106 protein-coding genes and 1 tRNA gene (2 of these 107 only partly in view) are annotated in these 113551 nt (G+C 63.7%); 57 read left to right on the top strand and 50 right to left on the bottom strand.

Annotation, left to right across the window (positions count from 1 at the left end):
* On the bottom strand, positions 1-217 hold the beginning of the coding sequence (locus C4S68_RS18780) for a geranylgeranyl reductase family protein (RefSeq protein WP_103934648.1). The gene continues 1034 nt to the left of window position 1, outside the view; only the first 217 of its 1251 coding nucleotides appear in the window; its start codon is at positions 215-217; its stop codon lies beyond the left edge, outside the window.
* A gap of 552 nt (positions 218-769) precedes the next feature.
* Complete coding sequence (locus tag C4S68_RS18790) at positions 770-1837, bottom strand: LLM class flavin-dependent oxidoreductase (protein WP_235011706.1); 1068 nt, start codon at positions 1835-1837, stop codon at positions 770-772.
* A 178-nt stretch (positions 1838-2015) separates the two neighbouring features.
* On the opposite strand from C4S68_RS18790, the gene C4S68_RS23000 reads away from it, so the two are divergent.
* The 3 genes from C4S68_RS23000 to C4S68_RS18800 all read left to right on the top strand — a co-directional run bounded on the left by C4S68_RS23000 (position 2016) and on the right by C4S68_RS18800 (position 5558).
* Positions 2016-3647: a hypothetical protein gene (locus C4S68_RS23000; protein WP_146072225.1), complete on the top strand. Its 1632-nt coding sequence runs from the start codon at positions 2016-2018 to the stop codon at positions 3645-3647.
* Between the two features lie 37 nt (positions 3648-3684).
* Complete coding sequence (locus C4S68_RS18795) at positions 3685-4740, top strand: ABC transporter ATP-binding protein (RefSeq protein WP_407641115.1); 1056 nt, start codon at positions 3685-3687, stop codon at positions 4738-4740.
* Between the two features lie 68 nt (positions 4741-4808).
* On the top strand, positions 4809-5558 hold the full coding sequence (locus tag C4S68_RS18800; protein ID WP_103934652.1) for a metallophosphoesterase family protein: 750 nt from the start codon (positions 4809-4811) through the stop codon (positions 5556-5558).
* 34 nt (positions 5559-5592) lie between these two features.
* On the opposite strand, the gene C4S68_RS18805 is transcribed toward C4S68_RS18800, so the two are convergent.
* The 4 genes from C4S68_RS18805 to C4S68_RS18820 all read right to left on the bottom strand — a co-directional run bounded on the left by C4S68_RS18805 (position 5593) and on the right by C4S68_RS18820 (position 11044).
* Positions 5593-7992, bottom strand: coding sequence for a patatin-like phospholipase family protein (locus C4S68_RS18805; RefSeq protein WP_235011707.1), 2400 nt, complete (start codon positions 7990-7992; stop codon positions 5593-5595).
* Positions 7993-8196: 204 nt separating this feature from the next.
* Entirely contained in the window at positions 8197-8823 is a 627-nt protein-coding gene (gene msrA, locus C4S68_RS18810; RefSeq protein ID WP_103934653.1) for a peptide-methionine (S)-S-oxide reductase MsrA, read from the bottom strand.
* A 438-nt stretch (positions 8824-9261) separates the two neighbouring features.
* Positions 9262-9600: a histidine triad nucleotide-binding protein gene (locus tag C4S68_RS18815; RefSeq protein ID WP_103934654.1), complete on the bottom strand. Its 339-nt coding sequence runs from the start codon at positions 9598-9600 to the stop codon at positions 9262-9264.
* A 103-nt stretch (positions 9601-9703) separates the two neighbouring features.
* Positions 9704-11044 carry a M48 family metalloprotease gene (locus tag C4S68_RS18820; protein ID WP_103934655.1) on the bottom strand — a complete coding sequence of 447 codons (1341 nt, stop codon included), beginning with the start codon at positions 11042-11044 and terminating at the stop codon, positions 9704-9706.
* Positions 11045-11285: 241 nt separating this feature from the next.
* On the opposite strand from C4S68_RS18820, the gene C4S68_RS18825 reads away from it, so the two are divergent.
* Positions 11286-13184 (top strand): TldD/PmbA family protein, encoded by a 1899-nt coding sequence (locus C4S68_RS18825; RefSeq protein WP_235011708.1) that lies wholly within the window; start codon positions 11286-11288, stop codon positions 13182-13184.
* Positions 13185-14900 carry a metallopeptidase TldD-related protein gene (locus C4S68_RS18830; protein WP_103934656.1) on the top strand — a complete coding sequence of 572 codons (1716 nt, stop codon included), beginning with the start codon at positions 13185-13187 and terminating at the stop codon, positions 14898-14900.
* Positions 14901-15008: 108 nt separating this feature from the next.
* On the opposite strand, the gene C4S68_RS18835 is transcribed toward C4S68_RS18830, so the two are convergent.
* Complete coding sequence (locus tag C4S68_RS18835; protein ID WP_103934657.1) at positions 15009-15788, bottom strand: septal ring lytic transglycosylase RlpA family protein; 780 nt, start codon at positions 15786-15788, stop codon at positions 15009-15011.
* A 79-nt stretch (positions 15789-15867) separates the two neighbouring features.
* On the bottom strand, positions 15868-16104 hold the full coding sequence (locus C4S68_RS18840; RefSeq protein WP_103934658.1) for a hypothetical protein: 237 nt from the start codon (positions 16102-16104) through the stop codon (positions 15868-15870).
* A 477-nt stretch (positions 16105-16581) separates the two neighbouring features.
* Here C4S68_RS18840 and C4S68_RS18845 point away from each other — a divergent pair, with 477 nt between their 5' ends.
* Entirely contained in the window at positions 16582-17268 is a 687-nt protein-coding gene (locus C4S68_RS18845) for a hypothetical protein (protein ID WP_160115235.1), read from the top strand.
* 157 nt (positions 17269-17425) lie between these two features.
* A complete protein-coding gene (locus C4S68_RS18850; RefSeq protein ID WP_103934660.1) occupies positions 17426-18451 on the top strand; it encodes a hypothetical protein in 1026 nt (341 codons plus the stop codon).
* A 193-nt stretch (positions 18452-18644) separates the two neighbouring features.
* Here C4S68_RS18850 and bamA read toward each other — a convergent pair whose 3' ends face one another.
* From bamA to C4S68_RS23990, 3 genes are all read right to left on the bottom strand, one after another.
* Positions 18645-21605 carry an outer membrane protein assembly factor BamA gene (gene bamA / locus C4S68_RS18855; RefSeq protein ID WP_235011709.1) on the bottom strand — a complete coding sequence of 987 codons (2961 nt, stop codon included), beginning with the start codon at positions 21603-21605 and terminating at the stop codon, positions 18645-18647.
* Positions 21606-21910: 305 nt separating this feature from the next.
* Positions 21911-23566, bottom strand: a complete 1656-nt coding sequence (gene xrtJ / locus C4S68_RS18860; RefSeq protein WP_146072227.1) for an exosortase J — start codon at positions 23564-23566, stop codon at positions 21911-21913.
* 66 nt (positions 23567-23632) lie between these two features.
* Positions 23633-23845 carry a PExPT-CTERM protein gene (locus C4S68_RS23990; protein WP_103934663.1) on the bottom strand — a complete coding sequence of 71 codons (213 nt, stop codon included), beginning with the start codon at positions 23843-23845 and terminating at the stop codon, positions 23633-23635.
* A gap of 275 nt (positions 23846-24120) precedes the next feature.
* Here C4S68_RS23990 and frr point away from each other — a divergent pair, with 275 nt between their 5' ends.
* Positions 24121-24705 carry a ribosome recycling factor gene (gene frr, locus C4S68_RS18870; RefSeq protein WP_103934664.1) on the top strand — a complete coding sequence of 195 codons (585 nt, stop codon included), beginning with the start codon at positions 24121-24123 and terminating at the stop codon, positions 24703-24705.
* A gap of 60 nt (positions 24706-24765) precedes the next feature.
* Here frr and folP read toward each other — a convergent pair whose 3' ends face one another.
* Complete coding sequence (gene folP / locus C4S68_RS18875; protein ID WP_103934665.1) at positions 24766-25713, bottom strand: dihydropteroate synthase; 948 nt, start codon at positions 25711-25713, stop codon at positions 24766-24768.
* 369 nt (positions 25714-26082) lie between these two features.
* Here folP and dacB point away from each other — a divergent pair, with 369 nt between their 5' ends.
* Complete coding sequence (gene dacB / locus C4S68_RS18880) at positions 26083-27657, top strand: D-alanyl-D-alanine carboxypeptidase/D-alanyl-D-alanine endopeptidase (protein ID WP_235011710.1); 1575 nt, start codon at positions 26083-26085, stop codon at positions 27655-27657.
* A 127-nt stretch (positions 27658-27784) separates the two neighbouring features.
* Here dacB and C4S68_RS18885 read toward each other — a convergent pair whose 3' ends face one another.
* Positions 27785-28036 carry a hypothetical protein gene (locus tag C4S68_RS18885; RefSeq protein WP_103934667.1) on the bottom strand — a complete coding sequence of 84 codons (252 nt, stop codon included), beginning with the start codon at positions 28034-28036 and terminating at the stop codon, positions 27785-27787.
* Between the two features lie 207 nt (positions 28037-28243).
* Between C4S68_RS18885 and C4S68_RS18890 the strand changes: the two genes are divergently transcribed.
* A tRNA-Leu gene (locus C4S68_RS18890) sits at positions 28244-28330 on the top strand.
* A gap of 550 nt (positions 28331-28880) precedes the next feature.
* Here C4S68_RS18890 and C4S68_RS18895 read toward each other — a convergent pair.
* Complete coding sequence (locus C4S68_RS18895) at positions 28881-29300, bottom strand: DUF2251 domain-containing protein (RefSeq protein ID WP_103934668.1); 420 nt, start codon at positions 29298-29300, stop codon at positions 28881-28883.
* Positions 29301-29467: 167 nt separating this feature from the next.
* On the opposite strand from C4S68_RS18895, the gene C4S68_RS18900 reads away from it, so the two are divergent.
* The 4 genes from C4S68_RS18900 (at position 29468) to C4S68_RS18915 (ending at position 34608) form a co-directional block, all read left to right on the top strand.
* On the top strand, positions 29468-30613 hold the full coding sequence (locus C4S68_RS18900) for a hypothetical protein (protein WP_235011711.1): 1146 nt from the start codon (positions 29468-29470) through the stop codon (positions 30611-30613).
* Between the two features lie 141 nt (positions 30614-30754).
* Positions 30755-32581, top strand: a complete 1827-nt coding sequence (locus tag C4S68_RS18905; RefSeq protein WP_160115236.1) for a L,D-transpeptidase family protein — start codon at positions 30755-30757, stop codon at positions 32579-32581.
* A gap of 149 nt (positions 32582-32730) precedes the next feature.
* A complete protein-coding gene (locus C4S68_RS18910; protein ID WP_103934671.1) occupies positions 32731-33993 on the top strand; it encodes a metal-dependent hydrolase in 1263 nt (420 codons plus the stop codon).
* A 69-nt stretch (positions 33994-34062) separates the two neighbouring features.
* Complete coding sequence (locus tag C4S68_RS18915; RefSeq protein ID WP_103934672.1) at positions 34063-34608, top strand: DUF6580 family putative transport protein; 546 nt, start codon at positions 34063-34065, stop codon at positions 34606-34608.
* 69 nt (positions 34609-34677) lie between these two features.
* Here C4S68_RS18915 and C4S68_RS18920 read toward each other — a convergent pair whose 3' ends face one another.
* Complete coding sequence (locus tag C4S68_RS18920) at positions 34678-35151, bottom strand: GatB/YqeY domain-containing protein (protein ID WP_103934673.1); 474 nt, start codon at positions 35149-35151, stop codon at positions 34678-34680.
* Between the two features lie 115 nt (positions 35152-35266).
* Complete coding sequence (locus C4S68_RS18925) at positions 35267-35866, bottom strand: methyltransferase family protein (RefSeq protein ID WP_160115237.1); 600 nt, start codon at positions 35864-35866, stop codon at positions 35267-35269.
* Between the two features lie 39 nt (positions 35867-35905).
* Here C4S68_RS18925 and C4S68_RS18930 point away from each other — a divergent pair, with 39 nt between their 5' ends.
* From C4S68_RS18930 to C4S68_RS18950, 5 genes are all read left to right on the top strand, one after another.
* Positions 35906-37096 (top strand): pyridoxal-phosphate-dependent aminotransferase family protein, encoded by a 1191-nt coding sequence (locus C4S68_RS18930; protein ID WP_103934674.1) that lies wholly within the window; start codon positions 35906-35908, stop codon positions 37094-37096.
* Between the two features lie 511 nt (positions 37097-37607).
* Entirely contained in the window at positions 37608-39704 is a 2097-nt protein-coding gene (locus C4S68_RS18935; RefSeq protein ID WP_103934675.1) for an NHL repeat-containing protein, read from the top strand.
* Positions 39705-39837: 133 nt separating this feature from the next.
* Complete coding sequence (gene dnaB, locus C4S68_RS18940; protein WP_103934676.1) at positions 39838-41226, top strand: replicative DNA helicase; 1389 nt, start codon at positions 39838-39840, stop codon at positions 41224-41226.
* 113 nt (positions 41227-41339) lie between these two features.
* Complete coding sequence (locus C4S68_RS18945) at positions 41340-41720, top strand: VOC family protein (RefSeq protein WP_103934838.1); 381 nt, start codon at positions 41340-41342, stop codon at positions 41718-41720.
* 29 nt (positions 41721-41749) lie between these two features.
* Entirely contained in the window at positions 41750-42475 is a 726-nt protein-coding gene (locus C4S68_RS18950) for a helix-turn-helix transcriptional regulator (protein ID WP_103934677.1), read from the top strand.
* Between the two features lie 70 nt (positions 42476-42545).
* On the opposite strand, the gene C4S68_RS18955 is transcribed toward C4S68_RS18950, so the two are convergent.
* A complete protein-coding gene (locus tag C4S68_RS18955; RefSeq protein WP_103934678.1) occupies positions 42546-43496 on the bottom strand; it encodes a hypothetical protein in 951 nt (316 codons plus the stop codon).
* 104 nt (positions 43497-43600) lie between these two features.
* Positions 43601-43759, bottom strand: coding sequence for a hypothetical protein (locus tag C4S68_RS23425; RefSeq protein ID WP_200821590.1), 159 nt, complete (start codon positions 43757-43759; stop codon positions 43601-43603).
* A 407-nt stretch (positions 43760-44166) separates the two neighbouring features.
* On the opposite strand from C4S68_RS23425, the gene C4S68_RS18960 reads away from it, so the two are divergent.
* Positions 44167-46971 carry a ribonuclease R family protein gene (locus C4S68_RS18960; protein WP_103934679.1) on the top strand — a complete coding sequence of 935 codons (2805 nt, stop codon included), beginning with the start codon at positions 44167-44169 and terminating at the stop codon, positions 46969-46971.
* Positions 46972-47009: 38 nt separating this feature from the next.
* Here C4S68_RS18960 and C4S68_RS23300 read toward each other — a convergent pair whose 3' ends face one another.
* Together C4S68_RS23300 and C4S68_RS18970 are read right to left on the bottom strand one after the other, a co-directional pair.
* Positions 47010-48368 (bottom strand): M56 family metallopeptidase, encoded by a 1359-nt coding sequence (locus tag C4S68_RS23300; RefSeq protein ID WP_160115238.1) that lies wholly within the window; start codon positions 48366-48368, stop codon positions 47010-47012.
* On the bottom strand, positions 48368-48739 hold the full coding sequence (locus tag C4S68_RS18970) for a BlaI/MecI/CopY family transcriptional regulator (protein WP_103934680.1): 372 nt from the start codon (positions 48737-48739) through the stop codon (positions 48368-48370). Before C4S68_RS18970 ends, C4S68_RS23300 begins: the two co-directional genes overlap by 1 nt.
* 170 nt (positions 48740-48909) lie before the next feature.
* Here C4S68_RS18970 and C4S68_RS18975 point away from each other — a divergent pair, with 170 nt between their 5' ends.
* Entirely contained in the window at positions 48910-49122 is a 213-nt protein-coding gene (locus C4S68_RS18975) for a hypothetical protein (RefSeq protein ID WP_103934681.1), read from the top strand.
* A 26-nt stretch (positions 49123-49148) separates the two neighbouring features.
* Here C4S68_RS18975 and C4S68_RS18980 read toward each other — a convergent pair whose 3' ends face one another.
* Positions 49149-49496, bottom strand: a complete 348-nt coding sequence (locus tag C4S68_RS18980; protein ID WP_146072229.1) for a hypothetical protein — start codon at positions 49494-49496, stop codon at positions 49149-49151.
* A gap of 114 nt (positions 49497-49610) precedes the next feature.
* Positions 49611-51065 carry a serine hydrolase domain-containing protein gene (locus tag C4S68_RS18985; RefSeq protein ID WP_103934683.1) on the bottom strand — a complete coding sequence of 485 codons (1455 nt, stop codon included), beginning with the start codon at positions 51063-51065 and terminating at the stop codon, positions 49611-49613.
* Positions 51066-51276: 211 nt separating this feature from the next.
* Between C4S68_RS18985 and C4S68_RS18990 the strand changes: the two genes are divergently transcribed.
* Complete coding sequence (locus C4S68_RS18990; RefSeq protein ID WP_103934684.1) at positions 51277-52788, top strand: methyl-accepting chemotaxis protein; 1512 nt, start codon at positions 51277-51279, stop codon at positions 52786-52788.
* 226 nt (positions 52789-53014) lie between these two features.
* On the top strand, positions 53015-54436 hold the full coding sequence (locus C4S68_RS18995; RefSeq protein WP_103934685.1) for a hypothetical protein: 1422 nt from the start codon (positions 53015-53017) through the stop codon (positions 54434-54436).
* A gap of 155 nt (positions 54437-54591) precedes the next feature.
* On the opposite strand, the gene C4S68_RS19000 is transcribed toward C4S68_RS18995, so the two are convergent.
* Positions 54592-56541, bottom strand: coding sequence for a 30S ribosomal protein S1 (locus tag C4S68_RS19000; protein ID WP_103934686.1), 1950 nt, complete (start codon positions 56539-56541; stop codon positions 54592-54594).
* A gap of 314 nt (positions 56542-56855) precedes the next feature.
* On the opposite strand from C4S68_RS19000, the gene C4S68_RS19005 reads away from it, so the two are divergent.
* Entirely contained in the window at positions 56856-57533 is a 678-nt protein-coding gene (locus C4S68_RS19005; RefSeq protein WP_327333866.1) for an HIT family protein, read from the top strand.
* Positions 57534-57893: 360 nt separating this feature from the next.
* A complete protein-coding gene (locus C4S68_RS19010; protein ID WP_160115239.1) occupies positions 57894-58253 on the top strand; it encodes a hypothetical protein in 360 nt (119 codons plus the stop codon).
* Between the two features lie 87 nt (positions 58254-58340).
* On the opposite strand, the gene C4S68_RS19015 is transcribed toward C4S68_RS19010, so the two are convergent.
* Together C4S68_RS19015 and sthA are read right to left on the bottom strand one after the other, a co-directional pair.
* On the bottom strand, positions 58341-59276 hold the full coding sequence (locus C4S68_RS19015; RefSeq protein WP_103934689.1) for an ROK family protein: 936 nt from the start codon (positions 59274-59276) through the stop codon (positions 58341-58343).
* A 96-nt stretch (positions 59277-59372) separates the two neighbouring features.
* Positions 59373-60770 (bottom strand): Si-specific NAD(P)(+) transhydrogenase, encoded by a 1398-nt coding sequence (gene sthA, locus C4S68_RS19020; protein WP_103934690.1) that lies wholly within the window; start codon positions 60768-60770, stop codon positions 59373-59375.
* A 163-nt stretch (positions 60771-60933) separates the two neighbouring features.
* Between sthA and C4S68_RS19025 the strand changes: the two genes are divergently transcribed.
* The 5 genes from C4S68_RS19025 (at position 60934) to C4S68_RS19045 (ending at position 63947) form a co-directional block, all read left to right on the top strand.
* Positions 60934-61575, top strand: coding sequence for a thiamine phosphate synthase (locus C4S68_RS19025; RefSeq protein ID WP_160115240.1), 642 nt, complete (start codon positions 60934-60936; stop codon positions 61573-61575).
* 67 nt (positions 61576-61642) lie between these two features.
* Positions 61643-62191, top strand: a complete 549-nt coding sequence (locus C4S68_RS19030) for a YceD family protein (protein WP_103934692.1) — start codon at positions 61643-61645, stop codon at positions 62189-62191.
* Positions 62192-62306: 115 nt separating this feature from the next.
* Positions 62307-62492 (top strand): 50S ribosomal protein L32, encoded by a 186-nt coding sequence (rpmF, locus tag C4S68_RS19035; protein ID WP_103934693.1) that lies wholly within the window; start codon positions 62307-62309, stop codon positions 62490-62492.
* Positions 62493-62613: 121 nt separating this feature from the next.
* On the top strand, positions 62614-63627 hold the full coding sequence (gene plsX, locus C4S68_RS19040) for a phosphate acyltransferase PlsX (RefSeq protein WP_103934694.1): 1014 nt from the start codon (positions 62614-62616) through the stop codon (positions 63625-63627).
* Positions 63628-63650: 23 nt separating this feature from the next.
* On the top strand, positions 63651-63947 hold the full coding sequence (locus C4S68_RS19045; protein WP_103934695.1) for a DUF5076 domain-containing protein: 297 nt from the start codon (positions 63651-63653) through the stop codon (positions 63945-63947).
* A gap of 20 nt (positions 63948-63967) precedes the next feature.
* Here C4S68_RS19045 and C4S68_RS19050 read toward each other — a convergent pair whose 3' ends face one another.
* The gene (locus C4S68_RS19050; protein ID WP_235011712.1) at positions 63968-64249 is read right to left on the bottom strand and encodes a hypothetical protein; all 282 of its coding nucleotides are present in this window, start codon (positions 64247-64249) and stop codon (positions 63968-63970) included.
* Positions 64250-64574: 325 nt separating this feature from the next.
* Between C4S68_RS19050 and C4S68_RS19055 the strand changes: the two genes are divergently transcribed.
* The 4 genes from C4S68_RS19055 (at position 64575) to ahcY (ending at position 68079) form a co-directional block, all read left to right on the top strand.
* Entirely contained in the window at positions 64575-65498 is a 924-nt protein-coding gene (locus tag C4S68_RS19055; protein WP_235011713.1) for a bifunctional 5,10-methylenetetrahydrofolate dehydrogenase/5,10-methenyltetrahydrofolate cyclohydrolase, read from the top strand.
* Positions 65499-65505: 7 nt separating this feature from the next.
* On the top strand, positions 65506-66168 hold the full coding sequence (gene coaE / locus C4S68_RS19060; protein WP_103934697.1) for a dephospho-CoA kinase: 663 nt from the start codon (positions 65506-65508) through the stop codon (positions 66166-66168).
* A gap of 106 nt (positions 66169-66274) precedes the next feature.
* Complete coding sequence (locus C4S68_RS19065; protein ID WP_268807301.1) at positions 66275-66628, top strand: four helix bundle protein; 354 nt, start codon at positions 66275-66277, stop codon at positions 66626-66628.
* 26 nt (positions 66629-66654) lie between these two features.
* Complete coding sequence (gene ahcY / locus C4S68_RS19070) at positions 66655-68079, top strand: adenosylhomocysteinase (RefSeq protein WP_103934699.1); 1425 nt, start codon at positions 66655-66657, stop codon at positions 68077-68079.
* Positions 68080-68178: 99 nt separating this feature from the next.
* Here the strand turns inward: ahcY and C4S68_RS19075 are convergent, their stop codons facing one another.
* From C4S68_RS19075 to C4S68_RS19085, 3 genes are all read right to left on the bottom strand, one after another.
* Positions 68179-68532 (bottom strand): hypothetical protein, encoded by a 354-nt coding sequence (locus tag C4S68_RS19075; protein ID WP_103934700.1) that lies wholly within the window; start codon positions 68530-68532, stop codon positions 68179-68181.
* Positions 68533-68758: 226 nt separating this feature from the next.
* On the bottom strand, positions 68759-69520 hold the full coding sequence (locus C4S68_RS19080) for a DUF4397 domain-containing protein (RefSeq protein WP_160115242.1): 762 nt from the start codon (positions 69518-69520) through the stop codon (positions 68759-68761).
* A gap of 338 nt (positions 69521-69858) precedes the next feature.
* Positions 69859-70263 carry a ComEA family DNA-binding protein gene (locus tag C4S68_RS19085; protein WP_235011715.1) on the bottom strand — a complete coding sequence of 135 codons (405 nt, stop codon included), beginning with the start codon at positions 70261-70263 and terminating at the stop codon, positions 69859-69861.
* A gap of 196 nt (positions 70264-70459) precedes the next feature.
* On the opposite strand from C4S68_RS19085, the gene C4S68_RS19090 reads away from it, so the two are divergent.
* Both C4S68_RS19090 and C4S68_RS19095 read left to right on the top strand, forming a co-directional pair.
* Positions 70460-71227 carry an energy transducer TonB gene (locus C4S68_RS19090; RefSeq protein WP_160115243.1) on the top strand — a complete coding sequence of 256 codons (768 nt, stop codon included), beginning with the start codon at positions 70460-70462 and terminating at the stop codon, positions 71225-71227.
* A gap of 104 nt (positions 71228-71331) precedes the next feature.
* Entirely contained in the window at positions 71332-72750 is a 1419-nt protein-coding gene (locus C4S68_RS19095) for a TonB family protein (RefSeq protein ID WP_103934703.1), read from the top strand.
* A 10-nt stretch (positions 72751-72760) separates the two neighbouring features.
* Here the strand turns inward: C4S68_RS19095 and C4S68_RS19100 are convergent, their stop codons facing one another.
* Entirely contained in the window at positions 72761-73474 is a 714-nt protein-coding gene (locus C4S68_RS19100; RefSeq protein ID WP_235011716.1) for an ABC transporter ATP-binding protein, read from the bottom strand.
* 236 nt (positions 73475-73710) lie between these two features.
* Between C4S68_RS19100 and C4S68_RS19105 the strand changes: the two genes are divergently transcribed.
* Both C4S68_RS19105 and C4S68_RS19110 read left to right on the top strand, forming a co-directional pair.
* Complete coding sequence (locus tag C4S68_RS19105; protein WP_103934705.1) at positions 73711-74361, top strand: energy transducer TonB family protein; 651 nt, start codon at positions 73711-73713, stop codon at positions 74359-74361.
* Between the two features lie 60 nt (positions 74362-74421).
* The gene (locus C4S68_RS19110; RefSeq protein WP_103934706.1) at positions 74422-75021 is read left to right on the top strand and encodes a hypothetical protein; all 600 of its coding nucleotides are present in this window, start codon (positions 74422-74424) and stop codon (positions 75019-75021) included.
* A 100-nt stretch (positions 75022-75121) separates the two neighbouring features.
* Here the strand turns inward: C4S68_RS19110 and C4S68_RS19115 are convergent, their stop codons facing one another.
* Complete coding sequence (locus C4S68_RS19115; RefSeq protein WP_103934707.1) at positions 75122-75559, bottom strand: hypothetical protein; 438 nt, start codon at positions 75557-75559, stop codon at positions 75122-75124.
* Between the two features lie 117 nt (positions 75560-75676).
* Between C4S68_RS19115 and C4S68_RS19120 the strand changes: the two genes are divergently transcribed.
* From C4S68_RS19120 to C4S68_RS19130, 3 genes are all read left to right on the top strand, one after another.
* Positions 75677-77002, top strand: a complete 1326-nt coding sequence (locus tag C4S68_RS19120; protein ID WP_235011717.1) for an adenylosuccinate synthase — start codon at positions 75677-75679, stop codon at positions 77000-77002.
* A gap of 157 nt (positions 77003-77159) precedes the next feature.
* Positions 77160-77447: a putative quinol monooxygenase gene (locus tag C4S68_RS19125; RefSeq protein ID WP_103934709.1), complete on the top strand. Its 288-nt coding sequence runs from the start codon at positions 77160-77162 to the stop codon at positions 77445-77447.
* Positions 77448-77818: 371 nt separating this feature from the next.
* Positions 77819-78256, top strand: a complete 438-nt coding sequence (locus tag C4S68_RS19130) for a nuclear transport factor 2 family protein (protein ID WP_160115244.1) — start codon at positions 77819-77821, stop codon at positions 78254-78256.
* 36 nt (positions 78257-78292) lie between these two features.
* Here the strand turns inward: C4S68_RS19130 and mutM are convergent, their stop codons facing one another.
* Both mutM and C4S68_RS19140 read right to left on the bottom strand, forming a co-directional pair.
* The gene (mutM, locus tag C4S68_RS19135) at positions 78293-79108 is read right to left on the bottom strand and encodes a bifunctional DNA-formamidopyrimidine glycosylase/DNA-(apurinic or apyrimidinic site) lyase (RefSeq protein WP_103934711.1); all 816 of its coding nucleotides are present in this window, start codon (positions 79106-79108) and stop codon (positions 78293-78295) included.
* A 9-nt stretch (positions 79109-79117) separates the two neighbouring features.
* Positions 79118-79318, bottom strand: coding sequence for a hypothetical protein (locus C4S68_RS19140; protein ID WP_146072231.1), 201 nt, complete (start codon positions 79316-79318; stop codon positions 79118-79120).
* Positions 79319-79404: 86 nt separating this feature from the next.
* On the opposite strand from C4S68_RS19140, the gene C4S68_RS19145 reads away from it, so the two are divergent.
* Positions 79405-79917, top strand: coding sequence for a DinB family protein (locus C4S68_RS19145; RefSeq protein ID WP_103934713.1), 513 nt, complete (start codon positions 79405-79407; stop codon positions 79915-79917).
* A 38-nt stretch (positions 79918-79955) separates the two neighbouring features.
* On the opposite strand, the gene C4S68_RS19150 is transcribed toward C4S68_RS19145, so the two are convergent.
* Positions 79956-80378, bottom strand: coding sequence for a hypothetical protein (locus C4S68_RS19150; RefSeq protein WP_103934714.1), 423 nt, complete (start codon positions 80376-80378; stop codon positions 79956-79958).
* A 194-nt stretch (positions 80379-80572) separates the two neighbouring features.
* Between C4S68_RS19150 and acpS the strand changes: the two genes are divergently transcribed.
* The 6 genes from acpS to kdsA all read left to right on the top strand — a co-directional run bounded on the left by acpS (position 80573) and on the right by kdsA (position 88521).
* The gene (gene acpS / locus C4S68_RS19155) at positions 80573-80953 is read left to right on the top strand and encodes a holo-ACP synthase (protein WP_103934842.1); all 381 of its coding nucleotides are present in this window, start codon (positions 80573-80575) and stop codon (positions 80951-80953) included.
* A gap of 243 nt (positions 80954-81196) precedes the next feature.
* Positions 81197-82282 carry an MlaD family protein gene (locus C4S68_RS19160; protein WP_103934715.1) on the top strand — a complete coding sequence of 362 codons (1086 nt, stop codon included), beginning with the start codon at positions 81197-81199 and terminating at the stop codon, positions 82280-82282.
* 164 nt (positions 82283-82446) lie between these two features.
* Positions 82447-84510 (top strand): M13 family metallopeptidase, encoded by a 2064-nt coding sequence (locus C4S68_RS19165; RefSeq protein WP_103934716.1) that lies wholly within the window; start codon positions 82447-82449, stop codon positions 84508-84510.
* A gap of 257 nt (positions 84511-84767) precedes the next feature.
* Positions 84768-86018, top strand: coding sequence for a lactonase family protein (locus tag C4S68_RS19170; RefSeq protein WP_103934717.1), 1251 nt, complete (start codon positions 84768-84770; stop codon positions 86016-86018).
* Positions 86019-86129: 111 nt separating this feature from the next.
* Positions 86130-87398 (top strand): lactonase family protein, encoded by a 1269-nt coding sequence (locus tag C4S68_RS19175; RefSeq protein ID WP_103934718.1) that lies wholly within the window; start codon positions 86130-86132, stop codon positions 87396-87398.
* Between the two features lie 280 nt (positions 87399-87678).
* On the top strand, positions 87679-88521 hold the full coding sequence (gene kdsA, locus C4S68_RS19180; protein ID WP_103934719.1) for a 3-deoxy-8-phosphooctulonate synthase: 843 nt from the start codon (positions 87679-87681) through the stop codon (positions 88519-88521).
* Between the two features lie 76 nt (positions 88522-88597).
* On the opposite strand, the gene C4S68_RS19185 is transcribed toward kdsA, so the two are convergent.
* A complete protein-coding gene (locus C4S68_RS19185; RefSeq protein ID WP_235011718.1) occupies positions 88598-89194 on the bottom strand; it encodes a DUF2393 family protein in 597 nt (198 codons plus the stop codon).
* On the bottom strand, positions 89181-90233 hold the full coding sequence (locus tag C4S68_RS19190; protein WP_103934720.1) for an ATP-binding protein: 1053 nt from the start codon (positions 90231-90233) through the stop codon (positions 89181-89183). The genes C4S68_RS19185 and C4S68_RS19190 overlap by 14 nt, the downstream gene beginning before the upstream one ends.
* A 154-nt stretch (positions 90234-90387) precedes the next feature.
* On the opposite strand from C4S68_RS19190, the gene C4S68_RS19195 reads away from it, so the two are divergent.
* The 6 genes from C4S68_RS19195 to C4S68_RS19220 all read left to right on the top strand — a co-directional run bounded on the left by C4S68_RS19195 (position 90388) and on the right by C4S68_RS19220 (position 94523).
* Positions 90388-90810: a DMP19 family protein gene (locus C4S68_RS19195; protein WP_160115245.1), complete on the top strand. Its 423-nt coding sequence runs from the start codon at positions 90388-90390 to the stop codon at positions 90808-90810.
* A gap of 9 nt (positions 90811-90819) precedes the next feature.
* Positions 90820-91179, top strand: coding sequence for a cupin domain-containing protein (locus C4S68_RS19200; protein ID WP_103934722.1), 360 nt, complete (start codon positions 90820-90822; stop codon positions 91177-91179).
* Positions 91180-91284: 105 nt separating this feature from the next.
* Entirely contained in the window at positions 91285-92736 is a 1452-nt protein-coding gene (locus C4S68_RS19205) for an ethanolamine ammonia-lyase subunit EutB (RefSeq protein WP_103934723.1), read from the top strand.
* 69 nt (positions 92737-92805) lie between these two features.
* Positions 92806-93579 (top strand): ethanolamine ammonia-lyase subunit EutC, encoded by a 774-nt coding sequence (eutC, locus tag C4S68_RS19210; protein ID WP_103934724.1) that lies wholly within the window; start codon positions 92806-92808, stop codon positions 93577-93579.
* Between the two features lie 197 nt (positions 93580-93776).
* Positions 93777-94013 carry a 50S ribosomal protein L31 gene (gene rpmE / locus C4S68_RS19215; protein ID WP_103934725.1) on the top strand — a complete coding sequence of 79 codons (237 nt, stop codon included), beginning with the start codon at positions 93777-93779 and terminating at the stop codon, positions 94011-94013.
* A 66-nt stretch (positions 94014-94079) separates the two neighbouring features.
* On the top strand, positions 94080-94523 hold the full coding sequence (locus C4S68_RS19220; protein ID WP_103934726.1) for a hypothetical protein: 444 nt from the start codon (positions 94080-94082) through the stop codon (positions 94521-94523).
* A gap of 62 nt (positions 94524-94585) precedes the next feature.
* On the opposite strand, the gene C4S68_RS19225 is transcribed toward C4S68_RS19220, so the two are convergent.
* Positions 94586-95497, bottom strand: coding sequence for a hypothetical protein (locus C4S68_RS19225; RefSeq protein WP_103934727.1), 912 nt, complete (start codon positions 95495-95497; stop codon positions 94586-94588).
* Positions 95498-96017: 520 nt separating this feature from the next.
* Here C4S68_RS19225 and C4S68_RS19230 point away from each other — a divergent pair.
* Complete coding sequence (locus tag C4S68_RS19230) at positions 96018-97352, top strand: tRNA dihydrouridine synthase (protein ID WP_103934728.1); 1335 nt, start codon at positions 96018-96020, stop codon at positions 97350-97352.
* A 66-nt stretch (positions 97353-97418) separates the two neighbouring features.
* Here the strand turns inward: C4S68_RS19230 and C4S68_RS19235 are convergent, their stop codons facing one another.
* The 9 genes from C4S68_RS19235 to C4S68_RS19270 all read right to left on the bottom strand — a co-directional run bounded on the left by C4S68_RS19235 (position 97419) and on the right by C4S68_RS19270 (position 108403).
* Positions 97419-98081 carry an HD domain-containing protein gene (locus C4S68_RS19235; RefSeq protein WP_103934729.1) on the bottom strand — a complete coding sequence of 221 codons (663 nt, stop codon included), beginning with the start codon at positions 98079-98081 and terminating at the stop codon, positions 97419-97421.
* 128 nt (positions 98082-98209) lie between these two features.
* Positions 98210-99148 (bottom strand): GlxA family transcriptional regulator, encoded by a 939-nt coding sequence (locus C4S68_RS19240; RefSeq protein ID WP_103934730.1) that lies wholly within the window; start codon positions 99146-99148, stop codon positions 98210-98212.
* A gap of 94 nt (positions 99149-99242) precedes the next feature.
* Positions 99243-99812, bottom strand: a complete 570-nt coding sequence (locus C4S68_RS19245) for an isochorismatase family protein (RefSeq protein WP_200821591.1) — start codon at positions 99810-99812, stop codon at positions 99243-99245.
* Positions 99813-99891: 79 nt separating this feature from the next.
* Positions 99892-100752, bottom strand: coding sequence for an aldo/keto reductase (locus tag C4S68_RS19250; RefSeq protein ID WP_103934731.1), 861 nt, complete (start codon positions 100750-100752; stop codon positions 99892-99894).
* A 162-nt stretch (positions 100753-100914) separates the two neighbouring features.
* The gene (locus C4S68_RS23430) at positions 100915-101085 is read right to left on the bottom strand and encodes a hypothetical protein (protein WP_200821592.1); all 171 of its coding nucleotides are present in this window, start codon (positions 101083-101085) and stop codon (positions 100915-100917) included.
* A gap of 115 nt (positions 101086-101200) precedes the next feature.
* Entirely contained in the window at positions 101201-102727 is a 1527-nt protein-coding gene (locus C4S68_RS19255) for an alpha-L-fucosidase (RefSeq protein ID WP_160115246.1), read from the bottom strand.
* Positions 102728-102982: 255 nt separating this feature from the next.
* Positions 102983-104914 (bottom strand): hypothetical protein, encoded by a 1932-nt coding sequence (locus C4S68_RS23435; protein WP_200821593.1) that lies wholly within the window; start codon positions 104912-104914, stop codon positions 102983-102985.
* Positions 104915-105072: 158 nt separating this feature from the next.
* A complete protein-coding gene (gene scpB, locus C4S68_RS19265; RefSeq protein ID WP_103934733.1) occupies positions 105073-106632 on the bottom strand; it encodes an SMC-Scp complex subunit ScpB in 1560 nt (519 codons plus the stop codon).
* Between the two features lie 136 nt (positions 106633-106768).
* Positions 106769-108403: an inorganic phosphate transporter gene (locus C4S68_RS19270; RefSeq protein ID WP_103934734.1), complete on the bottom strand. Its 1635-nt coding sequence runs from the start codon at positions 108401-108403 to the stop codon at positions 106769-106771.
* Positions 108404-108642: 239 nt separating this feature from the next.
* On the opposite strand from C4S68_RS19270, the gene C4S68_RS19275 reads away from it, so the two are divergent.
* Positions 108643-109143, top strand: coding sequence for an O-acetyl-ADP-ribose deacetylase (locus C4S68_RS19275; RefSeq protein WP_103934735.1), 501 nt, complete (start codon positions 108643-108645; stop codon positions 109141-109143).
* Between the two features lie 5 nt (positions 109144-109148).
* On the opposite strand, the gene C4S68_RS19280 is transcribed toward C4S68_RS19275, so the two are convergent.
* From C4S68_RS19280 to C4S68_RS19295, 3 genes are all read right to left on the bottom strand, one after another.
* Complete coding sequence (locus C4S68_RS19280) at positions 109149-109361, bottom strand: hypothetical protein (protein WP_103934736.1); 213 nt, start codon at positions 109359-109361, stop codon at positions 109149-109151.
* A 67-nt stretch (positions 109362-109428) separates the two neighbouring features.
* Positions 109429-109638: a BrnT family toxin gene (locus C4S68_RS19285; RefSeq protein ID WP_235011719.1), complete on the bottom strand. Its 210-nt coding sequence runs from the start codon at positions 109636-109638 to the stop codon at positions 109429-109431.
* A gap of 313 nt (positions 109639-109951) precedes the next feature.
* Positions 109952-111025 (bottom strand): purine-nucleoside phosphorylase, encoded by a 1074-nt coding sequence (locus tag C4S68_RS19295; RefSeq protein WP_235011720.1) that lies wholly within the window; start codon positions 111023-111025, stop codon positions 109952-109954.
* Positions 111026-111488: 463 nt separating this feature from the next.
* On the opposite strand from C4S68_RS19295, the gene C4S68_RS19300 reads away from it, so the two are divergent.
* A complete protein-coding gene (locus C4S68_RS19300) occupies positions 111489-112775 on the top strand; it encodes an AAA family ATPase (RefSeq protein ID WP_103934738.1) in 1287 nt (428 codons plus the stop codon).
* Between the two features lie 31 nt (positions 112776-112806).
* Here the strand turns inward: C4S68_RS19300 and C4S68_RS19305 are convergent, their stop codons facing one another.
* Positions 112807-113551, bottom strand: the 3' portion of a protein-coding gene (locus tag C4S68_RS19305; RefSeq protein ID WP_103934739.1) for a LysR family transcriptional regulator. 161 nt of this gene lie beyond the right edge of the window; 745 of the gene's 906 nt are visible here — the last part of the coding sequence; its start codon lies off the right edge, out of view; it ends in the stop codon at positions 112807-112809.

Genomic DNA, 113551 nt, shown 5'->3' on the forward strand with positions numbered 1-113551 from the left:
CCAGCACGATCTCTTCGCACGCATGCTCGACGATGGGATCGACCGAATACCGCAGCGCCTTCAGCGTCTTGCGAGTCAGCCCGCACGCACACGCCTTGTGCCGGGGAAAGCTGCGTCGGTCGAGCAACAACACCTGCACGCCCGCCTCGGCCAGGTCATACGCCGCGGCACAACCGGCAGGCCCGGCGCCAACAATGAGAATGTCGATGGGGGACATCGACTCTAGTGTACGAAGTTAGCGCGTTGGATGTGTAGATCGCAGAAGCGCCAATACACGACGCTCATTCGCGAGGGTGTCTTCCAAGACTCCGCATCTGGTCAGACCGATCGTGTCTATGGGTTCATGGCGGGCGAATCCGAGCGAAAAGGGATACACGACCAGATAGCTATATCCGGGCTTCAGCATCTCTGGAGGAAACGTCGAATCGCCCGGATAGGGATGGATCGTGAATGTTCTTGTCTTGCCAATCCGTTCCGGGCTGAAGAGCACCGCCTCAAGTCGAACTCTGACGAACTCGCCCTGTCCCCGGCCGAAATCGGTATACGTTCCGTCCGTGGGTGCCACAGAAATCGCCACAACCCGAAGTAGGTGCATCACGCTGCCTGGTGGGGCTTTCGGTAAAGAACATACGTCAGAACCCTCCATTGAAGGAGGTGCCTGCTGCGCGCGGCACCACCCAGCACTGTTGACTCCAGCGAGCACTACAACAGCTGCAATGGCCATACGAAACGATCGACGCATGCGAGCAGCATAACGCGATATCTCCAGCTACAGCCCGAACGCCTCCGCCAGCAACGAATAGCTCTTCAACCGCGCCTCGTGCGAATGGATCACCGTGTTCACGATCAGCTCGTCCAGCTCCAGCTCGCGAGCGATGCGCAGCAGCTGGTCTCGCACCTTCTCCGGCGTGCCCACGACGTAACGCGGGAACTCGCCATCCGGTTCGTCCAGCGGGCCGGAGAGGAATGGCACCAGTGTGTCCGGCGAGGACGGCACCTGCGCCAGCTCGCGAATGGCGTGCTCCGGCGTCGCGACGGGGCGGCGGTCGTTCATGCGGATGCGCCGCATCAGCAGGCGCGTCGACGAGTAATGCCAGTCGGCTTCCTCCTGCGTCGACGCAACGATGGTGCCAATCGCAATGCTCGCCTTGGGAGCATCGCCATCCGGTCCCGGCGTGAACCGGCTCCGGTAGTGCTCAATCGCATGGCGTGTCTGCGAGCTGGAGAAGAAGTGCGCGTATGCGTACGGCAATCCCTCCACCGCAGCCGTCATCGACGACCACATCGACGAGCCGAGCAGCCACACCGCGGGCGCACCTTCAGCGCTTGGCATCACCCGGATGTTGGCGAAGGGATGATCCCTGGGAAAGCGCTCTGGATGCAGGAACGCACGCAGCTCCGCGAGCTGCTGGGGGAAGTCATCGGGCGCTGGCCCCTGCCGAACGCGGCGCAGCGCATGGGCTTCCAGCTGGCCACCACCCGGCGCGCGGCCAATGCCCAGGTCGACGCGCCCCGGAAACATCGCATGCAGCGTCCGAAAGACCTCCGCGACCTTCAGCGGAGAGTAATGCGGCAACATGATGCCGCCCGACCCTACGCGGATACGCTCGGTAGCCGCTGCGGCGCGGCCCACCAGGATCTCCGGTGCCGTGCAGGCCAGCAGGTCCATCGCATGGTGCTCGGAGTACCAGAGCCGCGTAAAGCCCAGCTTGTCCACGTGCTGCGCGAGCTCCAGCGAGTTCGCCAGCGCGTCGGAGGCTGTGAAGCCCTCGGGGACAGGGGATTGATCGAGAACCGACAGACGAAGCAGCGGGGCCGGGTTGTTGGAGGCACTCACAGGGGATTGGATTCAGGCGCGGAGCAATGGACTCTGGCTCGTGTTCTGTTGCGTTTGCAGAGTGGGAAGGAGAGAGGGAATAAATCTTCGACTGGCGAGACTCCGCGCAGGGTCGCGCGTCCAAGCCATTACACTGCATCGCAATAGTGGCTTTCGACGTGGTCCCTCCGGAGCTCCCATGATTTCCAGTCGAGTTGGGCGGTTGGTTGTGTTGGCTCTCCTGGGTGCGTCTGGCGTGGCCGGGGAAGGCCAGCTGCGCACGCCGCAGCGCCATCCTGACCCGCCCAGTCCATGGGACCGCGAGCGCGGGCGCGTCACCGCATGGGCTCCGCTGTGCGACGCGCGCGGCTATCCCACCGGCGATTCGGCCTCGCCCGTCACGCTGGCCGATCAGCGCCTGCAAGCCCAGGCGGGGCCACAGCCCGCGACCCAGACGGCGCCAAAGGGCACGCTCCCTTCCACCATCACCAGCACGCCGGCGAGCAGCTATGGCAAGGCCGCGGGGAGCTTCGGCGACTCCCTCAGCTCGATCTCCCAAAAAGCTGCGCCGCCGGCGACGCAGGCCGATGCGCAGGGCGATGTGCCTGCGCCGTCCGCACCTTCTCCAAAGCGGGACCTTGCGTCTTTCAACGGGAGCTCTCACGAGCAGACCACGCCGGACCTGATCCGGCTGCGCGACTGGCTTCGAATCGGTCCACGTCGCGTTGCGGTCAGCTTCGTCACCCTGCCCTGCGACCAGCTGGCGGATCGGCTGGAGGCTGCGAAGGGCAGCGACGACTTCCCGGATCTTCTTGTGGGCCATCTGCCCGCGGAGTGGCCTTACACCGGCAGGCGCGCCCACCTCCTTCCCCGGGAGGTCGCTCCCGATCCTCCGCAAGGCGACCTGCCAACCGCTGCCGACGATGGTCGCCCAATCCTCAATCTGCTCAAGGATGCGCCGCACGCGCGTGCAGCGCGCGCCCTCTTCGTCGAAGCGTATGAACCATGGCACGGAGGCATCCCGCCCATCCTTCCGCCGAACCCTCTCTCTCCCGACGAAGCGAACCCGACGCTCCTCGCGAAGTTCGAGCGCGCCCAGGCTGAATATGTCATGCGCACGGAGGTAGCGAAGGCCGCGGAGGCCGCGCTCTTCACAATGGTGCGTGGCGAGTCGCTGGGCCGCAACGCCGATCCGGCAATGGCTGAGTTCTATGCCCCGCTCGGCATGCTGATGGGCGTGCTGGACGTCACCTCCGGTACTCCACACCTGCTGGACCCGAACCACCTGCGTGTCGATATCCTCGACGTGGGCGTCACTGGATCGCTGGCTCTAGTGCGGGCGCGCGTGGTCACGGACGGGGACAACGCGTTCGGCCTCACGCATCCGCTGCTGGTGCTGCGCCGGGCGGACGACGGCCGCTGGCTCGTGCTGCACGTCACGCTCACGCCGTCGGTGGAGTCGCAGGCGAACGCCGCCAGCTCGCTGTTGGTGACAGGCCCTCCCAGCAGCAAGGAGGCGGCCGAGGGGCTTCGTGGTGTGCGGCTCGCTTCGCCACCGGATGGCGACTCGCGTGCTCCCCAGCCCGAATTATGGTGGGACAACCTCGGCGGCGCCGGCTTGCAGGTGGTGGAGTGGCAGACCCAGCTGCCGAACGGCTGGATGAATCCGCGCCTGTTTCTGGTTGGCGACCGGGGCACGCGCGTGCAGACCCGTGTGGTCGCCCAGTTCGCTTCGTCGGCAGGGAAGTATCGTTGGCGGGTCTGGAGCTGCGGCGCTGCCGGCGAGCTGCTCATCACGCCGTGGCGCAGCTTCGTGGTCGTTCCCCGATGACGGGTGCCCCTTTCGCTCCTGCGCCTCCGCTATCCTGATCTGTGTGAGCTCCAACGCACCTGCGCCGCCGAACCCGCTCCTCGAGGTCACAGATCTTCGCGTCGCCTTTGGCAAGAGCGAGGCCGTGCGCGGCATCTCCTTTTCGCTGAACTCTGGCGAGACGCTGGGGCTGGTCGGCGAGTCGGGCTCCGGCAAGAGCGCCACCTCACTGGCGCTGATGCGGCTGTTGCCCTCGACGGCGCATGTCAGCGGCAGCGTAAAGCTGTATTCCGCTGCGAGCGGAGGAGCTCAGGAGGCCCTGGGCTATCGCCGGACGGGAGCGTCGGCGCACTGGGTTCGCACCGAAGCCGGGCTGGTAGACGTCGGCCTGCCGGAGTGGGAGGATGCACATCCGGAACGTAGTCACCCGCGCGCGACCATCGGGTACAGCGTGTACGGCGACCTGCTGACGACGTCCGAGCGCGACATGCGCCGGAGCCGTGGCCGCGAGATCGCGATGATCTTTCAGGAGCCCATGACGGCGCTCAATCCTGTGATGACCATCGGCCGCCAGATCGCCGAATGCGTGCTGGCGCATGCGCCGAAGACGGCGCGCGCTGAGGTGCGAGAGCGTGTGCTCGCCGCGATGCGCGAGGTGGCTCTGCCGGAGCCCGAGCGCCGCATCGACGACTACCCGCACCAGTTCTCGGGAGGCCAGCGGCAGCGCATCGTCATCGCCATGGCGCTGGTGAACAAGCCCCGGCTGGTCATCGCGGACGAGCCCACCACGGCCCTCGATGTTACGGTGCAGGCGGAGATCCTCGCCCTGCTCCGCCGCCTCCGGAAGGAGCATGGACTGTCCATGCTCTTCATCTCGCACGACCTTGCGGTGGTCGGCCAGATCGCCGACCGCATCGCCGTCATGCGGCGCGGCGAGATCGTGGAGATGGGCAGCTCGCGCGATGTGCTCCGGAACCCGCAGCATGAGTACACGCAGTCCCTGCTGGCGGCGGTGCCCACCATGGCCACCGACCGCAACCGTCCGCTGGGCCGGGTTGCGCGCCAGGCGGAACGTGAGCGCCACGAAGGCCCAGGAACGGACCACCGGTCCTAGCGACGGAGATCCGCCCTGCGAAACTCGCCGCGCCGCCGCCCGCGCACGGTACACTAGCGCTTTCCGACATGCGCTCCCTCATCCTCTCTGACATTCACGGCAACGTTCACGCGCTCGAGGCAGTTCTTGCCGCAGCTACAGACGTCGATCAGCTCTGGGATCTCGGCGACGTCGTCGGATATGGCGCGACACCTAACGAGGTCGTAGCGCTGATGCGTGAGCGTGCCGCCCTCAATGTGCGTGGCAATCACGATCGCGTGTGCTGCGGACTTTCGAGCGCTGCAGGCTTCAATCCGGTCGCTGCCGAAGCCGCCATGTGGACGCATCGCACCCTGACCGAAGAAAACCTCGCCTGGCTGCGGGAGATGCCACAGGGCCCCGTCCGTGCCAGCGAAACCGTGCTCCTCGCCCACGGCTCTCCGCTGCACGAAGACCACTACATCCTCTCCATGCGTGACGCCTGGGCGCCCCTGCAGCGCATGGAGTCCGAGATCACCTTCTTTGGCCACACCCATGTGCAGGGAGGCTTCTCCCAGCGCCAGGAAGAGTGGGAAGAAAGCCGGCCCGTCTTCCAGCAGACTGGCGGCATGGAGAGCTTTCTGCTTGAGGTCGCTGCAGGCGCAAGGTATCTGATCAATCCCGGGTCCGTCGGCCAGCCCCGCGACGGAGATCCCCGCGCCTCTTTCGCCATCTTCGATGACGCCGCCGCGACGGTGACCTTCTACCGCGTGCCCTACGACATCGCAGCGGCGCAGGCAGCCATCCGCGAAGCAGGCCTTCCCGAGCGGCTCGCCGCAAGGTTGAGCGGGGGCAAGTAGAAGAGCAGCTTCTAGCCGCTAGGAGCTAGGCTTTCTAGAAGAATCTTCCCAGCGTGAACGTCAGCTTGTGCTCCCCGTTGCTGCCGAACGCCGGGGCTACCGTAATGACTCCGAGTGGCGTCTCGGCGACCACGCCAAAGTAGAAGTCCTGGCGGAAGATGTTCGCCTGGTCGGGCGCGCGCACCTGCCCTGCCTCGTAGGTCCCTCCCACGTAGATCGACTGCCCCAGCGGTGCTGGCAGCCTGGCGATGCGCCGCAGGTATCCCGGCGTGACGAGGAAGTAGTCCGTCCCGCGGTATTGGTCGATCGCACTGGCGGAGAGCCGCAGCGGTCCGCCCAGCGTGTAGCGGAAGGGCTGCGGCACATTGCGATTCAGCATCGTGCCGCCCTCGGCGTTCATCAGGAAGAGGTTCTTCGCCCCAAAGGTGTGGGCCAGCTCGATCTGGTTGAAGAGCTGCGGCGCGTTGACACTGCCATCGGTCGCAAACATGTAGCCCAGGTCTGAGGTAAAGCGCACGCCATACCGGGGGATCAGCCCGCGATCCTGGTTGTCGAAGACGTAGCGCACACGCGCCTTCTGCGAGTTGCCGCTGTAGTCGGGGAGGAAGTCATTTCCCGTCGTCTGCGTCCACTGCACGTTGTGGAACTGCCAGCCCACACGCAGCTCCTGGTCCTGGTGGTCGGTCCAACCCAGGTCGCCGCCCAGCCCCGCGGTTTGCGACTGCCGCTCGGCGAGCCGGTAGTCGTTCTGGTACGTGTAGTACGGCGTGCGGTCGAAGTCGATGCGCGGCGCGGCGAAGAGCCCATGGATGCCGAGCAGGCGGTAGTACTCCGCCTCGGCATGGGTGACGAAGCCGAAGCTCACCTTGGCGCGGAACTCGTTGCCAAAGCCGCCCACATCCTGCCACAGGAAGCGTGTCTCCACGGTGGCTCGTGTGACCCCCGCCGTCTGCGCCGCAAGGTTGAACCCGGCAGCCAGGAAGGGTGGCCCGTTCTTCTTGTGGTTCACGCTCACCAGGATGATGGGTTGCGTGGAGTTGGCATCTTCGTAGCCCACCGTATAGTCCGCGTCGTACGCTCCGTCGGAGCGAACCTCCGCCAGCAGCGACTCGATCTGATCCGTGTTCACCGGCTTGCCGACGATCGGCGCAAACGTACGCTCCACCGCAGCCGTCGCGGATGCGTTCGGGGCTGTCACCTTGACGCGCAGGATGTTGCCGGCCGGCGCGCGCTCCTTGGAGCGCCGCTTCGCGATGTACATGCTCCACTGGTCGTCGCTGATGGCGTACTTCAGCAGCTCCGCCTTGTGGGCTTCGGCGGCCTGGTAGCCGCGGTCGGCCAGGTCGTTGATCTTCAGGTAGTCGGCGCCGGTGTAGCCGGTGACGTCCGGCATGATGACCACATCGGCCAGCTTGCGCTCGCGGTCCTCGTTGGCTTCGATACCCACCGCAAAGGCGCGTTGCAGCACGCCCACGATCGAGTCCAGGTCACCCTTGCCGATGGGCTGCAGCGGAAGGCTCACCGCAAGGATCACGTCGGCCTTCATGGCCTTCACGTCCTCGGTAGGCAGGTTCGCCAGGATCGCTCCATCGACAAACTGATGGCCACCCAGCTCGAAGGGGCGGAAGACTCCCGGCAGCGACGCCGAAGCGCGCACCGCATCCTGCAGCGACCCGCGGGAGAACGTCACCGTCTTCGCCGCGGTGAGGTCCGTGGCCTGGCAGCGGAAGGGGATCGGCAAGTCGTTGAAGTTCAGCTGGTCGTTGTATCGGAGGAACTCCTTGTCCAGCAGCTCATTCAGGCCGGTATCGGTCAGCAGTGAGTTGCGAAAGCTCACGCCATGCCGTAGCCCTGCGGCGATGGCGTTGGGCGTGTCGCGCGTGTCCTCACGGCGCCGGAAGTTCTTGGCCGAGTAGGAGGGCTGGATGCGGAAGACACGGTCCACCGAGTCGTCGGTCATGATCTGCCGCATCTCCTTCGGGCTCTGGCCCGTGGAGTAGAGCGCGCCAACGATGGAGCCCATGCTGGTGCCGGCGATGACGTCCACCGGGATGTGGTGCTCGTCCAGCCACTGCAGAACGCCGATCTCCGTCATCGCCTCGGCGCCGCCGCCGCCCAGCGCAACGCCGATCACCGGCCGCCCCGTGGGCAGGTCGGTTGGCGCCGTGTTGGGATCGAGCGGGCCGTGGTTCAGCTTCGTCGTGGAAGCGGCTTCCTCGCTGGCCGAGGCCGGCTTGGACGCCGAGTCCTGCGGCTTCCCGGGCTGGCTGCCTGCCGGGGCACCCTTTTCCCCCATCGAGCCCACGCCGCCCCCGAGCTGTTGGGCCGCCTGCTGCGCGGCTCCCGAGGAGCTTTGCGCGGTCATGTTCGAGGTCGCGAAGATTGCAGCTGCAAGAAGAAAAACGTACGGCGTCGAGCGGAAAGGTTCGTTCATGGTCTTCCAGGGCGCGGGGAAGTGCTGGCCATTGTGCGCGTTACCTGTTAGACGCCATCTTTCCGGACGTGGATGGTTGGGGGTGGCGCTTCGCGTCAGTCCACGCTCCGGTCAGCGGTTCCGAGCAAAAAGAAAGTGCCCCGAATCCGCAAAGGGATCTGGGGCACTCTATCGAACAGGCAACAATCCGCCAGAATCTGGCAGCTAGAGTCGAAAATCCTGAAACAACGCAGGAAACTGCCGCTCCAGCTCGCCGATCTTCGGGATATCGCAGACCTGGATGTACGGGTTGTGCGGGTTCTTCAGGGCATAGTTCTGGTGGTAGTCCTCACCCGCGTAGAAGACCTCGAGCGGGGCCACCTGCGTGACGATCGGCTTCGGAAACAGGTGTGCCGCATCGAGCTGGCGGATGTAGTCCAGGGCGACCTGGCGCTGCTCCTCGCTGGTGAAGAAGATCGCCGAGCGATAGCTGGGACCGATGTCGGCGCCCTGCCGGTTGAGTTGTGTCGGGTCATGCACCACGCTGAAGAAGATGCGCAGCAGCGTGCCGTAGCTCACCTTGGCGGGATCGTAGATTACCTCGATCGCCTCGGCGTGGCCGGTTTCGTGGGTGCAGACGTCGCGGTAGTTGGCGGTCTGCGCGGTGCCGCCGGTGTAGCCGACGGTGGTGTGCACGACGCCCTTCACGCGCTGGAAGACAGATTGAACGCCCCAGAAACAGCCGCCCGCGAAGATCGCAGTGTCGGTCTGCCCGGCGTCCCAGCCGGACTCAGGAGCAACGATGTCCCGCACAGGAGCGGGAATGGGTTCATGACGGGTCGCGAATGCCATAGGCCTATTGGACGCTGAAGAGGGCAGGGAAGATGCGAGGGGGACAGCGCTTCGGGGTGGCCGCTGGAGCGCTTCGCGATAGCGTCCTGCGGATGGTAGCGGCTTCGCCGTTGGCGTGCTTCGCACGTCAGGGAGGAACTGGGCTCCCGTCCTGCCGTCGTTTCCGCTGCCTCCCGTCGTTGCTGTTGCTTTTCCGGTTGGCCTCCCCGGAGAGGATCTGCCTTCCCCCACACGGTTGCACCATTCCGAGTGCAGGCTCGCGCTAACCGCGAAGCGGCTCACGGCGCAGCCGCTACCCCGCGAAGCGAGCTAACTGGCTGCAGGCCAGCCGCTTACGATGAACCACCAGAGTTACCCCCAGCTCGTGCGCTACTTGAAGTGTTGCGAGTTGGTAAACAGCCGCCAGCAGATACCAGCCCGTCACCAGATCGACGCGTTCTAGCCCGGAGGCCAGTGCATCGGCCGGCCGCCCAGCAGGTGGACGTGCAGGTGTCCCACCGTCTGCCCGCCGTCCGCGCCCGTGTTGATCACCATGCGGTAGCCGTTGTCGAGCCCCTGCGCCTTCGCGACCTCGCCGGCCGCAGCCAGCAATTCTCCGTAGACGGCAGCGTCCTCCGCTGTGCCATGAGCATGGCTGGCCAGGTGCTTCTTTGGAATGACGAGCACGTGCACCGGCGCCTGCGGGCTGATGTCCGGAAACGCCAGCACGTGGTCGTTCTCATACAGCCGCGTCACGGGAATCGTGCCGGCAGCGATCTTGCAGAAGAGGCAATCCATAGGGAGAAGATACGAGATTCGAGAGGCGAGAGGCGAGTGAGTGGAGGTCAGAGAGTAGACGGGAACTGCGGAGCAACTCTGCTCACTGCTCACTGTCCTCTACTCACTTCTTCTTGAAGTACTTCGGCTCCATCCCCCGCGCCCACGGATCGTAGGCCTTGCCGAACGCCGCGCGGTAGCCCGTAGGAGGATGGTCATAGCTCCACCACACGTACAGCGGATTTGGGTTGGGGTCCGAGTATGAGGTCTCGCCCAGCAGCTGGAAGCTGCCCTGCGCGGCGCCCTGCGGGTCGGCCACGATCCCATGCACCAGCTCCTGCCCGTAGATATCCGCGGCATGCTCGTGCTGCCGGATCATGTGGCTCTCCAGTGGCTCGGAGACGATCGTCAGCAGTGTTGCGATCAGCATGAAGACAGCAAACGCCCCCCAGTCGCTCATGGAGGCGATGCGCCACCGCGCCCCGTGCCGCTTCAGCAGCCACTGCGTTCCCACAAAGAGCGCCATCAGCAGCGCCAGCGATCCGGCCACGCTCCACCAGAAAGCCTGCTCGATGTGGCCCAGCGCATAGTGCCCGCTCTCGTGCCCGAAGATCACGAGGATCTCGTCCGGTGTGGCCTTCGCAATCGTGTTATCCCACACGACGACCCGCTTCGAGCTGCCGAAGCCCTCGACATCGGCGTTCAGGGTCGTCACCTTCTCGCTGGCCTTCTCGAGGAACATCCGCTCGGGCGGGATATCCATGTGCCCCTTGGCGCAGAGCTCCTCGAGCTTCGCCACCAGCGCGGGATTGGTCTTCTGCAGCGGCTCGTAGTGGTTCATCACCTTGTTGGCATACGGCGTCCCATAAAACGCCGCTGCGATCAGCGGAATCGACAGTACCCAGCACACCAGCCAGCAGCTCCGGGGAAAGCGGCGGACCAGGAAGAAGAGAAGCAAGAGGAGGAGTGCATAGATCGGATAGCTCAGCGTTAGCACCTTCGCCTGCAGGCCGAACCAGCTGCCCCAGCTCTGCACGGAGAGCCCGAAGTGCACCGCCTCATGATGCGAAAACACGCTCAGCGGAAGGTCGATCAACGTGATCAGAAGCATCCACGCGAAGGTGAAGAGAAATGCCTGCGCCCAACGATTGCGGAAGGCCACGGCGCGGTCGCGCACCCAGGCGATGACGCCCAGCTGCAGCAGCGCCCAGAGGCTCAGCAGGTCCCAGGCCTCGCGCACAAAGTGCAGCGGCGTGAAGATCTCCGACAGCGTGCGTGCTTTGGCGAGGCTCGCCGGGGGCAGGGAGTAGTCGGGCAGATTGCTGTGCAGTGGCGTTGCGGCGATCTTCGCGCGCGCGTAGGCGTCCGCAACGCTTTCGGCCCGGGTTGGCGCGGCGTGGGCGAAGGATGCAAGGGACAGCAGTACGGTGAGCAGGCTGAGTGCCAGCAACGAGCGAAGGCGCATGGTCGGACTGCGTCGAGTGTGCAGCACCCGGCGACTCCGCGGCAAATCCGTCGGCGTGCTGGCCCGCGAAACGAAACCGTCCATTTCGGGGTCTATAGGAATGGAGCCAGTTTCGGAGTGCTGTGCGTGCCGTGCCCGACCGGTGTGGCTGCCGTCTCCGGGTACACTGGGAACCAATCTTCCACCCCTTGAAAGCGGGCCTGCCGTGAGCCACCCTCCTCTCCCTGAGAACACGATTGCCATGAACCGCAGCGCTCGCCGCATGCGCCTCCGCGAGCGGTCACGCTTCGCGCGTCCGGGAGCCACTGCACTCTTCCTGGCCGCTGCCATGGCAACGGGTAGCCAATCAGCATCCGCCCAGAACGCTGCGGTCGCGTCGGTTTCGAGCGCGGCCCTCGCCAGCCCTGCACCTTCCGCTCCGTTCGCAGGCCCCGTTGCCGGAGATCCCGTTCTCATGCAGGCGATGGAAGCGGAGCTTCACCGCGCCCAGACCGAACTCGGAGCCACCGCCACGCAGGCGATGCCAGCCGCAGGCAAGGCCTCCGCGAAGGTGACAGCGCAGCCGAAGCCCTACTTCCTCAGCTACTCCGTCGCGGACTTCGAGCGCGTGAACATCACGTCCTCCTACGGCGCGATCTCAGGCTCCAATGACACGCACGCCCGCGTTGCGGATGTGCAGGTGCGCATCGGCGCGCCCGCCATGGACAACACCCACGGCGACCACCGCACCAGCGCTCTGACCACCATGCAGCTCCCACTCACCGACGACGAGCCGTCCATCGAGCGCACGCTCTGGTTCGCCACCAATCGCGGCTACGGCAAGGCGCTCGACGCCTTCGAGAAGGTGAAGACCGAGCAGCAGGTCCGCGCCAAGGAAGAAGACGCTTCGGCTGATTTCTCCAGGCAGCAACCCGAGTCGGAACTGCTCAGGCCCGCGTCCAAGCTCAGCATCGACCAGGCAGTCTGGGAGTCGCGCCTGCGCGAGATCACTGCGGTCTTCCGCCGTTACCCCAACATCTATTACGACACTGCGATCCTCAGCGCAGCGCATGAGACCGACTACTTCGTCTCCAGCGAAGGCACGCGCGTGGCTGCGCCCAGCACGGTCGCGAGGCTCGTCATCGTTGCGCGCACGCGTGCCGCCGATGGCATGGACCTCTTCCGCGTCGAGACCTTCGAGGCCGACACCGACGGTCATCTGCCCGCACAGTCTGAGGTGCTCGCGAAGACCGAAGCGCTCGCCAGGAATCTCGACGAGCTGCGCGTCGCGCCCATCACCGAGCCTTACAACGGGCCTGCGATCCTCAGCGGCCGCGCGGCTGCGGTCTTCTTCCACGAGGTCCTCGGCCACCGCCTCGAAGGCCAGCGCCAGCGCGGCGATGAAGAGGGCCAGACCTTCACCAAGCTGCTCAACCACCAGATCCTGCCGACGTTCCTCTCCGTCACCGACGACCCCACGATCAGCGCCTTCGACGGCCATCCGCTTAGCGGCCACTACATCTTCGACGACGAAGGCCAGCCTGCACAGAAGGTCGATCTCATCAAGGATGGCGTGCTGAAGACCTTCCTCATGTCGCGCCTGCCTGTGGCAAGCTTCTCGGAGTCGAACGGCCACGGCCGGGCGGAAACAGGAAAGATGCCGACAGGCCGTCAAGGCAACCTCATCGTCAGCTCCACCAAGACCGTCAGCGATGCCGAGCTGCGCGAGATGCTGAAGGCCGAAGCGAAGAAGCAGGGCAAGGCGTACGGCCTCTTCTTTGAGGACATCAGCTCGGGCTTTGCGGTCACCACGCGCCGCTCACCACAGGCGTTTCAGGTGATGCCGCTGGTCGTGTATCGCGTGTACGTCGACGGCCGTCCCGATGAGCTGGTGCGCGGTGTGAGCATCGTGGGCACACCGCAGGCCGCGCTCAATCGCATCGTTGCCACAGGCGATCATCAGGACATCTTCAACGGCGAGTGCGGCGCCGAAAGTGGCACCGTGCCAGTGAGCGCCGTCGCTCCAGCGATGCTTGTCTCGGAGATCGAGACGCAGCGCCAGTCGCAGGGCACCGCACGGCCTCCCATCGTGGAGCCACCGCCACTCAAGCAGTCGCAGGCCGCAACGACCACCGACAGCGCGGCGAAGGGTGGTCAGTAGATGAAGTTTGCTAGCTCGCTTGCCGCAACGTTGATCGTCTTTGGAGCTTACGGAGCCGTTGCACAGAAGAAGGCGGCCACGCCATTTCAGTGCGATGACTGCGATGGGGCGCAGGTCGCCCATGTTCTCAAAGGGCCGCAAATCAAGCCGCTCACCGATCCCATCCTGGCCGCCATGCAGGACGAGCTGGAGCGGGAGAAGACCGAACTCGTGCTCCCTGGCATGCAGAGGCCCTACTTCATCGCCTATCGTCTCGAAGACATCCAGAGCTACGACGCCACCGCGAGCTATGGAGCGCTTACCGGAGAGAACGAACGTCGGCAGCGCGTTGTGCGTGTCGAGCTGCGCATTGGCGACTACGTCTCCGATTCCAGCTCCGCCCGTGGCGATGGCACGCTCGAGCTGGCTCCTGGCGACGATGATGCCGCAGCGCTCAAGTTCGCGCTTTGGACTGCAACCGACGATGCCTACAAGGCCGCGCTGCGTGCCTATGCGGCCAAGCAGGCCGCGCTGAAGAACTTCCAGACCCCACCCACAGCCAACGACTTCACGCCCGCCAAACCCATCACGCACATCGAGCCGCTGCACACGCTCGTGCTCGATCGCGCCGAGTGGAAGAAGCGCATCATCGAGGCCAGCGGCTTGTACGCGACGGCGCCCGAGGTGAAGAGCTTCGCCGATCAGGTCCAGTATTCCAACGCCAACGTGCACGCCATCGTCGTGAACCGCTATACGGTGGACACCGATGGCGCCGCGATGCGCACCGGCTACTCCAGCTACTCCGACCAGATCGCCGTCGGTGGCCAGGCTCCTGACGGCATGGAGCTGGGCCGAGCCAATGGCTCCAGCGCGGCGACTGCCTCAGGCCTCGAGAGCGCCGCCTCGCTGCACAAGCGCGCCATTGACAACCTCAGGAGCTTCAATGAGCTTCGTCTCGCGCCGGTCGTCGACTCCGAGGATTATCACGGCCCTGTGCTCTTCTCCGGGGATGCCGCTGCCGATGTCTTCAACCGCCTCTTCATCCCCAACGTCGAGGCCGATCGCCCCGATATGGGCACTACCGCCCGCACGCAGGGTGCGTACCAGTCGAGCTGGAAGAGCCCCGTGCTGCCAACCTTCCTCAGCGTCGTCGACGACCCCACGATGAAGACCTTCGAAGGCAAGACCCTCGTCGGCAGCTATGAGGTCGATGACGAAGGCCAGCCTGTCGCTCCCGTGGACGTCGTCGAGCATGGCAAGCTCATCAACTACCTCGTCGGCCGCGAGCCGGTGAAGGACTTCCCGGTCTCCAACGGTCACGGCCGCGCAGCGCTGGGACAGGGGGCCCACTCCAAGGCCGGCATCATCGTCGTGAAGAGCGCGCAGCCGCTCACCGCGGAGCAGATGCACGCGAAGCTGCTCGCACTCGCGAAGGACCAGCAGCGTGATGTGTACGAGGTCGAGACGCTGGTGGGCGACCTGGTCCCCCGGTTGCTCTATCGTGTCTCTCCCAGCGGCAAACGCACGCTGGTGCGCGGGGCAGTCTTTGACGAGCTCGACCAGCGCGCCCTGCGCTCCGAGGTCATCGCCGCGGGCGGAAAGCCTTACGTCGCGCAGACCGCAACCCCCGTGCCGGAGACGACAATCGTGCCCGAGCTGCTCTTCGCAGATATCGCGGTAAAGCGCGCCACGCAGGAGCAGGCGAAGCTGCCGTATTATGCTCCGCCGGGGAATTGAGTGAGTGTTGTTCTACGTTGTGAGTGGTACGTTCTACGTGTTCGTACAACGTAGAACGCACAACATACAACGGAGCCTTCCACATCGAACTCGCCTGCCGGCCGGTTCCTAGTCCGTCCGCACCAGGTACGCTTGCGAGAACTTGTCGGGCGAGCCGATCCAGCGTTCCATCGCCATCGCCGTCTGCTTGTCCCGGTGGATCGGGTCGATGCGCACCCAGAACCCATCGGGCCCGGCGAACTCGATCACCTGCGACCCCGGGTAGCGCTTCTGCAGCGCGGCCTTCAGATCGATGGCGTCTCCGCGATCCTTGAACACGCCGGTCTGCACGCACCAGTGTCCCTCGATGTCGGCGGTGTGGTGGGCGTAGGCCTCAATGCGGACGTTGGTCACCCCGGCGCGATAGAGCCCGATCGCCTTGGCGGCGCCTTCGGAAAGATCCACGACGCGGCCCTGCACAAACGGTCCGCGATCCGTGATGCGCACCAGCACCTGCTGGCCGGTGCTCAGGTTGGTCACACGCGCGGTTGAGCCTAGGGGAAGCGTGCGGTGGGCTGCCGTCATCGCGCCCTGCGTGCCCATCGTGCCGTCAGCCATCGCCCGGCCGCGATAGTTGGTCACATACCAGCTCGCGATGCCTTCCTCGCTGGAGATGGGGCCGGCGGAGATGTCGTCGAAGTACCCCGGAGGGGCGCTTGCAATCTCGGAGTCGATGCTGTGCGCGTCGAACTCGGCTGGCTGCGTGGGGCGAGGCTCAGCCGGAGGATGACCCTTGTGGGCGGGCGGGGGAGGCGGCTGGTAGGCGACCTTCTGCTTGTGGTGGCAGCCCGTGGCCAGGAGGCAAAGCACCGTGGAACTCAGGGCCAGGGCCCGTTTCAGACTTCGCATGCACTCCAATGAAAAAAGCGCACGCACCGGCATTGGCTGCCGGCGCGTGGCGTGGTGCTGGGGCCCTGCGGCCGCCATGTTACTTCTGGCCCTTGTCGGCGTCCGCACTGGCTTTATCGTCCAGGTGCTGCGCGAGTTGAGCGAGTCTTTCTGCTGCGGCACGCAGCGCTGCCGAACTGGAACGCCGCACATCGGGGAGCACCTCGTCGTCGACATACTTCACGACACGGCTTACCTCTTCCTCAATGCGGCTGGTGGCCTCGTGAAGCTTCTCTTCCCATGGGCGGCGCGGAGGCTGGTTCGTATCGAAGGGCATAGGGTCTGTTCCCGTCCTGTTGCCGCATGGCGTCGCCCTGTGGGCGAAACACGCGGCACTTCATCATGATCCGCAGCGAGGCATTGCTCCGTCAATGCAACCCAGGTCGCAGACCCGGGGCTGTGCCAAGCTGGTTATGTGTGCCCGGGTGCCCCTCGCAAAATAGTCCCGAAGCCGGGGCAACCCTTTGAAAGGACAACTCCGGGTGTTTGTTGCGCGTCCGTTGCAAAAGAGTTCCCTCCGCCGCACGCGCCTCGGGCGCTGTCGCGAACTGCGACGGGGAGGACGAAAGGCCCCGGAATGACCTCGCTGTTCTTGCAACGCTTCCTCAAATCCTCTTCTTTGCTCTTGATCGCTACCCCAGTGCTGCTCGTGTCCGCCTCCACAGCATCGGCCCAGGACTCCGCCTCCCGGAGCTTCGCTCCGCAGACATCGTCAACGTTCCAGGCACGTTCCACCTCGATGCAGGAGCTGGCGTTGGCGACATCCCCCTTCGCTGCCTCGGTCCGGAACGACGCACCTGAAGCAGAGGCGCTCCCCGATGCGCCAGAGCCGGCTGGATATCGTTCGGAAACACGCAGCTCTGCGCACATCGCCCCGCTCTACACCAAGGACATCTGGGCGGGCTGGCAGGCCCAGCCGCTGCGTCCGCGGGACAAGGTCGTCCTCGGCCTCCGCGACCTCTACAGCCTGGGCAACTTTGGTGCGATGTTCGCCTCTTCGGGCTTCTCGCACCTCACCAATGGCCAGCCGAACTTTGGCACCGATCGCGGCGCCTACGGCCAGCGTCTGGGTGCTGCAGCGCTGCGAGAAACCTCCCAGGGACTCTTGACGGATTCGGTCTTTGCGCCGATCCTGCATCAGGATCCCCGTTATTACGTGCTCGGCCCGCAGTATGGCATCGTTCACCGCACCTTGTACGCGATCACGCGACCGCTGGTCACGCGATCCGACAGCGGTCGCCAGACTGTCAACGGCTCGCTGCTGCTGGGCTATGGCGCAGCTGCCGTGCTGACGAACGCGTACTACCCGGCGATCAATCGCAATGCCCGTGATACCGCCATCACCTTCGGTGATTCGCTTGGCGGCTCCGCACTGGGAGCGGTCGTCAGCGAGTTCGCCGAGCAGGTTCTCGTTGCTGTGCATCTTCGCCGCCCGGAATAAAACCTTCCGGGAGACGAAACCTCAGCAATTGAAAACAGCGTCAGAATGGCATCACCGGCTTTGCCGTTATAGGTTGGGTGGCGAGAAAGTTCGCCGATATTCGGTTCTTGTAAGGCTGCGCGAGCGTCGCGCGGTCAGGGAGCGGGTCAACAGGGAGATGGCGCGGATCCGCTGGCAGTCGTCAGAGACCGTTGGGCTGAAGGTGTGCGTGGTCACGTGCGCCTCCGTCAGCCTGCTCTTCTGCTGCAGCCGGGGCCACGCCCAGGCGCTTCCTGACGCTCCGGGCTTCCTCCTGGCCCGCTATGACAGCGCACCTTCCGTGGCAGTTCCGCCTCGCGTGGAGGTCCTCCCGGACTCGACGTCCGCTTCTTCCGATCGCGACGCCGATTTTGACCCCCTCGCCGTCGTTCGCGCGGCCGGCCAGAATGGCGAGACCCAGCTCCATGGCATGGAACAGAAGGCCCCGGCGTTGCCACCGCCCACGGGCTGCGTCAGCTTCCGCACCACCGCTCCCCAGGCGCCTGGGGTCGATCCGGAGAACCAGGGCGACCTGCTGGCGCTGCCCCACTGCGAGAACCCGATCCAGTACATCGTCACCGAGCGATCTCGGCCGCTCAGCTCCCGTGAAAAGGGCGACCTCGCGATCAAGGACTTCATCGACCCGTTCAATATCCTCGTCTTGACCGCTGGCGCGGGCTTCTCCATCGCGGCCAACTCCCACTCCGCCTACGGCCCGGGGTTCAGTGGCTGGGGCAAGCTCACCGGATACAGCTTCGTGGAGGATGCGCAGGGCGAGTTCATCGGCACCTACATGATCTCGTCGCTGGCGCATGAGGACCCGCGCTACCACCGCATGCCTGAGGCTTCCGTTCGCCACCGCATCGGCCACGCGCTCATCCACACCCTGTGGACCCAGCATGACGATGGCCGCCCGATGCTGAACTTCGAAACCCTGCTCACCTACCCGGCCAGCGCCGAGCTCTCGAACCTCTACGTCCCCGGCGTGCAGACCGATGCGAAGTCGACCGCCCGCCGCGTCGGGATCGGGCTGGCCACAGATCCGGTCAGCAACCTCATCGCAGAGTTCCTGCCCGACTTCGCCAAACGCATTCACGTCCGCGTGGTCTTCATGCAGCAGATCCTGAACCAGGTAGCGAACGGCGCACCCGCGGTGATGCAGTAGCGCTGCCGCGGAGCGGAACAGCAGAACAGCGGAACAGCGGAACAGCGGAACAGCGGAACAGCGGAACAGCAGAACAGTAAAACCGTTTGATCACCGGCGTCTGCGGGTTGCGTGCAAAGCAAAACGGACCAGCTCTCGCTGGTCCGTTGCTTTTTCTGTTCTGCTGTTCTGCTTCTCTGCTGTTCCGCTGTACTTAGAACGTTGTCGCCACCGTGAACCGGAAGGTCTTTCGGGGTTCGCGGAGGATGTAATCCGCGCCGTACAGCTGGATGACCTGCTGGTAGCTGTACAGACCGGCGCCGGTGTTCGGGAAGAAGTTCTGCATGCAGAGCGTCTGTCCGGCGGCGCAGGTGTTGGGCACTGCCAGCTCCTGCGGCAGGTCCTTGTACAGGCGGAGCGGGTTGTAGGCGTAGAAGATGCGGAACGGAGCGTTGACGATCGGCAGGATGACCTGCAGTTCGGCGCCGTTCGACATACGCGGTACGAAGTTCGTTCCCGGCACCGTCTTCAGGTACAGCGGGAAGGTTACCTTCTGGCCGCCGAAGCAGTCGCCGTTCACGATCTGGGGGCAGCCATACAGCGGGCTGTTGATCGTCGAAAGGCCAAGCTCGGACTGGCGAAGCTGACCGGTCTGCGAGTTGAAGGTGAGACCGAAGTCGGTGAAGAAGGCGAAGGTCACCTGGCTCACGATCGGAATGCGGTACTCCACGTTCGAGGTGAACGAGGTATCGCCGCCGATGGAAGCGAGACGATAGACCGGGATCGGGATCGAGACGTTGCCCAGCTGCGGATTGGAAGGATCGCGCGGGGTCAGTGAACCGTCCGGATTGGTGAGGTTGAAGCTCACCTTGGTCGGGATGAACGTGTAAGGCGACGACGAGCGAATGTCGAAGCCACGAACGTCGTTCTCGCCACCGCCGTAGATACGCGCCATTGGCGGCGCCACTTCGCCGCCGAAGCCACCAACGGTGGAGAACAGCACGCGGTAGCCGAGAACGTTGTGTCCCTCGCGGTTGACCTTGAGGCCCTTCATTGGGAAGAACTGACGCCAGGCCACCGTGGGAGCGTAGTACTTGGTGTTTCCGCCCACGCCTGCCAGCTGGAAGGCGATGTTCAAGTCCTTGCCGCTGTGCGGTCCTACGCCGCGATCCAGCGTCGAGAAGCTGAAGCTGGGCGTGACGATCGAGCTGATGATGCCCGAGAGCTGGCTCGTGCCGGCGATGCCGGAGCGGAAGGCCAGGGTCTCGAAGACGTCACGCGTGTTGGAGTTGAATGTCGTGATGCCCGACCGCGACAGCGAGTAGCTGAGACCGATACGAGCCACACCCGAGCGCCGGAACAGGCCACGCAGCGCCGACGAGGTGGAGATCGTCAGGCCAGTCGAAGACTGGTTGTAGTTCGTCAGCAGAGACTGCTGCGCGTTGGTCAGGTTCGCACTCTGGCCGTTCGCGATGGCGTAGCTCTTGGCCGGGTTGTAGTCGAACTTGGTGGCAAACAGCTGCACGCCCAGCGAAATCGGCTTGTTCTTCAGGTACGGCTCGTTGAAGCCGATGCTGACGCGGCGGGAAAGATCGCCGAGGTTGCCGTTCACCGAAAGCGTTTCGCCCAGGCCGAGGAAGTTGTTCGTCTCGTACTGCACGCCGAGGAACGAACCCGACTGGCCCGAGATGCCGCCGTTCAGACCGATGGAGTTCTTGCCCTTCTCGCGAAGCTTTACGAGGAGGTCCACCGTCCCGAGGTCGACGTTCTGGTGCGTCTCCACGTCCTGGTCGCTCTTCAGCGTCTCGAAGTAGCTCAGCTGGTTCAAGCGCAGCAGCGAGAGATCGAGCAGACGGGAGTTGTATACCTGGCCTTCTTCGATCAGCATCTCGCGGCGGATGACCTTGTCGCGGGTGATCGTATTGCCGGTGAACTCGATGCGCGAGACATAGAACTGCTTGCCTTCGTCGATATCGATGTTCAGGTAGATCAGCTTCTTGGCTTCGTCGAACGTGGGCGCCGGGGTCCCGATGAACTGGATGTAGCCGTACTCGCCGTAGGACTTGCGCAGCTGATCGAGGCCCTTGGAGAAGATGGTGGCGTTGAAGATCTCGCCATCCTTGTTCGCAAACTGAGCACGCAGGGCCTTGTTGTTGTTCAGGGCCTTGTTGCCAGAGAAGGTGATGCCGCCGAGCTTGTAGCGCTCACCCTCTTCGATCGGGATCAGGATGTCGACGCGCTTGCCGGTGGAGGGCCGCAGGGTGAAGGGGTTCACGCCGCCGGCGTTGCGGACGTTGGTCTGCGGCTCGCCGGTGGTGGCCTTGAAGTAGCCACGCTCGCGGTACGCCTGGCGTACGCGCTCGGCATCTTCGTCCAGCTTGGAGGCGTCGAAGGTGCGCGGGAAGATGCTCTCGAGGATCAGCGAGTGCGGAATGCCGATCGGCTTGAGGTTCTTCATCGATTCGATCAGAACGCGCGGGCTGACATCCTGATTGCCCTGGAACTGGATCTTGCCAACCTTGACCGTCGGACCTTCCTTCACATTGAAGGTCAGCGCCACGGCGGCGGGAGGAATCGTCTTGATCTCGGTACGGATCGTCGCGAACTGGTGGCCGTGCTCACCGAGCATCTGCTGCAGCACCACCTCGGCGCGCTTCACCTTGGTCGGGTCGTACTGGCTTTCGACGGTGAGGCCGACCTTCTCCTTCTTGAAGCGGTCGAGCACGTCGGAGACGGAGACGGCGTTCAGGCCCTTGTAGTTGATCTCGCGGATCGTGGGCTTTTCGCGGACGTACACCTCGAGCTGGATACAGGAAGGCGTATCCACGCGCTCGATGCGCACATCATCGAAGTAGCCGGTGTTCCAGAGCGAGTTGAAGTCACGCTCAAGGATCGTCGAATCAAAAGGATCGCCCTGGCGTGAATACAGACGCGCGAGGATCGATTCCTTCGGAATCCGGCGATTGCCGATCACCTGGGTTGCACAGAGAATCTGCGGGGTCGCCGAGGCGGCCGAAAACTGGGGGGTCGCCGCAACCTGCGCATGCAGGACGGGCAACAGCGTAAACGCGCCGGCCGAAATCGCAAAGGCACGCAGGAATGTTCCCGAAAGGACGCTGCTGCGGGGGGCGATTCGGCTCGAGCGCGGGCGCACAGCCTGGGTCGTAGAGTTCACGGAGCTTACGCTCACTCGCGTTCCGGTAAAAATAACCACACCCTCACTGCTTCTTGGATCTGCTGCCCTGTGTGAAAACGAAGGCGGAGCTTTGATTATAGGCGACGGGCGCAACCGCGGGCGACCGATCCGGTTGGTCATCCGGGTGCCTCAGATTGCGTTCGGCCCGAGTATGGCTCGGGTCCGGCTCACATCCTGCCCCAATACCGCCTGGGGCGCGGACCAATCGCCTGTTGGTTGGACAATTACCTTGAGGATCGACGTGTGGCCGAGGCAGAAGAAAGCCGCAAACCCGCCAAACCCTCTCAGCGGTGGCTGTAGGGCTTGCTCAGCTCCACGAGGTTTGCCTGGCGAAGGAAGTCGCGCAGGACTACGGACAGCGTTGCCGCCGTCTCCGATGGCTCAGAGCTGGTGTCGCCTGTGTCGATGCGAAGAAGAACCGGTACCGGTCGCGACGCATCTGCCTCGAGCGGAAGCCCCCGGTGTGGGCGGGCATAGACCATGGTGACGTGATTGGACGACGTGTTGAACTCGCTGCAGGTGCCTCCGTCGCAGACGGAAGAGGCCTCGAGCCACTGCATCGTGCCGCTCATGTAGGTGAATCCGGAAAATTGTGTCTTCCCGCCGGGGGTGTCGGCGTCGATCTGGCCATGCCACGCAGGATCCTGCCCGCGGGTCATGTGGCAGACTTCAACGTCGTGAACGTCCAGCACGGGCGAAAACCCAAGCTTGATGTGCGGAGAGCCTGACTCCGGCCCGGCGTATTCGCCCCACGTGTACACCACGACGCCGTCCAGCAGGGAATCGTCATAGCGGTCCACGAGGCGGTAGTTGCCAATGTGATCGGGCAGCCGCGGGATCACCCGCGCCGTCACCGGCTCCTCCGCGTGAAGATGCGTGTACTCCGCGGCGAACAGGACGCCGAGGACGATCAACGCGGCGCCACGGATCAGGAACGGCCGCAGCGGTGTCGTGTCCGGAGCAGAAGGCTCCGCAGCAGGCCGCAGGTCCGAAGGCTTCTCCCTTAGGTAGTTCACCACCGTGAAGAAGATGCCCAGCGCAATCATGAACAGCGTGCCGCCGATCAGGTAGTCGGCCATCTCGCCCTTGGTTTGCAGCCACGGATAGGGCAGCGCGATCTTGTAGTAGACGACCAGCAGGCAGAGCCGCAGCAGGTTGAACAGGTAGCCCAGCATCACGGAGCCCAGCACTACCGGCGCATAGACGAACCAGCGGAACCGGTAGACGTAGCTGACCACGATCGCGGCCAAGCCCAGCGTGATCGATCCGCGAATGCCGTTGCAGCCCGGCGCGATGAACATGCCGAAGTTGGGCGTGAACATCAGCCGCAGGCGGTCGGCGGTCAGCGGAGTGCGAAGCAGGTGGGCAAACGAACGCGCCACCTGGGCGGAGATGTACTGCAGGGGAAGGTCGACGCGGCGGCTGAAGGTCTGCGGCACCGGAATCACAGCCCACATCAGCAGCACAGGAAACCAGCAGCGGCGGAGCAGATCACGGCCACCCAGCGCGAGCACCAGGCCAAGCGCATACATCACCGCTACAAGGGGCAGCGGTGGAATCTGCAGAAGCCATCCCTTGTTCACGGTGATGACCAGCAGTGTCTGATCGCGAACAAAGACAACCATCGCCCAGAACACCAGCAGAGCAATGCCCCACCAGGTTCCGCGCGTGTTCCAGCCCGCACTTCGCCAAGCGCGAAGGATCAGGGCAAAGCAGACCAGGGGAATTAGAGCCCCCATGGACTTCAGGTCGTCTGTAAGCCAGAAGTTCGCGAGACGTATCGCCGAAGGCCATACGAGGAAGCCGGCGGCAATCCAGGAGAGCCCTGCGGTTCCCAGGATGAGAGAAAGACGAAGAGACGAGGGTAGGGATTCAGCGCGGCCGGAGGGCTCTGGCTGACGCGCCGCCGCCCAATCCATCGCGCTGTGGGATTCTGACACGGGACACCTGCAGGTAGCAGGGCCTAACCAGCAGGCATTGAAGCCTGCGAGCTAAGCCCAGTCGGTTTACTTCGTGCGCGGCTGACGCCGTGCGCGGAAGCGACGACGCAGCTCAGACAGGCCGTAAGCTCCGCTCGCCATTCCCGCAAGAATCACGGTTGGGTTTTCCGGAGAGCTGTCCGCGCATCCTCCCACGCTGTGCTGTGCCAGAGCGGGATGGGCAAGTACACACATGGTGAGAAGTACAGCAGCGACTGCAAAAAGCTTTTTCGACGACATCGGACGGTTCCTCGGGTGGGGAGCTTGTGACGGCCCCCGTGGTCGGAGTCATCTCTAGCCACAAAAGAGTCGTGCCCCCTTCGGTATCAGGTGGCGGCGGATCTTCGGGAGCCAAGAAGTGTCTCCATACTAGGGAGCCCCCGAAATCAAAGTCAAGAAAAGTCATAGGGTAGTCATCTCTTTCTTCTCAAAGGGCCTCTCTTTGTGAGGCGCCCTCCTCGGAAGTGAGCGGGAAAGGTACAATCGTCGGTGGAACAGAGGAGGAATTCGCCCCCATGGCATCGGTAATGGCAAGCATCGAGGCGCTGAAGGGAATCAACGACCAGCTGCGCAAGCGGATGGAGAAGACCGTTGACGACTATGGCGCCCACCTGGTGAGCGTCCGCACCGGCCGAGCCTCCGTCCACATGCTGGACGGGATCAAGGTCGACTACTACGGTTCGGAGGTGCCCATCTCGCAGGTGGCGCAGATCATGACTCCGGAAGCCCAGCTCATCGAGGTCAAGCCCTGGGAGCAGCCCATGGTCGCCGCCATCGAGAAGGCAATCCGGACCTCGGGCAAGGGCTTCAACCCCATGCACGATGGCAAGCTGATCCGCGTGCCCGTGCCGCCCATGAACGAAGAGCGCCGCCGCGACGCCGTCAAGCAGCTCGCCGGCGTCCTGGAAGACCACAAGACCTCCATTCGCAACATCCGTCGCGATGGCAACGACGCCGTCAAGAAGGCTGCCAAGGATAAGCAGATCTCCGCCGACGACGAAAAGCGCGCCAACGAAGAGATCCAGCAGCTCACCGATCAGGAGATCAAGCGGATCGAGGAGATGTTCAAGAACAAGGAAAAGGAAGTCATGACGATCTGACGTCGTGCGCCTCCAGACAGACAAAGGCCCGCCATCTGGCGTGCCTTTGTCGTCCGGTACCTACTCTTCTTCGAACATCAGCGTCTGCCCGGCCATGAGCAACGCATCGGCGACCGCGCAGGCCTCGCGGGCCGGCTGGACTTCGTGCACCCTGAGGATGTGCGTTCCGGCCAGCACTGCGGCGACGTGGCCGGCGGTGGTGGCAGTGCGGCGCGCGTCGGCCAGGCTCAGCTCTTCGCCCCGCGGCAGCACCTCGCGCACGGCATCGCCCAGGAAGCCCTTTCGCGAAAGCCCCAGCAGCAGTGGGCGACCCAGCTCATGCAGCCTGCCCAGCCCCGCCAGCAGGGTAAAGTTCTCCGCGCCGCGCTTGCCGAATCCGAAGCCCGGATCCACCATCATCCGCCGTGGTTCCACGCCCATCGCTTCAGCCAGCGCCATGCGCTCCATCAGCCCGGCGAAGACCAGCGGCAGCACCTCGGAGGCCGGTAACGGAGGCTGCGATCTCCAGTCGCCGGGACGTCCCCGGGTATGCATCAGGATCAGCCCTGCGCCTGTGGTGGACACCACCTCGGCCATCTCATCGTCCCAGGTCAGTCCGCTTACGTCGTTGATGACCTCGGCGCCCGCAGCCAGAGCGGCCCGAGCCGTCGCAGCGTGGTACGTATCCACCGAGATGATCGCGTCAGGCCGCACCTTCAGCACCGCTTCGAGCACCGGGAGCAGCCGTCGCTGCTCTTCTGCCGTGGAGACCGGGTGGGCGCCGGGCCGGGTCGACTCCGCGCCCAGGTCGAGCAGGTCTGCCCCTGCGTCCAGCGCGGCCAGTGCGGTCGCGGCCGCCAGCTTCGCTCCGGCGCCATTCCCGCTGCCGGGCAGGCCATCGCCGGAAAAGCTGTCCGGCGTCAGGTTGACGATCGCCATCAGCAGCGTCCGGTCTCCCACCAGGAGGGACCGGGTGCGCAGCCGCCATTCAAACAGGGGCCGGGCGGTAGATAGGGTGAGGTTGGACATAATCCGCGCGCTCAGTAGGGGTGGTTGAGGATCAAACGCCAAGGCTCCGTCGGGCGTACCGGATCCGATTCGCATTCGCGGAGAACATTTGTTCTCCTCGTCCCCGGAAAGTTACCGGAGGACAAGTCTTCATGCCAGACCAGCCGGGTGGCAGATGTTGCGGCAGACCGTTGTAGACTCGCTCCCATGCGGAAACGGATAGCGATACATGGGGCGCGGCGGTCGGCCGTTGCGGGGTGTCTTTTCGGCGTGTGCTTGGGAACAACTAGCCAGGTACTCGGTCAGATGCCGCATGCTACTCCGCGGACGCAGAGCGCGCCAACAAAACTTTCGCCTTCCCTCAGCTTCCCCACAGGATCTTCCACCGCAATGGGAACACAGGTTGCCAGCCTCGTCGCGCAGCCCGAGGTCAGCCGCGCCCACTGGGGTGTCGCAGTCATGGCGCTCGACGGCACGCCGCTCTACGGCTATGAAGAGGGCCAGTACTTCCGCCCCGCCTCCAACGCCAAGCTCTTCACCTCGGTAGCGGCAACGCAGATGCTGGGCCTCGATAAGCGATTTACGACTACTGTGGTTGGACGTGGCGACATCGCCAACGGCGTACTCCAGGGCGACCTCATCCTCAAGGGTGGTGGCGATGCCAACTTCGCCTCCGGCTACGTCCTGCCGTACACCCCCAAGGCGCAGCGGTCCGCCGATGCAAAGCCTGCAGGCCTCGCCGACTTCGATGACCTCGCAGCGCAGATCGCCGCGAAGGGCATCCGTGAGGTCGATGGCGACGTCGTCGGCGACGATACCCGATTCGAGTACGCGCCCTATCCGGCCGGCTGGTCCGAGGAGGACATGATGTGGGGCTACGGTGCTCCCGTCAGCGCGCTCACCGTGCACGACAGCCAGCTCGACCTCACCATCACTCCCGCGCCTGCGGGCACAAAGGCCTCGCCAACGATCGTCTTCGATCCCGCCGTCCCGTTCTACACGGTGAACGCAACGCCCATGGACGGCCACGTCTGGTCTGTCGGTACTCAGGATCTCAAACGAAACCAGGTCCTCGAGGACCGCGAGCCCTACGCGCGCGACTTCCACTTCTTCGGCTACGTGGATGCCAGGCATGGCGCCTATACCGACGAGCTCGCGGTCGATCGCCCGGCGGAGTTCGCAGCCGCCGCGCTGAAGCAGGCGCTCGAGCAGCACGGCATCACGGTGAAGGGAAGCATCCGCGCCCAGCACTATCACTCCCAGTTCCTCGGCTCGGACTTCGAGGCCTCGCACGCTCTGCCCGCAGCAGCGCAGGTTCCGGGGCTGAACCCTTTTGCCGAAGCCGCTGACAGCCACTGCGACGCGCAGAGCGCAGCTGCGGTCGGCCAGCCCTCAGACCAAGAGCATCTCCTTGCTGAAAAGCAGTCCGTACCCTTTGCCGTCGACCTCAAGCTCACCATGAAGGAGTCGCAGAACCTGCACGCCGAGCTGATGCTTCGCAATATGGGCGTCAACCGCGATTGCATGACAGGCCTCTATCTGCACACCGCTCTGGCGTGGGAACGTGCCTTCCTCACGCGCGAGGTGGGCCTCGACGGCGACGACTTCCAGCTCTTTGATGGCTCCGGCCTCAGCACGAAGGACCTCGTCACTCCCCGCGCCACCGCGCAGCTCCTGCTCTACGCTTCGAAGCAGCCATGGTTCGCGACGTGGAAGGACGCTCTGCCTGTCGCCGGCGTCGACGGCACCCTGCGCGCACGCTTCCCCGATGCTCCCTACAAGGGACACATCTTCGCCAAGACCGGCACGCTGGGCGAAAGCCGCGCTCTCTCGGGCTACCTTGAAACCGCCAGCGGCCGCACGGTCATCTTCTCGGTCATGGTCGACACGCACGCTCCCAGCGACGGCGGCTCGGACACGAAGGTGATGGACGCCATCGTGAAGGCGATCGCGGGGGCGTTTTAGCTGCCGTGGCTCGGCGGTTGTTTCAGGATGTTGGTTGTTCGGTGTTGGATGTCGGGTCCGGGTCGGCGACGCGGCAGGAACGAACCACACCCAACATCGAATACCCAACACCCAACAACGGACTTTCTCAGCGCACCGTATGCTTCTTGATGTATTCGCGCAGCTGCAGATTGAGCTCCAGGGACTTCTGCACCCCGGAGTCCAGCATGCGCAGCCAGTCGGCGGCAGGCTCTTTGAGGTCCGCCATGGAGAGCAGGTAGCTGGTCTGGACGATGATCTCGAGCGCATTGGAAAGATCATGCGCGAGGCGGCGGATCTCCAATGCGAGGTCCTCGGGAATGGCCTGCTGTTCGGGATTGTTCCCGGTGGGTGTCGTCATGGTGCGGCGAGCGGCTCCAGTGGTTAGGATGTCTGCGGTTGAACGAGGCCCGGGCGCGCCGTAACGGCCGTCCCGGCACTCCTCACATGAGTCGTCGCGTATCGAGGGAAAGTGTACTCCAGCCCGTTTCGATTGACAGCCCGCGCCGCGTTTGGGACACTAAGAGAGCACTCGTAGTGGAGCGCCTTTTGCGCCAGCAGTGAGTGAGCCGAAGTGGCGGAATTGGCAGACGCGCATGGTTCAGGTCCATGTACTCGCAAGGGTGTGAAGGTTCGAGTCCTTTCTTCGGCACCAACGATTTCCCAGACATCTTGATTCCTGAAGTCAAGCAGACCGCAGGTGGCCGTTCCAATCGGGAACAGTGCCATCTGCGGTCTGAGTCTTTCCTCGCGACAACCTGAAGCACTTGCTTCAGCTGGCCGATGAAGTGTCTGCCGAAGACGCGGCGATGCCATACCGGCACAGCAGCGGCTCTTCCGGTGCAACCTTCGTTCGCGAGCCGTCCCCGTTCGGGGATGGTGCGACAGGATGCCCCGGAGACAACCTGTTCATGGACAGTTTGTTCGACAAAGGGGGCCAGTCTGATGCATGACCTATTGGTTGCCGGTGCGTTCCTTCTGATGGTCTTTTCGCCCTGCCTCGTGGCAATGCGGACAGGAATCGGAAGCGCGAACCACATCGAAGAAAAGATTTACGAGTAGCTCAGGGAAAAAACAGTCCCAACGCTCTTACGAGATCGACGTTGCCAGCCTCGGCCAGAGGCACAAAGCAAGCAGGGCAGCCTAACCGGCTGCCCTCTTTCTTTTGGCCGCAGCTGCTGCCCCGCAAGCGTCGCTCGGCGCAGCTATTCGTACAGCGCAGCTTCGAAGCGGGAGAGAGTCGCATCCTCCCACGCATGGCTGCTGGCCCGCCATCCCCCCGGACGGCCCGAATCATCGAGGAAGTTCGGAAAGTTGTTGCGGCAGAAGCTCGTCCGCGCGGCGAAGTTCATGTACGCCTGCGCTGAGCCTTCCACGTACAGCACGCACTCCTGCCCGTCGCGCGACCATTGCACGCTGGCAAGGTACTCGCGCGCGGGATCGGTGGTCTCGCCGTTGTTGTAGACCAGCATCGCGTCGAGGATCGCGCTCTCGTCGGCACGCGTGCGGTCGTAGGCATAGACATAGCCGGTCGGGCCTTCGTCCTCAAAGACAAGCGCCCACGGCGGACTCGGAGAATCGGAAGAGAACCACGCCTTGCCCCGGCGGAAGGTAAAAGAATCCATAGGAACAAGTTAACAGCAGAGGAGCAGAACAGCAGAACAGCTGTTCGGATCGGACTGTTCTGCTGTTCTGCTAACCGCTGTCCTGCTGCAAGCAGGTATCCTCAAAGTCAGTCATGCGATGGAAGGGTTTCTACATTGGTCGGGCGCAGCGAGTAGCAGCGCTACTGTTGTTCGTTCTGTTTGCCGAATGCTGCTGGACGATTGCGCATAGCCCGCTCACCGCGGACGACTATCGCTATGTCCGCTGTGGCCGTGAGATGTGGGAGCGCCCGGGTGCCATCCAGGGTTACTTCACCTCCTGCGGGAACATGAACGGCGACGGCACCTTCGCGTATCGCGTGGCTTCACTCCCGTTGATGGTGCAGCGCGACATCCTGCTGGCCGCCGACCATCTCCGCAAGCCGGAGAACCGCGTCTACCAGGGCGGTTCGCTCAATGGCACCTTGTGGGAGGCACGCAGCGAGCTGAACCTCGCCCCGTGGCTGCTGCGGCTGCCGTTTGTGCTCTTCGCCATCTGGCTCGGCGGCGGCCTCTGGTGGGTCTCCAAGCGTCTCTTCGGCCCTATCGGCGGAGCCCTCGCGCTCGGACTGTACATCTTTTGTCCTGCCGTCATTCACTACGCCGTGCACCCCAACAACGAAGTGCTCGCGATGTGGGGCATCTATGGCCTGGTCTACACACTGATCGGCGTGGCCCACGCGTTGCAGGGACCGCGCCGCAAGTGGCGCTTCCGGATCGTCCTGCTCACGGTAGCCCTGGGCTTCACAGCGGCGGCGCACCTGCTGGCAGCAGGCCTGGGGCTCATCGCCGGGACGATCTTCTGCCTCTACCTGTGTGAGCGCAATCGCGGTTACGTCATGCAGATCGTGCTCTTCTCCGCGGTCGGCGCGATGGTGATGCTGCTGTTCAGCTTCAGCCTGCGCCTCTCGGCGTTTCAGTACATCTTCTCCGGCGGTGCGGCGCGCTTCTGGTTCACGAACGGCGCGGTGCGGCTCTTCGCGACGACGCCCGGCAACGCAGGCATCGTCATCGCGGCGCTCACCGCGCTGGTCCTCTACGTGACGACGAAGCGCAGCCGCTACTTCGGCAACACCGCACCGCTTCTGATGGTGCTGGCCCTCGGCTGGCTCTACACGACGCAGGTCGTCACCGCGCCCTGGTTCTGGGCGCTGCCGTTCCTCTTTACTTTCATCGGCGGAGTCTTCGCGGACGCGCTCGAGAGCCGGGCGAGGAAGCTGTTCCTGGCCCTCACCGCGACCTTGATCGCCGCACAGGCGGGCCTGTGCTGGGCGACCATGGCCGGCCGCCTGTAAGCGGGCGTCTGTGGCCGGCCGTTTGTAGATCGTCGCGAAAATCCATCTGCGCTAGGATGTCAGCAACCGGAGCCGCTGCATCCAAGCTGCATACCCATGCGACAGCTCGACCCCGTTTTCGATCCTTTAGAGGCCCAACCTGTGACCCACCCTCGCCCTTCAGCGACTCGCTCGTCTGCAACTCTGCGCCGCTTTGCTGCTGCCGCCCTGCTCGCCGTTCTGCTGCTGCCCGTCTCCGGTTGCAAGAGCACCGTGCGCTCCGTGCGCAACCTCTTTCACCATCGCAAGTCGAAGTCCAAGCCCAACACGACGGACTTTGCCGACAACGTGCAGACGGCGGTGAGCACGCCTCGCCTCGCCAGCCTCAAGTGGGCCGACTACTCCGACTACCAGCCCGAGGTGCAGCAGTTCTACGACGATCGCGAGTACGAGCTCGCCTGGACCCGCGACGGCAAGCCCACCGCGGCGGCCACGCAGTTCATTCAGCTCTTCACCGACGCCGCGAAGAAGGGCCTCAACGCCGAGGACTATGACGCGTCGCGCTGGACCGAGCGCACCGCCCAGCTCGCGCAGATCCTCAAGAAGCACGACACCTCCGACACGGCGCAGGACACCGTCGCGCAGTTCGATGTCGCGATGACGATCTCTGTGATGCGCTACATCTCCGACCTGCATGTGGGCCGCATCAATCCGCAGGCACTCAACTTCGATATCGACGTGCCCAAGAAGCGTGCGGAGCTGGACCTGCCCACGCTGGTCGGCGACCAGCTCGTGGATGCCGATGACGTCAACAGCATCGTCTCCACGGTCGAGCCGAAGAACCCCATGTACACCGCCACGGAGCAAGCGTTGCCGCGCTACCTCGAGCTTGCGCAGCAGGACCAGCAGACTCCGCTGGAGCCACTGCCGGCGGCAGGGAAGGGCATTGCGGTGGGAGGAAGCTATCCCGGCATCGCCGGGCTCATCGTGCGGCTACAGCGCGAAGGCGACGGGACCATGGCCGCGCAGGGAAACACTTACACCTCCGACGTCGCCGACGCCGTCAAGCACTACCAGCAGCGCCACGGGATCACCGCCGATGGCAAGCTCAACGATGCCACGGTCGCTGCGCTCAACGTGCCCATGACCGAGCGCGTGAAGCAGATCAACGATTCACTCGAGCGCTGGCGCTGGCTGCCCGAGAACTATCAGCAGCCTCGCATCCTCGTAAACCTGCCCGAGTTCCTGCTGCGTGCCTACGGCGAGGACCACACCCTCGCCTTCACCATGCGCGTCGTCGATGGCGAAGCCAAGGGCAATCACGATACACCCACCTTCGTGCGCCTCATGCGCTACGTGGTCTTCCGTCCCTACTGGAATCTGCCCGGCTCTATCGTGAAGAAGGAGATCGTGGGCCATCTCCAGAAGAGCGGCATGGGCTACCTCGCGTCGCACGACTACGAGCTGACCACCGCGAACGGAACGGTCGTCACCAATGCCACGGTGGCGGACGTGGAGCACATGCGCTACGCCGTGCGCCAGAAGCCTGGGCCGAAGAACTCGCTGGGTCTCGTGAAGTTCCTCTTCCCCAACGAGTACGACGTGTACATGCACTCCACGCCGGAGCTGAACCTCTTCAACCTCACTCGCCGCGACCGCTCGCATGGCTGCGTTCGCCTTCAGCATGCCGATCAGATGGCGCAGTGGGTGCTCTCCACGGACAAGCCCGACGGTGACTGGGACGCCGACAAGGTCGCCGACATGATGAAGAACGAAGCGAACAACAACAAGACCTACAACCTGAAGACGCCGCTCCCCGTCGCCATCATGTACCTCACCGCCAACGTGGGTGAAGACGGCAGCGTGAACTTCTTCGACGACATCTATGGCTACGATCGCGAGCTCGAAGCTGCCCTCGCCAAGGGCCGTCCCTATCCCCGGGCCGAAGCCAAGATCAATCCCAAGCTCACGCCGGGAGAGACGGAGTAGCCGCCGCGCGGCAGCCCTCACAGCTCACCGCTGAAGACCTCATGGCTCTACAGAGCAACAAGGAAAGTCTGTAGAGCCATGAGGCATTCAGGATTGAGCGACGAGGATTTTCCGGGCAGCGTCTGTGAGGGCGTTAGGATACTTCTCACATGGAACCGGTAACCCACATCCTCACCGGAGCTTGCCTTGCCCGTACAGGGCTCAATCGCAAGGCCGCCTACGCGACCTTGACGATGGCCATCGCCGCGCAGTTTCCGGACATCGACACGCTGTGGAGCCTGCGCGGACCGGTCGCCGGCTTCGCGCACCATCGCGGCATCACGCACACGTTCGTGGGCATCCCGTTTGAAGCGGCGTTCATCGTGGGCGGCGTGTGGCTGCTGCATCGCTGGCGAGCCGCACGCTATGAGCAAAGGCTCACCGACGCTCCCCCCGACTCCGAGCCCGAGTTCCATCACGGCGACGGCCGCTACACCGACGAACGCAACGTGCGCCCGCTCACGGCGGCTCCGGTGCGCTGGGGGCTGCTCTATGGCTTTGCGCTGCTGGCGCTGCTCAGCCACCTGCTGCTGGACTTCACCAACAACTACGGTCTGCGGCCGTTCTTTCCCTTCGATCGCCACTGGTATGCCGGCTCGATCGTCTTCATCTTCGATCCGCTGATCTTTCTTCTCCTGCTCGCGGCACTCATCCTGCCGTGGCTCTTCGGGCTCATCGGCAGTGAGGTAGGCGCGCGCCGCCAGCCTTTCCGGTCCCGCGGCTGGGCCATCGTTGCCCTGCTTGGCATTGTGTCTTACTGGGGCCTTCGGACCTTCGAGCATGCCCACGCCGTCGAGATGGTGATGCAGCAGGCCGTGGCAGTGCCCGTTTCCGCCAGTCCGGCCCAGACCGACGCGACCGACACTGCGACCGACGCTCTGAATTCCACGCCTGCCCCCGCGCCACCTGCCCCGGCTCCCACGTTTGCAGCCGCACGACGCGTCCTGGCCAGTCCCGACCCGCTCAGTCCCTTCCGCTGGTACACCACCGGAGACTACGGCTCCTTCTACGAACTCGACACAGCGGACACGTTGCATGGCAACCTCTCCGGCAACGGCGTGGCCCGAGCCAAGGCACAGTCCACACCGCAGATCCGGGCGGCGCTCGCCAGCCCGCTGGGCCGCGTGTACATCGACTGGTCCTCGGCTCCGCTGCTGGAGCAGGAGCAGCCCGACGAGGCTGGTCGGATCGCCGTCACGCTCACCGATCTGCGCTTTGTCGGCGATATCCCCTTCATGAATCGCGAAGGCCACAGCCCGCTCAGCGGCGAGATCGTCCTGGACCGTCAGAACCGGGTGATCGACCAATCGCTCGACGGCCGCAGTGCCGGTGGCGTCCTCGGCGACCCCCTCACCGGTGGCCTTCCCCGCTGAAAGCGGTACAGGCCGAAAGGGTACAATTGGGGTCTAGCCTTGAACTCCTTTGAGGAGATCCGGACACCTATGACAGCTTTCCTCGTACTCTTCGCAGCGGCTCTGAGCCGCCTTCTGCCGCACCATTACTTCCACGCCGTGGGCATCAACTTCACGGCCGTCGGCGCTGGCCTGCTCTTCTTCGGCTCGCGCAGCCCCCGCTGGCAGGCGCTCCTCGCCGTCGTGACCATGGCGCTCACCGACGTCTACCTGACCACGAAGGTCTATGGCATGGCCTTCCACGTCGAAGGTTATCTGATCACCTGGGCCTGGTACGGTTTGCTCTGCCTGCTGGCCAGCGGACTGCTGCAGAAGGTCAGCTTCCTCCGCGTCGCCGCGGGCGTGCTCACCTCCAGCATCGGCTTCTATGTCTTTGCCGACATCATGCCCTTCCTCAGGATGTATCCGCACACGCTTGGCGGTCTCAAGGCCTGCTACGTGGCGGCGCTGCCGTTCCTCTGGAACGACATGGCCTCGACGGCGTTCTTTGCGGCGGTGCTCTTCGGCGCGCCGGTGCTGGCGGCGAAGCTCACGGAAGCGATGGACTCGCAGAGCCTCGGCAATCGCCTGGCATAACGCATCTCGTCTTCGGACAACACAAAGGCCGCGCTTCGAGCGCGGCCTTTGTGTTGCCGCAGAGCTTGACTACGCCAGCGCCGCCTTGATCATCTCGCTCAGCTTGCCGCCATCCACACGCAGCCCATCGGCCAGCGAGCGGGCACGCGCGACCTTCATCACCGCTCCCATATCCTTCGCTCCTGGCTTGGTGCCACCGTTGTCGGCCGTGATCTGTGCGACAGCTCCCTCGACGATCGAGCGGATCTCGTCATCGCCCGCGGCCTTGGGCATATAGGCATCGATCAGCGCGATCTCCCTCTGCTCTTTCTCCGCCAGCTCCGCGCGTCCACCCTTGGTGAACTGCTCGTAGGAGTCCTTGCGCTGCTTGATCATCGTGGTCAGGATGGCCTGCTCCTCCGCGTCGGTCAGCGCCTTGCGGGTGTCGATCTCCTTCGACTTCAGCGCGCTCTTCACCATCCGCAGCGTCGTCAGCGTGAACTCGTCACGCGCCTTCATCGCGGTGATAATGTCCGCCTGCAGGCGGTCTCCAATCTGTGCCATGTTGCGTCTCCTTCTCAAACTCTCAACTTCCAGTATGACGCGTAGGCGCAGCCGTTGGAACAGCCAACGCGAAGCGCTAACCCCAAGGGCTCAACGAGCTTCAGCTCGCTGCTTCCTAGTAGATCCCCGGGATCAGCCGCTTCGTCTCCGCGCTGTAGGCCACATACTCTTCCCCAAACGCCGTTCGCAGCGCAGCTTCCTCCACCGAGATCCGGTACAGCAGCGCCGCCGTCGTCGGCGCCACGATGATTGCCAGCCCGATCCAGTTTCCGCTGCGCACTCCCAGCGCGGCGATACAGAGCAGCAGCCCGGTATACGACGGGTGGCGCATGTAACCAAACAGCCCCGCGCGCATCACCCGCTGTCCATCTCGGATCGCCACGTTGACGCTGAACGCCCGGCCCAGCGTATAGATGGCGACCCAGCGAAGCGTCAGCCCGAACGCCAGCATGGCGAGCGCGACGCCCCGCACCGCGTGCGGCCCGCCGGGCATCAGCCCGAACGCACCCTCGGCCTCGTGCGTCGCAGAAAACCACGTGCCCAGGCTGATCGACGCAAAGATCACCACCCACAGCAGCCGCATGCTGCCCTGGTCCTTTACCTCGCCTCCACTGCGGCGCGTGTACGTCATCAACACGAGCAGAATTTCGGAGGCGATCCAGGCCCAATACAGCGTGCGCCACGCCAGGCGAAACCAGTCAAAGGAGGAAGTCATGCGATGAGTCTCTCTCAAAGTCGATAAAATGGACATACGATGATCCGCAAAACACGCCTGTTTACGCCCGGTCCCACCCCCCTCCTTCCCGCCGCGCAGTTCGCCATGGCCGCCGCGGATATTCATCACCGCACCCCGGAATTCCGCGCCCTGTACACGCGCGTCCTCGCCCAGCTCAAGGAGTTCGTCGGTACCTCCAACGACGTCATCCTGCTGTCCTCCTCAGGCTCCGGCGCGATGGAAGCTTCCGTCTCTAACCTGACTTCGCCGGGTGATCGCGTCCTGGTCCTCTCGGCCGGTAAGTTCGGCGAGCGCTGGACCGGCATTGCCAAGAGCTTCGGTTGCGAGATCGACCTCGTCAGCGAGCCCTACGGCCAGACCTTCGACATGGAGAAGGTCAAAGCCGCGCTCAAGCCCGACACCCGCGTCGTCTACATGCAGGCCAACGAGACCTCCACCGGCACGCAGCATGACGTGAAGGCCGTCGCCCAGCTCCTCAAGGACACGAACTCCGAAGCTCTGCTCGTCGTCGATGGCATCACCGGCCTCGGCACCTCCACGCTGGACATGGACGACTGGGGCATCGACGTCCTCATCGGTGGCTCGCAGAAGGCCGTCATGATTCCTCCCGGCCTCAGCTACCTCGCCATCAGCGAGCGCGCCTGGGCTCGCATGGAGTCCACCAAGAACCCGCGCTACTACTTCGACCTCCGCAAGGAGCGCAAGAACGCCGTCAAGGGTGAGAGTGCCTACACGCCCGCCGTCGCGCTCATCGCCGCGCTGGGTGCGGCGTTCGACTGGATCGCCGCGCAGGCCGCGACCACCGACAACCCCGCCGGCAACCTCGTCGAAGGCCGGAAGAAGCTCGTGCACAACGCCGAGGTCATCTCCGAGATGACTCGCGCCGCGATGGTCGCGCTCGGCTTCAAGCTCTTTACCGAGTCGCCCGGTTCGGCTGCGACCGCAGTCTATGCTCCCGAAGGCGTTGACTCCGGCCTCGTCGTCAAGGAGCTCAAGAGCCGCTTCGCCGCGATCATCACCAACGGCCAGGGTGAGATGAAGGGTCAGATCTTCCGCATCGCCCACCTGGGCTACTTCGACTACATGGACATGATCGCGCTCATCGGCGCCATTGAGCAGGTCGTCGTCAAGTCAATCCCCCAGCTCAAGGCGAGCTTCGGCGATGGCCTTATCGCCGCGCAGAAGGTCTACGCCGAGCGCACCGCCTAACCTCTTCGGACAACGGCGGCGCAGACCTGATCCGGATGATCTGGTTTGCGCCGCCTTTTTCGTGTCCGCCGATCGAGCTTGACGTCCGATTCCCCCGGCCAAGACTTTTCATCGGATAGACACGGAAGCGAAGACCGCCGTCGTTGCGGGTCCAACGGGACACTAAGCCCGGAAACCCCACACTTAAAAGCTCTTGCTAATTGCAAACGGCAATTCTTTCCGATAACTTTGGTACCCAAAGAAGAATCGTCGAGTTCCCTTCAGCCTGAGTATTGGGACCAGTCAAGACACAGGACGTAGGGATTGACGCTGCGATGCAAGCTTCAGCGGTTTGCTCCGCTGCCGGGGTCTCACGATTGAGAGACGGCATCCCGGATCGTCAGGCGATCGTCGGTTCGGCTATGGCACAGTGGGCGCCCCTGCCCAAAAACTCCGTAACTCTGCGCGGCGTTCCTGCAGCGCGAAGAACCTTTTCCCGATCTACCAGGCTACGTCTCCTCCGAGGTGCTTCATGAAGCCATCACTCCGTCTCGCGACTCTACCCCTGGCCGGCGCAGCGCTGGCTTCGCTGTTGAGTCTTGTTCTTACCGGCTGTGGACTTGGCTCCACGCAGGCAGTCACAAGTACGGTTGCCACGGTCAAGATGAGCGGTACCGCACACGGCGGTCCGAATCCCATCACCAACGCCAACGTCACTCTTTGGGAGACGTGGACGACCGGCATCGCAGGCACCGCGACCGGCCGCACCGCCGCAACCGCCAGCACCTATGGCTCCGCGGCATTCCAGATCGGCAGCACCACCACCGATGCTTCGGGCATGTGGAACATCGCCAGCTTCAACTGCGATAACGGCGAGTACATCTACGTGACGATCACCGGTGGCAAGACGGCCTCCAACAGCCCGAACTCCAACTCGGTCCTGGCATCGCCGGTGGGCGCGTGCACCACCCTCCCGAGCTCCGTCTCGGTGAATGTCACCGAACTCAGCACCATCGCCATGGCGTACTCCCTCGGAGCCTTCACCAGCGAAAACCCGACCTATCTCGGCACGGGCTCACAGCAGATCTGGATCGGAGCACCGGCGGCGAATAATGTGGCTGCGGGCTCCTGCTCCGGGACCGGAAGCACCCTCGCCTGCACCGCTTCTGGCCTCGGCCAGGCCTTCACGACCGCGATGGACATCGTGAGCTCCGTGGGCTACGGCAGCACGCCGAGCGGCAACGCCAACACGACGCTGACCGACCCCAGCGGCGCCACGCCGAACACGTCCTCGTCCGTTCCGCGCGCCTTCATCAACACCCTGGGCAATATCCTGCAGAGCTGCGTGAACACCAGCGGCGGCACGGCTGGCGACTCCTCGGCTTGCGGCAAGCTCTTCTCCGACACTGCCTCCGGCTCGCTGACCCCGACCGATACCCTCCAGGCCGCGATGAATATCGCTGCCTATCCCACGGTCAACGTTGGACCGATCTATGCCCTTGGCGCTCCCGTTAGCGCGTTCGGGCCGGCGTTGACTGCGCAGCCGAATGATTTCTCGCTGGCCATCACTTACACCGGACCCAACAGCAGCACGAGCTTCGACGCTCCCAAGTTTGTGGCGATTCGCCCGACTGAGGACGTCGTCGTGCTGACCACGAACACCGCTGGAACCACCGACACGCTCATCGATCTCGCGACCACCGGCGCCGTGACCACCAGCGTTGCGCAGACCGCCACCCCCGGTGAGCGTCAGCTCGCAGTCGACCTCTCCGGGAATGTCTTCGCCAATCAGCCTCTGACCAGCGGCGCTGTCACCGAGTACGACGCGCTCACCTTCGCGGCCTCGCACTCCTACCCGGTGAACACCCCGGGCGGCATGGCGGTGGACCGCAACAATACCGTCTACTTCACGCAGGACAGCTCCTCGGCGGCGTCGATCTACTACCTCACCTCCGGATCTTTTGTCCCGGCACAGATCACCTTGTCCTCGTCTCCGGCCCCCAGCGTTGCGACCTCCAGCAGCGTTCCGGGAGCACTCAACTTCGATACCAACCAGAACCTCTGGATGAACATGCTGGGCTCCAGCAACCAGCAGGTCAACTACGTATATGAAAAGTACGTATCGCCCAACACCTGCACGCCGCCCGACTTCTGCGGGCTCAATGGAGCGAACCTGGGACTCACCGTGGGTGACTCCTACAGCACCGTCTTCGATGCCTCCGGTTTTGCCTACTCCAACGCCGGTGCCCGCATTCTGCAGTTCGATCAGAACGAGAACAACGTCGGCTTTTACACCCCGGCTTCGGGTCACACGCTCAAGTACGCTTCGGTCGATGGAGACGGTGTCATCTTCTATCCCGATGCCACCGGTGGCGCGTTGATTCCATTCGACACCAAGTCGGATGGCTTCTCCTCGCTGAAGCCTTGCTCGCTGCGCATCACGAACTCCACGTCGCAGACCACCTCCTGCGCTAACGCACTTGGTTCTCCCGCCAGCACGCAGGTCGATGCCGCAGGAGCAGTCTGGATCGCCGATCCGGGCGCCAGCGTCGTCGTGAAGCTGCTGGGAGTGGCATCGCCCGCATGGCCGGCACTCGCGCTCGCCAAGGCTTCCACGGAACCGCAGTAAGCTGGTTCATCGCTCCACCCCCAAACGGCGGCTTTCGGGCCGCCGTTTTCCTTTTGCGCACAATGCCGTACGAGCTTTCCGAAATTCCCACACAAGAGGTCCGCGCGCCCGCGCTTCTACACTGAAGAGAGACATGGCTTCCTTCAGCTCCTCCGCCGGTATCGGCGAAACTCTTCCCGCCTCCATTCAGACCGAGATCACGGTCCTCGGGGCGATGATGCTCGACGGCGTCGCCATCACCGACGCCACGGCGAAGCTGCGCGCCGACGACTTCGCGCTCGACTCCCACCAGCGCATCTACCGCGCCATCCTCGAACTCGTCGAGCAGGGGCAGGCCGTCGACTTCATCACCCTCATCAACGCGCTCTCCAGGACCAAGGAGCTCGACGCCGTCGGCGGGCAGTCCTACCTCGCGTTCCTCACCGAGGGCATTCCGCGCAATCCCAACATCGAGAGCTACGTCCAGATCATCAAGGACAAGTCGCTGCTGCGGCAGCTGCTCTCGATCTTCTCCGAAGGCATGGCCGCCGCCGCCGACCAGAGCGAGGAAGCCACCAAGGTCCTCAACGACGTCGAGGTCCAGCTCGCTGCCGTGGCCGACTCCGCCATCCAGCGCGGCTTCTCCGGCATCCCGGCCATCGTCGCCAGCTCCTTCGGCACCATCGACGCACTCTACGAGCAGGGCCGCGAGGTCACCGGCCTCGCCACGCACTACATCGAGTTCGACAAGATGACCTCGGGCCTGCAGCCTTCCGACCTCATCATCATCGCGGCGCGCCCATCCATGGGCAAGACCGCATGGGCCATCAACATCGGCCAGAACTGCGCCGTGCGCGATGGCAAGGTCGTCGCTGTCTTCTCGCTCGAAATGTCGAAGGAAGCTCTGCTGCGACGCATGCTCGCGTCGGAGGCCATGGTCGGCTCGCGTAAGCTGCAGACCGGCTTCATCCCGCGCGAAGACAAAGGCAAGCTCATCGCCGCGCTGGATCGCCTCATGGGCTCCAAGCTCTTCATCGACGACACCCCCGGCATCACGCTCGCCGAGATGCGCGCCAAGGTCCGCCGCCTCAAGCAGCAGGAGAACGGCCTCGACCTCATCATCATCGATTACCTCCAGCTGATGACCGGCTCCAACAAGGGTGGCAAGGGCTTCGACAACCGCACCCAGGAAGTCGCGTCCATCTCGCGTGGCCTCAAGGGCCTCGCGAAGGAGCTCGGCGTGCCCGTCATCGCGCTCTCGCAGCTCTCGCGTGGCAGTGAGCAGCGCACCGGCGACAAGAAGCCGCTGCTCTCCGATCTCCGCGAATCAGGCTCGATCGAGCAGGACGCCGATCTCGTCGCCTTCATCCATCGCGAGGAGTACTACGACCGCGAAAACGAAGACGTGAAGGGCAAGGCCGAGATCATCATCGCCAAGCAGCGTAACGGCCCCACCGGCTCCGTGCAGATGGCCTACCTCTCCGACTTCACTCGCTTCGAAAACCTCGACACCATGCATGATGGCGGCGGCGACGCGTACTAGCGCGCCAGGAATTTTGTGCACTCCTGACACGCTCCTGACACTATGCTGTCAGCAGGCATCTCCTACTCTCACTCTCGTAGTTCACTTCCGCACGAGAGATGAAGGAGAGCGCCATGAACAAGTTCGAAACCAATGCCATCACATGGTTTGAGATTCCGACCACCGACTTCGCACGCGCCACCGCGTTCTACGAGACCGTGCTCGATGACAAGCTGCAGGCCTTTCCCGGGCCCGAGCCCTGCAACATGTTCCCATCGCAGCCCGGTGGCGTCGGCGGTTGCATCGTTCATCGCGAGCACGCTAAGCCCAACAGCAACGGCACCGTCGTCTACCTCAACGCCGATGGCAAGCTCGACGCTTCCGTCAAGCGCGCCGAGAAGCTCGGCGCGAAGGTGCTCGTGCCGCGCACGGCCATCCCCGGTGGCTTTGGCTACTTCGCGTGCATCGAGGACTCCGAAGGAAACCATGTTGGCCTGCACTCCCGCGAGTTCTAGGGCTTGCTTTCCCCCGAAGGGCGGTCTCGATGCGTCGCGCTGACCGCCTCTTCCGCATCGTGCAGATGCTTCGCTCCGGCCGCCTGAAGACCGCACGCGCCCTGGCCGAACGGCTCCAGGTCTCCGAGCGCACCATCTACCGCGACGTCCGCGACCTCCAACTCGCCGGCCAGCCCATCGAGGGCGAAGCCGGCGTCGGCTATACCCTCCGCCGCGACTTCGATCTCCCGCCCCTCATGTTCACTCCCGACGAACTCACGGCTCTGGTCCTTGGCGCACGCCTCGTGGAGGCCTGGGGTGGCGCGGAGTCCGTGATCGCCGCCAAGTCGGCCCTGGCCCGCATCGAGGCTGTCCTGCCGCCCGAGCTCTCCGCTCCGCTCGAAGCGATCCGCTTCTATGCTCCGGGTTACAAGATGCAGCAGGCCCACCGCCGTCTGCTCGACAAGCTCCACGCTGCCTGCCTCAGCCGGGACGTTGTCTCGTTTCGCTACACTCGGCTGGGCGAAGACGAGTCCCGCTCCGAGGCCCGGCTCGTCTGGCCGCTTGCGCTGGCGTTCTGGTCCGGCGTCTGGACGCTCGCCGCCTGGTGCGAAACCCGCGAGGACTTTCGCACCTTCCGGCTGGATCGCATCGAGCAGTTCAGCCTTGCCACGCGCACCTTCACGCCAAAGCGAGGCCAGCGGCTGGAAGACTACATGCGCCGCGTGCGGGCCGACGCGGTGAGCCGCCAGATCCCGCAGGAACCTGGTTCCTGATCCGGCTGAAGAGCCAATGCGAAACGGGCCCAGCGTTTGCCGGACCCGTTCTGCAAGAACTCATAGCGCGTTACTGGGCGACCGAGTGGAGCTCGTTCATGTGAGCAAGCGCGTCGGCCGAGTTCTGCGTGTCTCGCGCCCGCGCCGCCTTGCTCATCGCCGTCAGCACGGTGAGCTCGCCGGGGGCCAGCATGTCCGGCGTAAAGCCCGCAACCGCTACATGGCCAGGATCATCACCCAGCGCCTCCGAAACCTTGTTCCAGAAGAAGAACGGCGAAGTCGTCGGGAGCAGAATCATGCGGCGCTCCGGCTCCGGCAGGGCAAAATAGGTGCCCCAGACGATTAGCGAGATCACACTTCCGCCGATGGTGATGAAGTACACCGGGGAGTAAAGATTGTGGGCCGAGTTGCTGGTGTACCAGGCGGCCTGCACCAGATTTGTCGCCGCGATGATGCCCAGCCCGAGACTTACACCGAAGATGCGGCTGCGAGGAGTCAACCCCAGCGGATGAGCCGCGAAGCACACAAACAAGAGAAGGCAGAGGGTAAGGATGCAAGTGCCTTCGTGGACCTGGCTGGCGATCGTCGTAATCGCCTCCATCATGGAGCGATTTGCCCAAGAGACCAGATTACCGGCCACCACCACAACGGAAAGCACAATCGAAACCGCAACAATCCAACGGAAGATGATCTTGCCTAGCTGTTGCAGTCCTTCCAGCGGCTTCATCGCGATGCTGAAGACACTCCGAATGATAAAGACGAGCAATACGGCTTGGACGGCATAGCAGAACCAGTAGGTCCAGAAGTAGATGTCGTATGCGATGACCTTGTTGAGGTGCATCTCCTTGCGGAAGAAAATCAGAGCGGTTGAAGTCGCTACATTGAAAGTCTGAACGCCGAGGTAGACACCAAGAACAGGGAAGTTGCGGAGAACGCGCCGCCGCCACATCACGAGCATCACCACGATGCTCAGGAAAACCTCAGCGATGTTGGCGTATTCGAGCAGTACTTTCGTCTGCATACACGAAACCCCTCACTCCCAAAGCTATTTGGGAGTGAGGGGTTTCGACAAGAACTAAAGTGTACAACTTTCGGTTCACGCCCTATCGAAATAGGGCTTGACCGTTAGTCGATGCCGCAGCCGTTCGGATCGCCCGGGGGGCAGAGCGGCACGGGAACTGCGCTGGTCGCCGGCTTTACGGTGGTCTTTGCAGAAACGGTGGTGGCGCTGAAGCCCGCCAGGGCGAGCGCAACTACGAGGGCACGCACGAGTGTGATCTTCATTTTTTGTTATCTCCTAGTTCCAATTCCGAAATGGTGCAATGTGGTGCTCGGCTCCAACATCCCGGCGGCGAGATCCACAACCGTCCCACGCAGGTGGTAGTCACCTACTCCTTCCGTGGTAGACATCTACAACATAAGGCGCAGGAGGCGGCAAATCTATGCTGCTCAGCTACTTAACGGAATATGCAATGGACAAGGGTTACTAAGGTAACATGACGTTCGAAGGGGGTCAGAGTCAAGCCTCAAGCACCCCGCGATCCCATTTCAGGACAGTCCCGGAGGAGGCGTAAGCCCCTCCGTGTCAGCCAAATTGGGAACCATGTCCCGGAAGAGGACGCATCTGGATCGACTCGCTTCTGCCTGCGGAAGTGCCCCGCAAACCCGCCCGAAGGGTATGCTCAAGGCACATGGCGCGTAGTCCTTACCCCCGCAGCGACCGCGATTTGATCTCCCGGATCGGCCGTTCCGCCGGCGGCAGGGCGGGCTACAAGCAGCTCATCCGCGAACTTGGCCTCGGCGGCGGGCGCGAACGCCGTCTCCTCTTGGAGCAGCTCACCCGCATGGTCGCCCGCGGCGAGCTCCTTCGCGTCGACCAGGAGATGTGGGCAGTCCCGCGGCCAGACCCGGACGGCACCACCCCCGCCCGGCCCACCGGCGAGGCCTATCCCGGCCGCAAGGTACGCACGTCCCGGAGCGGGCCAGGCATGTGGGCCGGCTTCGAGGAGACGCAGCGGTCCGGCCGGGATCGCCTCGTCAGCGGACGCCTTGATCTGCACCGCGACGGCTTCGGCTTTGTGCGCGCCGAGAAGGACAGCGGCGCATCCGGCGCCACCGGCGACATCTTTATTCCTCCCAATGAGATCAACGGCGCCATGCAGGGCGACCAGGTCCTGGTGGACGAAGCTCCTCCGGCGCGCGATGGCCGCCGGTCGGGCCGCATCGCCCGCGTCCTCACGCGCCGCAACCCGACCATCGTGGGTATCTTCCGCTACGCGCGCGCTGGCGGCCGCCGCGGCAACTGGGACACCCCGGGAATCCACGAGAACGTCGTTCACCCCATCGATGAGCGCCTCGGCGGCCCTATCGTCATCCCGGCGGGCGCGGAAGTCGTTACCCACGCCGAAGACTCTCCGCACCGCACCCTCGGCGACGAAGCCAGGGCCGCAGGGTGGGAGACCGACTCGCGCTGGCCTCTTGAAGGCCTGGCGGTTGACGTTGAAGTCACTGCCTTCCCGTCAGCTGGCAAGCCCGCCCGCGGTCGCGTCATCGAGGTCCTGGGGCCGCCCGATGCCTTTGGCGTCGACGTTGAGATCGTCATCCGCAAGCACCACATCCCGCACACCTTCCCGGCCCACGTCTTAGCAGAGGCCCGCGAGCGTGCCGAGTACGGCCCTGGCACCCTCGACCCGGAAGAGCAGGAGCTGCGTGAAGATTTCCGTGGCCTGCCCATCGTTACCATCGACGGCGAGACCGCGCGCGACTTCGACGATGCGGTCCTTGTGCGTCCGCTCGCCAACGGGCACACCGAACTGCAGGTGCACATCGCTGATGTCAGCGACTACGTCCTCGTCGGCTCTCTGCTCGACACGGAAGCCCGCATGCGCGGCACCAGCGTCTACTTCCCGGACCGCGCCGTGCCCATGCTGCCGCATGAGCTCTCCAGCGGCATGTGCTCGCTGCTGCCCAACGAAGATCGACTCGTCCTCAGCTGCATTATGGAGATCGATGCCCGCGGCGATATCGTCGCCTATCGCCTCGCGGAAGGCATCATCCGCAGCGTGCGCCGTTGCACCTATACGACGGTGCAGCACTGCCTCAACGCAGGCGAGCTACGTGGCTCGCATGAGCATGCGCAGCGAGTGATTCCTGAACCCAGTGCCGAAGACCTCGCCGAACGGGAGCGCATCGGGCTCGAGCACCCCTACCTTCCCGCAGCCTTCGACGCCATGCTTGAACTTGCCCTGCGCCTCAATGCCAAACGCGTGCGCCGTGGTTCCATCGACTTCGATCTGCCTGAGCCCATCGTGCAGTTCGACCCGGACGGCAACATGAAGGCCATCGTCCGTTCCGAGCGCGGCTGGTCTCATCGCCTCATCGAAGAGTTCATGCTCAGCGCCAACGAGTGCGTCGCGCATTGGCTCGAAGCGCAGGGCATCCCGTCGATCTACCGCATCCATGAGACGCCGGACCCCAAGCGCGTCGTCGAGTTCGAGGAGACCGCCTCGCAGTTCGGCCAGTCACTCGGTATCGGCAACCTTCCCGTGAAGAAGTTCACGATGAAGTCCGATCGTCGCGAGTCGCGCAGTAACTCCGCACGGGGAAGAGATACCCGCGCACCACAGCAGCACGAGGTTCCCGAAGCCATCCCCGTCACGCCGCAGATGTACCAGAAGCTCGTGCGCAGGATCAGCGGCCACGCGGAGGAGCGCATCCTCGCGTACCTCATGCTGCGCTCGCTCAAGCAGGCGCGCTATGCAGAGAAGAACGAGGGCCACTTCGCGCTGGCGTCGCCCGCGTACACGCACTTCACCTCGCCCATCCGCCGCTATCCGGACCTCATCGTGCATCGTCTGCTGCGGGCCATGCTGCGCAGCGATGCGGACCCTGAAGGTGCGCCGATCCTTGGCAGTGAACCGCAGCCCTGGGGAGGGAAATCGTTCGAGAAGCCCCGCATCGAAGACAACGGCCCCATGTCCGTGCAGGAGCTCGAAGACATCGCCTCCGAGAGCTCGCAGTCCGAGCGCCGCGCCGCCGACGCCGAGCGCGAGCTCATCGAGTGGAAGAAGATGAAGTTCATGGCCGACAAGATCGGCGACGACTTTCAGGCCGTCATTCTCTCCGTCACCAAGTACGGCTTCTTCGTCGAGCTGCATGAGATGTTCATCGAAGGTCTCGTGCCCATCACATCGCTCGTTGGGGATCACTACACCTTCCGCGACACGGATCGCACCATCGTTGGCGCGCGCACTGGACACGTCTTCGATCTCGGCCAGCGCGTTGAGGTTGTGCTTGATCGCATCGATCGCCAGCAGCGCAGACTGCAGTTCGCGTTGCTGCCCGGCACGGAGCCCATCGCTAACACCGGCGCACCCGCACCCGGCATGCGCCGCGGCAAGTCCGAAGCGAAGAAGGCGAAGTCCGCTTCAGGCGGCAAGAGCCGCAAGACCAAAGACCGCACCGCAAAGAAAAAGGGCAGCCGCAAGAAACGCTAGCGGCTGCCCTTCACCTGCTCGATGTTGCGATGCACCAGTTACTTTGCCAGCGAATAGTTGATCGTGATCTTCGTCTCCACCTCAGTGGGATTCCCGTTGAGCAGATACGGCTTGTAGACCCACTGCTTCACCGCGTCCATCGCGGAGTGCTGCAACTCATCCGGCCCCGAAATCACCTTGAGATCGCGAATGGTTCCATCTTTCGCGATGACCGCGTCGAGGACCACGGAGCCCTGGATCTTCGCCACCTTCGCGTCAGGCGGATAGATTGGTGCAACCTTCGTCAGGATCTGCCCGGCCATGACGCCGCCTTTTACGCTGATGGGAGCATCCGGCCCTGAAGCTTGATGAGGCGCTGCGGCTGCGCCTACTCCAAGATGTAGCGCCATCGCAGCAGCGCAGGAAGCTGTAAGCAAGGTTGCGGCACCAACACGAAGCAGCAGGCTCGAGCGGCGGGAAAGAGTGGAAGTACGTTCAGTGAGAAGCATGATTCTCCTTTCGAGCGGCCCGCTCTCGAAGAGTCCGAGCGCGTGCGGGTTAGGGGTTGGGTTGCGTTCGCCGATCCATGCAGCCAGCTTCAGCAGCGAGCGCGCATAAGCCTGCGATCCTTGAAGCGCATCAGCCGCGATTGCATCGCAGGCAGCCTCGCGCGACTGTTCAATCCTTGCGAGCAGCAGCCAGAGCAGCGGATGCCAGCGCAGTGGGAGCGCCGCAATCTGCATCACGAGGTGAAGTGCAAAGTCTCTCCGCCGCACATGCGCCAGCTCATGCGCCATCGCAGCGGTGAACTCGTCGGCTGAAAGCTCAGACAGCAGTTCCGGCGGTAGAAGCAGCATGGGTCGCATCACACCCAGCACAACCGGCCCACTGAGAGTGGCGCTTGTCGCGATCTGTGGAGGCCTCACGCGAAGTGAGATACACAGCTGCTTCCAGCGCGCCGCAGCATCGGCGGACAATACGAGTGCCTTGGCCTCTCTGGCCAATCGGCGCGTCTGCACCATCGACCAAAGCAGCCGCAGGGCAAAGCATGCGGTAACGAAGAGGAGTCCAGCGCTGACAGCATGTGCGAGCGGCCCCGTGAACGACAGCGAGCCATGCGTCCAGGCAGGCCCGGTATGGATCGTAACGGCGCCGTTCTTCGCCGCGGCAGGATGCCTTTGAAGACTGGTGAGGAAAGTCGCGAGCTCCGCCAGCGAAGGCCACGCCGCAGAGGCCGCGGGCGCAATCGCCGCAACGAATAATGCCGCACCCCATATGCGCTGCTCCATCGCCTGCCCCTCGCGACGAAGCATTCTCGTTGCGGCCCACGCCGCACAGAACAGCACCGGAAGCTGCCACGCGGCATTCAGCGCATAGTTGAGGACGACCGTATCTACGAAGGTTTGTGTCGCGCGCATCAGTCCTCCTCGAGCTTGCGCATCAGCTTCGCCAGCCGCTTGGGATTGATCTGCCGCGTCTTCACCAGGCTCATCACCAGTTCTTCGCTCGACCCGCCAAACATGCGGTCGATCAGATCCCGCAGGGCATTGCCCGTCGCGCGCTGCTCGCTCACCGCAGCGCTGTAGACAAAAGCGCGACCGCGCAGCTCGCGTTGCAGCTTCTTCTTGCGCTCCAGGATGTTCAGCATGGTTTGCACGGTGGTGTAAGCCAGCTCCTGTTCAAGCTCTTCCTGAACCTCTGCAACCGTGCTGGCTCCGCGCCGCCAGATCACCTGCATCAGCTCCAGCTCCAGCTTCGTGAAACCGCTCTTGTCGTCTCCGGGTACCATTGCGTCTCCTAATAACTTAGGACATTAGGCGCGCAGTTCGCTTCTGTCAACTAAAAGTTTAGGAGTTGTAGGAAAATCCACGCCCGCATTCCACTTCCTCGGACTGCAGCGACAACGCTGGTGGCCGCTCAGCCATCCAAGCTTCAGGTCTGCCCTTTGGAGGTATCGCAATGAGGAATCCCCGTACTCTCGTACAGCCCGACGAAGACGCTTCTCTCGGCGCAGTGGAGAACGATCCGATCGGCTCGGGGCAGGAGGCCTCGCAGGTTTCGATGGCCGGCCAGCTTGGGCATCGCGATCAGGATCCCGAGCTCAAGGACGCCGACTCGGATTTTCCAGAGCGTGACGCTTCCGGGGAACACTCTGGCGAGCGAACGGCATAGGCCGCGCTGGCCTTACAACCGTTGCATCAGTCTTTCTTGCCGCCCCTGCGAAAGGCCACCATGCCAACGCCCCCACAACCGGCCAGCGCGTAGATCCAGAGCAGCCCTTCGTTCGGTCCGGACGAGAACGGGGGCGTATCGTTTGCGCCCGGCGCCGGACGAACTTCACCACGCGGGCCGTCTTCCATCGATGTCATCTCGTCGTCGCGTATGGCCGCCCTCGGCCGCACCAGGTCACGACCGCTGAGCTCCTTTGCCTGGGGTTTTGTCTCGCCGGCGTGCACCTCCGGCGCCGGAATCGGCGTTGCGTGAGCCAGCATTGTGGGGCTCAGGATCAGGCAGGCGGCAAGACGTAGCAGCGGCAGTCGCGACATGCCATTGCCTATCGGCGTCGTCGTGCCGGCCGTCAGCTTTGTCCTCTGCGGTTCAGCCGCAGCTGGCCCGCTTCGGGAATGCCTGAAAGATCGTCAGCACGTTCTCGAAGCGCGTTACAACTTGCCGGTCACGAGCAGCTGTTCGATCGCGCCATCCGGCTGGAGGTAGAGAGTGACCCTTACCGGAGGCCCATGCTCAAAGCTCACGGCGTAAGCGGCAAAGGTCATTCCGCCACGCTGCGCGCTTCCCGTCAGAATCGCATTTGTCACCGGACCGTAAGGCGTCAGCGTCCCCGAGAAATCCTTCAAGGCATCCGCGCTGAAGTACGCATTGCAGTCGAAGGTGAAGAGCTTGCGGTCGATCTTCCGCTTCTCCAGCTCATCCAGGATCGTGGCAAGCTTTGCTCCAAAGCCCTTCAGCACGCCGGTCTCCGGCACGGCCTCAAACCTGCGCGGGGAATCGCCTCGGTTGCCCGACTCTTTCTTCGCGGGGCTGACTGCCGGGATCATCGCGCCGGTCACACCGTTCGCGATCTTTGCCGCGGCTGATGCTGCCACTTCGTTGGTCAGCACGGCCACCGCAAAGTGGTCCTCGGGGTACATCACGTTGTCGGAGACAAATCCTCCCACCTCGCCCGAATGCGAAATCATCCGGTGCCCATTCACCATCCGCACGTTGATTCCAAGGCCATAGCCCGAGTCTCTGCCGTCCTTCAACACAAACGGAGTCTCCAGCTCCTTGTAGCTCTCCGGCTTCAGCAGTGTCTGATTCATGATCGAGAGGTCCCACTTCAGCAGCGTCGCAACAGGCATCGCGAGATCGCCATCTCCCTGGCACCAGCCTGTACCTTCCAGCGCCTGCTCCCGCACCGGGGCCATCGCGTAGGAGACGTAGCCTGTCACCTCCAGCTTCTCTCGCTCCGTATAGGTGTTCACGATGCCTTCCAGCTTCAACGGAGTGAAGATCCGCTCGCGCAGAAACTTCATGAGCGGCTGCCCGGTTACCTTCTCGACGATGAGCCCCGCCACCACGTAGTTCGTATTCGAATACTGCCAGTCGGTGCCCGGCTCAAAGTCCAGCGGCTTCTCCGCCCATTGGCGAACCAGCGTCAGTGGATCCACGGGCTTCAGCCACGAAGGGATGATGTAATCCTGCGGCGCATTGTCCTCGTAGCCACTCGTCATCGTCAACAGGTTGCGGATCGTGATGTCGTTCGACCGCGTGAGCTCCGGAAAATACTTGCCCACCTTGTCGTCGAGGGAAAGCTTGCCCTCCTGTTGCAACAGCAACAGGGCTGCCGAGGTGAACTGCTTCGAGATCGATCCGATCGGGTACGCCATCGCGGCGGATGCCTTTACGTCCGGGCTCACGTGCGCCAGCCCAAAGGCCTGCGTGAAACTCACCTCGCCCTCACTCACGATCCCCACCGAGGCAGAAGGAACGCCGCTTGTGCGAAGCGTCTCCGTTGCGAGAGTCTCCACCTTCGCGCGCGAATCCGCAGGCAGCTGGGCGTGGGTAAATCCGTTGACGAAGAAGACGAAGAGAAGGCCGCAGGCGATAGCGCGCATGTGAAGCAGCCTAGCATCCTTCCGATTGGCTGAGTTTGGGACACTGACCGCGCTGATATCTAGTGTGAGCCGAAAATCCGTTCCATCGCGGGAAATCCCCACTCCTCAAGTGTCTCAGCTGGAAGGTTAAGCCTAACCCCAACCAACTGGACGCCGATAGCCGTTGGACATTCGGCGTTACCGGGCGCTGCGACTTCGACGAAGAGAGCTTATGACGTTTAAGACACAGCTAACCACGATTTCTATCGCGGCGGTACTCGTGAGTACCGCTATCGGCCTGCTGGTCGAGCGCAGCATCATGCGTCAACAGGGCATCGAAATGATGCGAGACACCATGGCGACCGCCGTCTCCGGCGCCGAGAACACCCGCGAAGCCGTCGCCCAGATGCGGCGCTTGCACATGTTTGACGAAGCAGCCCTCAGGTCCGAGGCCGCTGGCGTCTCGGACTACCGCTCCACCAGCCTCTATCGCACGGTGCCCGTCGTCGCTGCGTGGGAGACACTCCGCAAGATGGCGGACAAAGAGGGATATACCTTTCGCATTCCCACACGCCATCCGCGCAACCAGGCCAACCAGCCCAACGCCGATGAAGACCGCATCCTGCAGGTGATGGAGCGCAATAACCTCCCTGACTACTTCGAGGTCAACGAAAAGACCAACGAGGTCGTCTACGTTCGTCCCGTCGTTCTTTCGCAGGACTGCATGCTGTGCCACGGTGATCCTGCCACCAGCCCCACCCACAACGGCAAGGACATGGTCGGCTTCACGATGGAGAACTGGAAGCCCGGCGACCGTCACGGCGCGTTCCTGCTGCGCGGCAAGCTGGATAAGGTCGACTCCGAGGTGAGTCATGGCATGCTGATGGCGCTGCTTTGGGTGCTTCCCATCGCCATGGCCATCGGCGCCGGCATCTACTTCCTGCTCTCACGCATGTGCGGCAAACTTCTGGAGTTGGTGCACACCCTCTCTGACAGCGCCGATCAGGTGCGCAGCGCAACCAACGAGATCGCGCAGTCCAACCAGACGCTCGCCAGCGGAGCTTCGCAACAGGCCTCGTCGCTCTCCCAGGCTGCAGGAATCAGCGAAGTGGTCGCCGAGAAGACCCAGAGCAACGCAGCGGATGCTCGCGACGCCGCCAGCGAGATGGAGCGTGTCGACGAGCAGGTACGTCGCTCCAGCACTGCGCTGATCGAGATGAATCGCTCCATGGCGGACATCCAGGAGGCCAGCCGCAAGATCGGCGCCTTCAACAAGGTCATCGACGAGATCGCCTTCCAGACCAACATCCTCGCGCTGAACGCGACGGTAGAAGCAGCACGCGCCGGCGACGCCGGTGTGGGCTTCGCGGTGGTGGCCGACGAGGTGCGCAACCTCGCACAGCGTTCGGCCGAAGCCGCACACAACGCGGCTCCGCTCGTCGCCGACTCCATCGCGAAGGCCAACGCCGGGAGCCTTAAGCTCGACACCATCTCCCGCCTCGTGGAATCCATCACCGAGAACACCGCCAAGGCCAGGGCCATGGTCGACCGTGTCAGCAACGGCAGCGACGAGCAGACCCGCGGCATCGGAACGATCAATCAATCGATCCACGAGATGCAGCGCGTGACGCAGAATAACGCAGCCAGCTCCGAACAGACGGCTGCGGCCAGCGAGGAGCTCTCGGCGCAGGCCGAACTCCTCGGAGGCGTGGCCACGGACCTTCGCACGATCGTGGAAGGCTGATCTCGCCTCGCAATCTCTTTCCCTCCCACTTCCTCCCGAGCGCCCCCCACAAAGCGGCGCTCATTTTTTGCGCTGGCTACCCATTGCCATCGCTGAAGCCGCTGTGACAGCATCAAGCTGTTCCGCTCGCACCATCCCCCTAAGCACGAACCCTGAGCACGCACCCTGAGCACGCACCCGTAGCACGCATCTGTCGCAGACCATCTCCGTTGTGGAAGGGCTCCTCATGAGTGCAGCAGCTGCAAGGCAGCGGTCACTGCCGCTGGCATGGCCTCTCGGTGTCAGTGGTGTCGCAACGGCCCTGGTCGCGGGCTTCGTCTGCTCACCTCCGTCGCACAAGCTTCACTCCTGGGGACAGATCGTCTCCCTCGCCACGGCGTATGTCCTCCTGGCGGCGGCGGTGCATGCCATCGCGGTCTGGAGCGTCTGCCGCGTCCGCGAAGAGACCGAGACGGCCCACTGGCCACTCATCCTCTCGCTCATCTGGGCTGCATGGATCGTCGTCGTCTGGCTGCCGTTGCTGGCTCTTCTGACGGCCGAGCGTTCGCCGTGGGTGTCGCTGATCATTCCCGTGACTGCGATCTTCGCGGCACTCCTGTTGCGCTGGCGCAGCGAGCGCGCGTTGCCAGAGCTTGAACTCCCGCCACATAAGCCGGAGGCCCTCAGCTTTGCCCTCGTGATGGAGGACGGCAGGGAGCTCTGGCGCGCACTTCTTCCCGCCGCGGGGGCCGTCGTAGCGTTTGAGCTGGGTATCGTCGCCCTCGTCGCAGACCACGCCTGGACCTCCGGCTGCCTCTTCGGGATCGCAGCCCTGTATCCGCTGCACAAGCTGCAAAGCCGCAGGCCGAATCAAGGCGACCCACGGAATCACGCCAGGACCTCCAACCGCGCCGCGACCGCAAACTCCGTGGTCGTCTGGCTTCTGCTGGTGCTCGCGCTCACACCCTTCATGGCCACCTACGCTGAAGGCGTCATCGCCGGCATGATGCACATCGATACGCATGGACGGCCGATCGGCGCACCGCACCTTGGCCACGGCAACTCGAGCGGCTACGTAGGCCTGATTCTCGTGCCTCCACCGGTGCCGCATCCCATCGTCGCGCCCACGGTCGCCGGCGCCAGCGAGCTCCCCGGAAAGACCCAGGTGATCCCCTTCGACGGCGCCTACTGGTACTTCAAGGCTCCCGACGCCGACCCTGGCCCCGCGCCGCACCTCATGCACGGAGACCCGGTCAAGAACCGCGTCCTCTCCACCGACCGCCTGCCGCTCGTCATGGAAGCGCACCAGAAGCTCGGCCGCCCCGTCGCCATGTCCTGCTGCAGCTCGCTGCGCATCGACGTCACCAACGCCGATACCGTCGCCGGGCCGATATCGATCGAGGTGATCCTGCACGAGACCGCAGTTCCTGGGACCGGAGGCAGGGCAAAACCGTCGAAGGCAGCGCTCGGCCAGCTGTACCTCAAGACCAGCCTCGTCTCGCCGATGCCGCTGAAGCGTCCGCCGGTTGAGGATAGCGTCAGCTTCACGCTGCCGTCTTACCTCCGCGGCCGCAGCGTGGACGAGATCACGGTGCGCATCCTCCCCGCCCGGGCACGCTCCCTTGCCGGCCCGCAGGTGGCGATCAAGGACTTCGCCCTCCAGCGCTAGTGCGTTTCCCAGTCCGCGCAACCCCGCCCGGGTTCGCTCTTTGGCTCTTGAGGGCCAAAGGCCCGACATCGATGCCCGGACACGAACAACGCCCTCAACGCAGAAAGGCCACCCGTGAGGGTGGCCTTTCCAATTGCTTGCGAAGTGAAGCGGGCTTAGCGGCCCTCTTCCTCTTCGGCGCGCTTCCAGTTGAGCAGATCGCCCAGGGTCGTCGTCGAGCTCGAACCCGAGCCCTTCGCCGAGCCCTTGGAGCCGCTACCCTTCAGCGTCTCCTTGTAGCTCTCGACCTCAGCGCGGCTGGCTTCCTCGCCGACAGCGCGGATGCTCAGACCGACCTTCTTCTCTTCCTGGTTCATCTTCACGATCTTGAACTCGTGCTCGCCGCCGACTTCCAGCGTGATCTGCTTGCCGGTCTCGTCAACTGCCTCGGAGACGTGGCACAGACCTTCAACACCCTCAGCGATCTCAACGAAGGCTCCGAACTGCGCCGTGCGCAGAACCTTGCCCTTGATGACGTCGCCAACGCGGTGCTGATCGAAGAATGTATCCCAGACATCCGGCTGCAGCTGCTTGATGCCCAGCGACAGGCGGCGGTTCTCCGGCTCTACGCCGAGCACAACAGCCTTGACCTTCTCGCCCTTCTTCAGGACCTCCGACGGGTGCTTGATGCGCTTGGTCCAGCTCAGGTTCGAGACGTGTACCAGGCCATCGATGCCGTCTTCGATCTCGATGAAAGCGCCGAAGTCGGTCAGGTTGCGTACGCGACCCTCGACCAGAGCACCCGTGGGGTACTTGTTCTCGAGCTGCTCCCAGGGATTGTCCTGGAGCTGCTTCATGCCCAGCGAGATGCGGCGGTCGTTCGGGTTCACCGCGAGGATGATCGTGTCGACCTCATCGCCCGGCTTCACCATCTTCGACGGGTGCTTCATCCGCTTGGACCAGGTCATTTCGCTGACGTGGACCAGGCCTTCGATGCCCTGCTCGAGCTCAACGAACGCACCGTAGTCGGTCACCGACAGGATGCGGCCACGAACCTGCGCGCCGATCGGGTAACGCTCCGAGGCATCGAGCCACGGATCGGGCGTCAGCTGCTTGAAGCCGAGGGAGACGCGCTGCTTCTCCTTGTCGAACTTCAGCACCTTCACCTGGATCTCGTCACCAACGTTCACCAGGTCGCGCGGATGCGTCAGGCGGCCCCAGCTCATGTCGGTGATGTGCAGCAGGCCGTCGAGGCCACCCATGTCAACGAACGCACCGTAATCGGTGAGGTTCTTGACGACACCGGTGAACACCGAGCCCTCTTCCAGCGACGAAAGCGTTACGTCCTTCTTCGCGTTCTGCTCTTCCTCGAGAATCTCCTTGCGGGAGATCACGACGTTGCCACGCTTCTTGTTCAGCTTGATGACGCGGACTTCGAGCTCCTGGCCGATGTACGCATCCAGGTTGCGAACCGGACGGATCTCGACCTGCGAACCCGGCAGGAACGCCTTGATGCCGATGTCGACGGTCAGGCCGCCCTTGACGCGGGCCAGAACCATGCCCTTGACCGGGGTCTTGGTGTTCGACGCCTCTTCGAGCTTGTCCCAAACCTTGTGGCGCAGGGCCTTCTCGTAGCTGACGATGTAGCCGCCGCTATCGTTGTCCTCGCGCTCGACGACGACCTCAATCGAGTCGCCCACATTCACCTTGGGCGCACCCGTGTGGTCCACGATCTGGTCCAGGGGAATCAGACCTTCACTCTTGAGTCCGATGTCGACCACCACGTGCTTGTCGGTGATCTTGACGACGGTTCCGGTGACGACTGCTTCATCGGTGGTGAGTGCCTGGGCCGCTGCGGTCTCTGCAGCCTGCTCACGGTCAAAGCTCTCCAGCGCCTTGGCAAAGTCATCGGCGTCGTACTCGGGCTCAACATCTGCTGCTACTTCGGCGGATGCTGTGACCTGGGGGACGGTTGTGGGCTGCTCGGCGGCAACGGACTGCTGCTCGCCTGCGGTCGGGGTGGGGGCCGTCGTGTCGGCGGTCGTCTCAGGAGATTCGGGCGTGGTTTCGAGTGTGGTGTTCAGGGCTATACTCTCGTGGTTGGATATCTGGTCGGTCTCGGCCATCGGTCTAGCGACTCCGGACCCAGTGGCTCCGGCTCTCCGCTGTAAAAACTGGGCATTTTCGGCGGCACAACATCTCGCCTTCAAAGGGAAGGCTAGCTGTCAGGTCGAAGATGTCAGCGGGAGCGAGAATTGAAGCCTTGGAAGAACCGCCTGCGACTGGGTCCCGCACACAGGGGTTCAAATGAAGTGTAGCAGCCGCCACAAGCCCGGTCAATGAAGCTTGTAAAACGGGATCAACAACAGCGAGGCCTACTCGCTAATAGACGCGGCACCTGGCCTGCCGGCTTCGCAGATCGTGCGAAAACCGGCTACCCGTGCGCGAAAAGTTCCAGCGTCTGCCGTCGACCTCTCTCCATCACTCCATCGGCACATTCCTGCCAGAGTTCAGCCTGCTCCTATATCGTTGCCGTATGGAGCACCTCTGGACCCCCTGGCGCTATCACTACGTCGTTGGCGGCGAGAAGACCGACCCCCGCCGCGGCGTCCCGCCACAACTCCACGGCTGGCCCGGCGACAGGCAGTGTGTCTTCTGCAACATGCTCGGCGCCGTCGAGTGGGCGGTCCAGCAGGGAATGGACCCCGCCGAGGCCGACAAGACTGCCAACATCGTCGAACGCGGCCGCACCGGCTACCTCGTGCTCAACGCCTATCCCTACAACAGCGGCCACATCATGGCGGTGCCCTACGTCCACCAGCACTCGCTGTCCGCGCTCGATCTCGCCACCGCAGATGAGCTGACGCGTCTCCTGCGCCGCGCCGAAACTGCTCTCCGTATGGCCTATAAACCCCACGGCCTCAACATGGGCCTCAACCTCGGGGAAGCTGCCGGCGCCGGGGTCGTCGACCATCTCCACTGGCACGTCGTTCCTCGCTGGAACGGCGACGGCAACTACATGAGCGTGCTCGCCGAGACCCGCGTCCTCCCCGAGATGCTCGATCAGGCCTGGACGCGCATCCGCGAAGCTCTCGCTGCCATCCCTTTCGAGGCTTAGGCACAGCGCGAAATCTGCCGTCAGCCCGCGATGCGGTCGTGCTGAAGCTCCGTCAAGCGTTTTACCGTGGCCCATTTTGGTTCGACGGCCTGAAATTCACTCGTCCTTTAAAAAAAAGTGGGCAACTAGGAGCACACTCGCGTCATCGTATTCGTGTGCGGCGTGCTTCGCGCACCTCGACGCACATCGAGACGATTGGCAATTTACGGCCCCATTTGTGTGAGCCGCTCCCAGAAGCAGTCGAACAAGCCCTGGCTTCAGATCCTTCTTGAACTTCCTTTCGCGCCCCTTCGGGCGTGCACACCCGCGGTGTCTCATCCAGAGCTTCTTCGTCAGGAGACATGGAAAATGCAGGGAACAATGCCTATCTTTCGCAGTAATCCTTCGAACGGCCGTGAGTCAACGGCTGAGTCGATGAGCTGGCGCCGCTCTGGACACGGCTCCAGCGCACGCCCCCAGAGGCCCGAAGAGATGCGCTTCCGTCAGCCCCAGGATGGCGCCATGGATGATCCCGCCTCCCGCGTCGCTTCATTGCGCAGCTCGGTTCCTGGTCTCACCGGCGAGCCTGAAGATGCTCGCCTCACCGGTGGCACCCGCTCGCTGATGCGCCGCGTCCTCGGCCTCAATGTGATTGCTCCCGCCATCGCCGCAGCCTCCGCGCTGCCAGTGGTGCGCCGTGCGCCACGCGGCCTCAAGACGCAGCAGCCGCAGGTCGCGTAACGCAGGTTCTTCAGAGTCTGTTCCAGTCCAACGTAACAAAGGCGGCCATCAGGGCCGCCTTCGTCGTTTCCGCAGATACTTTCCGCGCTACTCTTCCGCCTGCTCCGCAAACACCGCAGCGCCCACGATCCGTGTCTCCTGGTCTTCCGCGACGATCTCCATCGAGTAGCTCTGCAGCGAGCTCATCTTCACCATCTGGTGCAGATAGTCGCGCAGCATCGGGAGATCGACAAAGCGCACGTTGTACCCCGAGAGATAAAATTTGCCCGCTCCCGCGAAGTGGATCGAGCTTGCGGTCGCCGCGGCCAGCGCCTTGTGCCACAGCTGCTTGAACTCCACGCAACGCGCGTCGGAGCGCTTGTTGGCGGCCTCAAACACCTCCTCCGGCTCCATGTCGAGGAAGCGCAGCCGCATCGCACGATGGCCCATGATGCCTTCCAGGTGCCCACGTCCGCCGCAGCCGCAGTAGTTCTCTTTGTCGTCGAGCGAAACCACGCTGTGGCCGCCCTCCATCACCTCACCGGTGAACGGGTACATCCCAAAGCCGATGCCTGTGCCCAGCGTCCAGACACGAATCGTGCTGTCCAGCTTGCCGCGCTGCGAGGCAAGCCCCGCTGCGATGGCGTCCGCGTCGTTTGAAGGCACCACCGGCACTTCCATCCCTCGCGCTGCCAGCCCGGCCATCACCATCTCGCGGAAGCGCGCGCCCTTCAACTGCGGCAGGTTCGGCGCCTCTTCCACGACGCCGTTCTTCACGTAGCCGGGCAGCGAGATGCCTACCGCCTTCAGCTCTTTCTCGCGGCCCTTCATCACCCGCGCGACCAGGTCGCTGATCGCGTTCGCCAGGTCATCGGCTGGGAGCTCGATCAGCGGATTGTCGTCTTCACCGTCTGTGGAACGTGGCTCGGGGAAAGCCAGAATCGGGCCGTCGACCACATGGCCGGTCACCATGCCGGCCAGCAGGCGCTCGGAGATCGTGACACCTACGATCGTCGTCGCAGCGCTCGATGTGGCTTCGCTCATCGTCAAATCCTCTCGTACAACTCGGATGCGCCATGGGCGGCGCGGGCTAGGAGACGGTAGCTGCTGGGTTGTTGAGTCGTCAATCCGACCCCGAAATTAGTACAGCCTCGCGACGCGGTTCAGGCCGTTGAATGCCGCCACCTTGTAGCACTCTGCCAGCGTCGGGTAGTTGAAGACGGTATCCACGAAGTATTCCAGCTTGCCGCCCAGCGCCATCACAGCCTGGCCAATGTGCAGCAGCTCGCTCGCGCCTTCGCCGATGATGTGCACTCCGAGCAGCGAGTGCGTCTCGCGATGGAAGATGATCTTCAGCCGGCCCGTTGTATCGCCGCGAATCTGACCACGGGCGATCTCGCGGTAGTACGCGAGGCCAACCTCGTAGGGCACATCCTCTTCCGTCAGCTGCTCTTCGGTCTTGCCGATGAAGCTGATCTCCGGGATCGTGTAGATGCCGTACGGATAGAAGCTCGGGTTCGACACAATCTGCACATCGCCAAAGGACCGCGCCGCCGCAATGCGGCCCTGCTCCATCGACACCGATGCCAGCGAGGGAAATCCGATCACGTCGCCCGCAGCAAAGATGTTGGGACACTTCGTGCGGAAGTCCTTGTCCACCGGGATACGCCCGCGCGAGTCGGCCTCGATGCCCACTGCGGGCAGATTCAGCTCATCCACATTGCCTTGGCGTCCGACGGCATACAGCAGCACATCGCCGGAAAGCTTCTTCTTTGACTCGAGGTTCGCGACGACCGCGCACTCGGCGCTCTCTTCCACCGACTCCAGGCCCTCGTTCAGCCGCATGGTCACGCGAGCGTCGCGGAGGTGGTAGCTCAGCGCCTCCACGATCTCCTGGTCTGCAAACTCCAGTAGCCGCGGCCGGCGCTCGATCAGCGTCACGCGCACTCCCAGCGCCGCGAACATGCAGCAGTACTCCACGCCGATGACGCCGCCGCCCACCACGATCAACGTGCGCGGCAGCTCCTTCAGGTTCAACACCTGGTCGCTGTTCACGATCGTCGTGCCGTTGATGGGAACCTTCGGCGAGGTCGCAGGCTTGGTGCCTGTGGCTATGAGGACGTTGACGGCCTCATAGACGGTCGACCCGCGCGAGTTCGTCACCTTCACATGCGTGGCGTCTTCAAAGCTCGCAATACCCACCAGCATCTCGATGTTGTTGCGCGAGAGCTGCGCTTCGGTGACGTCCACCTCGGTCTTGATCACGTGCTGCGTGCGGAAGGCAAGATCCGCCATCGTGATTCGTTCCTTCACGCGGTAGTTCATGCCATAGATCGACTTGTAGTTGTAGCCCGAGAGGTGCAGCACCGCCTCGCGCATGGTCTTCGAGGGGATCGTGCCGGTGTTGATGCAGGCGCCGCCCACCACCTCGCGCGACTCCACCAGGGCGACGCGCTTGCCCATCTTGGCGGCATAGATGGCCGCACGCTGTCCGGCAGGGCCGGATCCAATCACGATGAGGTCGTAGGCGCCTGGCATACGTTCGGGTGGGTATCTCCTCGATAAATTTTGAAAGCACGTCGGGCCGGGGTCCGGTTCCCCTCGGCCACAAGTACCTTCAAGACGAAGGATTGGGGCCGCCTAGGCTTGTTCCGTCCTCATCATAGCCCTTCAAAGCTTCGGTACCATGACAGGAGCGAGTATGGCTGTTATCGGCATCACACCCGGGACTGTTTCGGCATCGCCGCAAACTCTTCTGCGCTGTGCCATTACCCCGGGAACGGTCGCTCGCCCCGCAGAGCTGGCCGCGCTGGCCAGGGACTGGGCCGCATCCGCCATCGACTTCGTGCAGCTGCGTGAGCCCTCCCTGCCTGCAGGCGAGCTCTACCACGCTGCCCGGGCCATGCTCGAAGCCATCGCATCCGTGGGCGCCGCAACCCGGCTCCTCGTCAACAGCCGCGCAGACGTGGCCGTCGCCTCCCGCGCCCACGGCGTCCATCTCACCTCCCGCGCCGGCGAGCTCACCGCGCAGCAGGTCCGGGAGCTGTACGCCGTCGCGGGACTTCCGCGGCCCATCGTCGGCATCTCCTGCCACGCCGTCGAGGACGTCCGCCGTGCCGTAGGGCAGGAAGCGGACTTCGCCGTCTTCGGCCCCGTCTTTGAGAAGCGAGTGCAGGGTGAACTGGTGAGAGGGGGGAGTGGCCTCGATCTTCTTCGCGAGGCCTGCGCCGCGGCTGGCGAGACGCCGGTCCTCGCCCTCGGCGGCGTGACCACGGAAAACGCCGCGAGCTGCCTCGCCGCCGGAGCCGCCGGCATCGCGGGAATCAGGCTCTTCGGCGGCTAGGCCGGTCCCTGCGCTGCATCGTTCCCTCCTCCCCGCCGTCCAATACGTGAGAAAATAAGGCAGGGCCATGCTCATTGAACCGCAGCAACTCGTCGACGAACCGCTAGCGCTGGACGTCACCTTCGAACCGGGAGCCATAGACTACTCGCCGGAGGTCCGGCAGATCACGCCCCTCAGGGTCGAAGGCCGCGCCGAGCTCATTGTCGAACATCGTGGGCCGAAGGAGTTCGTCGACGACATTCGCCTCCGTGCGAAGCTCGCCGGGGACTTTGAGGCTGCCTGCGCCCGCTGTCTCGACTCCGTCCCGCAGCATGTAGAGACGACCTTCGACCTGCTCTTCCGCCCCGCCGGTGCCGATGCCGAACCGGGCGAACATTCTATTACCGAAGACGAGACAGAAATCGGGTATTATGAAACGAGCGGCCTGTTGCTGGAGGACGCCGTACGGGAGCAGGTGCTACTTGCCCTGCCCGGACGGTTGCTCTGCCAAGAGGACTGCCAGGGTCTGTGTCCGCAGTGCGGCGCGAATCGTAACCGCACCAAGTGCGACTGCGTGCAGCCTGTGGTGGACAGCCGGTGGAAGGCGCTTGCCGACCTGACCGCGCCCAAAGCCTGACCCCCGAAATATCCCTGCTGCGAGCCCAGAAGGTTCGCAAGAATTTTGATTCTGAGTCTTAGGATGGTGTGGCCCGACGTTTCAGGTCCTCCGCCATAGCTCAAAAGGAACTGACATGCCTAATCCGAAACGGCGCCACTCCAAGCAGCGCACCGCCAAGCGCCGCAGCCACGACTTCCTCACCGCCACCGGTCTCTCGGTTTGCCCCAACTGTGGCGAAAAGAAGCTGCCGCACCGCATCTGCAAGAAGTGCAAGGTATACGGCCGCAGCACCTACGGCGAGGCCAAGGTCGCGGCGTAAGCCGTCGACCGCACCGTCGCTCTACGGACGGTGCAGCTTGCTTTCGCTTTCGGGGTCCTGCTGAAGTTCAGCCGGGCCCGGTTCCATTCCAGAGATACGAGACCAACTGCGCAGCGCATCCATGCCGATCGACATCGTCCTTGATGCCATGGGGTCGGACAAAGCGCCCGATCCTGAGATTCGTGGCGCGATTCTTGCCGCTCGAACACTGGATGTCCGCGTCCACCTCGTGGGACCGGAAGAGATCCTGCGTCCAAAATTGCGTGAGGCGCTGCGTGGCTATCGCCGCCAGGACCGCCCCCCCGTATTCCTCGTCCAGGCCAGCGAATGGATCACCATGGAGGACAAGGCCGCACAGGCCGTCCGCTCCAAGCGTGACTCGTCCATGCGCGTCGGCCTGAAGATGGTGCGTGAGGGACGAGCCGCTGGCTTCGTCACCGCCGGCAACACCGGCGCGGCCATGGCTACCGCCAAGATGGTCCTCGGCTCGCTCGCTGGCGTCGATCGCCCCGCACTGGCGACGGTCTTCCCGACCTCGACCGGTTCGCCCACGCTCGTACTCGACGTAGGCGCCAACTCCGATTGCGACCCCGAAAACCTGGTGCAGTTCGCCTACATGGGCGACCGCTATGCGCGCGACGTGCTGCGCATCGCGAACCCGCGCCTCGGCCTGCTCTCCATCGGCGAAGAGGACTCCAAGGGCAACGCTCTCACCAAGGACACCCTCCCGCTGCTGCGCGAGACGAAGCTGAACTTCATCGGCAACGTCGAAGGCCGCGACCTCTTCAACGGTCGCGTGGACGTCGTGGTCTGCGATGGCTTTGTTGGCAATGTAGCTCTCAAGACCGCCGAAGGCCTGGCCAAGCTGGTCAACACCAGCCTGCGCGAGAGCCTCAAGTCCACCGTGACCTCGCAGGTAGGAGCTCTGCTGTCGCAAAAGGCCTTCGCCGCCTTCAAGAAGAGCCTCGACTACACCGAGTACGGTGGAGCTCCGCTGCTGGGCCTCCGCGGCGCGGCCATCGTGGGCCACGGATCCTCCAACGATCGTGCCATCATGAACGGTATCCGCGTCGCTGCCGAATTCGCCGGCGCGAACGTCGGCGCGAGCATCGAAGCCGCGCTCGCCAACCGCTAGGGTTTTCCAGTCAGGAGGCAACGATGGCCAGTCTGAAGTTTCTCGATCCGCCGCCGCCAGCCACACGCGACAAGGCTGCCTTTGAGCTCCTCCGCGTCTGGGTCGCCGAGCAGGGCCAGCACGTTAGCCTTCGCTCCGGCGTCTGGGAAGATCCTTTCGCCTGGGGCATCGTGCTGGCGGATCTTGCCCGCCACATCGTGAACGCCGAAGCGATCGCGAAGAAGGACCTCGACCGCGATGCCTACCTGGAGCGCCTCCTCGAAGGCTTCAACGCCGAGATCGAATCGCCCACGGACGAACCCGAAGGCGAAATCCAGTAGCAACTCACCACGAACAACTCCTACATCACCCGCGCCACGCGCTCCAGCTCCGCCTGCATCGATTCCGGAGTAGCGCGCTGCATCTCGAGGCTGGTCGCAATCTTGCGAGCCTCCTGCGAGCAGACGCCGTAGCCCCGCCCCGAAAGAAAGTTCGACACAATCTCCGCCGCCTGGAACGAATCCACGCTGCTCTGCAGCAACTCGCTGCGCAGCGTCATCAGGTCGGCATGAGTGAATTTTTCAACGTGGGAGCGGTCTTCGCGCGCCGTTGCCTGGGAATCGTTCTGCATGGTTTGCTTCACGGGACCACCTCCTGAATTTCTAGCTACCGCATCGTGTCTTGTTCGGTGCCGCCTGCTCTGTGTTCCGGAACACCTTTGGTGCGTGCTGCGTATGCCTCGCTCTTTCAGCGAATGGTCTCTGGTTAGAACCCAGACACCGCCTCGGGGTTGCAGCAAAATGCAAAGGAAGTGCTGCGAAACCCTGCGATTTTTGAACTCGGAGACCGCTTTGGGTTTCATTTTCCGTGTTGCGCAGCGTTCGTACACCGTCCACGGCCACCAAACGGCATCTCAGCTCCCGCGATATCCTTGACCTATGACGTCTGTTGTTGAGGGAGCGGTTTCAGTGAGCGCACGTATTCTGGATGGTGTGGCAATCGCAGGGGAGATCAAGCAGGAGCTTGCCGGCAAGGTCTCCGCAGCGAAGGACAAGGGATATACCCCCGGCCTGGCAGTGGTTCTGGTCGGCGATGTCGCCGCTTCGCAGATCTACGTGCGCAGCAAGATCAAGACCTGCGGCGAGCTCGGCATCTACTCCGAGCTGCATACTCCGCCCTCGACTGTGACCACCGAAGAGCTGCTCGACCTCGTCGCCCAGCTCAACCTTCGCGATGAGATCGACGGCATCCTCATCCAGCTTCCGCTACCCGACCACGTTGATACCTCGAAGCTCCTCGAAGCGGTCGATCCGCGCAAGGACGTCGATGGCTTCCACCCCATCAACGCAGGCCGCCTGCTCTCGGGCGCGCCAAAGTCCGAAGTGCTTGCGCCCTGCACGCCCGCCGGCATCATGGAGGTTCTCGAGCGCAGCGGCATCCCCGTCGCAGGCCAGCGCGCCGTGGTCCTCGGCCGTTCCAACATCGTGGGTAAGCCCATCGCCGCCATGCTCATCAACGCTTCGGCGACCGTCACCGTATGCCACTCGAAGACCAAAGGCATCGCCGACTACACGCGTGAGGCGGACATCCTCGTCGCTGCCATCGGCCGCTCCGGCTTCGTCACCGCAGACATGGTCCGCCCCGGTGCGACGATCATCGACGTCGGCATCAACCGCATCACGGGCGAAGCCGAGTTCGAAAAGTTCTTCTCTGCCGATCAGGCTCGCCGTGAAGGCTTCCTCAAGCGCGGCTCCACCATCATCGGAGACGTAGACCCCGCAGCCTTCGCAATCAGCTCCGCCTACACGCCGGTCCCGGGGGGCGTCGGCGCGCTCACCATCGCCATGCTGATGTCCAACACCGTAAAGGCCGCGGCCATGCGCCGCGCCTAGGCAACGAATGCTCCGCGTCGGCCTCACAGGCGAGATGGGCAGCGGCAAGTCCACCGTGGCGCGCCTGCTGGCGGAGCACGGCGCTGTCGTGCTCTCGTCCGACGAGATGGGCCGCACGATGATGCAGCCCGGCCAGCCTGTCTATGCAGCCATCGTCGCCAGCTTCGGCCCCGGCGTCGTGCAACCCGATGGCTCGCTGGATCGTCGCGAGCTCGCCCGCCTGGCCTTCGATCCCGCCCACCCCCGCGTGGAAGAGCTCAACGCCATCGTGCACCCGGCCGTGATTGGAGAGCAGGCACGCCAGATCGAAGGGCTGCAGCGCACCAATCCGAACGCCCTCGTCGTGGTCGAGTCGGCGCTAATCTTTTCCGCCAGAGACGGCGCAACCCCCTGGCGGGATCGCTTCGATGCGATTGTGCTGGTGACCGCTCCCGAGGCCGTGAAGATTGCCCGCTTCGTCCGGCGCTCCTCCGCAGGCCGCGACCTCACGCCAGCGGAACGCGCCATGCTTGAAGCCGACGCCCGCGCCCGCCTCGCGAAACAGGCCATCACTCCCGAACAGAGAGCACATTGCCTCGTCCTCGAGAACAGCGGCGCTCTCCCCTCACTGGAGGCGAGAGTCAATGAGCTCTGGCTGACGCTACAATCTCTGGGAAATCAGAAGCTGTAGAGGAACGAGGTCTTCAGGCTTTGAGGCACGAGAGTTCCTCCTCGCTCCTGATCCCCTGCAAACCTCGCGCCTCTACAGCTCATCTTGCTCGTACCACGGAGGAACCTTGCGAGATTTTCGTTCCCTTGATGTCTGGCGTAAATCCCATGCCTTGACACTGCAGATCCATCGTTTGACCGAAGCCTTCCCGAAGGCCGAATCGGCCGGTCTTGGCGGAACGATGCGTCGCTGGTCGGCGAACATGACCATGAAGATTGCAGAAGCCTGTGGCCGGGACACACCCTTCGACTATGTCGCGTCCCTTCGCCAATCGCGTGGATTTGCAACGGAGCTCGAATACCAGCTCCTCCTCGCCCGAGACCTCACCTTCCTCGTCGAAGGATCTTACGACCCCATCCAAAATGACCTCGTGGAAGTGCGCAAGATGCTTACCGGGCTCATTCGCTCGCAGGCAGTTTGATATCCTCAACCTTGATTGGAGACACAATGACGACTGGTGTTTTGCAGCAGCTGGACTACAAGGTCGCGGACATCTCGCTCGCGGAGTGGGGCCGCAAGGAACTGACGATTGCCGAGGCGGAGATGCCCGGCCTCATGGCGATTCGCGCCAAGTACGCCCCGCTGCAGCCTCTCAAGGGCGTTCGCATCACGGGCTCGCTGCACATGACGATCCAGACCGGTGTGCTCATCGAGACGCTCGTCGCCCTCGGCGCCACCGTGCGCTGGGCCTCCTGCAACATCTTCTCCACCCAGGATCACGCCGCCGCAGCCATCGCTGCCTCTGGCGTTCCCGTCTTCGCCTGGAAGGGCGAGACCCTGGAAGAGTACTGGTGGTGCACAGACCAGGCGCTCCGTCACGAAGGTGGCCTCGGGCCGCAGCTCGTCGTTGATGATGGCGGCGACGTCACCCTGCTCATCCACAAGGGCTACGAGCTCGAAGCCGGGCAGCGTGAGTGGGTCGACTCTGAAGCGCACTCCGGCGAAGAGGCCATCATCAAGGCCCTCCTCAAGAAGGTGCATGCGGAAGATCCGCAGCGCTGGCACAACGTCGCCAAGGAGTGGCGTGGCGTCTCCGAAGAGACCACCACCGGCGTTCACCGCCTCTACAAGATGATGGAGCAGGGTCTGCTGCTGGTGCCCGCCATCAACGTCAACGACTCCGTCACCAAGTCGAAGTTCGACAACCTCTACGGCTGCCGTGAGTCCCTCGTCGATGGCATCAAGCGCGCCACCGACGTCATGATCGCTGGCAAGGTCGCCGTCGTCTGCGGCTATGGCGACGTAGGCAAGGGCTCGGCGAAGTCTCTGCGTGGCCTCGGCGCCCGCGTCATCGTCACGGAGATCGATCCCATCAACGCCCTCCAGGCCGCGATGGAAGGCTACGAAGTCACCACGATCGAGGACACCCTCGGCATCGGCGACATCTACGTCACGACCACCGGCAACGTCGACATCATCACGCTCGAGCACATGCGTCTGATGAAGGACCAGGCCATCGTCTGCAACATCGGCCACTTCGACAACGAGATCCAGATGGCCGAGCTCGAAGCCTCTGACGCCGTCCGCCTCAACATCAAGCCACAGGTCGATCAGTACACCTTCCCGAATGGACCGTCGATCTTCATCCTCGCCGAGGGACGTCTCGTGAACCTCGGCTGCGCCACCGGCCATCCGAGCTTTGTGATGTCCAACAGCTTCTCCAACCAGACGCTCGCGCAGCTCGATCTCTGGGCCAACAAGGACACCTACAAGGTCGGCGTCTACACGCTCTCCAAGAAGCTCGATGAAGAGGTCGCTCGCCTCCACCTCGAGAAGATCGGCGTGAAGCTCACGACGCTCTCGAAGAAGCAGGCTGACTATCTCGGCGTCTCGGTCGAAGGCCCCTACAAGCCCGACCACTATCGCTACTAAGTGAGTAGAGGTCAGTGAGTAGAGAGTAGATCTCAGGAAACTGGAAAGGCCGCCAAGCAATTGGCGGCCTTTCTCGTCCACTACTCACTACTCACTGCCTTACCGCGGCGGCACTCCCGGATCGGTCGCCGCATTGTGCTTATCGCGATAGATTCTTGCCGACTCCACATTCTGCTGGCGTGCCAGCGTGTGACGATCCTGCGCCGTCAGGTGGCCATTGTCCTGGGCACGCATGCCGCGCTCTTCGCGGTTGATGCCACGCTCCTGACGCTCCAGGTGAGCCGTCTCATGCGGTGTCAGCTGGCCGCTGCGATCGCCCTGCGCGATGCGGGACTGCTGATACCCCTTGCGTGCTGCAATGTGGTGTCGCTCGCCATAGGTGGTCTGCGCGAAAACGCTGGTCGCAGGGAACGCGACGAGCGATGCTGCAAGGAAGATCGTCTTGATGTTCATGGCCGGTGTCCTCTCTCAATCTCGCGCACTGGTTGGGTTCATGCTGCCAGCGCGTACGGATAGAAGGACACACTCTCAACGCTGCGAGTTGCGCCTTAGGACGGGACTATATTTTCGAGGTTTCAAGCAACATTTCGGCGTCGACCGTGTCCGCGCGCAACGCCCAAGAGCACTTCGATCCCATCGAATCGAACCTGTCTATTCGCTATTCGCTTGCAGCTATTCGCTATGAACCGGGCGAGTCGTAGTCCACAGCCACATACGCCGACACGCCGGGGCTGCTCGTTCCATTCGGGGCATCCATCACCACCACCGTCCGCACCGAACCGCCGTTGTAGCCCAGCTCCGGTCCCGTCAGGTAGGTCGTCGTCGTGGACGTCGGCACGGTACCCGTCGGTACCACCACGATGGAGTACGTTCCCGAAGGCAGGTTCACGTAGCCCGAGTTCGTGCCAAAGGTCATCGCGGTGTAGTTCGAGATCAACGCCGTGCTGGCCAGCTTGCCCGTCGACGACACCAGGTACACATCCACGCCGCTCACCTTGGTCGCTTCGTCGATCACGCGTACCGAGATGTTGCCGCTGGGCGCTGCCGTCGTCTGGTCCGTCAGGATCGTCTCCTGCAGCGTTGCCAGGCTGCCGCCGAGAATCACCGTGTACTGCTTGCCTGCTCCCATGCCCTGGCTCGCCGTCGCCAGCGCCGTCTTGCTGCCCGCGGTATCTGCCGTCACGGTGTAGGCCGCAGGATTCACCGGAACGTACGATGTGCCCTGGTCAAACCCCACGTTGTAGGCCAGCGCCGCCGAATTGGCGTAGAAGTCGATGCCCGGTGCGTTCTGCGAGGCCTGGATGAACCGCACCTGCGCATAGTTGCCGAAACCAACGTCCACGACCTGGCAACCGGACAGCGTCAGCATGACAGCCAGCCCCGCGCCGAGGCGCAGGAGTTGCTGCGGAGAGGCAAGTTGGCGGGTACTCTGGCGGCGCATAAGGGTCACTGGCCCCGGTTCGTGCATTGGACGGGCTGGCTCCAATGTAACGCTACCCGACCCTGTGTGGAGGGCAAAATGGCACTCGCGGGGGAGTGCCGAGGCAATCACCCCCGCCCCCGGCGCGTCACGGTGACCCTTCGCGCCCCCGCGCGGCAAAAAATCAGCCCTGCAAGGAGCCTTCATTGAAGGCATCAACTTGCAGGGCTAGCTCTTGTTTGCTGCTGGTTTCACACTACTGCAGCGATCCCCTATCGAAAGGCCAGCAAATCCCTGAAACCCTGTATCTTTCGATGGAAAAGTGCCATACCGACGCAAACACAGGCATGGCGGCCGCCTCATCGCTGCGACGCTGGACCAGCGCCCTGGGTAGCCGTCGCCCGGTGCGCCACGATGCGGTCCCGGATCCGCTCGTAGGCCGCCGTCGGCAGAATTCCCCGGCGCACCAGCGAGTTCTTCGCGTGATACGGCCTTCCGGCGATGATCCGGCGGGCATACTCGGCGCCCATTCCCGGCAGAGCTTTCAGCTGCTCAAACGTTGCCGTATTCAGGTCGAGCAGGCCGCCCGGGGCCACATGCCCGCCCGCCGGGCTCCTAGCCGCAGGCGGGGGAAGGTAGTATCCGGGAGGTCGCATCTCCTGCGTCCCGCCGCGCCCTGCAAATCCCACGAACAGCAGCGCCACAGCCGCCAGCCGCCATCGCGACCTCGACGTTCCCGTTCCTCGGGCGTTCCTTCGCGGCATAGCGTGGGGCTCCGTTGCAAGTGTGCCGATTTCAGGCCAGCATACTCCGCCGCCTCCCCCGCTCGAGCTATCCAGCGCAAGCTCGCGCTGCGCTACACTCCGCCTGAGCCGCCTGCGGCCTCTCTTCAGGGGCATGCATGCTTGCGGTAAAGACAGGGGCAAAAGATTTGCGCCAAACGATCGTGAAGGAGCGTACGTGACCCAGCACAAACGAGACCGGCCAGCAGGGGCGCGCGTGAAGCTCATCATGGCGGCCCTGACCTCTGCCATCCTGCTCCTCGCGGCCTCGCCCGCCCCTGCCCAGCAGTCCGGCCCCAATCAGGTCCTCTTTGGCGGCAAGCTCATCGATGGCATCGGCTCCGACATCCAGCGCGTCACGCCCCTCGCCGCTGGCAGGCTCGCCGTAAGCCACCCTTCGCCCATCTTCCCACCGACAGCCAAACTCACCTCCGGCGCGCTCGTCAAGGTGCTCATCGAGGTCGACGAGAAGGGAACTGTCTCCAACATCCTCGGCGTCGACGGGCCCGCTGACCTCACCTCCAACGCCTCCTCCGCCGTCCAGACCTGGACCTTCCGCCCCTATATCCATGCCGGCAAAGCGACACCGATCGTCACGACGATTCCGCTGCTCTTCCAGCCTGCCCAGGGCAGCTCGCCGGCGCAGGTGCTCTACGTCCCCTCGACGATCCGCATCTCCGGCGGCGTCCTCGCCGGGCTGAACGAGCATAAGGTCATCCCGCAACGCATCACCGGAGCCGTCTCCGGCACTGTGGTGCTGCAGGTCCTGGTCGATCCCCACGGCTACGTCGCCGCCGCCACCGCAACCTCCGGCCCGCTCGCGCTCCACGCCGCCTGCGAGGACGCCGTGATGCAGTGGCGCTACCAGCCCTACCTGCTCAACGGCGAACCCACCTGGGTCGAATCCACCGTGGTCATCCGCTACAACGTCGGCACGCCTCAGTAAGATCCAGCACGACCTGCAGGGCGCTGCTTCAGTCGGGCCACATCGTTCGATCAAGAGGGGCTTCAGCCCCTGAGGTACGCTGGAGCACACAACCCGGAGACCCCATGCGCACGTTGAGCCGTCTCGCCGCATCCCTTCTGCTCGCCCCCTGTGTGGCCCTCTGCTCTAAGGCGCAGACCTCGCCCGCCCAGACCGGAACCCTTGGGCCGCATCTGGCATCTGGCCCCATGGCAGGAATGCTTCTTACGAAGGTCAACCCGATCTATCCCGAAGAAGCGCGTGCCAAACACATAACTGGAACGGTGAAACTCCGCGTCTCGGTCGGCGAGGACGGCAAGGTGAAAGACGAGAAGCCTGTCTCAGGACCTCCGATTTTGATTCCTGCCTCCGAGGAGGCGGTGCGCCAATGGCGATATGTCCCTTACCGCTTCGGCAGCGAGCCGGTTGCGATGGACATCACCGTAACGATGAACTTCCGCATAAACGGCGATGAGCGACTGCCCGCACCTTCGCAGCCAGACCAGCCGACCCTGCTTCATGTCCCCAGTGGCGCGATGGCCGGGCGGATCGTGACGAAGGTGCAACCGGTCTTCCCGGAGACGGCTCGAAGGAAGCATATCAACGGCACCGTCGTCTTCCACGTCATCATCGGCAAGGACGGCCACGTGAAGGAGGTCACGCCGCTCTCCGGCCCCTCGCTCCTCATACCCAGCTACACCGAAGCCATCCGCCATTGGACCTACTCGCCCATTCAGGTCAACGGCCAGCCCGTTGAGGCGGAGACGCTCGTGACGATCAGCGTCGCGATGAATGGCGGCCCTGCGCCCGCGCCCCCCGGAGTTGATTGTGTTCTTCATAGCGTTCCCGCGTCATTCGTCACACCGAATGTTCCGCAAGACCTTCCTATATCGGGGACGATCGTGCTTCGGAACTCCCTCTCAAGGGTGGAACCCTCCTACCCGCAAGAGAGTCTGCCTCTCGCAGCTCAGTCCGTAGCGGTGCGCCTAGAGATATCCGCGAACGGTCACGTCGAGGGGGCCTGCGTGATTTGGGGGCCACAGGCGCTGAGGGATGCGGTCCTGGCGGCGGTTCGGCAATGGCGGTTCCGCCCTTATCTATTGAACGGAGAGCCGACTCGGGTAGAGACGGGCTTCGCACTCAGCTACCCGGGAGGCCCCGCCCACCTGGTGGTGCAGAATGCGACCCCGAGGGACTGGCCGATCGTCGCCCCCGAGGTAATGGAATCGAGGCTCGTTCACCGCACGGACCCAATACTTCCAGAGAGGCTCCGCTGCACGACAGAGCCCGCTTCCATGACGGGCACGGTGGTACTGCAGGTCGCCATTGATGCGAAGGGAAGGGTAAAAACTGCCAAGCCGCTGTCTGGGCCTGATGTTTTTCGAACCCCAGCACGACAAGCGGTGAGTCAGTGGACCTACAGACCTTACGAGGACCGAGGTTACCCGATAACCGTTACAACGCAGGTCGCGCTGCCGTTTCGCGCCTGCATTACCGGCCCCTAAAATCCTGGTTCTAGAGCAGCATCGTCTCCGGCAGCCGCCCCATCCCCTGCTCGATCCGCAGCACCCGCCCGTCGCGAATATGCAGAATCCGGTCCGCGATCTGCGCGGCTTCGGGGTTGTGCGTGATCATCAGCACGGTCTGGTTCAGCTCGCGGCTGGACTCCCGCAACATCGAGAGCACCGCATCGGAGTTCCGGGTATCGAGATTGCCCGTCGGCTCGTCGGCCAGCACGATCGCCGGCCGCGTGATCAGCGCACGTGCAATCGCAACACGCTGCTGCTCGCCGCCGGAAAGCTCGTTGGGTCGGTGCTGCAGGCGCCCGTCGATGCCCAGCATCTCCGAGAGCTTGCTCAGCAGCGCCTCGTCGAACGGGCGGCCGGTCTCGGCGATGTCATGCGCCAGCTCGATGTTGGCCCGCGCCGAGATCGTCGGCAGCAGGTTGAACCGCTGGAAGACGAACCCGATGTGTGCCCGGCGCAGCTTCGTTCGCTCGCCGTCCGACAGCCGCGAGAAGTCCTGCCCCTTGATGAGCAGCGATCCCGAGGTCGGCGACGTAAGCCCGCCCAGGATGTAGAACAGCGTCGACTTGCCCGACCCCGAAGGTCCGACGATCGACACAAACTCGCCCGCCTCCACATCGAAGGTCACATCGCGAAGAGCCGGAACTTCCAGCTTGCCCGAACGGTAGGTCTTTCCAAGGTGCTGCGCAGAGATAATCGGCACGAGGCCTAGTGTATCGCGGGCGGCTGCTCGCCTCCCAAACGCGGTCGTCCTGCTTCCCGTCGATCTTCCCATCGACGACGGCACTGCCTCGAGTCCCGGTGTCCCATATCTCCAAATCCGGAAGAGATGTGGGTTTGCAGGATGTCAGAGGACGATGCGAAGCCTCTTCAGCTCCGGCCGAATAGGACAACGTAACGCCACGCGAAACCTTCATCGTTTACCCTGTACCCACTTCCATGGCCTCCGAATCTCTCCGCATGCTGATGCCGGGCCTCGCCCTTGTCCTTTCCCTCGCCTTCAACCCCGTTCCCGCCCGCGCCCAAGGCCAGTCCCCCGGTGTTCCCGACGCCCCGCTCCCTGCGGCTCCCTCCGCTCCGACGCCTGCCAAACCCAGCTTCGCCCTGCCCAAGCCCAGCTACGTGCCGCCCGGCCAGGACATACCCGTTCCGGCAAAGTCAACTGCTGCAGAGTTCTGCCACGCTCCTGCCGTTGGAGAGTTCGCAGGCTTCAATCAGCCGGTACTGGTGAACCTTCGCGGCGCGCTGGACAGCTATTTCCAGGATGTCAACAACCGGATTCACGGCCAATGGGTGCACAACATGTCCATCGGCCAGCGCAACGCCTGGGCCACGGCCAAGATCGCGACAGTGCGCTATGGCGTCCGGCCGGACGGCAGTCTCATCGGACCGGAGCTCACCGTGTCCTCGGGCCACGCCAATGATGATGAGCACGCGCTGGAGGCCGTCCGCTCGCTTCACTCGTTTCCGCCTCTGCCGGCCGGCATCGATCACCCGGTCTTCGTCTGCCTGCGACTCGGCTACAACACCGGCGAACCCCAGCCCGAGCTGCCAAACTCGATGTTCAAAGACACACAAAAGAAGCCGTAGCCAGCATCGTTGGTTCCCGGCGCATAAGCTGTTCCCATCGTTGCTTCGGAGGTCTTCGCAATGGGCTTTGCAATGTCCTGGCTTGCAGTCAAAGGTGTCGCTCCCGATCTCGTCCTCGAGACACTGAAACTGGCCCGTAACGGCGAGATCGACGACTTTCCGGCCGAATCGGCGGTCTCGGGTAAGCTCCTCTCGACGGGATGGTTCGTCCTCGCCGTGAACCGCGGCGATCACAAACTCGTCCGCCCCGGGACTCTGCAACAACTCTCAGCCCTGGGTGAGGTGGTCGCCTGCAACATCGAAGAGCACGTCATGATGAGTACCGCTGAGGCATGGCGCAACGGCGTCCAGGTCTGGTCTGTCATCCACGATGCGCAACGGGGAATCGCAAATCTGGAGACAGTGGGCGACCTTCCAGACAACTTCCACACGATCAAGCAGGAGTGCGCAGCCGAACTCGAGAGAGCCGGAGGAGAGAAGTCCGATACGGATTTCCTCTTCGACATTCCGGTCAGGCTGGCGCAGGAACTCACCGGCTTCCGGTACGACGCTGCTGGCGACGACAATACAAATTTCGAAGTCCTTGTGCACGTTCGGGAGATACCCTCGGTCGCAGCGCAGACGCTCGCTAGCCCGAGACCCTGGTGGAAGTTCTGGTGAACGGTATGCCCCATATCTCGAAGAGATGTGAGTTTCCAGAATCCCCGATGGTCGGACCATAGTTCCGTGCCACGTGCTTTTTCAGCCACAAAGGGTGCCTTCACATACCGGTCATGGTGCCGTCGACGTTCCAGATCGTCTCCAGCTCGAACTCGCCTTCGAACTGCGATCGGACCGCCGTGGCGTGGATGCTGAAGATGTTGAACTCCGGCGCCAGGCAGAGTTCCATGCGGACACTCCCCCGAAAGTTGAGCGGGAGTCTGAACAGGCCCGACGCATTCGGAACCAGAGAATCCTTCTCGCCATCGAGCCACAGATCGCCATCGGAGGCGTTCTGATCCAGCTCGACCACCCGGCCCTCGATCCGCATTCCCTCAAACTGAAACCTGACATTCTGCCAACCGCTTTCGTAGGGAGGATCGAGCAGCCTGCGCTCAGACCGGTAAACGGAGGCGTGAAACACGGCATAGCCGTGCCCATCTTCACCACACACCAGCTCCTTTAGCCAGGAGTCATGAAACTCAAAGGCGTAATCCATCTCTGCGGCCCTCCCTGTGTCCCCGAAGTATAATGACTCATGGGCGTGGCCCTCCCCTCGCGGAGTGGAAGCACGCACTTCCCCCCTTGCACCACCCTTTTCGGAGACAACCATCCCGTGAGTCAGTCCGCGCAGAAAAGCCGCCGTCCGTCCGCCGTCATTCTAGGAGCCCAATGGGGCGATGAGGGCAAGGGCAAGATCGTCGATGTCCTCAGCGAAAAATTCGACATCGTTGCACGTTATGCCGGCGGCCACAACGCGGGCCACACCGTCATCATCCACGGCAAGAAGTTCGTCCTGCAGCTCATCCCGTGCGGCGTTCTGCGCCCCGGCTGCAAAGGCGTCATCGGCAACGGCGTTGTGTTTGACCCCGCCGCCTTTCTCAACGAGGTCAAGAAGCTCAAGGACGCCGGCCTGCCCGTCGATGGCCAGCTCTTCGTCAGCTCCCGCGCCCAGGTCATCCTGCCGTACCACCGCATGATCGAGCTCGCCGCCGAGACGGCTCCCGGCCGCCAGCCCATCGGGACCACCCGCCGCGGCATCGGCCCGGCGTATGAAGACAAGGTCCACCGCAACGGCCTCCGCGTCATCGATCTGCTGAACACGTCGCTCCTGCGCACGCACATCAACAATGCCTGCCACGAGAAGAACACCATCGCGCACGCCCTCTTCGGCACGGAGCCGCTCGACCCGCGCCAGATGTACGAGGATTACGCGCGCATGGCCGAGCAGGTGGCCCCCTTCGTCACCGACACCGCCTACCTGCTCAATGACGCGATGGACCAGGGCCAGAACGTGATGTTCGAGGGCGCCCAGGGCGCTCTGCTCGACATCGATCACGGCACCTACCCCTTCGTCACCAGCTCGTCCTCCACGGCTGGCGGCGCGGTCACCGGCACCGGCGTCGGCCCCACGAAGATCGGCACCGTCATCGGCGTCACCAAGGCCTACGTCACCCGCGTCGGCGAAGGTCCGTTCCCCACCGAGGATTCCGGTGTCATGGGCGAGCTGCTCGCCCGCCGCGGCAACGAGTTCGGCGCCGTTACCGGCCGTCCCCGCCGCTGCGGCTGGCTCGATATCCCGCTCCTCCGCTACTCCAACATGATCAACTCCACCGAGTGGCTCGTGGTCACCAAGATGGACGTCATGGACGAGTGCCCCGAGATCCCGGTCTGCGTCGGCTACAAGATCGACGGCAAGCAGACCGACCAGGTTCCCGCCGACATGGTCGGCTTCCGCAAGATCGAGCCCATCTACACCACCCTCCCCGGCTGGATGGAATCGACCGAAGGCATCACCGACTACGACCAGCTGCCCCAGAAGGCCAGGGAGTACATGGCCTTCATCGAGAAGGAGTCCGGAGCGAAGATCGGCATGATCTCCACCGGCCCCGATCGTGTGCAGACCATCAACCTGCCGGAGTTCGAGCAGCTGCTCGGGTAAGTCAAGCCACTCAAACCGGGTGCCCCGGGTCCCTTAAGGGACCCGGGTTTTTTTTTGGGCACTCCGCATCTCGCAATAGAACGCGTTCACCGTAGATTCACAGCCACATCTGGAAACCGTTCGCCTCGGGCATCCCGACTCTCGTATCTTGAAACCTATGATTTCATTCACCGTTCGCATGAAGTTCCGGCAGGACGACGTTGCCGAGATCGCAGAGATCCTTCGCCAGCTCACCGCTGCCTCGCGCCTCGAGCCCGGCTGCGTCAGTTACGTCCCGCACTTCGTCGAGTCCGAGCCGGACACCGTCGTCATCTACGAGCAGTACAAGGACGAGGCCGCCGTGGAGGCCCACCGTGGCACCCCACACTTCGCCAGGTACGCCGTCGGCGGGCTTTACCAGAAGATGCTCGAGCGCCACGTCGAAACCTTGATCGCCGTCGCTTAAGCGGCACCTGGGCCGGGAAGCCAGAATGGAACTCTCAGCGTCTACCCTGTGGGGGGCCTGTGCGGCCCATCACTGGCACGTCGACCGTCCGCGCGCAGGATGCGTGAAGGGACGAATTCGGCGCTCCATGTATCAGGATCGGACGCCAACAAGGGTTCCTGCATCAAAACAGGTAGTGAAGCAGGGACTTTACCAAAAGATGTTTTGACGCTGCTTCGAAGATCGGTCTAGTATCCAGTACGCATTTGGCCCGCAAACCAGTCGGTCTCGGGGTTTCGCGGACAGATCGCGAGTCGCTTATGTATCGCGTGTCTCCACTTCGTCGGGTCTCTGCTCTCCTGCTGGCCGGTCTTCTGGTCACGCAACCTCTTTTGGCGCAAAAGCACGGGAAACGCCTCGCTCGCGAAGAGGTCTCCACCCTGGACGAACAGTGGCGCTCGGCGATCCTCGCTGACGACATCGCTGCCATGGACAAGCTGCTCTCCGACGACTACCTGGGCATCACCGGTACCGGGCAGGCCGTCACCAAGCTGCAGCAGCTTGACCGCATGCGCAGCCGCTCCATCGCTCTCACCCGCTTCGATGTCTCCGATGTGAAGGTCAAGCTGGTCGGCGCCGTCGCCATCGTCACCTCCATCGCAAATATCGACGGCATGATGGACGCCAAGCCCACGCATGGCAGCTTCCGCTCCACGCGCGTCTACCAGAAGCTCGCCAACGGTGCCTGGAAGCTCACCAACTTCGAGGCGACCCGGGTCCACAATCCGCGTGGCCAGGCCGCTATCGAGGCCGCCTCCCAGGTTCGGTAGCAACCTTGCTGGAAGCTAACGGCTAGCATCTTCCGTTTACTTCTGGCACCTCGGGCAATACACCGTCGTCCGCCCGCCCACAACGATCTTCTTCAGCGTCGCGCCGCAGTCGTGGCAGGCCTCGCCTCCCCGGCTGTAGACCTTGTGCTGCAGCTGAAAGAATCCCCGCACCCCATCCGCATCCACGTAATCCGAGACCGACGACCCGCCCAACTGAATCGCATGCGCCAGCACCTGCTGCACCGCGGAATGCAGTCGCAGCAGCTCCGCGCGAGTCAGTTTGCCTGTCTGTCGTGTCGGCCGGATGCCCGCGCGAAACAGGCTCTCGTCCGCGTAGATATTGCCCACTCCATGCAGGATCGACTGGTTCAGCAGCGCGGCCTTGATCGCGAGCTTACGCCCCTTGAACAGCGTCGCAAACTCCTCGGCGGACACGGTCGTCGGCTCCACGCCCGGCCCGGTATAGCCCTCCGCGCCGGTCTCGACCGACAGCCGCCCAAACCGCCGCGCATCGACGAACCGCACCTCGCGGCCGTCCGCCAGCGACAGCACCGCATGTGTATGTGGCGGCAGCGCCACCTCCGCTGACGACACCAGCAGCCGCCCCGTCATTCCCAGGTGAACGAGGAACTGTCCCGCAGCCTTGCCGCGTCGGGTCAGGTCCATCACGATCGACTTGCCCACGCGCCTGATGTGCGCCAGCGTCGCCCCAGTCAGCGTCTCGACGATCTCGCTCTCCGGCGACTTGAATGTCTGCGGCTTGCCGCTGGTCCACACCCGCACCACGCGCTGCCCCGCAACACGCGCATGTACGCCATTGGCGACGGTTTCGACTTCAGGAAGCTCTGGCATGGCCTGTCCTCAGCAGTTGGGTTGCGCCGTGTCGTCGATGCTCACCAGGGATTCTCCCTCGGCATAGACGGTGGAATCCTTCGCTGTCGCCAGCTCCCGTGGATCGTTGGCCCACTCCACGTTGTCGTAGATCAGGTGATGGTTGCCCTCGATGTCCTCGGTCGCGCTCAGCAGCCGCGCGATCACCTCGTGGTCGTCATCGAAGCGCATGAACACTCTTCGATTCTCAAAGCTCCGCATTCGTTCGAAGGAGACAGGCATACCCTCCAGCATATCCACTTGCGTACACTACCCGCATGCCTTCGAACGACGTCATCGCACACGCCTTCCTCGACTACTCCTCCAGCCACCTGCTCGCGCTGCAGAAGGTCATCGGCGCCTGTTGTGACAAGCTCAACGACGAGCAGATGCTGCACCGCGAAGGCGACTTCGACAACTCGGTGACCAATCTGCTGCTGCATCTCGCTGGAAACATGCGCCAGTGGGTCATGCACGGCATCGCCGGCCATCCCGACGTCCGTACCCGCGATGCGGAGTTCTCCCTCGCTCCGAGCGAATCACCCGCCGAAGCCCGCCGCATCTTCGACACCACCATCGTCGAGGCCGCTCAGGTTCTCGCCGCTGTCGATCCCGCCCGCCTGATGATCGTGATCGACCCGCAGCCCAACGGCACCTGGCGCAACCCCACCATCCTGCAGGCCATCTACAAGGTCGTCGGGCACGTCGATCACCACGCCGGGCAGATCATCACCGCGACCAAACGCCTCACCGCATCGGATCTCAACTTGTCGATGCCTCGCGCCCGCTAGGCTCTACCGGTTGCAAGCCGCGGCAGGGAAACGCTCGCCTACGCCAGCGCTGCCCGCGAAGCGACCATTGGCAGGCTGTGCTCGTCCTCGTCCAGGAAGCTGACTTCCATGCGGATGCTGATCAGCCGATGGCAGCCTGCAACCGGTGTGTTTTGGCGCAGCGTGCACAGCGAGGTCAGGTCCCGGTGGCCGGCGCGGGTGAACTCCATTCCGGCGCCCACCACGGCGCTATAGAGCTCCATGATGGAGCGCAGCTGCACCTCGAACCAGAACTCCACCCGGCCGCTCGGCAGCACCTGGCGGTCCAGGATCCAGCCCCCGGTAGTACTCACCGCGTCCAGCAGGGCAGGGAGCACCGTGCGGCGCTCTTCGTAGCTGAAGCAGCGAACATCGACGGACAGGCCACTCGCGGCAGCTGCGGCAGGGCGTTCGTGCGGTTCGGTATGGACCCTCGGAATCATGCGTCAGGTTATCGGCGAGTGTGAAGGCACCGCAAACCCTGTCTCAGGATGGCTCCCAAACGGACGTAACGTGTCCCACGTAGGCAGGTCGCTGTCGCAGATCGGGACAGTTGCCGGCCAATGCCATGATTGCCATACACTTAGCAGCCGCACGAAAGGCGAGGGGCATCCTCGACCGGGGTACACTGAGGCCCATGATCGTAGGCCTCGGCACTGACCTGATTGAGATATCCCGAATTGAACGCAGCCTCGAGCGTTTGGGCGACTCGTTCCTTCACCGGGTCTATACGCCCGGCGAAATCGCCTATTGCCAGGCGAAAAAACGAACCTCTGCGGAGAGCTTCGCCGCCCGCTTCGCCGCCAAGGAAGCTGGAGCCAAGGCCATTGGCACCGGCATCAGCCGCGGCGTCAGCTGGAAGGAGTTCGAGGTCCGCCGGCGTCCCGGTCAGCGGCCGGAGCTTCACCTCACCGGCCGCGCCGCCGAGATCGCCGCCCGCCAGGGCATCCGGCGATTCTCCCTGTCCCTCACCCACTCCCGCGAGCTCTCCATGGCCTTTGTCGTCGCCGAGGACTGAGCCCAAACAACATCCGCATCTCGCTCCAGCGTTGCGGCATCCAAATGTTCCAGTCTGTAGGTTTCGCTTGTAGGGTTTTTGCGCGCAGGTTTCGCCCCATCCGTGGGGTCCGCGCAACGTGCCGCGCTGGTACGATTGTCTCCAGCCAAGCACAAGCCGTGCCGCTCCCGTCGCGACTCGCGTCGAAGGGGGCCGCAAGCGCGCCACCGGACCGCCGCCAACCTCGACGCGAAAGGGAGGGCTATGCCCAGTCAGCAGGAAGTCAAATGGTCGCAGCTCAAGGTCGGCGTGATCGTCATCGTCTCGACGACGCTGCTCTGCATCCTGATCTTCCTGATGACCAGTGCCTCGGGGTTCAGCCTCTTCAGCCACAAGATGCGCGCCTACGTCTACCTGTCGAACTCCGGCGGCCTCAAGGTCGGCGCACCGGTTGGGCTGGAAGGCGTCACCATCGGTGAGGTGAAGAAGGTTCAGATCATCGGTGACCCGGCCCGCAAGCTGACACCCGTCAAGGTCACCATCGAGTTCAACCCCAAGTTTCACGCCGACCTGCACACCGATTCCGTTGCCTCCCTCACCACCATCGGTGTCCTCGGCGATACCGTGCTCGACATCAACAGCAAGAGTGCGACCGGCCCGGAGATCCAGGACGGCGCCGAGTTGCACACCGCCGACGGCGCTGGGATTGCCTCGCTGATGGACGCCGGCCAGAAGACCATCCAGAACCTGAATCAGACGCTGGCCAAGCTCGATGGCGTCGTCTCGGACATCCAGTCAGGCAAGGGCACCATCGGCAAGCTCATCACCGATCCCCAGCTCTACATCGAGACCCGCGACACCATCCATCAGCTCAACGTGCTCTCGACAAACCTGAACAGTGGCAAGGGCACGGTCGGCAAGCTGCTCACCGATCCCCAGGCGTATGACCGCCTCAACGACGCCACGCTCCGCCTCGACAACATTACGAAGAAGATCGACTCCGGCCAGGGTACCGTCGGCAAGCTCCTCAACGACTCCGAGGCTTACGACAACCTGAACTCCACGCTCAAGCACGCGAACTCGCTGCTGGCCGAGGCCGACGCAGGCAAGGGCACGCTGGGCCTGCTCACCAAGGACCCCGCCTTCGCGAAGAAGCTCGATGACACCGTCACCCAGCTCGACACGCTCATGACCGGCGTCAATCAGGGCAAGGGCACGCTGGGCAAGTTCGCCACCGACGACGCGGCCTACACCAACGTCAACAAGCTCCTCACCGCAAGCACGGACCTCGTGACGACCATCCGCAAGGACCCCAGGAAATACCTGACGATTCACCTGAAGATCTTCTAGGCTGTATGCCGCCGCACGAGCCTGTTACCTCATCGCCCTTCAGCTCCAGCGCAGTCTCTGGCAGACTCCTGCTGCACGATCAGCGCCCTCTGATATCCCACCATTTGGCACCGCGCATCGCTCCCGGTATGCTTGGCGAAGCCCACCCAGCCTCAAGGAGCTTTATGCGCGCTCTTCTTCCGCTCGCTCTCTTCGCCGTCTCCGCGCCCCTGTGCCTGGCGCAGTCTCTTGGCGCCCCGTCCGACACCGCGCCGACCGCCGCTCCCGTCAAGCCGCTCGTCTTTGATGCCACCGCCATCGACAAGACCGCCGACCCCTGCACGGACTTCTACCAGTACGCTTGCGGCAACTGGGTCAAGCAGCATCCCATCCCTGCTGACCGCACCACCTGGGGCCGCTTCAACGAACTTGCCGACTACAACAACTACCTGCTCTATGCCGATCTCAAGAAGGCCGCGGACGCTCCAAAGACCCCGCTCCAGAAGAAGTATGGCGACTTCTTCGTTGCCTGCATGAACACCGCAGCCATCGATGCCAGGGGGCTTGAGCCCGTGAAGGGCGAGCTCGCCACCGTCGCATCGCTCAAGAGCAGCAAGGATCTTGCCGCCGTCAACGTGAAGCTCATCCAGCTCTATGGTGGAGGCTCCGAGTTCTTCCGCGTCGGCGTGACGGTAGACCAGGTGGACGCCTCGAAGCAGATCCTCGCCACCGGCCAGGGCGGCCTCTCGCTGCCCGATCGCGACTACTACCTCTCCGACGAACCCCGCATGGCAAAGATCCGCGAGCAGTACCTCACCCACATGACGAAGATGTTCGGTCTCATGGGTGACCCGCAGGATGTTGCAGCCACCGAAGCCGCTTCGGTCCTGCGCATCGAGACCGCGCTCGCCAGGGGCTCCATGAGCCGCGTCGAGATGCGCGATCCCGCCAAGCGTTACCACATCATGACCATCGCCCAGCTCCAGGCGCTGAGCCCGGACTATGACTGGAAGGCTCATCTCGCCGGCGTGGGCATGGCCTCCGCACCCACCATCGACGTCACCTCGCCCGGCTACGTCACCGCGGTCAACGATGTGCTCGCGAAGGAACCACTCGACGCCCTGAAGAGCTACATGCGCTGGCACACCGTGCACAGCGCGGCGCCGTGGCTCTCGCAGCCCTTCGTCGATGCCAACTTCGAGTTCTTCGCGCAGACTCTGAACGGACAGAAGGAGCAGCTCCCTCGCTGGAAGCGCTGCACCACGCTGGTCGATCAGTCCATGGGCGAGGCCGTCGGCCAGGACTGGGTCAGGGAGAATTTCCCACCCTCCGCCAAGGACAACATGGAGAAGCTCGTCAAGGCGCTCGAGGTCTCGCTCGGCAAGGACATCCAGCAGCTCGACTGGATGAGCCCCGCCACCAAGGCCGAGGCCGAGAAGAAGCTCGACGCCATCCGCCACAAGATCGGCTATCCCGCCACCTGGCGCGACTACTCGAAGCTCGAGGTCAAGCGCGCAGACCTCCTCGGCGACGTCGAGCGCACCGGCAGCTTCGAATACAAGCGCGACCTCAGCAAGTACGGCAAGCCCGTCGACGAGACCGAATGGGGCATGACGCCGCCCACCGTCAACGCCTACTACAACCCGCCGATGAACGACATCAACTTCCCCGCAGGCATCCTGCAGCCGCCCTTCTTCGACAACGCCAAGGATGCTGCGGTGAACTTTGGCGGCATCGGCGTCGTCATCGGTCACGAGATGACCCATGGCTTCGACGACCAGGGCTCCAAGTACGACCTCCACGGCAACGTGCGCCAGTGGTGGACGGATGAAGATCTCGCCAAGTTCAAAGCCCGCACCGAATGCATCGCCAGTGAGTACGACGGCTTCAACGTCGCTCCCGGCCAGAACCTCAACGGCCACCTCACCCTGGGCGAGAATACCGCCGACAACGGCGGCATCCGCATCGCCTACCAGGCGCTGCTCAGTGTCATGGCAAAGGACGCGAAGGCCACCGAGTCGATCGATGGCTACACCCCGTCTCAGCGCTTCTTCCTGTCGTTTGGGCAGATCTGGTGCGAGAACCGCACCGAGCAGATCGAGCGCGTCCGGGCCAAGACCGACCCCCACAGCTCCGGAAAGTGGCGCGTCGACGGCACCGTCCAGAACTTCGACGAGTTCGGCAAGGCCTTCGGCTGCAAGGTCGGGCAGCCAATGATGCCTGTATCCGGGGGCTGCCGCGTCTGGTAGCCTGTGTGGTGTGATCTCACAGAGCCCCACGTTGTGCCGCGGTTTCGGCTGCGCCGTGCGTGGGGCTCGCTATCGCTACGGAGTCCGTCTCCGCCAGAATCCGCTCACTGCAGCAAAACGAACCGCTGCCTCGTGCGTCCAAATTGGCAGAAACAGGTTCTAGCTTCTACAATCAGGGGAAGGTTTGTATCTCCTCCCCGAGAGAGTTTTCCTCCCATCCGGCACACGCTGCGATGGGAAGGTGACGAAGGAAACGCATGAAGTTGAGTTTGTTCGGCCGGCTCGCTGTGGCCCTGTTCGCGTCGTTGGTTCTGGGTCTGGGCATGACCGGCTGCGGCGGCGGTACGATCGCCTATCTGTGGGTGCTCGGCCAGCAATACAACCAGGTCGCAGGTTTCAAGGTGGATGACTACACCGGAAATCTGACCGCGGTTACGCATTCGCCCTTCTCCTCGCAGGGCGCGAACCCCGTGTCCATTGCCGTCAAGTCGGGCGGTCGCTTCGTCTTCGTGCTGAACCAGGGCACCGGCGGAAGTGCTTCCGGTCGTGGCGCCTCTTCGGGTGTGGCCGTGTTCAGCGTAGGTGGCGATGGTTCACTCACCTACCAGGCCACCTACCAGAGCCAGGGCTACGTGCCCCAGTGGCTGGCGCTGGACTCCACCGGCAGCTACCTGTACGTCCTGGACAAGTACTCCCCCGGCTATGTCGCTTCGACGAACCTGTACACCGGCGCCAACACCGATGGCCTTGGTGCGATCACCGCGTTCTCGATCGACGGAACCACCGGGCGTCTGAGCCTGGTCACCAACTCGACGGTGCTGCGGAATGGCCTCAATACGCCGTTCTTTGAAGTTGGTGGAAGCCCCTTCATGATGAAGAGCCAGGGAAGCTGCCTGCTCACCGTGAACTCGGCCGACAACTCCATCTCGCCCTACACCTTCGGCACCAACGGTCAGCTGAACTTCACCGGCTCCACCGGCAACTACATCGTCTCCGGTGCGAAGACTATCAGCTCGATCAACGGCAGCGGCTCCTACGTCTACCTGACCGATAGCAGCGCGAACACGATCATCCCGTACTCGCTCGGTACCAGCTGCACGCTGACCCCGGTCACTGGCGGCAGCGTGGCCAACGAGTCCGGCGCGTCCGATCCGGTCTACACGCTGCTCGACTCCACCTCGAAGTACCTGTACGTCCTCAACCACGCACAGGTCACGACCGGCAGCTCCACCCAGGCTTACAGCTACCTCTCGGCGTACACGGTCAACACGACCAACGGCCAGCTCACCCCCATCTCGGATGCCCCCTACACGGTTGGCTCCGGTCCGGTGTGCATGGTCGAGGATCCGACCAACCAGTACATGTACGTCTCGAACTACAACGACGGCACGGTGACGGGTAAGCTTCTCGACCCGACCACGGGCCGCCTTGAGGCGCTCTCGCGCGGTTCGACCTTCGCGGCTACCGGACAGGCCACCTGCCTCGGTCTCAGCGGCTCGGTCGACTAAGCCCCGTATTGGTGGAGGGTGCGGAAACGCACCCTCCCGAATCTGTTTCATCCCGGTCTTCAGGCCGGGTACACCACGGGCCGCCGCGGCGGTCCCAGGCAAGGGAAACACATGATGTTCCACAAGATGGTTCGCCCCACGCTGGCAGCGGCTGCCGCACTGGCCGTCAGCCTCGGATTCACGGCATGCAGCCGTGATTACGTGGCGGCCTACGTCTATGCTCCCTCAAACACCACGGGGTCGATCTCGGCTTACGGCGTCGACTACCAGAGCGGCGTCCTCACCCAGATCAACGGTTCGCCGTTCCCCAGCCAGCTCACCAACCCCGTCACGCTGGTCACGCACCCCAACAACAAGTTCCTCTACCTCATCGGCGGCACCCAGAACGCCGAGGTGGAAGAGTTCGCCATCGGTACCGACGGCAAGCTCTACGGTTCGAACACGTACAACATCACCGGAACCTATCCGACCGCCGCGGCTGTCGATACCACCGGCAAGTTCCTCTACGTGACCTACCAGTACCAGAAGGCCTACACCCCGGTCTCGACCGGCCCCGGCGGCCTCACCATCTTCCCGATCAACTCGGATGGTTCGCTCGGTACCGCCGTCAACATGAACCTCGGTATGTATCCCGCCGCGGTTGCGGTCTCTGCGATCACCTGCGCTCCCAACGCTGCGCTGGGCTCCACGAACCCCGCCTGCACCGGTACCTACGGCTCCGGCCACCAGAACGTCTTCGTCTACGTCGTCGACCAGGGTGACCAGACCGTCGTCGCCTTCACGCAGAACGTTGCCACCGGCGCGCTTACCGTCGCCGGCTCTTCCACCTGCGCGGCGACCACGCCCAGCACCTGCACCGGCTACGCGGCGGGTGTCACGCCGAGCGCCATCGGAGTCGATCCGACCGGCCGCTTCGTCTACGTGACGGACAAGACCTCCAACGAAGTCATCGGCTACTCCTCGGCGCTCACCTCCAACGGTGCGCTGACCCCGCTGACCTCGAGCCCCTACACCACCGGTTCCTACCCCGTGGGTCTCACCATCGACCCCCGCGGCGACTACCTCTACACCGCCAACTACAACGGCGGCTCGGTGTCGGGCTTCTCGATCAACAGCTCCAACGGTTCGCTGGGCACCATCGCCTCGACCTCGGGCTTCACCACCAAGACCGGCCCTACCTGCGTCACCATCGAGCCGGCCCTGGGTATCTACCTCTACACCTCCAACTACCTCGACGGCTCTATCTCCGGTGGCCAGCTCAGCGCCAACACCGGTCAGCTCTCGGGTGTGGTCGACTCCCCGTTCCCGACCTCGACGCAGCCCGTCTGCATCGCTTCGGTAGCCAACGGTTCGCATGCCAGCTCGCTGGTCAATCCGTAAGGGCGAGTGAGTAGACCGTAGTGAGTCAGTAAAGCCGAAAGCCCGCCGCGATCCTGTGGCGGGCTTTCGCATGTGCGGCAGGCCATTCACCCTGCCCATCGCCGTTAGAGCTCCTCTGTTCAGTGTCCGCTCTGCAAGCGCGGCCTCTTGCAGGGGGGCAGGGCGGTGTTTTGTTGGGGCGGGACTTCAGTCCCGCCGTAAAGGTAGCGATTACGATGCGGCTTGAGCCGCTGAGGGAACGCCTGGGTCTTCGCCCGAGTCCCCCCTGGAAAGGAACACCATGACTGGCAGCTTTCAACTAGGCTCCATCACCGTCGGCGGACCGAAGCTCTTCCTCATCGCCGGCCCCTGCGTCATCGAGAGCGAACAGCATGCGCGCAAGATGGCCGATGCCATCCAGCGCATCACCTCCGACCTCGGCATCCCGTACGTCTTCAAGGCCAGCTATGACAAGGCCAACCGTACCTCGATCCGCAGCTTCCGCGGCCCCGGCCTCGACGAAGGCTGCCGCATCCTGCGCCTCATCGCCGAATCCAACGGCCTCCCCGTCCTCACCGATGTCCACACCCCCGAGCAGGTAAAGCAGGCGTCCGACGCCCTTGGTCCCGCTGAAGCGCTGCTCCAGATTCCCGCCTTCCTCTGCCGCCAGACCGACCTGCTCATCGCTGCTGCCGAGACCGGACGCGCCATCAACGTGAAGAAGGGCCAGTTCGTCGCTCCCAGCGACATGCGGCACGCGGTCGAGAAGATCGCGGACACCGCCGCCCTGGCCAACGCCACAGCCCGCGTCTGCCTCACCGAGCGCGGCGCCAGCTTCGGCTACAACAACCTCGTCGTCGACATGCGCTCGCTGCCCATCATGCGAGGCTTCGCTCCGGTCATCTTCGATGGCACCCACTCCGTCCAGACCCCGAGCGCGGCCAACGGAGTCTCCGGCGGCCAGCCCGAGTTCATCCCTGTGCTCGCACGCGCCGCTGTCGCCGCCGGCATCGACGGCATCTTCCTCGAGACGCACGACGACCCCGCCGACGCCAAGTCCGACGGCGCGAACGCCCTGCATCTCAACCATATGAAGTCTGTGCTGGAGTCTCTGCTGGCGATCCACACCGCAGTGGCGCGATAGTGCTAGCGAATAGGGGGCAGTGAGTAGAGAGGAGACCACTACTCACTACTCACTGCCCTTTACTCACTGCCTCTCCCTACTTCTTCCCCACGCGAACCAGCCGGATCTCCGGCATCTGCTGGTCCCAGTTCGGGTCTACCCTCTCAAAGGTCAGGCGGAAGTCCGCGCTCTTGCCCGGCGCGATGGGCGCTGCGTTTACCGGCTCCACATCGATGTAGGGCTCACGCGCGCGAATCAGCATCATCGGTTCCGTCTCGATGTGCGGCGCATTCCCCACCACATTCCCAAAGACCACCTGCACCGTCACGCCCGTCACGGTCGAGCTTCCGTTGTTCGCGATGTGCCCATCGATGTACAGCTGCTTCGCGCCGGAAAAGCTCGTCGACTCGCTCATCGCCAGCCCTGTAACCGGCAGGCTCGCAGCATAGGCCGCCGCGGGCTGCAAGGTCTTCAGATTCGCATCCACGGCCTCGCTGTGCCGCCCCAGCAGCACCAGCGCCGTCACCAGGAACACCACCGCGGCAGCGGCAATCGCCACCGCTGTCGTCGGAAAGCTACGCTGCTCGGTTCTCGGAGTCGCAAACATTGGGGAGGTGCCTGGCTCAAACATCCTGTTCTTGTCGCTTCCGTTCATCGGCCCGTCCTGCTCCTGCACCATCCTACTGACGTTCATCGTCGCGTGGCTGGTGCCTTGCTGCAAAGCGGCCCAGCCGCGCGCGTCCCACGGGAGCATGGCTGCTCTCCGTCGCCGCACGCCGAATATCCAGGCTGCCGTCTGCCTTGAGGATAAACTCGTCTTCCACCACTGCGGGCTCCGCATTTGCAGGCTGCGGAACCACCGCCGCTACAGGGGCGGGAAACCGCTGCGCCGGCCGAGCTGGAGCCGCCGGCTGAACCGCATGCGCTGGCGCCACCATGGACGCCACGCCGCGCGATGCCCGCCCAAAGTCCGCCCGCTTCACCGTCCGCCGGAAGTCCACGCCGCGCATCTCCACCACCACGCACATCTCCTGCAGGCGGCTGAGCACGCGGTTGCCCACGCGATCGCCCAGCGTGCGATCGCTCATCACCCGCTGCGCGTCGGTCATCTGCGCCAGCACATCGCGGTTCGTCTCCGGGGCGTTCGTGTAGTTCGTCGTCACGATCGTCGTCAGCCGGTCCTTATAGCGCGTGTTCAGGATGTGCGCGACCGTATCGAACACCCACTCGCTCGGCTTGGAAGCTCCCAGGTCATCGATCACCAGCACCTCGGCCTCAAACACCGGCTTCAGGATGCTCAGCTCCGTCGCCGAAACGCGCGGGTCATAGCTGTTCTGCACCTGCTTCAGCAGGTCGCGATAATCCACAAACAACCCGCGCACGCCGCGCTCCACGATCAGCCCTCGCAGCACACTCGCCGCCAGATGCGTCTTGCCCAGCCCCGGAGTGCCCACAAACATCAGCCCCGTCCGGTCGGTCGCCACCGGGTAGCCGTCCACAAAGTTCTTCGCGATGTTCAGCGCCATCGCCAGCGACCGGTCCGCGGAAGGGAACTGCGTGTCGTAGTCCTCCAGCGTGCAGTCCATGTAGCGATCCGGCAGGTGCGCGGCTTCAATCCGCCGCTGCGCCCGCCGCTCGATCCGGCAGCGACACTCGGTGGCCGCACGCGACCCATCTGGCCGCTCCACCAGCCGCAACCCAGCTCCACCGCAGATCTCGCACACAGCTTCCATCGCAACCCAACTCCAGCTACCAGTATCGCAGTTTGACGAGTGGGCGATGGGGATGTGGATCGTTGTGGCAAAGCGCGACCTGATGTGCATCCCCGCACGGAATCAAGAGCACCACGCGCTAAGATGTCTAGCAAATCGCTACCCGAGAGGATCTATGAGCGAAGGTCTTTTGTTCGCCGTCGAGACGTCGCTCTCGCGGCTCTCCTACTCTGAGCAGTCGTCAGCCCAGCGTGTGTTTACTTTGCTTTGGGAACTGGAGGCCGAAGTCAATAACGGAGGATTCTGGCAATATTTCTACAATCTCTCGGGAGAGCACGCGCCGGAGGCACCGGACGCATTGCGCGCTATTGGCGCAAACCGTTGTGCGTCCCTCGTGGACCGAGCGCTTACGGCTGTTGCCATACTCCCGGAGGATTACGCGATCGAGGATCGCCGACGGGAGATCGTGAACGGTCTGACGAGCGAGGTTCGAGATTCGCTGAATGAGCTCGATACAGAGTTCTATACCTATCCAGATAATCTCAGCGCCCTCCTGACTGACTTTATCCAGGCTCATCGGTACGAGTTTTCAATTTAGGCAAGCCATATGCTGACGCAAGTAATCTCAGCCACCACCGCCGAGCACTACCGCTGGGGCGGCCCCAACGCCGACCAGGCCGACGGCTGGTTCCTCGTCAAGCAGCCCGGCCTGCACGTCATCGAAGAGCTCCTCCCGCCCGGCGTCACCGAGGCACGCCATCTCCACAAGATCGCCCGCCAGCTCTTCTACGTCCTCGCCGGCGAACTGACCATGGAGGTCGATGGCGATACCTTCACCGTGCCCGCAGGGAAGGGAATCGAGATCGCCCCCGGCCTCGCGCACCAGGCCGCCAACCACGGCCCCGCCGACCTCCGCATCCTCGTCATCAGCCAGCCACCCAGCCACGGCGACCGCTTCCCGGCATAGCAAAGAACCCGCGAACGAGCAGCGCCAACGGCGAAGCCGCACCCTGCGCGATGCGCCGCGGACGGGCGCAGCCCGCTGTTCTCCACGCTACAATCGCCGCAAGCGATGCCATACGACATCACCCTCCGCGGCGTGCGCCACACCTTCGCAAACCTCCGCGAGCTGCTCGCGAAGGCCTCGCCCCTGCGCTCCGGCGACCAGCTCGCCGGCCTCGCCGCAGAAAGCTCGGAAGCCCGTGCCATCGCCCAGCACGCCCTCGCCGACGTTCCCCTCGCCGCCTTCCTCGAAGACCTCCTCATCCCCTACGAGGCCGACGACGTCACCCGCCTCATCGTCGACACCCACGCGACCTCCGCGGCTCAAGCCGCCTTCACCCCCATCGCCGGCCTCACCGTCGGCGAGCTCCGCGACTGGCTGCTCTCGGACGACGCCACCACCGACAGGCTGACCGCGCTCGCCCCCGGCCTCACGCCGGAGATCGTTGCCGCCGTCTCCAAGCTCATGCGTGTGCAGGACCTCATCGCCGTCGCCCGCAAGTGCGAGGTCGTCACCCGCTTCCGTACCACGGTAGGTCTCAAACAAAGACTCTCCACACGCCTGCAGCCGAATCATCCCACCGACGACCCCGCAGGCATAGCCGCCTCCATCCTCGACGGCCTGCTGCTCGGCTCCGGCGACGCCGTCATCGGCATCAACCCCGCCTCCGACAGCCCGCAGTCGGTACTCAAGCTCCTCGCCATGATCGAGCACGTCCGCGAGCGCTTCGCCATCCCCACGCAGAGCTGCGTCCTAGCGCATGTGACGACTCAAATGCGAGCCATAGAACAGGCCGCAGCCGCAGGCACCCAGGCCCAGCTTGACCTCATCTTCCAGTCCATCGCCGGCACTGAGCTCGCCAACAAAGGCTTCGGCATCACGCTCGATCTCCTAGCCGAAGCTGAATCCATGGCCGCATCCCTCCACCGCAACCCCTCGCAGCCAACGCCTAATCCCTATTCCCTAATCCCTAATCCCTGTCTCTTTTACTTCGAGACCGGCCAGGGCAGCGCCCTCTCCGCCGAAGCCCATCACGGTTGCGACCAGCAGACCCTCGAGGCCCGCGCCTACGCGGTCGCCAGCCGCTTCTCGCCCTTCCTCGTCAACACCGTCGTCGGCTTCATCGGGCCGGAGTACCTCTACGACGGCAAGCAGATCCTCCGCGCCGGCCTCGAGGACCACCTCTGCGGCAAGCTCCTCGGCCTGCCGATGGGCTGCGACGTCTGCTACACCAACCACGCCGAGGCCGACCAGGACGACATGGACACTCTGCTCACGCTGCTCGGAGCCGCCGGCGTCAACTACATCATGGGCGTCCCCGGAGCCGACGACGTGATGCTCAACTACCAGTCCACGAGCTTCCACGACGCCCTCTACCTCCGCCGCACCCTCAACCTCCGCCCCGCACCCGAATTCGAAGCCTGGCTCGCGAGCCCGCACTTCGAAGACCTGAAGCGCCTTGGCCCCAATCCCACAGCCCTGCTCCCTCTGGCATCTGGCAACTGGCCAACTGGGACCTGAACCCCAACTCACCCACGAAAACCCACAACTCGCGGCTCAGAACCCGAAACTCGATCACAACCTGTCTCGATGCCCAGCAGCCTCAACCGCCAGCCGCCCACCACCACCGCCCGCATCGCCCTCGGCCGCACGGGCGACGCCGTGCCCGTGGCCGAACACCTCCGCTTCCAGCTCGATCACGCCCTCGCCCGTGACGCCGTCCACGCCACCCTCGACGTGCCCATGCTCGAGCGCGGCCTCCGCGAGCGCGGCATCCCCGCCATCACCGTTCACAGCGCCGCCCGCGACCGCAGCGAGTATCTCCGCCGTCCCGACCTCGGCCGCCGGCTTGCCACCCATCCGGGTGCCCCAAGTCTCGACTCTGAGACGTGGGTTCGCAGCATGCCCGCGGGGTCCCACGAGTCCCCAACCCTCGCCATCATCCTCGCCGACGGCCTCTCCGCCCTCGCCGTCGAGCGCCACGCCCTCCCGCTCCTCGACGCCCTCGCTTCTCGAATCCCTAATCCCTCCCCCCGAATCCCTGTCGTTATCGCCACCAACGCCCGCGTAGCCCTCGGCGACGCCATCGGCGAGGCCCTGGGCGCGCGCATCACGGTCATGCTGATCGGCGAGCGCCCCGGCCTCAGCTCACCCGACTCCCTCGGCGCCTACCTCACCTGGAACCCCCGCCCCGGCCGCGCCGACTCCGAGCGCAACTGCATCTCCAACATCCGGGCTGAGGGCCTCAGCTACGCCGAAGCCGCCGCCCGCATCGCCCACTACCTCCGCGAGGCCCAGCGCCTTCACGCCACCGGCATCGCCCTCAAGGATCCCGACACGCCGCCGCTGCTTGGGCCCGCCTGAGTCCTTCTCATTCCTCCGGCATCTGCTAAACTAGAAAGAGCGCCTGAGGCCGCGATGAGACGCGGTCCAAGCTCCGAGCGCGTCAGGAATCCGATGCATCGCTCCTCTCGTACCGTGACTCCTCCGGGCGACGTCGATGCAAGCGGGCCGTTCTCGGGCGGGTTAGCACGAGGGCTCTGCCCTCAAAAGGAAACATCATGCCGAAGCAGGGAGTTCACCCCCAGTACGACGAAATCACCGTGAAGTGCGCTTGCGGTTCCAACTTCAAGACGCGCTCCACCCACAAGGGCGACATCGTCCTCGAAATCTGCTCCGCCTGCCACCCCTTCTTCACCGGCAAGCAGAAGCTGGTCGACACCGCCGGCCGTATCGAGCGCTTCCGCCGCAAGTTCGCGGACACCGAAGCCAAGAAGGCCGCCGCCACCACCAAGTAAGCAGCTTTCGCAACTCGATTCACACAAAAGGCCTCCGCACCCGCGGAGGCCTTTTACTATGTCCGCATGGCTCCCGCTCGCAAACCGAAGACACCCCAGCCCATGGAAGACGGCCTCACCCTCCGCCAGTCGGTGGCGATGCGGCTGCAGGGCAAGTTTGACGGCGAGGTCAGCTGGAAGTTCGGCCACGCCTCCTTCGAGACCGACCGCAGCAAGGTCTTCTGCTTCATCACGCGCGAAGGTCATCTCGCGCTGAAGCTTCCCCAGCCACGCATCGCGGAGCTCATCGAGGCTGGCATGGCCAAGCCGCTCTGCATGGGCCAGCGCTCCATGCGGGAGTGGGCCGTCGTCCCCGATCCCGAGTCCGCCACCACGCTCAAGCTCCTCCGCGCGGCCCAGCTCTACGTGGAGTCGCTGCCGGTCACTCCGGCAAAACCGCGCGCCGCCAGGAAATTGGCCGCAAAGAAGTTCTCGGCAAAGAAGTCCTCAGCCTCACGCATCGCCCGCTGACAGCCACAAACGGCAAGGCCTCCGCATCCGCGGAGGCCTTGCTGTTTCGATCCACTTCGTTCCTAGTAAGGTCCGTACGGCCCCATGCGATATCCATACGGATAGGGGGCCGCCACTACCACCGGCGGCGGAGGCGGATAGGCATACACCACCGGCGGACGCTGGTACATCGGCCTTGGAGCCTGCTGCACGTAGTTGTTCACCACCACCGGCTGCTGGTACTGCGGCCGCGGAGCGTACTGCACCGGCGGTGCGTAATACTGCTGCGGCTGTGGCGCATACTGAGGCTGCTGCTGGTACGCCTGTTGCACCGGCGCCGGCTCCTGGTACATCGGCCTCCGTTGCAGCTGCGGCGACTGGTAGTCCTGGTACGTCGGCTCATCCGAGGTCACGCGGCTCGCAATCGCCGGGTTGCGCACCGCGTTCTCCTGCGGCGTCGGGATGCCGAAGTCGTCGATCACCTTCAGCGTCAGCTTGTCTTCCGGCTTCAGCACCGGGCGAGGTCCGCGCCGCGGCAGGTTGATCAGGTCGATCGGCCACAGCACCGGGATCAGCCACGTCACCACGTCCTTCACCGCGTGGCCCTTGCCGTCGATCCGGCCCAGGTCATCCACCTTGTAGTTTGCCGCCTGGATCACCCGTGCGTTGATCGGCACAATGGTGTCCGGCTGCACGACCATGCGGTCGAAGTCCAGCTCCATCCAGCCCTTGCCCACGAAATGCCCGGGGTCCTTGAACGCCGCAAAGTGCCCGATGAGGTAGCTCCCATAGGGAAACGACCCGCGACCATAGGCCTCGGTGTGGCCCAGGGTGCAAAGCACGGGGTCGCCCACGTGCTCGGTCTTAGAGGAGATCTTGCTCTCGGCCACCGTGCAGGAAATCACCGAACCGGCAGGAACAAGCTGGTCGGCCCGGGCAGCGGTGGAGGTGACGGTCGCAACCGCCAGAAGTGTGAGGTACAGCGTGCGTTTCATGGACGAGCCCCCGAATCAGAAATGAACTTCTCTACGGCAAAACCCTTTGAAGACGCTCACAACGAACGGGGCGCCCGGTGGGCAGACCCTGACGGCCACCTCACCGCTCTGCCGGACCTTGGCCCGCCGTCGGCCGCCGCGGCGGCACTCCTGCAAGCTCAACCCGGCGACACGCGCGACGCGCCGCGGCGAAGATTCCGCCGTAGAACCAGGGCCCGAAACAACCGGTATTCCTTGAATTGCAGAGAATACTTCCCGGCATCAACCCGGCCAATACGCAAAGTTGCGGCGTCCCATGGATTAAATTCGCCGAAAGAAAGCAAATTTCCCGGAAATGCATCGATCCAGTACACCGCAACCGCTCTCCTCCCCCAACCGGGCCACGCTACCTCCACCGGCGATAAACTGGAAGAGACAGGGATGGCCGCGCGGGCCGTCTCCACCCGCACCCCGACGCCGCACCCCGCGGTCACCCGCCGGCATCTGGTATCTCGCATCTCGTATCTCGCATCTGGAACCCATGGACAAGCGCTGGACATCTGAATTCGCCGCCGAGGCTCGCAGCCTCCCCACCGACGCTCGCGTCCCCGCCGAGTTCCACATCGGCCCCGTGCGCATCGCCCCCGCCACCGTGCTCGCCCCCATGGCCGGCGTCACCGACACCGTCTTCCGCCGCTTCATCAAGAACGCGAGCATGTATGCCACGAACCCGGGTGCGTCAGGTACGTCGTCTAATCCCTGTTCCCTAATCCCTAATCCCTCCTCGGTCGACGCGACAGCGTCGAACGAGTCCTCCGGCTGCGGCCTCATCATGACCGAGTTCACCTCCGCCGACGGCCTCTCCCGCATGCGCGAGTCCAAGCGCAAGCGCTACCTCACCTACTACGAGGACGAGCACCCCATCTCCGCGCAGCTCTTCGGATCCAATCCCGTCACGCTCGCGGAAAGCGCCAAGGTCTGCCAGGACGCCGGCTTCGACATCGTCGATCTCAACCTCGGCTGCCCCGCCAAGCGCGTCGTCGCCTGCAACGGAGGCTCCGGTCTCCTGCGCGACCTCCCCAAGATCAAGGGCATCTTCGAGGCCGTCCGCGCCGCCGTCAACATCCCCTTCACCGTCAAGTTCCGCATGGGCTGGAACGACACCAACATCGTCTGCGTCGAGCTCGCGAAGATGGCGGAAGACTGTGGCCTCAACGCCGTCGCCCTCCACGCCCGCACCCGCGAGCAGGGCTACGCCGGCGAAGCCCGCTGGGAGTGGATCGCCTCCGTCAAGGACGCCGTCAAGATCCCCGTCATCGGCAACGGCGACATCCGCACCCCCGAAGACGCCGTCGCTATGGTCGCCGCCACGCACTGCGATGCCGTCATGATCGGCCGCGCCGCCCCCGGCAACCCCTGGATCTTCCGCCAGATCGCTGAGTACACGGCGTCACAGGCTGCAACCGGCGTCGGCAGCTACACGCGCCCCACCGACGCCGACCGCTACCGCATGATCCGCGACTACTTCGATCGCCTCATGGCCGAGGTCGTCGAGCACCCCAACCCCGACTACGACGAGTCCGGCACCGAAGCCCAGATCGAGGAAGCCAAGCGCCTCCGCCGCCACCACGAGTCCGCCCAGCGCGACGCCATCGGCAAGATGAAGCAGTTCGCCAGCTGGTTCACCCACGGCGTCCCCGGCGGCGCGGCCTTGCGCCGCGGCATCTTCGACTCCAAACGCGGCGCTGAAGTCATCGACAGGATCGAGATCTTCTTCGAAGAACGAGCCCGCCTTGCCGAGACCTCCGGTGTTGAAGAAAACTTCACCCCCGAACCCGATGAAGAGCTCGCTGCCACGCCCGCATCCTGGGGATGACCACACGACAAGGCGCGGCCGCCTGAACAGGCCGCCGCGCCATCGTCTTTCTCAGAGCCGCGCTTCTTACCCGATCCACGCCGAGTTGCGGATCACCGAGCAGAAGTTGCCACGCACGAACTTCGGATCCTTGTCCGCAAGCACGTCCGCCTTCACGTTGCCGAACGTCGTCTCCGGCTTGTGCTGGATGCCGTCATAGAACGCCTGCAGGATGTCTTCCTTGAAACGCGGCGTCCTCGGGAACTTCGCGACGATCGCGTCCCGCACGTCATCGTCAAAGTTCTGGTAATCGATCCCCAGAACATCCATCTCCACGCCGGCCGTCACCAGCGCGACCAGCGGATGCATATGCTGCGGAATGCCGGGCGTCGTGTGCAACGCAATCGCAGTCCAAACGTGGTCGATCTCTGCGGCGTCGATTCCATGCTGTTGCAGGAACGAGCGCGCCGCGTTCGCACCATCGACCTCGAAGCGCTCCGTCGCGCTGCTATATGCGGGCATCAACCCCACGTCATGGAACATCGCTCCGGCATAGAGCAGCTCCCGATCGAACTTGAGCCCACGCCGCTCGCCGGCCAGCGCTGCAAAGTGATAGACCCGGCTGGAATGGTTGAAGAGCAGCTCCGTCTCCGTGTCACGGATGAACTCCGTGATGTGCTGCGTGAGCGTGCTCTGGGGAACTGCGACATCGCGAAAAGATGAGGTGGTTTGCTGAGCGGTCGTTGCCATGTCCGGACCCTCCTGGGGGATCGCTTACAGTCACAACGCTAGGCCTCCGCTCACGCAGCCGCCACGACACGGTTGCTGCAATTTAGGACATCCGGCTTCACCGCTCCGCGACCTTCCGACGAGTGCGTCTATCGCCGAAAGCGGCTCGCATACTCGGCGGCTGTAACTCCCAGCACCCGCGTAAACGCTCGGCGCATCGCCTCCGCCGTGTTGAACCCGCAGGCATCCGCAACCTCCTTCAATCCCTTGTTGGAGTTGTCGATCATCTGTTGCGCGGCTTCCACCCGCATCCGGTCGACAAACTGCCCCGGGTTCATGCCGGTCTCGCGAAGACAGAGCCGCGTGAAGTGGCGTGCGCTCACGCCCAGCCGCTCCGCCAGCGACTCGACCGTCATCGGCTCGCGCAGATGTTCGAGCATCCACACCTGCAGCTCCCGCAGCGGCAGCGAAGCGCTCGCCTGGTGCGAGAGCATGTGGCTGAACTGCGCTTGTCCTCCGGGCCTTACGAGGAACATCACCAGGAAGCGCGCGATCTGCAACGCCACCTGGTGCCCGTGGTCCTCTTCAACCAGAGCCAGCGAAAGGTCAATGCCCGCGGTGATTCCAGCCGACGTATACGTGCAGCCGTCCCGCACGTAGATCGGATCCTGCCGCACCTGCACCTTGGGATACTCCTGCGCCAGGCGGTCGCAGAATCTCCAGTGCGTCACAGCCTCTTTGCCATCGAGGAGACCAGCCTCGGCGAGCACAAACGCCCCGGTGCAGATCGACGCGACGCGCCTGCTGCGTGTAGCCGCTGCAGCGATCCATTGCATCAGTGCCGGATCGTACGTCCCATCCTCGGCACCCGGTCCTCCCGCAAGGATCAACGTATCGATTGGCCCCGTGCAGTCTGCGAGCGCCAGCGCTGGTCCCATGCCAACGCCGCGATTCGTTCGCAACGAGCCCGAACCATCCGCCGACACCAGCTGCACCTCGTACCCCGGCGCGTTGGCAAAGACCTCCAGAGGCCCCGCAACATCGAGTATCTGCACGGGCGGTGGCCCGGTGATGACGACCCGCCTCATGCAGAGATTCTAGCCATGGACGCGCTGGCTCGAAACCCTCCATAGGGCGGGTCGAACCGCATCCTTGGACCGGAACACTGTCTTCCGCGGAAGCCTAGTGAATCGCCGCCGCGATCTCCGCACTCGACCGCACCTTGCCCATCATTGGGAAGATGTTCTCGGTTGAGAACTTGTGCCAAGCCTCGCTGAGCGACGTCATCGCGTCCTCCGCGAACACCAGCTCGTAGCCCAGCTCCTGCGCGGCGCGTGCCGTCGATTCCACACCGATGTTCGTGGCCACGCCCGCCATCACGATCGTGCGAATCCCCTTGCGCCGCAGCTGCTGATCGAGGCTCGTGCCCGTGAAGGCGCTCCAGCTGCGCTTCGCAATGTCAAGGTCGCCAGCCTGCATCCCAGCCTCCGGCACAATCGCCCACGCCGTCGCCGGCAAGGGCTCCGCAGGCGCAGGTACCGCGCGGTCTGCAGGCAGCCGCTGCACCTCGTTGAGCAGCACATGCACATACGCCACAGTCCCACCGGCTCCACGCAACGCCGCTGCCAGCTTTGCCGCATTCGCTGCCACTGCAAGGGGCGCGTAAGGCTTCGTGTCCCGCGCCATAATCGCATTCTGCAGATCGATGATCACCAGCGCCGTCGTCTTTGCTTCAAGCTTCAACTCTTCCACAGTTTCTCCATAGCGATTGCAGAGGAAATGCAACGGCCCCACTCCACGCCGGAAGGGGCCGTCGTCTTCATTGCGTCACTTACTTCGCAGCCGCTTCCAGCTCCGCCATCTCATCCTCGCTCAGTACGACATCCTGCGCCTTGTGGTTCTCCTCAAGATGCGCAATCGAGCTCGTCCCCGGAATCGGCAGAATCACCGGCGAGCGATGCAGCAGCCACGCCAGCGAGAGCTGCGACACCGTCGCATCATGCTTCTTCGCGATCTCGTCGAGCTTGCCACCGGGCGCAGCCAGCTTGCCGCTCGCAACCGGGAACCACGGGATAAACGCGATGCCTTCCTTCGTGCAGTACTCCATCACCGCCTCGCTCTTGCGATTGCTGATGTTGTACTCGTTCTGCACGCTCACAATCTCGGTCACCTTGCGAGCCTGCTCGATCTCCGCAACCGAAACTTCGCTCAACCCGATGAACCGGATCTTGCCCTGCTCCTTCAGCTTCACCGCCGCGCCCAGCGACTCCTCCACCGGCACCTTCGGATCGATGCGATGCAGCTGCCACAGGTCGATCGTCTCCTTCTTCAGGTACCGCAGGCTCATCTCCGCCTGCTGCGTCAGGTACTCGGGCCGTCCCACGGGCAGCCACTTGTTCTTCCCTTGCCGCGTTAGGCCGCCCTTGGTCGCGATGATGGTGCCCTTGCTGTAGGGCGCAAGCGCTTCGCCGATCAGCGGCTCGCTCACGGCCGGGCCATAGCTGTCTGCCGTGTCGATAAAGTCCACACCCAGCTCCACCGCGCGCCGCAGCACAGCCTTCGCGTTTTCAGGGTCAGCCGGTGGCCCCCAGATGCCCTCACCCGTAATGCGCATCGCGCCATAACCCAGCCGGTGAATCTCCAACTCGCCGCCCAGCTTGAATGTCTTCGCTACTGCCGTCGTTGTCGCCATCGGAAAATTTCTCCTTGTACCTCGTTCGATGACAATCGCAGCGGCCACGACGCATCCGATCTCCACCGAATCCCGGAATCAACTTCCGTCACGCAAAAGCTGCCCCGGAAAACACAAAGGCTGCCGGGTTGGCAGCCTTTGCATAGCGAAGTTCAAACAGCCCTACTGCTGTTCTTCTTCCTTCTTCTCTTCAAAGTGGTTGGTGATTGCCTCAACACCCTCGAACCCTGCGATGGCAGCGACGCCCTCGGTGATGATGCCCGCATCCGGGTCCAGCTTCTTCGCGCCTTCAACCGCTGCTGCTGCTCCTGCAAGCTCTTCCAGAAGTCCCATGGTCATGCTCCTCTCGCTCAATCGATTCCGCCCGTATCTTCAGGCAGAAAAATACGCTATCACGCCACCTCGAACCCCGCTGTGAAATGTCGCGCGTCTTTCGATGGAGCCACCTTCAGATCGCCACGCTGCCCTCGAGCTTCAACCCATACGGCATGTCCTTCGCCAACGCCTCCAGCGGAGCCTCGATCACCAGCGCCTCCTCCGTCTGCCGGAACTTCAGCGGCCTCCCACCATCCACAAGCGACACGCTCTCAATCTTCGCACCACCCTTGCGGAAGGTGAACAGCTTCACCTCATGCGTCTCCGGCACCTTCAAGCCAAACGCATAAACCGCTCCCGGCTTATGCGTAAAACGAAAATCCGCGCTGGTCGGATTGCGCTCGGGATACTTGTCCCGCTTGATGCGCGGCATATCCATCGCCGTCGGATACCCACGCCAGTCCTGCGGCGCCTGCTGCGGCACATGCGGTCCTTCGCCCGGCACCACCCACGCATGCGAGTCATAGATGCCCTCGCCGTTGCGCTTCAGCCACTCTCCCATCACGTGCAGCGACGCGCGCTGATCGTCAGGAATCACGCCATCCGCACGCGGCGAAACGTTCAGCATGTAGTTCCCGCCACAGCTCACAATCGCCAGCAGCTGGTTCACCAGCTGGTACCCGTCTGCGACCCGCAGTCCGTCGATGTAGCCCCACGAATTTCCGATCGGCGTGTCGCACTGCCACGCCCCCGGATAGATCCACTGCGGCGCGCCGCCACTGCTCTCCGCCGCATACACATTGCCGAACAGGTACGCCCACTGCTTCGTGCACATGGTCGTCTCGTAGCCCTGTTCCTTCGCTCGGCTGAACAGCCACGCCGCGGCCCGCAGCTTGATTGGGTCATACTCCCGTGGGTTCACACCATTGTCCATGTACAGCATCTCGGGCTGGTACTTGTCGACCAGCTCCTGGATGCGCGCGAGCCAATCTTCCTGGAACGCCGCGCTCGCATGCGGCCCGTTCATGCCTTCATCGATAGGCGGCCCATAGAAGCCGGCCCAGCGTGGATCGAACTGATCGTTCGGCACACCCGGCGCGGGATACATAAAGCAGTGGTGCTCCATCCTGTGCGTCGAGCAGGCAAACGTCAGCCCCTGCCTGCGAATCGCCTTCGCCATCTCGCCGATCACATCGCGCTTTGGCCCCATCCTGCCCGCACACCACGGCGTCAGCGCCGAGTCCCACATCGCGAAGCCATCGTGATGCTCCGCCACCGGACACACATACCGCGCTCCTGCCTCTTTGAACAGCGTCACCCATTCGTCCGCATCAAAGTGCTCGCCCTTGAACATCGGGATGAAGTCCTTGTACCCGAACTTGTCCGGCGAACCGTAGTGCTCCGTATGCCACTTCACATCGGTCGTATACATGTAACGCGGATACCACTCGCTGCCATGAGCCGGCACCGTGTACACACCCCAGTGGATGAAGATCCCCACCTTCGCCGGGTTGAACCACTTTGGCGTCGCATAGTGATCGCGCACACTCTCCCACGTCGGAAGCACCGGCCCCGCAAGATCGGGCCTCGGCTGCGCATACGCATCCGGCGCTCCCGCAGGTGCGCCCGTCTGCGCCAGCAAGGCACGGGACTTCATCATCGACGTAGCACCGACAGCGCCAGCGCCCATCAGCATGGATCTGCGTGAGAGTTTCATCGCAGCAAGCATAGTCGCTACGAGTCCTCCACCGCAAACCGTTAACTGTTGGGATTTTTGCGATTTTGCCGAAGGTCGCAGAGCTCCGGGGGACTGGCATCTGGCGACTCGTATCTCAAGACTCAGAACCCAAAACTCAATCGACATTCTTGCTTTTACGCGCCGAATCAGCCTTCACAGGAGACATGAGGCCAACAATCAGACCTGCTTGCTCCCCCGCCGCCACACCACGCGCACCTGCTGCCGCCATCGCTCATCCAGTGCCAGCAGCTCCCACTCCACCCGCGGCGACAGATACCGCAACACCGTCTCTGTCGCCGGATGAATCCGCAATGCGGGAGCCACCAGGAACAGCCGCGGCTCCATCGGCGATAACTCCACCTCGCGAAAGTACCCATTTCGCTGAAATTCACCCATGCCCGTCGCTGCATCGGGCGCAGTCGCGTGATGATGCCGCACGCGAATCCAGTAGTCGAGCCCCTGCAGCGCAAAGTGCATATCGTCGTCAGCCTTGATCTCGATTACTGCAAGTCGTCCGTCATGGGTCACACCCAGCAGATCAAGCAACCCCTTATCGCCCGCGCCCGCAATCGCCGAAACCTGTGAGTACAGGTGCTGCGGATCCAGCCGCGGAATGATCCCCGCCTTCTGCGCCGCACGCGCACGAAGATTCGGCCACGCGTGACCAGCCTTCACCTCGCGAGCCCCATCTGCATCCGCGCGATTGCCTCGAGTATCAGCTTCGAGATCCGCATGATCATTGGCATTGCGTGCCGTGGCTCGTGATGTCGCACGTGCTTCCGGCCGCGACGCAAGCCCACGCGTCAGCGGCTTCAGGTCCGCACGCAGCACACTCTCCAGCCACTTCTCGGGTGCTGCGCGATACAACGGATCCTGTGACGTAGGGATGCGTCGCTTGCCCGCCGTTGTCCCCAGGTTCATGCGCGAGTGCGCAGCCTCCGTCTTCGCTGCAGAGCCAATGCGCCCACTCAGCTGACCCCGCCGCGCACCAAAGTCGACCGCAGGCATCCCTGCACACCGCCGCGCGAACAGGTCCGCAACCAGCCCGCGCAGATCCTCGTGCGTTGCAGACGTAAGCTCCGTCTCGCTTGCGCCCACACCCACCGTCAGCTTCAACGTATGCGAAAACCCGGTGGCAGCAACCTCGACACGAGCCCGTGCAAACTCCAGACCGTGCAGCAGAAACGCCAGCTCCGTCGAGCTGCGCAGATGCTGCTCCACACGCTCGGCATCGCCTTGCGGCACAAGCTCCATCACCTCCGCCACGGCGCTGGCAAACCGCTCCTGCGCGGCGCGTTCGTCAGGACGATGAATCAGCCGCGTGCGCAAATTCCCCCGGTCCTCGAGGTCGCGCTGCACCAGCTCTTCACTCGCTCGATCGAGCTCCCACAACTCCCACCGCGCGATCTTCGCATTCAGCCAGGCCATCCGGGCTGCGGTCAGCATCGCCGCACCACGCGGCACGATCAGCCTCAAGCCGTCGTACTGCATGCGGCCCGCACCATGTTCGCGACAATGATCCAGCCACAGGATGCCCACCGTCAGCGCGCCATCGATGATCGCCATGCTCTCCAGCTCGCTGACGGCGACCAGCGCCCACGCCTGCGATCCACGCACCAGCGACCCCCGCAGGTACGCCGGCCCAAAGCTGCGCTCGAGGTCCATCGCCGTGCGCAGGCCCTCGGGCTCCCAATCCGGAAAGTACCGCGGCAACATGCGTTCCACGCTTCGCTGATATTCTCGCCGCGCGCGATCCCGCGCCGTAGGGCTGCGCTTCGTCGCACGTGCATCCTGCGCGGCCACCAACTCCATGCGCTTCGTCTGCGCCTGCCCCAGCCGTTGCGTGGTCAGCTTCAACGACTCACCATGCGCTTCCGCAGCAACCACCGTGCGAACGACACTGCGCTCGCCGCTCCACAGGTGCAGCGTGCAACGGCCATGTTCGGTGGAGAGCTTGTACTGCGCCGTGCTCAGGTCGAAGGCAACCTTGCCATCTTCGAGAACTGAGGCGCCAGCCTGCGCCGCAAGGAATGCGATGATCGCTTCCGCGATCTGTTCGGGAGACTGCGACGGCTTCTTGTCCGCGGAAGAAACTCGGGGCGGCGACATGCTGCTTACGCTATCACCGCAATCGTGCAGGAGGGAATCGCCCGCAACCCAAACTCGCACCTTAAACCTTGAAGACCTCGCTCCTCTACAGACTCACCAGTCTGAGAAGAACGAGGTCTCCGTGCAGTCGTTACGTACCGCACCATCGCGGTAGGACGTTACTCCTTGCCTTCGGTCTCTTCGCTCGAAGCCTCGTCCGAGCCCTCGGCCGGGAGCTCCGCATGTTCAAACGGCTTCAGATCGGCATCAATGTCCGCATCCACGTCCGCGTCCACGTTGAAGGAGGCTTCAGGCTCGCTGGCGGTCTCCGCAGCAATCTCTTCGGCGCCTTCCGCAGGCAGCTCGGAGTGCTCTTCCGGCTTCTCATCCGCGTCGATGTCGATGGCTTCCTCTTCGGCCTCAGAGCCTTCGTCCACGCCAGGCTCGGGCTCTTCGCTCTCCGCATCCGGAACACCATCGGCCTGCGCCTCGTGCTCGTCCGCCATCGGCTCGGCATTCTCCGCGGCCTCGCGGATCGCAGCCTTGTCGGCCTCTTCGGCATCTCCCACGACGTCCATCGGAATCTCCTCCTGCGTCGGCTCGAAGTCGGCCAGCTCGCCGGCCATCTTCTCAAACTCTTCGATGCTTGGAAGCTCGTTGATGTCCTTCAGGCCAAAGCGGACGAGGAAGTCCTTGGTCGTCTTGTACAGGATCGGCCGCCCGATCACCTGCTTGCGGCCTGCCGTCGTCACCAGCTTGCGCGCGATAAGAGAGCCGACCACGCCGCCCGAATCCACGCCACGAATCTCGCTGATCTCCGGCGCCGTCACCGGCTGCTTGTACGCGATCACCGCCAGCGTCTCCAGGGCCTGCAGCGAGAGCTTCATCGGCGGCTTCAGAGACTTGATAAACCCGCGCACCGCGTCGTGGTACTCCGGCTTGGTGGAGAAGCGAAACCCTCCAGCAACCTCACGAATCTCAATGCCCCGGTCAGAGTTGGCGTACTCCGCAATCAGCTGGTCCACCAGCGATCGCAGGTAGTTCCGAAGCTCGCGTTCCTTGGCCCGCGCCCAGGCCTTCGCCGAGATCTCGTCCTCTTCCGGGGTAGGCTGGCGCAGCTCCATCAGCGGAGCCACAGCTGCAAGCCGGGCCTCAGCCTCATTCTCGGGCTCAATCTCTTCGGGAGCTGCTTCACCCTCATTGGGCGCCGGAGCGGCCTCTGCGCCACCCTCTGCTTCGACCGCAGGCTCCGTCGCTTCGGCAGGCTCAACGTCCTCTGCCACCAGCTCGTCGACCTCCGCAGCCTCGGCGGCATCTTCCTCCGCATCGGCATCGCCGGCGGGATCGGATTCCGCGATGCTGTCAGCGTCCTCCACCTCCGCCTCAGCGACGGACTCGGTCTCGGGAGAAGCCTCCGCCTCGGGAGAAGCCTCCGTCTCGGGAGAAGCCTCTTGCGCCTCGGCCTCCGGTACCTCGGCGTCCAGAACCTCGGCATTCAGCGCCTCCGCATCGGGCGCATTCGTCGATTCATCATCGGCCTCGTCCGACGGGTCAACGTGAGCCGCAGAGGCAGCAGGGACAGGGGGTGGGGCATCATCCAGCGCCAGCTGCGACTGTCGTGCGGCGATGGCGTCCAGCTCCGCCTGGGCTTCCTCGCTCAGCAGCCCAATCAGCTGGACCAGCGTTACGGGCTCCTCGGAGGCGTAGATGACGGCTTCAATCTTGGATTTCAGGCTCATGCGTGTGCACTAACGAGTGTATCGTCTGGCCCGCGCCAATTTCGCCCGCGAATTCAACATCCCCTGCAAAAGCAACAAGGGCGGCCATCGGCCGCCCTTGACACTGGAACAGGTTGCTGGGGTGGTGCAACTTCGACTAGCCGCCAGCCAGCTTGTTGAAGGCAAAGTACAGACCCGCCGAAAGCAGCGCCGCCGCCGGAAGCGTGAAGACCCACGCCAGCGCAATGTTCCGCACCGTCGACATCTGCAGTCCGCTTCCGTTGGACGCCATCGAACCCGCGATACCCGAGCTCAGCACATGCGTCGTGCTGACCGGTGCGCCGTAGGTGTCCGCCGCCCAGATCGTCAGCATCGCCGTGATCTCGGCCGCCGCACCCTGCGCATACGTCAGGTGCGTCTTGCCGATTTTTTCGCCCACCGTGATCACGATGCGCTTCCAGCCGATCATCGTGCCCAGGCCCAGCGCCAGCGCCACAGCCACCTTCACCCAGGTCGGGATGAACTTGGTCGAGCGGTCCAGGTAGCCGCGATAGTTCGAGAGCACCTTCGCATCGTCAGCGGTCATCTTCGGGCCGTTCTTGGCCAGCAGCCCGGCAGCCGCGCTCGTCAGGTACATCTGGTTGCGGACGTTCGCCTGCATCTCGGGAGGAACCGAAGCCAGCGAGCCATAGCCCTGGGCCTCGTTGCGGATGTCGCCGATCATCTGCTCGAGCGCCAGCACCGTCTGCGGCTCAGCCTTCTTCTCCGCAACGTAGCGCTCCAGCTCGGCCGAAGCATCGCCGATTGTCACGCCGACCGTCTCGTAGTTGTGCAGCACATTCTGCGTCTGCGTGGAGACCGCCGAGAACGTCTGCACGTCCTTCGCACTCACCGTGTGGTTCAGAGCGTAGGCCGTCGGTACCGTGCCGACCAGGATCAGCATGATCAGGCCCATGCCCTTCTGCCCGTCGTTCGAACCGTGGAAGTAGCTCACACCGCCGCACGTACCGATCAGCAGCAGGCGGATGTAGAACGGCGGCGGCTCGGTGCCTTCAGGAGCCTTGTAGAGCCGCGGATCGCGCGCCACCAGCTTGAACAGCATGAACAGCAGCGCGGCCAGCACGAAGCCTACGAGCGGCGAAACCAGCAGCGCCTTGAAGACCTTGGTCACCTGCTCCATATCCACGCCGCTCACCCCCGAGCGGCCGTGAATCAGCTGGTTCGCCACGCCCACGCCGATCACCGAACCGATCATCGTGTGCGAGCTCGACGCGGGAAGACCCTTCCACCACGTCGCCAGGTTCCACAGGATCGCCGCGACCAGCAGGGCGAACACCATCGCGAAGCCCGAGCCCGAGCTCACCTTCAGAATCAGCTCCACCGGCAGCAGCTGCACGATCGAGTACGCCACCGTGCCCGAGCTCAGCAGCACGCCGATGAAGTTCAGCACGCCCGAGTACACCACCGCCACATGCGGTTCCAGCGAGTGCGTGTAGATGCACGTCGCCACCGCGTTCGCCGTGTCGTGGAAGCCGTTGACAAACTCAAAGCCCAGCGCGATGAACAGCGCAATGCCCAGCAGCAGGAACGGAAGCACATTCGCCGAGTGCACCACCGACAGGTCCGCCGAAAGCTTGGCGCCGATGTAAATCACACCCGCAAGCAGCGCAGCGGCGAAGCCGATGACGCCCCACTTGCCGGGCGAGCTGTGCGCAAACTTCGTATCAAGCAGCGATCCTTGGGGCTCTTCGAGCAATGCGTCTACTGGATCTGTCACAGGGCTGGTAGCCATGTCAGTGGTTCACTTTCATACAGAGGATGAGGGAGAGCGAACCCAGCCTAGTCCTGCCCCATCATCGCCACCTTGAAAGTCTCGTGAACATTCAGGAAAACCCCACGGAATTCCCGCGGATTCCCGCTGGAAATCCTGTGCAGGGACTTTTTGAAAAAGGGCCCGGAAGGATACTGGTTTCATCCCGTTACGGCCGGCCGGGACCGAGCGCCCGGCCCGGAGAGGGTAGAAGACAAAGCATGCCCGAACTGCTCATGGTGCGCGGCGATATCACCAGGCGCCCCGTCGACGCTGTCGTCAACGCAGCCAACAGTTCACTGCTCGGCGGCGGTGGCGTGGATGGCGCCATCCACCGAGCCGCCGGCCCCGATCTCCTCCACGCCTGCCGCCTGTTGCACGGTTGCAAGACCGGTTCAGCAAAGGCGACGCCTGGCTTCCGCCTCCCGGCAAAATGGATCTTCCACACCGTCGGCCCCGTCTGGCGCGGAGGCAACAATGGCGAGCCCGAACTCCTCGCCAGCTGCTACCGCTCCTGCCTGGACCTCGCCCGCGAGCATGGGGCGAAGAGCATCGCCTTTCCCGCCATCTCCACCGGAATCTATGGCTATCCAAAGGACCAAGCCGCCGAGCTCGCCATCAACACCTGCCGCGAGAACGCAGCCGACATCGAACGCGTCGAGTTCGTCTGCTTCGACGCGGACACCGCTGAGATGTATGAGCGTCTATTGGTTCGAGGGTGAAGTGGCTATGCGCGCTCGGCGCGATCAGCGATCTTCTTCAAGCTGCGGAGCGCGTCATTGACCGCCTCGGAGTCCGGGAACGTCTCCAATAGGTCCGGCGCAATCAGCACGACATTCGTCCCCTGTTGCATTCGGGCATGATGCTTGCCGCGCACACCTTTGCTGAAGTCGAGATCCGGGCGCTGTGCGAGAGGATCGAGTTCAGGGGATTTCTTCATACTGTTTGATCTCGGCTGCGGTGGCAGCGCGGGCACCGATGATCCGGATGCCGGAGATGCTGTCAGTTTAAACGACAAAAAGAATGCGGCTGCGCGAAGACGCCCCGACTGTGATGAAACGGCACTCGTCCTCAGAATGCTGATCGTCAGGAAGGGTCGAAGCCAGCGGGTCATCGAACACGGTCATGGCCTCCGCGAAGGAGACCCCATGCTTCTTGAGGTTGGCAGAGGCCTTCTCCGGATCGAACTCGAAAATTTGCCGTTCGAACTCTGCCATGTTGGCTGTTTAGCGGATAGCGCTGGGATGCGTCAAGGTATTTTGTTCAGGCCCCGTGCTGTTGCCCCGGTCTGGTTTGCAGGTCTTGTACTCTGCATACTGGCATGAGAATATGGCCGCTATGCACGAAACTTGGCTGAGAGCATCTCTTGTGATCGCCGCGGGCGTAGCGTTGTCATGGCTGTTGGGCTGGGCGTTGGACAAGCCTTTCCCCAAGTCAAGGGTGCGGGACACGATCCTGACCGGAGCCTGTATCTATGCAGCCTTGGCACTCGATTCGTTCTTCCTTAAGTAACTCGGAAGCCTGTAGCGCCTATTCGCCCGGGACCTGCGCGTAATACTTCGGCCAATCGGCCATCAGCTTGTGCAGCACGGTAGACCCGCACAGCCACGCCGACTCCAGCGCCAGCTTGCCGCCGATGTACGGCGCCGTCAACGACTCCACCGGCTCATGCCCTGGCCGCGGCATATCGAAGTTCGATCCCGTCCGCAGCACCATCACCCGCTTCGCATCCACGCGATGCAGCGGCCCCAGCCGCTCGATCGCCCCCATGAAGCCCGAGTCTTCCATCTCCGTCATCGCGAACACGCCCTTGCCGTCGGTCCACATCCGCGTCCAGTCCTCGGCAAACTGGTTCATGATCGCCCCATGCCAGTAGTAGTCGCTGGCAAAGCTCTCGCCCAGCCCTACGAACGGCGGCTTCTGCGCATTCGGAAAGCCCACATACTGCTCGCGAAACGCCTTCACCTTCTCGTCATCGCCCAGGTTCAGGTCCTTGGTCTGCGCATACGCCCACTCCGCCAGCTTGACGTTCATCGGATACAGGTTGGAGCGGTGCCACGTCGGCGCATCCGTGCTCGGCGGATTCGGCCGCGTCGCTCCCGTCGGAAACCAGCCATACGGCCAGTCCTTCGGCATCTCGCGCGGATCGATCTCGCGCACCACATCGCCCACCACATACCGAGCCCACGCCGCCGACCCAATCGAGCCCCACTTCGGATCCACGCCCGCGATGCCGTTGATCAGGATGTACGAGTGGCTCAGATCAAATCGTGGATCGAGCCCCAGCGCCATCATGCTCGCCGTCGCGTTCACCAGCGTCGTCCCGCTCAACATGCCGAGCATGGTGTGCTCCTTGTTGGTGCGCAGCGCATGTTGTCCCGGAGGCAGGTTCGCTCCACCCGGAAAGTCCACCACCTCGTCCAGGTGCTCACGCTCCACCCAAAACTGCATCTCACCCGGAACATCGCCTGTGTCCTTGCCCACCTCAAACGTGGCGATCACCACCGCCCGAATCGGCCACGGCTTCTGCTGCGCACGAGCATAGGGAGCCACAAGCATCGCCGCAGCGGCGAGCACAGCAAGACGAACGGAGGGGAGGCGCATGTTGTCTCCTGAGAAGGGAAGTAGTCAGCGGTCCTCCTAGGGTATCGCAGCGCGATCCCGAACACGTCCGCAGGCCTCCCCATCGCCGTAGCCCCAATAAATCTCTTGCTCCCCATTGCATTTCTCAGTAACTCATGTCATCTTGAACCATCTGTCCAAGGAAAGGACGCCTGCATTGCTAGCTACAACGCACAACACGCAGCATGATGTGGCGTCGTTCCAGTCGCGCTAACCGACTCCCGACGCTCACACGCACAACCTATCGCTTCGCACTCCTTCGGGGAGTGATGACTCCGCACGTGGTATTCCTCGCGCGCAACGGCGTCATCGTCTCCGTAAGTTTTCGTGCGATGCCCCGCAGCATCTCAGCGTAGCTTCGCATCGTCGCGCTGACACCCACACGCTGCGGGCTCGACCCCCTGTTTGTCCGTGATCCGGCCTGAGCCGTTAGAAAGCAATATCTATGTTTCAGTTCCTCAAACATCTACTGGCCACCCAGAATCAGTTCGCCTCCGGCGGTCTGTTCCTGATGGCCATCGGCAGCGTCGGAGTCTTCCTGCGCTCGCTTCCGCAACGCGCCTGGTGGTGGATCGTCCAGCAGACCACCATGACCATCACCGTCAAGGATGACGACGACGCCTTCGTCTGGGTCAAGGAGTGGCTGCTCGAGCAGAGCTTCCTCAAACGCCTGCGCCGCGTCGACCTCGACACCACCCTCCGTGGCGCCGACATGGCGCTCATTCCCGCACCCGGACGCCATCTCTTCTGGCACCAGGGTCGGCCCTTCTGGGTCTGGTTCTATCGCAGCGAAGACACCAGCGGTCGAAGCATGCGTCGCACCGAATCGCTTACCTTCCGCACCGTCGGCCGCAGGCAGGCGTTCCTCAAGAACTTTGCCTCGGAGATCGTCGCGTGCCATCGCCGCAAGGCCCGCACCTCGTCGTATCTCTACGTCTACGACGATTGCTGGACCTACGTCTCGGCCTACTCGCCACGGCTGCTCGACTCCGTGGTGATGAAGCCCGGTGAAAAGGAGCATGTCCTGCAGGACCTCGCGCAGTTCCGCAACTCACGCCCGCGCTATCGCAGGCTGGGCGTGCCGTACCACCGCGGCTACCTGCTCTACGGCCCTCCGGGCACCGGCAAGACCTCGCTCGTCTCCGCGCTCGCCGCGAAGTTCGGTATGTCCATCTACATGGTGAACCTCACCGAATTCAACGACCGCTCGCTCAAGATGGCGATGAACGACGTGCCCGAAAACTCCGTCATCCTCTTTGAGGACATCGACTGCATGAAGGCCGGCGAACGCCGCGCCGGCATGGGCGGCGCCAACGAGCAGGATCGTCGCGATGACCGGGACAAGACTCCCCCGCTCACCGGCGTCACGCTCTCCGGCCTGCTCAACGTGCTCGATGGCTTTCACGCTCCCGAGAACGTCGTCTACATGATGACCACCAACAGCGTCGAAAGCCTCGACCCCGCGCTGCTTCGTCCCGGCCGCATCGACTATCGCCTCTACATGGGCGAGGCCTCGTCGCAGCAACGCGTCGAGCTCTATCGCCGCTTCTTTCCCGAAGCCTCCGAGCACGACGCACGCATCTTCGCCGAAGCCCACTGCGCTCAAACCATGGCTGAGTTTCAAGGGCTCCTGCTTTCTCTAGAGCAGGATGCAGACCACGCTGTAGCAGAAGGAAAGGAGGTAACCGCTTCATCCGCCCGCGAGCTGGAGACCGCAGTTGCCAGTCACTAGGCTGCTGCGGGAACCATCCAAAGCATGGCTCTCAGGGCCGCTCCTCACTACCGATCTGCGTCCGCAACAGCGCTACAAAGTTATCCGCCAGCGGGCTCTCGAACCCTGCTCGCATCGCCAGATCCACCGTGCTCCGCGCTGTGCTGCGCACCTCGCGATACACCGCGCCCGGCACCGAGAGCCGCGCCATGCAAGCCGGCGCCAGTGATACGCCAATGCCTGCCGCCACCAGTCGGAACAGCGTAGGAAACTGCGGCGCATACTGCACGATCTCCGGCACAAACCCCGCCTGCTCACAACAGGCAATCGTGCGGTCGTAAGCCAACGGCCCCATCGCCCGCGAGAACAGGATGAACGGCTCGCCATCCAGGTCGTTCACCCGCAACGTCCGCTTTGCCGCCAGCGCATGGCGCTCCGGGAGCACCGCCACGAATCTCTCCCGTAGCAACGTCCGCGTCGCGAGCCCCTCGTTGCCTTCGCCATCGCGCAGAAAGCCCAGGTCCAGCGCGCCGTCCCGCAGCGCCTCCACCTGCGCCGAAGTCCACATCTCGCGCAGCTGCAGCTCTACCTTGGGATACCGCTTGCGGAATCGCCGGATCGCCGCAGGCAGCTCCGTAAACATCACGGACCCGCTGAACCCCACGCTCAACGTGCCTTCTTCGCCGCGTCCCACGCGCCGCACCTGCGCGAGGTCATCCTCCACCCGAGCCAGCGTCGTCCGCGCCCTCAGCGCGAGTAGCGATCCCGCCGGCGTCAGCTGCACACCACGTGTCGTC

Origin of the sequence: Bryocella elongata (assembly GCF_900108185.1) — a bacterium.
Taxonomy (GTDB): domain Bacteria; phylum Acidobacteriota; class Terriglobia; order Terriglobales; family Acidobacteriaceae; genus Granulicella; species Granulicella elongata.

Excerpts from the sequence above, each read along its gene's own strand:
- C4S68_RS23000 (WP_146072225.1), top strand. The coding sequence starts at position 2,016 with ATGATTTCCAGTCGAGTTGGGCGGTTGGTTGTGTTGGCTCTCCTGGGT.
- C4S68_RS18800 (WP_103934652.1), top strand. The coding sequence starts at position 4,809 with ATGCGCTCCCTCATCCTCTCTGACATTCACGGCAACGTTCACGCGCTC.
- C4S68_RS18805 (WP_235011707.1), bottom strand. The coding sequence starts at position 7,992 with ATGAACGAACCTTTCCGCTCGACGCCGTACGTTTTTCTTCTTGCAGCT.
- msrA (WP_103934653.1), bottom strand. The coding sequence starts at position 8,823 with ATGGCATTCGCGACCCGTCATGAACCCATTCCCGCTCCTGTGCGGGAC.
- C4S68_RS18815 (WP_103934654.1), bottom strand. The coding sequence starts at position 9,600 with ATGGATTGCCTCTTCTGCAAGATCGCTGCCGGCACGATTCCCGTGACG.
- C4S68_RS18820 (WP_103934655.1), bottom strand. The coding sequence starts at position 11,044 with ATGCGCCTTCGCTCGTTGCTGGCACTCAGCCTGCTCACCGTACTGCTG.
- C4S68_RS18825 (WP_235011708.1), top strand. The coding sequence starts at position 11,286 with ATGAACCGCAGCGCTCGCCGCATGCGCCTCCGCGAGCGGTCACGCTTC.
- C4S68_RS18830 (WP_103934656.1), top strand. The coding sequence starts at position 13,185 with ATGAAGTTTGCTAGCTCGCTTGCCGCAACGTTGATCGTCTTTGGAGCT.
- C4S68_RS18835 (WP_103934657.1), bottom strand. The coding sequence starts at position 15,788 with ATGCGAAGTCTGAAACGGGCCCTGGCCCTGAGTTCCACGGTGCTTTGC.
- C4S68_RS18840 (WP_103934658.1), bottom strand. The coding sequence starts at position 16,104 with ATGCCCTTCGATACGAACCAGCCTCCGCGCCGCCCATGGGAAGAGAAG.
- C4S68_RS18850 (WP_103934660.1), top strand. The coding sequence starts at position 17,426 with ATGGCGCGGATCCGCTGGCAGTCGTCAGAGACCGTTGGGCTGAAGGTG.
- C4S68_RS23990 (WP_103934663.1), bottom strand. The coding sequence starts at position 23,845 with ATGTCGTCGAAAAAGCTTTTTGCAGTCGCTGCTGTACTTCTCACCATG.
- frr (WP_103934664.1), top strand. The coding sequence starts at position 24,121 with ATGGCATCGGTAATGGCAAGCATCGAGGCGCTGAAGGGAATCAACGAC.
- folP (WP_103934665.1), bottom strand. The coding sequence starts at position 25,713 with ATGTCCAACCTCACCCTATCTACCGCCCGGCCCCTGTTTGAATGGCGG.
- dacB (WP_235011710.1), top strand. The coding sequence starts at position 26,083 with ATGGGAACACAGGTTGCCAGCCTCGTCGCGCAGCCCGAGGTCAGCCGC.
- C4S68_RS18885 (WP_103934667.1), bottom strand. The coding sequence starts at position 28,036 with ATGACGACACCCACCGGGAACAATCCCGAACAGCAGGCCATTCCCGAG.
- C4S68_RS18895 (WP_103934668.1), bottom strand. The coding sequence starts at position 29,300 with ATGGATTCTTTTACCTTCCGCCGGGGCAAGGCGTGGTTCTCTTCCGAT.
- C4S68_RS18910 (WP_103934671.1), top strand. The coding sequence starts at position 32,731 with ATGGAACCGGTAACCCACATCCTCACCGGAGCTTGCCTTGCCCGTACA.
- C4S68_RS18915 (WP_103934672.1), top strand. The coding sequence starts at position 34,063 with ATGACAGCTTTCCTCGTACTCTTCGCAGCGGCTCTGAGCCGCCTTCTG.
- C4S68_RS18920 (WP_103934673.1), bottom strand. The coding sequence starts at position 35,151 with ATGGCACAGATTGGAGACCGCCTGCAGGCGGACATTATCACCGCGATG.
- C4S68_RS18925 (WP_160115237.1), bottom strand. The coding sequence starts at position 35,866 with ATGACTTCCTCCTTTGACTGGTTTCGCCTGGCGTGGCGCACGCTGTAT.
- C4S68_RS18930 (WP_103934674.1), top strand. The coding sequence starts at position 35,906 with ATGATCCGCAAAACACGCCTGTTTACGCCCGGTCCCACCCCCCTCCTT.
- C4S68_RS18935 (WP_103934675.1), top strand. The coding sequence starts at position 37,608 with ATGAAGCCATCACTCCGTCTCGCGACTCTACCCCTGGCCGGCGCAGCG.
- dnaB (WP_103934676.1), top strand. The coding sequence starts at position 39,838 with ATGGCTTCCTTCAGCTCCTCCGCCGGTATCGGCGAAACTCTTCCCGCC.
- C4S68_RS18945 (WP_103934838.1), top strand. The coding sequence starts at position 41,340 with ATGAACAAGTTCGAAACCAATGCCATCACATGGTTTGAGATTCCGACC.
- C4S68_RS18950 (WP_103934677.1), top strand. The coding sequence starts at position 41,750 with ATGCGTCGCGCTGACCGCCTCTTCCGCATCGTGCAGATGCTTCGCTCC.
- C4S68_RS18955 (WP_103934678.1), bottom strand. The coding sequence starts at position 43,496 with ATGCAGACGAAAGTACTGCTCGAATACGCCAACATCGCTGAGGTTTTC.
- C4S68_RS23425 (WP_200821590.1), bottom strand. The coding sequence starts at position 43,759 with ATGAAGATCACACTCGTGCGTGCCCTCGTAGTTGCGCTCGCCCTGGCG.
- C4S68_RS18960 (WP_103934679.1), top strand. The coding sequence starts at position 44,167 with ATGGCGCGTAGTCCTTACCCCCGCAGCGACCGCGATTTGATCTCCCGG.
- C4S68_RS23300 (WP_160115238.1), bottom strand. The coding sequence starts at position 48,368 with ATGCGCGCGACACAAACCTTCGTAGATACGGTCGTCCTCAACTATGCG.
- C4S68_RS18970 (WP_103934680.1), bottom strand. The coding sequence starts at position 48,739 with ATGGTACCCGGAGACGACAAGAGCGGTTTCACGAAGCTGGAGCTGGAG.
- C4S68_RS18975 (WP_103934681.1), top strand. The coding sequence starts at position 48,910 with ATGAGGAATCCCCGTACTCTCGTACAGCCCGACGAAGACGCTTCTCTC.
- C4S68_RS18980 (WP_146072229.1), bottom strand. The coding sequence starts at position 49,496 with ATGTCGCGACTGCCGCTGCTACGTCTTGCCGCCTGCCTGATCCTGAGC.
- C4S68_RS18985 (WP_103934683.1), bottom strand. The coding sequence starts at position 51,065 with ATGCGCGCTATCGCCTGCGGCCTTCTCTTCGTCTTCTTCGTCAACGGA.
- C4S68_RS18990 (WP_103934684.1), top strand. The coding sequence starts at position 51,277 with ATGACGTTTAAGACACAGCTAACCACGATTTCTATCGCGGCGGTACTC.
- C4S68_RS18995 (WP_103934685.1), top strand. The coding sequence starts at position 53,015 with ATGAGTGCAGCAGCTGCAAGGCAGCGGTCACTGCCGCTGGCATGGCCT.
- C4S68_RS19000 (WP_103934686.1), bottom strand. The coding sequence starts at position 56,541 with ATGGCCGAGACCGACCAGATATCCAACCACGAGAGTATAGCCCTGAAC.
- C4S68_RS19010 (WP_160115239.1), top strand. The coding sequence starts at position 57,894 with ATGCCTATCTTTCGCAGTAATCCTTCGAACGGCCGTGAGTCAACGGCT.
- C4S68_RS19015 (WP_103934689.1), bottom strand. The coding sequence starts at position 59,276 with ATGAGCGAAGCCACATCGAGCGCTGCGACGACGATCGTAGGTGTCACG.
- sthA (WP_103934690.1), bottom strand. The coding sequence starts at position 60,770 with ATGCCAGGCGCCTACGACCTCATCGTGATTGGATCCGGCCCTGCCGGA.
- C4S68_RS19025 (WP_160115240.1), top strand. The coding sequence starts at position 60,934 with ATGGCTGTTATCGGCATCACACCCGGGACTGTTTCGGCATCGCCGCAA.
- C4S68_RS19030 (WP_103934692.1), top strand. The coding sequence starts at position 61,643 with ATGCTCATTGAACCGCAGCAACTCGTCGACGAACCGCTAGCGCTGGAC.
- rpmF (WP_103934693.1), top strand. The coding sequence starts at position 62,307 with ATGCCTAATCCGAAACGGCGCCACTCCAAGCAGCGCACCGCCAAGCGC.
- plsX (WP_103934694.1), top strand. The coding sequence starts at position 62,614 with ATGCCGATCGACATCGTCCTTGATGCCATGGGGTCGGACAAAGCGCCC.
- C4S68_RS19045 (WP_103934695.1), top strand. The coding sequence starts at position 63,651 with ATGGCCAGTCTGAAGTTTCTCGATCCGCCGCCGCCAGCCACACGCGAC.
- coaE (WP_103934697.1), top strand. The coding sequence starts at position 65,506 with ATGCTCCGCGTCGGCCTCACAGGCGAGATGGGCAGCGGCAAGTCCACC.
- ahcY (WP_103934699.1), top strand. The coding sequence starts at position 66,655 with ATGACGACTGGTGTTTTGCAGCAGCTGGACTACAAGGTCGCGGACATC.
- C4S68_RS19075 (WP_103934700.1), bottom strand. The coding sequence starts at position 68,532 with ATGAACATCAAGACGATCTTCCTTGCAGCATCGCTCGTCGCGTTCCCT.
- C4S68_RS19080 (WP_160115242.1), bottom strand. The coding sequence starts at position 69,520 with ATGCGCCGCCAGAGTACCCGCCAACTTGCCTCTCCGCAGCAACTCCTG.
- C4S68_RS19085 (WP_235011715.1), bottom strand. The coding sequence starts at position 70,263 with ATGCCGCGAAGGAACGCCCGAGGAACGGGAACGTCGAGGTCGCGATGG.
- C4S68_RS19095 (WP_103934703.1), top strand. The coding sequence starts at position 71,332 with ATGCGCACGTTGAGCCGTCTCGCCGCATCCCTTCTGCTCGCCCCCTGT.
- C4S68_RS19105 (WP_103934705.1), top strand. The coding sequence starts at position 73,711 with ATGGCCTCCGAATCTCTCCGCATGCTGATGCCGGGCCTCGCCCTTGTC.
- C4S68_RS19110 (WP_103934706.1), top strand. The coding sequence starts at position 74,422 with ATGGGCTTTGCAATGTCCTGGCTTGCAGTCAAAGGTGTCGCTCCCGAT.
- C4S68_RS19115 (WP_103934707.1), bottom strand. The coding sequence starts at position 75,559 with ATGGATTACGCCTTTGAGTTTCATGACTCCTGGCTAAAGGAGCTGGTG.
- C4S68_RS19125 (WP_103934709.1), top strand. The coding sequence starts at position 77,160 with ATGATTTCATTCACCGTTCGCATGAAGTTCCGGCAGGACGACGTTGCC.
- mutM (WP_103934711.1), bottom strand. The coding sequence starts at position 79,108 with ATGCCAGAGCTTCCTGAAGTCGAAACCGTCGCCAATGGCGTACATGCG.
- C4S68_RS19140 (WP_146072231.1), bottom strand. The coding sequence starts at position 79,318 with ATGCGCTTCGATGACGACCACGAGGTGATCGCGCGGCTGCTGAGCGCG.
- C4S68_RS19145 (WP_103934713.1), top strand. The coding sequence starts at position 79,405 with ATGCCTTCGAACGACGTCATCGCACACGCCTTCCTCGACTACTCCTCC.
- C4S68_RS19150 (WP_103934714.1), bottom strand. The coding sequence starts at position 80,378 with ATGATTCCGAGGGTCCATACCGAACCGCACGAACGCCCTGCCGCAGCT.
- acpS (WP_103934842.1), top strand. The coding sequence starts at position 80,573 with ATGATCGTAGGCCTCGGCACTGACCTGATTGAGATATCCCGAATTGAA.
- C4S68_RS19160 (WP_103934715.1), top strand. The coding sequence starts at position 81,197 with ATGCCCAGTCAGCAGGAAGTCAAATGGTCGCAGCTCAAGGTCGGCGTG.
- C4S68_RS19165 (WP_103934716.1), top strand. The coding sequence starts at position 82,447 with ATGCGCGCTCTTCTTCCGCTCGCTCTCTTCGCCGTCTCCGCGCCCCTG.
- C4S68_RS19170 (WP_103934717.1), top strand. The coding sequence starts at position 84,768 with ATGAAGTTGAGTTTGTTCGGCCGGCTCGCTGTGGCCCTGTTCGCGTCG.
- C4S68_RS19175 (WP_103934718.1), top strand. The coding sequence starts at position 86,130 with ATGATGTTCCACAAGATGGTTCGCCCCACGCTGGCAGCGGCTGCCGCA.
- kdsA (WP_103934719.1), top strand. The coding sequence starts at position 87,679 with ATGACTGGCAGCTTTCAACTAGGCTCCATCACCGTCGGCGGACCGAAG.
- C4S68_RS19185 (WP_235011718.1), bottom strand. The coding sequence starts at position 89,194 with ATGAACGTCAGTAGGATGGTGCAGGAGCAGGACGGGCCGATGAACGGA.
- C4S68_RS19190 (WP_103934720.1), bottom strand. The coding sequence starts at position 90,233 with ATGGAAGCTGTGTGCGAGATCTGCGGTGGAGCTGGGTTGCGGCTGGTG.
- C4S68_RS19195 (WP_160115245.1), top strand. The coding sequence starts at position 90,388 with ATGAGCGAAGGTCTTTTGTTCGCCGTCGAGACGTCGCTCTCGCGGCTC.
- C4S68_RS19200 (WP_103934722.1), top strand. The coding sequence starts at position 90,820 with ATGCTGACGCAAGTAATCTCAGCCACCACCGCCGAGCACTACCGCTGG.
- C4S68_RS19205 (WP_103934723.1), top strand. The coding sequence starts at position 91,285 with ATGCCATACGACATCACCCTCCGCGGCGTGCGCCACACCTTCGCAAAC.
- eutC (WP_103934724.1), top strand. The coding sequence starts at position 92,806 with ATGCCCAGCAGCCTCAACCGCCAGCCGCCCACCACCACCGCCCGCATC.
- rpmE (WP_103934725.1), top strand. The coding sequence starts at position 93,777 with ATGCCGAAGCAGGGAGTTCACCCCCAGTACGACGAAATCACCGTGAAG.
- C4S68_RS19220 (WP_103934726.1), top strand. The coding sequence starts at position 94,080 with ATGGCTCCCGCTCGCAAACCGAAGACACCCCAGCCCATGGAAGACGGC.
- C4S68_RS19225 (WP_103934727.1), bottom strand. The coding sequence starts at position 95,497 with ATGAAACGCACGCTGTACCTCACACTTCTGGCGGTTGCGACCGTCACC.
- C4S68_RS19230 (WP_103934728.1), top strand. The coding sequence starts at position 96,018 with ATGGACAAGCGCTGGACATCTGAATTCGCCGCCGAGGCTCGCAGCCTC.
- C4S68_RS19235 (WP_103934729.1), bottom strand. The coding sequence starts at position 98,081 with ATGGCAACGACCGCTCAGCAAACCACCTCATCTTTTCGCGATGTCGCA.
- C4S68_RS19240 (WP_103934730.1), bottom strand. The coding sequence starts at position 99,148 with ATGAGGCGGGTCGTCATCACCGGGCCACCGCCCGTGCAGATACTCGAT.
- C4S68_RS19250 (WP_103934731.1), bottom strand. The coding sequence starts at position 100,752 with ATGGCGACAACGACGGCAGTAGCGAAGACATTCAAGCTGGGCGGCGAG.
- C4S68_RS23430 (WP_200821592.1), bottom strand. The coding sequence starts at position 101,085 with ATGGGACTTCTGGAAGAGCTTGCAGGAGCAGCAGCAGCGGTTGAAGGC.
- C4S68_RS19255 (WP_160115246.1), bottom strand. The coding sequence starts at position 102,727 with ATGATGAAGTCCCGTGCCTTGCTGGCGCAGACGGGCGCACCTGCGGGA.
- C4S68_RS23435 (WP_200821593.1), bottom strand. The coding sequence starts at position 104,914 with ATGTCGCCGCCCCGAGTTTCTTCCGCGGACAAGAAGCCGTCGCAGTCT.
- scpB (WP_103934733.1), bottom strand. The coding sequence starts at position 106,632 with ATGAGCCTGAAATCCAAGATTGAAGCCGTCATCTACGCCTCCGAGGAG.
- C4S68_RS19270 (WP_103934734.1), bottom strand. The coding sequence starts at position 108,403 with ATGGCTACCAGCCCTGTGACAGATCCAGTAGACGCATTGCTCGAAGAG.
- C4S68_RS19275 (WP_103934735.1), top strand. The coding sequence starts at position 108,643 with ATGCCCGAACTGCTCATGGTGCGCGGCGATATCACCAGGCGCCCCGTC.
- C4S68_RS19280 (WP_103934736.1), bottom strand. The coding sequence starts at position 109,361 with ATGAAGAAATCCCCTGAACTCGATCCTCTCGCACAGCGCCCGGATCTC.
- C4S68_RS19285 (WP_235011719.1), bottom strand. The coding sequence starts at position 109,638 with ATGGCAGAGTTCGAACGGCAAATTTTCGAGTTCGATCCGGAGAAGGCC.
- C4S68_RS19295 (WP_235011720.1), bottom strand. The coding sequence starts at position 111,025 with ATGCGCCTCCCCTCCGTTCGTCTTGCTGTGCTCGCCGCTGCGGCGATG.
- C4S68_RS19300 (WP_103934738.1), top strand. The coding sequence starts at position 111,489 with ATGTTTCAGTTCCTCAAACATCTACTGGCCACCCAGAATCAGTTCGCC.